Here is a 114,755-nt window from a genome sequence, read left to right on the forward strand (position 1 = left end):
GGCGCCCGCTGGACTCGCCCCCCCCCCCACTTTTGGGGGGCTGCGGTGCCCCCCTGGGGTACAAAGCCCCCTCGCCACAGTGGCCGCTCCCGGTCGGGAGCGGCAGTCAAAGGCTATTCCGGTTGGCTTTCTGGCGTTGCGCCATCAGCGTTGTGCGACAGGCTGTACACGTAAGCGGCCAGCAAGTGCACTTTGTCATTGCCTTGCAGCACTTCCTGCGCCGGCATTTGGCCTTGGCGGCCATGGCGGATGGTTTGCTGCAACTGCGCCAGGCTGGTGCCGTAGATGAAACCGGCGGGCTGCGTCAGGTTCGGCGCGCCCATGGCTTCGACGCCGTGGCCCTGAGGGCCGTGGCAGGCCACGCACGTGGTGTTGAACGCGGCTTGGCCGGCGGCGAGATCCGCCGTGCTGTCCGCCGGCAATGGCAACTTGGCCAGGTCATGACGCACATAGGCGGCGACGTTTTTCACACCGGCGTCCCCCAGCACTTCACCCCAGGCCGGCATCGCCGCGTGGCGACCGCCCATGATGGTGGCCTTGATCGCCTCAGCCGAACCGCCCCAGCGCCAGAGGTTGTCCGCAAGATTCGGGAAGCCATACGCGCCCTTGGCGTCCGAGCCGTGGCACACCGCGCAGTTGGAGGCAAACAGGCGACCGCCCATTTTCAGCGCCTGCGGGTCCTTGGCCACTTCTTCTACCGGCATCGCCGCGAACTTGGCAAAGATCGGCCCGAACCTGGTGTCGGCCCTGGCCATCTCCTTGTCCCACTCCTTGGCCGACGTCCAGCCGTCTTCATAGCCCGGCAATATGCCTTTCCAGTTGCCCAGGCCCGGGTAGAGGATCAGGTAGCCGACGGCAAACACCAGGGTGCCGGCGAACAGCATGAACCACCACTGGGGCAGCGGGTTGTCGTACTCCTCGATACCATCGAAGGCGTGGCCCATGGTCTGGTCGACGCTGCCCTTGGTCTCGCCCTTGCGGGTGCCGATCAACAGCCAGGTCAGGCCGATCAGGCTGCCGAGGGTCAGTACGCAGATCCATGCACTCCAAAAGGCTGTCATAGCGGGGTGCTCCTTGTTTCAGGCGCTTCTTGCGTGTCGGATGGGAGAGGTTCATCGGCGAACGGCAGCAGGCGCGCCTGCTCGAAATCCGCCGTGCGCCGGTTGTTGAACACCCACAGCGACAGGCCGATAAAGGCAATGGCGACGACCAGCGTGCCAAGCCCGCGGATGGTGCCTGCATCGAATTCAAATCCCATGGCTCACCTCTTGCTCTTGATGGCAGTGCCGAGCACTTGCAGGTACGAAACCAACGCGTCCATCTCGGTCTTGCCCTTGAGGCTGGCGACGGCGCCACTGATGTCGTCGTCGGTGTAGGGCACGCCGAGGGTGCGCATCACCTTCAACTTGGTCTCGGTGCTGCTGCTGTCGACCTGCGCCGTGACCAGCCACGGGTAGGCCGGCATTTTCGACTCCGGCACCACGTTGCGCGGGTTGTACAGGTGCGCGCGGTGCCAGTCGTCCGAGTAGCGCGCGCCGACGCGGGCCAGGTCCGGCCCGGTGCGCTTGGAGCCCCACAGGAACGGGTGGTCCCACACGCTTTCGCCCGCTACCGAGTAGTGGCCGTAACGTTCGGTTTCGGCGCGGAACGGGCGGATCATCTGCGAATGGCATTGCACACAGCCTTCGCGGATGTAGATGTCGCGGCCTTCCAGTTGCAGCGCGGTGTAAGGCTTCATGCCTTCCACCGGCTTGTTGGTCACGTCCTGGAAGAACAGCGGGACGATCTGGGTCAGGCCGCCGATGCTCACGGCGAGCACCATCAGCAGCATCAGCAGGCCGACGTTTTTTTCAATTGTTTCGTGTTTCATCACAGACTCCTCAGGCCAGCTGCACAGTGGTGGCGGCTTCGGCAGGCTGCGCCGAACGCACGGTGCGCCAGGTGTTGTAAGCCATCAGCAACATGCCGCTAAGGAACACTGCCCCGCCCACCAGCCGCACGATGAAGCCTGGATGGCTGGCCACCAGGGTTTCGACGAAGGAGTAGGTCAAGGTGCCGTCCTCGTTGACCGCACGCCACATCAGGCCCTGGGCGATGCCGTTGACCCACATCGAGGCGATGTAGAGCACGGTGCCGATGGTGGCCAGCCAGAAGTGCGCGTTGATCAGGCCGAGGCTGTACATCTGCTCGCGACCGAAGACTTTGGGGATCATGTGGTACAGCGCGCCGATGGAAATCATCGCTACCCAACCCAGCGCCCCGGCGTGTACGTGGCCGATGGTCCAGTCGGTGTAGTGGGAGAGGGCGTTGACGGTCTTGATCGCCATCATCGGGCCTTCGAAGGTCGACATGCCGTAAAACGCCAGCGACACCACGAGGAAGCGCAGGATCGGGTCGCTGCGCAACTTATGCCAGGCGCCCGAGAGGGTCATCATGCCGTTGATCATGCCGCCCCAGCTTGGGGCCAGCAGCACCAGCGACATCACCATGCCCAGCGATTGCGCCCAGTCCGGCAGCGCGGTGTAGTGCAAGTGGTGCGGGCCGGCCCAGATGTACAGGGTGATCAGCGCCCAGAAGTGCACGATCGACAGGCGATAGGAATACACCGGACGCTCGGCCTGTTTCGGCACGAAGTAATACATCATGCCAAGGAAGCCTGCGGTGAGGAAAAACCCTACCGCGTTATGGCCATACCACCACTGCACCATGGCATCTGTCGCACCGCCGTAGGCCGAGTAGGACTTGGTCCAGCTCACCGGCAGGGACGCGTGGTTGACGATGTGCAGGATGGCCACGGTGATGATGAACGCACCGAAGAACCAGTTACCGACGTAGATGTGTTTGGTTTTGCGCTTCATCACCGTGCCGAAGAACACCACGCCATAGGCGACCCAGACCACGGCGATCAAAATGGCGATCGGCCATTCCAGCTCGGCGTATTCCTTGGAGGTGGTGTAACCCAGTGGCAGGCTGATGGCCGCCAGCACAATCACCAGCTGCCAGCCCCAGAAGCAGAACGCGGCGATTTTCGGCGCGAACAGTTGGGTCTGGCAGGTGCGTTGCACCGAGTAGAACGAGCTGGCGAACAGCGCGCAGCCACCGAAGGCGAAGATAACTGCGTTGGTATGTAATGGACGCAGTCTTCCGAAGCTGGTCCAGGGCAAATCGAAGTTGAGTGCAGGCCATACCAATTGGGCCGCGAGAAAAACCCCGAGCCCCATGCCGACGATGCCCCACACCACCGTCATAATGGCGAATTGGCGGACCACCTTGTAGTTATAGGCGGTACTTAAAGTAGTGTTCATGGTTCCCCATCCACGGTTCAACCCAAGCAGATGCGGCACTTGGGCTGGAGTTATAGGCAGACTAAAAAGCGAGGCAAGCATGGGCAAAGAGCACAAGGCCAGTATTGACGGGGATCAATGGGCGCAGTGTGTGCGCGATCGCGGCTGGTTGTGGGATGCCGCGTCGCCGCTTGCAGGGCGTACACCTGTGACGTTGATTCTGGCCCACGGTGCGGGAGCGCCGATGGACTCGGCGTTCATGACCGATATGGCTGCACGCCTTGCCGGGCATGGCGTCAACGTGTTGCGCTTCGAGTTTCCCTACATGGCTCAGCGCCGTGTGGACGGCGGTAAGCGCCCGCCGAATCCGGCGCCCAAGCTGTTGGAAGCGTGGCGTGCGGTGTATGCCGAGGTGCGACGTCATGTCGCTGGGAAGCTGGCCATTGGCGGCAAGTCCATGGGCGGGCGCATGGCCAGTTTATTGGCGGATGAATTGGGCGCGGATGGGCTGGTGTGTCTGGGCTATCCGTTTTATGCGGTGGGCAAGCCGGAAAAGCCACGGGTCGAGCATTTGGCCGAGCTGAAGACGCCGGCGTTGATTGTGCAAGGCGAGCGCGATGCGCTGGGGAATCGAGCGGCGGTGGAAGGGTATGTGTTGTCGCCAAGCATCGAGGTGATGTGGCTGGTGGCGGGGGATCATGATTTGAAGCCGTTGAAGGCGTCGGGGTTTAGTCATGAGCAGCATGTGGAGGCTGCGGCGGTGCAGGTGGCTGGGTTTTTAGGCGGTTTGTAGGGCCTCATCGCAGGCAAGCCAGCGCCCACATTTGACTGTATTCACAAATAACATGTGTGAACCCATCCCACTGTGGGAGCTGGCTTGCCTGCGATAGCGATTTATCGGTTAAAACGCTCTACCAGCGAGTACTGAGTATGCGCGGTATGGGTCAGCTCTTCACTCAACTGCGCCGAGTTCAAGGCCTGTTCCGAGGTCTGATCCGCCAGCAACGCGATGGTGCTGATGTTGCGGCTGATCTCTTCGGCCACAGCGCTTTGCTCTTCAGTGGCCGCAGCAATCTGCGTGGTCATGTCAGTAATATTCGCCACGGCCTCGCTGATGCCCACCAGCGCCTTGTCTGCCTCCATCACTCGAGCCACACCTTCTTCGGCCTGGCGGTGCCCGGCGTCCATGGTTTGTACGGCAGCCGCCGCAGTGTGTTGCAGCTTGGCGATCAGGGTGTGGATCTGCCCGGTGGACTCAGCCGTGCGCTGCGCCAGTTGGCGCACTTCGTCGGCGACCACCGCAAAACCGCGACCCATCTCACCGGCACGCGCCGCTTCAATCGCTGCGTTCAAGGCCAGCAGGTTGGTCTGGTCGGCAATGCCCTTGATCACATCCACCACGCCGCCGATTTCATCGCTGTCCTTGGCCAATTGCGTGACGGTCACGCCCGTCTCGCCCACGGCCACCGACAGACGCTGGATGGCGTCGCGGGTTTCCCCGGCAATATCACGACCGCGCCCGGTCAGGCGATTGGCTTCCTGGGTGGCATCGGCGGTGCGCTGCACATGGCTGGCGACTTCCTGAGTGGTCGCCGCCATCTGGTTAACGGCGGTGGCCACTTGCTCGGTTTCGACGCGTTGGCGTTCCAGGCCGCTGGAGCTGTTGTGCGCCAGGGTGTTGGACTGCGCCGCTTGGGAATTGAGGTGCTCAGCGGTGTCCTGCAAGCGGGTAAGGCAAGTCTTCAGACGCGCTTCCTGGCTGAGGATCGACATCTCCAGCCGCGCCTGTGCGCCACGGCTGTCGGTGTACATCTGCGCGATCAACGGGTCGGAGGTGGTCTGCTCGGCCAGGCGCAACAGGCGCTTGAGGCCGCGCTGCTGCCAGCTCAGGCCCAGTAGGCCCAGTGGCACGGACAGTGCCGCCGCCAGGGCAAAGCCCCAGTGGGAGTTGAGCGAGGCGCCGATCATGAAGCTCAGCTGGCTGACCAGGATAAACGGCAGCCAGTCCTGCAGCACCGGCAGCCACTTGTCGCGCTGGGGAACGGCTGACTTGCCCTTGTTGATGCGTTGATAGAGCGCTTCGGCACGGCGAATCTGCTCGGCGGTGGGCTTGATGCGCACCGATTCGTAGCCGATCACCTGGCTGCCATCGAAGACCGGCGTCACATAGGCGTTAACCCAGTAGTGATCGCCGGTCTTGCAGCGGTTTTTCACAATGCCCATCCATGGCAAGCCTTGTTTGAGCGTGGTCCACATGTGCGCGAACACGGCCGACGGAACGTCCGGGTGACGCACCAGATTGTGCGGGGCACGAATCAGTTCTTCACGGGTGAACCCACTGATTTCGACGAAGGCGTCGTTGCAGTAGGTGATGACCCCTTTGGCGTCTGTGGTGGAGATCAACCGTTGCTGAGCGGGGAAGGTACGTTCGCGCTGTGTAACGGGTTGGTTATTACGCATGGTTGTTCAATCCGCAAGGCTTTCAGGGGTTATCGGCCGGGATTGAGGTTTATTTAACTTAAATTTGCAACAATCAGCCGGCCAGCATCGGGTAGGTAAACAGCCCGAAGTGAAGCAGGTTCAGGCCAAAATGCGTGGCAATCGCCGCGCCCAGGCCGCCGAAACGATAGGCCAGACCATAACCGACGCCGGCAATGCTCGCCAGCAACACCCAATGCCAGCCTGCGCCCAGGTGCACCAGGCCGAATAACAGCGAGGCCAGTAACAGCGCAACATTTTCGCCATAGGGCAGGTGTTTGAAGCGCCGGCTCAGGCCGCCCTGCACGTAGCCTCGAAACAACGCTTCCTCCACCAGTGTTACCAGCAACAGGTTGTTCAGCACCCACAGCCACGCTTGTTCCGGCCATTTCGGTGCCCAACTGATGATGCCCAGCAGTGCCGCGCCACCCAGCGCGGCCACCGCCGTCAGGGCCAGTGCCAGGGCGGTGACATAAAGTGTCAGGCGCAGCGAGCGGCGCGCCACGATCCATGGGCAGGCCAGCAGCAGCCAGAAGCCAATCAGCGGCTTGTCCTGATTCAGGTACAGCGAGAAGGGCACGGCATCCGGCGTCAAACGCTGGGGGGCGATACCGCGCCCGTTATAGAAGCCTGGCAGCCAGTGCATCGCCAGTCCCAGGGCGAGAACGATGAACAGGCCGTGGCCGAGGTAACGCGCCCACGGGGTGCGTTGCTGGCGGACCGCGTAACCGGCGATCAGCAACAGCGCGATCGACACCACTGCCAGCATGCCCAGTTGCCCGTAGGTCAGGGCCAGCGCATAGCCAATGGAGAGAAGCACCAGGTACAGCCAGGGCAGAGCGATCATGTGAAATCCTTGGAAAAAACTCGGCGGCAGTATAACGGCCGGTCTGCTGTCCCGGCATGAAAACTCCTCCACGCAGAAAGCGCGAGTGAAGTGATTGCCAAGTGTGTTTATGGCTGGTTATAGTCCGCGGGTCTTTATCCCTTCACACAAGATCAGCCCATGCCAGCTTCCCCTCGCATAGCGGTAGTCGATTCAGCGGTCAACGCTGCAGTCGTGCCGTGCGGGAATCAGCAGCCTGCGCAGATCAGTCACTACCCCCCACCTGTCAGTAGCGCGCCGGTGTACGCAGTCGTATCACCGCCGGGTGTTTGCATTTCGGGCTGATCAGCGCATCGCTGTTCCCCTGTGCCCGCCTGAAAAAAACCTACTGAGTTTCAGCTCTGGCTGAATCGGCTATTTTTGCCTGATTACAGGTGGTATCCATGTCTGTTATTTCGAAACAATCCGTGGCCGCGGCGGCCTCGACGAGCCTGTTTGTATTGCTGTGGAGCAGCGGGGCGATTTTCTCCAAGTTGGGCCTGGCCCATGCGTCGCCCTTTGCTTTCCTGTTGATTCGCTTTGCCATCGCCCTCATCGGGCTGGTGATTTTGGTGCCGATCCTTAAGCTCAAGTTGCCGCGGCCCGGCAAGCCCCTGCTATACGCAGCGGCGACCGGGATGGTGTTACTGGGGGCTTATCAGATTTTCTATCTGCTGGCCCTGGACCTCAAAGTCACGCCAGGGGTGATGGCAACCATCATGGGAGTGCAACCGATCCTGACGGTGGTGCTGATAGAGCGTCAGCGCTCTGCAGGCCGGATATTTGGCTTGGGGCTGGGGTTGGCCGGGTTGATCATGGTGGTCTATCAGGGCATCGGCCTGTCGGGCATGTCCCTGGCGGGCATGCTGTTCGGGCTACTGGCCCTGGCAAGCATGACCTTTGGCTCGATCATGCAGAAACGCATCACCGACAACCCCCTGGGCACGCTGCCGGTGCAATACCTGGCGGGGTTGCTGCTGTGTTCAGTGTTCGTGCCCTTCCAGCCGTTCCATTTTGAACACAACGCAGGCTTTTACCTGCCGGTGCTATGGATGGGGCTGGTGGTGTCCTTGCTGGCGACGCTGTTGCTGTACCGCCTGATCGCCCGTGGCAACCTGGTGAATGTCACCAGCCTGTTTTACCTGGTGCCTGCGGTGACGGCGGTGATGGATTACCTGATCTTTGGCAACACACTCGCACTGCTGAGCCTGCTGGGAATGGGCTTGATCATCATCGGGTTGGTGTTTGTGTTCCGCAAACGCTGAGTGTTGGCTCACTTTCTCAGGTGTAAGAGGGACTTCGTCGGTTGCGGCTGCGAAGTCCGCTTTTACGGGCTAGGCTTGCTGAGGCTGCCGGATTATGCGGGCGAAGCACTTTTCCAAGTGGGGCGTATTGAGTTATTTCGAAATGCCGAATTGACAGACGGTGGAGCACAGCGCAACTTGGCTGTGTAGAGCGGTCGGGGGCTAATTGAAGGGATTAGAGGGGTGTTTCGTCAGATTGTACTGACAGAGCATTGCTGTAATAATTGCCACCGTCAAAAGGCATATTTCCTGTTTTCTTACGGGATAATTAGTGCGTTCGCAAAGGGATATTGTGACTATTATCGCATTGCGCAAGCCTTCCTATGTCCATTCGAATAATGTTTGCTTAGCGAATATTGCAGTTTTGATGTGCACATATAATGGCGAGGCGTTCCTTGCTGAGCAGCTCAACTCCGTTGAGCAGCAGAGCCATCAACATTGGAACCTGATCGTTTCTGACGACGGCTCTCGGGATGCCACGCCTGCGATTCTGCAAGCCTATGCCGATCGCTGGGGAAACAACCGGCTTAAGGTCGTGAGTGGCCCAGGAACAGGTTTTGTAGCCAATTTTCTTTCGTTAACTTGTCGCACTGATATCAGTGCCGATTATTTCGCCTGGTGTGATCAGGACGACATCTGGAACGAAGACAAGTTACAGGTAGCCACGCACTGGCTGCAGACCGTACCTGCGCATATTCCCGCTTTATACTGTGGTCGCACTGAGTTAATCAGCGACATAGGCGCAAAGCTTGGCTTTTCACCTCTTTTCTCCCTGCCTCCTCATTTCTCCAATGCGCTTGTTCAGAGTATTGCGGGGGGTAATACAATGGTCTTCAACAGTGCCGCTCGTGATTTAATTGTCGAGGCTGGCTCAAAGGTTGAAGTGCCTTCTCACGATTGGTGGATCTATCAGCTTGTTACAGGGGCTGGAGGCGTTGTGCATTATGATGCCGAACCGAAAATGCTATATCGCCAGCACGATGAAAACCTGATTGGCAGCAACTCCAGTTGGGCGGCACGCTTAGTTCGGCTGAAGATGATTTTTCAGGGGCGATTTTACGAATGGAACGATCAGAACATCTGTGCGCTCGAAGCGATGGAACACTGTCTTAGCGAAGAGCATCGGGCAACGCTTAAACGCTTTAAAAACGCGCGAAGTCAAACGTTATTCAGGCGAGTGCTGGGCTTCCAGTCGGCCGGTTTGTACCGGCAGACCGTGCTGGGAAACCTTGGGCTAATCCTTGCCATATTATTGAAAAAGATTTGACTCAATGACTATTCCGGGAACCGGCGGTGATTTCTCTGATGATCGTTAACGCACTGGCAGGCAAAGCGCTGTCGGCCTACGACGATGGTCAGCGAATCCGTGGCTGGCGGTACGTAAAAGACTATTGCAGTGCGATTCGCCGTGTCTTGAGGCAGGCACTGAGGATGATGTCTATAATGCGGGAGGCTGGAAACCATTGGAGACCTTTGAAACCGGGATCCGCAAGACCGTTCCGTGGTACTTGGACAATGAGGTGTGGGTGAGCAATATCCAATCCGGTTTGTGCCGGGAATGGTTCGACACGAACTATTTCGAGCGCGCCGCATGAAAATTCTTCTGCTTGGAAAAAATGGTCAAGTCGGATGGGAATTACAACGCAGCTTGGCCTCTCTGGGCCAAGTCCTTGCGCTTGACTCCAAAAGCCAGGACTACTGCGGCGACTTGAGCGACCTGCAAGGGTTGGCAGCTACCGTGCAACGCTTCGCGCCTGACGTAATTGTCAATGCGGCGGCCTACACGGCTGTCGACAAAGCCGAAAGCGAGCCGGCCCAGGCATTGCGTGTCAACGCCGAAGCTCCGGCTGTGCTGGCGGCAGAGGCCCTCAAGCTGAATGCCTTGCTCGTGCACTACTCCACCGATTATGTGTTTGCCGGAAATGGCGATACACCTTGGCAGGAAAGCGATCCGGTCGGACCGCTGAGCGTCTATGGGTCGACCAAGCTGCAAGGCGAGCAGGCTATTCAGGCCAGCGGCTGCGCGCATTTGATTTTCCGTACAAGCTGGGTCTATGCGGCGCGCGGTAATAACTTCGCCAAGACCATGCTGCGCCTGGCCTCGGAACGTGACAGCCTTAACGTGATTGACGATCAGTTCGGCACTCCCACCGGGGCAGACCTGCTGGCCGATGTCACCGCACACGCTATCCGCGCGGTGCACTTGAACCCCGGGCTCGAAGGGATCTACCATCTCGCGTCAGCCGGCGAAACAACGTGGCATCGCTATGCCCGTTTTGTGCTTGAACACGCGCAAGCGGCAGGGGCGCAGCTTAAGGTTACTCCCGGGTCTGTCGGCGCAATTGCAACAGTGGCCTATCCTACACCCGCCAAGCGTCCCGGTAATTCCCGGCTCAATATTCAAAAACTGCAGAATGCCTTCTCATTGCACTTGCCTGAATGGCAAGACGGTGTGGCACGGATGCTCACAGAAATTCTAGAGAAATGAACATGCTTAAACGTAAAGGAATCATCTTGGCCGGTGGTTCGGGCACGCGCCTGCACCCTGCAACCCTGGCAATTTCCAAACAGTTACTGCCGGTTTACGACAAACCGATGATCTACTACCCGCTGACCACGCTGATGCTGGCGGGTATTCGCGACATCCTGATCATTTCCACTCCCCAGGACACCCCACGCTTCGAGCAACTGTTGGGTGATGGCAGCAAGTGGGGTTTGAACATTTCCTACGCCGTACAGGCTTCCCCGGATGGCCTGGCCCAGGCATTCATTATTGGTGAAGACTTCATCGGTAACGATCTGTCTGCACTGGTGCTGGGTGACAACATCTACCACGGCCATCATTTCAACGAACTTCTCAATAGCGCGATGCTTCGGCACGACGGCGCCAGCGTGTTCGCCTACCACGTGAACGATCCGGAGCGTTATGGCGTTGTGGAGTTCGATGAGCAGGGCAAGGCGATCAGCCTGGAAGAGAAACCGCTGAAACCCAAGTCGAGCTACGCGGTAACCGGTCTTTATTTCTATGACCAGGACGTGGTTGACATTGCCAAAAGCATCAAGCCGTCTGCGCGTGGTGAACTCGAGATCACCGATCTCAACCGCATCTATATGGAGCGCGGCAAGCTGTCAGTAGAAATCATGGGCCGAGGCTATGCCTGGCTGGACACAGGCACCCACGATTCGCTGCTTGAGGCGAGTCTTTTCATCTCCACGCTTGAGCGTCGTCAGGGGCTAAAAGTGGCCTGCCCTGAAGAGATCGCGTTTCGCCAGAAGTGGATTGATGCCGCGCAGTTGGAAAAGCTCGCTGCGCCGCTTTCCAAGAATGGCTACGGCCAATATCTGATGCGTTTGCTGCACGAGAAGATATTTTGACAGGGCTGAGTTTCGCGTGGTGATGGGTACTGCCGCCTTGAACACATTTGATCTGTAGCGGCGTCAAGGCGGCACCTGATAACTCTTTGGAGATAGTGTAAAGATGAGAGCAACCCCCCTCGTCATCCCGGACGTTCTTCTTTTTGAACCCAAAGTATTCGTAGACGAGCGCGGATTTTTCTACGAAAGCTTCAACCAAAAAGTGTTCGAAGACACCGTCGGAAGATCTGTGCATTTTGTGCAGGACAATCACTCCAGATCCGTCAAGGGGGTGCTACGCGGCTTGCATTACCAGATCAAGCAGTCCCAGGGCAAACTGGTACGGGTTACCCACGGAGAAGTCTTTGACGTCGTGGTGGACCTGCGCAAAAGCTCGGCAACATTCGGCAAATGGGTTGGCGTTCACCTCAGCGCAAGCAACCGAGCGCAGTTGTGGATTCCGGAAGGCTTTGCGCATGGTTTCGTCGTGCTCTCGGAAAGTGCCGAGGTTCTCTACAAGACCACTGATTACTGGGCGCCCGAGCATGAGCGCAGTCTTGCGTGGGATGACGCTGATGTGGCGATCGAATGGCCAATTTCCGAAGCGCCGACGCTGTCTGCCAAAGATGCGAATGCGGTAAGTCTGGTTGATGCCGAGACCTTCGCCTAGTGGATCCCCACAGCAGGCCTTCAGCAGGTCCCATCGGTCTTGTTGTCGGTCTGTGGAAATACCGGTCATTGATTTCACAAATGACCAAACGTGAAGTCATCGGGCGTTATCGTGGATCAGTGATGGGCCTGACATGGTCTTTCTTCAATCCGGTCCTGATGCTCGCGGTTTACACCTTTGTGTTTTCGGAGATATTTAAATCCAGGTGGGCCGGTGTTGAAACCGGCAAGGGCGGGTTCGCGATTCTGCTGTTTGTCGGCATGATTGTTCACGGGCTATTTGCCGAGTGTGCCAACCGTGCACCGACGTTGGTGATGACCAACAGTAACTACGTCAAGAAAGTTGTATTTCCTCTCGAAATCCTTCCGGTGATTACGCTGGGTTCGGCACTGTTCCACAGTTGCATAAGCCTGGTCGTATTGTTGGCGGCGCAGTTCCTCATACAGGGGCAGCTGTACTGGACGGCACTTCTGTTCCCACTGATTCTTGTGCCATTGATTCTGGCGACGTTGGGGGTCAGCTGGTTCCTGGCGTCGCTGGGGGTGTACTTGCGTGACGTCGGGCATGTGATCACCGTGCTGACGACGGTGTTGCTGTTTCTTTCTCCTGTGCTGTATCCGGTAGCCGCATTGCCGGACGTCTACAAACCCTGGTTAAAGCTCAACCCGCTGACCTACATCATTGAAGAAAGTAGAAGCGTCCTGCTGTTTGGCCATGTGCCGAATTGGGAGAACCTCGCAATCGCTGTCGTCATTGGTGCAGTCATTGCGTGCGTGGGTTACTGGTTCTTCCAAAAAACACGTAAAGGGTTCGCTGATGTCATCTGATCAAGCAGTCATCAGCGTTCGGAATGTCTCCAAATGTTTTTACACCTACGACAAACCCAGAGACCGTCTCAAGCAAGCCATCGTGCCGCGCTTCCAGCGTTGGGCGGGTGACAAAGTCACCCGTTACGGCAAGGAATTCTGGGCGCTGCGCGACATCAGCTTTGAAGTTAAAAAAGGTGAAACCGTCGGTATCGTCGGTCGTAATGGTTCAGGAAAGTCCACGCTGTTGCAGATTATCTGCGGCACGCTGACGCCGACCATCGGCGCGATCGAGACCCGTGGCCGCATCGCTGCGCTGCTGGAGTTGGGCTCGGGGTTTAACCCGGAGTTTACCGGCCGCGAAAACGTCTACCTGAATGCGGCGGTGCTGGGGCTGACGCACGACGAAGTGAATGATCGCTTTGATGCAATCGCAGGCTTCGCCGATATTGGCGAGTTCCTCGATCACCCGGTCAAGACCTACTCCAGCGGTATGGCGGTCAGGCTTGCATTTGCGGTTCAGGCGCAAGTTGATCCTGAGATTCTGGTAGTCGATGAGGCGCTTTCGGTGGGCGACGCACGGTTTCAAGCCAAGTGCTTCGAGCGTCTTCGCCAACTTAAAGAGAATGGCACCAGCATTCTGTTAGTGACCCATTCCAGTGAGCAAGTGGTCACCCATTGCTCGCGGGCAATCCTGTTGGAGCAAAGCCGGGTTGAAATGATTGGAGCGTCGCGCCCGGTTATCAACCGCTACACCGACATCCTGTTTGGTCGCACTGCCAGTCCCGTTGCAGGCAGTGCACAGGACCTTCCGGCAGGAGCGGTTGAGGCTGCCGCACCTGCTGAGCAAACCGTACAGCTGTCGCTGGACGGCGACATATACGCATCACGTGTTGGTTATAACGCTCACGAGTATCGCTGGGGCGATGGTGCTGCCACGTTGATGGATTTTCACTTGAGTGCCGGCGGGCGAGAGTTTCCAACAAGCGTCACATCAGGTGAAGAAATCGTTCTTGGCCTGTCGCTTAAATTTAACCGCCGCGTGATTAACCCGATTCTTGGGTTCACCATCAAAACCAAGGAAGGTGTAACGGTATACGGCACCAATTCCTATTTGTTGGCGTGCGCCGAGACCCGGACGATGGGCGAATCCGGAACAGTGGCTACTGCCAGTGTGAAGTTCACCAACAGATTGGCCACTGGCGATTACTTTATATCCATAGGGATTGCGTCCAGAGAGGGCGAGGACATCGTTCCCCATGATCGTCGTTACGACTCTATTCACTTTGTTGTTGAGCCTACCCCGACGCTACTGGGGTTGATTGACCTCGCGGCCACCATGAGCATCGATCCGGTAAGCCCTAATGTTTAAACTTGATCAATATGGCTATTCCAGGGGGCGCGACACGGGTGTCTGGATGCGCTCGGACTACCAGGGTATCGCCTACAGCGACGGGGATGCTGCGGAAGTCGAACTGGCCAGCGTCATCAGCAACGCCAGCGATGTTTCAGTGTTATCGGATGAACTGCCGCAACATTGCACTGACTGGGCCAAGCTCTATCACTTGAGCGCGACACGCGCGAACATCCTGCGGCCCTTCGAGCACCTGTTCAACGCACGGGTATTGGAAATTGGCGCCGGTTGCGGTGCCATCAGCCGTTACCTCGGTGAGTGCGGCGCCGATTTGCTGTGCCTGGAAGGCAGCCCACGTCGAGCGGCTATTGCAGCGAGCCGTACACGTGACCTGGATAACGTCACGGTATTGGCCGAGCGCTTTGATGACTTCCAAGTCGAAGAGCAATTTGACGTCGTAACACTGATTGGCGTACTTGAATACGCCAGTATGTTCAGCAGTGCGCCAGACCCCGCGTTAGCCATGCTCACGCGTGTTCGCCAGTTGTTGAAGCCTGACGGTCATCTTTTTATAGCCATCGAAAATCAGTTGGGACTGAAGTACTTTGCCGGTGCGCCGGAAGATCACGTCGGCATCAGCATGTACGGCATCGAAGGCAGATACGAGCAGGGCCAGCCCAAGACATACGGCAAAAAAGGGCTTGAAGACCTTATCGCGCGTGCTGGTTTTACCGCTTCAAACTTCCTCGCGCCGAGCCCTGACTACAAGCTTCCCAACTCGATCATCACCGAGAATGGCTTTGAGTGTGCGGCTTTCGACGCCGCAGCTTTAGCATGGCAAAACGTCAAGAAAGACCCGCAACTTCCAGAACTGACAACCTTCAATCTTGAGAAGGCCTGGTCGGTGGTTATCGACAACCGTCTGGGGATGGAGCTTGCCAACTCCTTTTTGATTGTTGCCTCCTGCGCTGACGATCAACCCCTTGCCGATGATGTGCTTGCTTTCCACTACAGTACGGGCAGAAAGACGCGCTATTGCAAGGAGTCACTGTTCGTCAATACGCCGAACGGTATTCAGGTTCAGTACAGAAAACTGGGCAATGTGACGGGCGATGAGCCTGAAATACTTGCCGACGACGGCTTCAAGTATGTACTTCCGCGCGTGGACGCTTACGCGAAAGGCAGTGTATTGAGCTTTGAGTTCCTGGATGTCGCCTCGCGTCGCGATTGGAGCGTCGAGGGATTTACGCCGTTTTTGCAGAAGTACCTCGCTTGCCTGCAGACGTTGCTGGACGAAGAGGGCGGGGGGATCAAGTTGCTGTCGGCCAAGACATTGCTGCCTGGCCGTTATATTGATGCCGTTCCGCAAAATATTGTCATTACCGCAGACAACACGCCCAAGTTTATTGATATTGAGTGGGAGATGCATGAAGGGGTCGAACTCGGCTACTTGATGATGCGAGCGCTGCTGCTGCTCATGGCGGCCGCAAACCCTTTCTACCCGAGCAGATCCTCGGTCAGCCGCCAGGCGTTTGTGACTCAACTGCTGGCAAGCGCGGGCATGGACATCAGCGCTGAAGACCTGACGCGTTATATCGCAACTGAGGCTGGCTTTCAGGAGCGAGTCACCGGCGAAGACGCCGACCAGTTTCTCAACTGGTCTCCGGATGCCATGATTCACAAGATAGGCGCGCGGGATCTTCCTCCCCGGCACGCCAAGCTTTATATCAGCAATGAGGCTGGACACTTTTCTGAAGAGTCCGCCCTGGTTCACGTGGTCAATGACGGGCACCAACTGATCAGGCTCCGGCTGCCGGCTTTGCCCCGTGGCGCAGTGTTGCGATTTGATCCCGTTGATCGACGTCAAAGCTTCGCGATTGAAGCCATCAAGGTGTACTCCAGCACCGAAACGATTATGGGGTGGCAGGATGGCATCAGCGAGCCGCTGGTCATTGCGTCCGCCATGCGTATTTCTCAGGTTGGTCGCAACACGCTTTATCTGGCGTTGAGTGATGACCCGAGTGTAACGATCCCTATAGAAGACCACATGCTATGTGGCATTGATCTGCTTGAAATGGAAGTAAGCCTTACTTTATTCACGGACGAGCAACTCGCTCAAGAGATCAATGTGCTGAACCAATCCGGACTCACCCGTCCCACCCCCGAGTTGCAAGACACACTCGATCAGCTTCTCGATTCAAATAGCAAACTGGATCAGTTGCTCGATTCAAGCCGCAAGCTCGATCAAATTCTCGATTCCAACAGCAAACTGGATCAGTTGCTCGATTCAAGCCGCAAGCTCGATCAAATTCTCGATTCGAATAGCAAACTGGATCAGTTGCTCGATTCAAACCGCAAGCTCGATCAAATTCTCGATTCGAATAGCAAACTGGATCAGTTGCTCGATTCAAACCGCAAACTCGATCAACTTCTCGCCTCAAACAGCAAACTGGATGAGCTACTCGACTCAAGCGGCAAGCTGGATCAGATTCTTGACTCAGTCATCACACTCGATCAGATCGTTGATTCGAATCGAGCAATCACTGATGGGCTGGAATTGTTGAAGGCATCCGTTAACTCTACGCATGCCGAGATTACTGCTTACGCTGTGGGCGAGAAAGAGAAGGAAGTCCAAGCGGTGCTTGAGCAGCTGCGCCTCGCGGTGGAAGAACACCACGTTTCCCTTCAACTGATGACTGAGCAGAAAAATCTTGAGCTGGATGAAAAAGACATTCAGATCAGTGAGTTTATAGCCTCGGTGGCGTTGGGAAACGCCCATACAGAATCCGAGCGACTGCAGATAGTCGAGGCGCTGAATGAACAGATAAGGATCAAGGATGATGCGGTGCAAAGTACGTTGGCGTCCTGGCAGGAATCCTTGCAGGATAAAGATGTTCATATCGCCAACCTTGAAGAGCAGTTGCGGGTCCAACAGGTTCAAAAAGATACCCATATCCACAACTTGAACCTGCAGATTATCGCGATGCAGTCATCGTCCAGCTGGAAGGTAACGGCGCCGATTCGCACGTTGATCAGGCGTGTGGGGCAAGCCAAAAAAGGCGTGCTTTTGTTGCCGGCGGTCATTCGTCGCGGTGGTGGCCTGAGCAAAACCGTGCGCAAGGCCATCAAGGTGGGGCGCGAACAAGGGCTTGCGGGGTTGAAGGCTCGGTTCGTGTATGTCGCAACCTCGAGTAATCTTGCCTTTGTCGGCCAGGAAACGCGGGACGTGCCTGATCGCTTTGATTACTCCAGGTGGGTCGAGTATTACGACACGCTGGATGACAATGGCCGGTGGAAGCTCAGCGAAGAAATTCGCAAGTGGAAAACCAAGCCTCTGATTTCGATCATCATGCCTGTCTACAATCCGCCCCTTGACCTGCTGCGTGAGGCGATTGAAAGCGTCAAGTCCCAGCTCTACAAGAACTGGGAGCTATGTATTGCAGACGATGCGTCGACCGATGAAGACGTGATCGCATACCTCAAGACGCTGAGCAGCCAGGACAAGCGCTTCAACGTCATGTTCCGCACGGAAAACGGTCACATGTCCAAAGCCAGTAATTCGGCGCTGGAACTGGCCTCGGGGCAGTACATCGCGCTCATGGATAATGACGACCTCATTCCGGAAAGCGCGTTGTACTGGGTAGCGCGGGCCATTCATGACAACCCGGATGCCGGCATTATCTACTCCGATGAAGACAAGATTGATGCCAACGGAAAACGCAGCTCGCCTTACTTCAAGTCGGACTGGAACGAGTTTTTGTTCCGCTCACAAAACATGGTCTGCCACTTGGGTGTGTACCGTCTTGACCTGGTAAAAGCCGTGGGCGGCTTCCGCGAAGGCTTTGAAGGTGCACAGGATTACGATCTCGCGCTGCGCTGCGCCGAACAACTCGATCGCGCAAACATCGTGCACATCCCGCGTGTGCTGTATCACTGGCGGATTCACTCGGGCAGCACCGCCATGGCCGGGCAAGAAAAACCGTACGCTGCCCTTGCCGGTGTAAAGGCGCTGGACGAGCATTTGCAGCGTAAGGGAAACATCGGTAGCACTGAGTTGCTGCCGATGGGCATGTACCGCGTACGCTACGCCCGTCCTGTCGAGGCGCCACTGGTTTCGCTGATTATTCCTACGCGTAATGCCTATGGTCTGGTCAAGCAATGCATCGACAGCATTCAGCGTCTGACGACGTACCCCAACTACGAAATTATCTTGATCGATAACGGGTCCGATGACCCTGCGTCGCTTGAGTATTTCGCGGCGCTTGATAGCCAGGACAACATTCGAGTGTTGCGTGACGATGGCCCGTTCAACTATTCCGCGCTGAACAATGGCGCTGTAAAAATTGCTCGCGGCGAGCTGATCGGCCTGATTAACAACGATATTGAAGTAATTACGCCTGAGTGGCTCGATGAGATGGTGTCCATCGCATTGCAGGCCAATGTCGGGGCCGTGGGCGCTCGCCTGTGGTACCCGGATGACCGCTTGCAGCATGGCGGCGTTGTTGTCGGGGTTGGCGGTGTAGCGGGCCATTCCCATAAGTACTTGCCCAAGGGCGACTACGGCTACTTCTGCCGAGCGGGGTTGATTCAGGAGTTTTCGGCGGTGACCGCTGCGTGCCTGATCATCAAGAAGTCCATTTTCGAGCAAGTGGATGGCCTGGACGAAGAAAACCTCAAAATCGCCTTTAATGATGTCGACTTCTGCCTGAGGGTTCAGGAAGCAGGCTACATCAATGTCTGGACGCCTTTTGCAGAGCTGTATCACCACGAGTCTGCGACACGCGGTCTTGAAGATACAGCTGAGAAAAAAGATCGGTTCTCCAGGGAAGTCCTGCATATTCAGGCGCGTTGGCCAAAGATCCAGGAAGACTACGCTTACAACCCGAACCTGACGCTGGATCATGAAGATTTCGGTTTGGCGTGGCCACCCAGGGTAAAACGCTAAGAAGTTCTAACTGCGAGATGGCTAATTTTTTCGATTAAGCATGGAGGCCTGATAGTGAATAATGAAAGTCGAACCTGTAGTGCTACAGGCCTATCTGACTCCAGTTGGCAGTGGATACTGGCAGTGTGTTACTTCTTGCTGGTAGCAGCGTGGTCGTTGGGCATTGCCTTTAATGGCGGGCCGGATGAGTCGACGCATTTTTTCTTGCTGGAGTTTCTGAAGAGCGCTCATGCTTTACCGCTCGCTTCTGAGCCGCACGAGGCATTCGTCGGTGCGATATCCGGGCACACATGGCAAAAAGGTGAGTTCTGGTACCACGGGCTGCCGTTTCCTCACCTGTTGGGCGCATTAGCGACCACCTACGTCAGCAGCTGGCTGGTGTCACCCGATATGCTCTATCTGGGGGCTCGCAGTTTCAACTGGCTTTTGGGGGGCGTATTCATCTGTGCGCTTTTCCGCACGTCGCGCGCCAGTGGTTTGTCGTCAGTCATGTCGGCCTTAATCGCCGCCATTGTCGCGCTGATTCCCCAAGTAACGTTCGTGTTCTCCTACCTCAACAGTGATGCTTATGGGCTGGCGAGCATTGCGCTATTGATAAGCACACTGACGCACTTCATCCAGTCGCCCACCCGAAAGCGAGCCCTGTATTTTGGGCTGGCGATTGGCCTGATGTTGATGGCCAAGCTGTATTTCATTCCGGCGCTGGTGTTCGCTGTGGTGATGCTGGTATCGGTTCGGGTGTTCAAGAACAAGCAACTACTTGTGCACTTGCCAACCACCCTAATTGCCGCTGCGGTGTTGGCCGCACCGATGTTGATAGTGGTTTATCACACCTATGGCGAAATCTCCGGCATCTCGGGACAGATTGAATTCGTGAACTTGCACAGGCTCAATCCGGCAGCGGGGTTTGGTACCTGCTACTTCCTGTGCGGGCACGATTTCTTGAACACCGGTAACGTGTGGCCCTGGCTGGGGCTGACGTTTAAAAGCTATTTTTCGGTAACGGGCTGGATGAACCTGTTCCTGCCTAACGCCTATTACCAACTATCAGCGTTTGCGCTGATTGGGGTTATTGGCGTTGCGATTGATCAAATCAAACCCTTGAACGTGACCGAGTCCAGGCAGGACATTTTGTTGGATTACGTTTTGCCACTCGTCATGATTGTTGGGCTGTTTCCCGCCATGACATTGTTCAGCCTAATTGCTTCGCAAAACTCACTCCCGCAGCCGCAGGGCAGGTACTTGTTCGTGACGATTCCCTTTTTGGGGCTTCTTCTTTCCTTAACCGCCAAGCGGCTGGTAGAAAGGATGGTCAAATGACTGCTCATGAACGTATAAACAACAGTGCTGTAAAAAAAATCAGCATCGCTCTGGGCGTGTTACTGATCTTTATGGTGTTGAGCAACCTGCTGAGTTGGAGTGCCAATATTACCGCCGCCGCTAACTTGAAAGGGTCGGTAATCGGCGCTGCGATCCAAAACGCTTTTTATCAAAGCCTCGGCAAAGGCGCCACGAGCAAGTTCTCACTGGCTCAAGAGGAAGTCTTCAGCCGGCTGGTTGTTCCGGAAAAAACGCCGGCGTATCTGACCTTGCCGCGTTCTGCCGACTCAGTGGCGATGGGCAGTATTGATCAGGGCTTCAAGGTCGACACAGGCTGGAAACTCAGCGGTTGGACCTATGTGCCGGAGAGCGTAGGCACACCGGAGTTCGTGATTGCCGTCGAAGATGAAAAGGTTATTGGCGTGTTGGCGATCGATGTGGAGCGACCGGATGTCGCCAAAGCACTCAATGCGCCAAGTGCGTTGCGCACCGGCTATTCGGGCCAGATAACAAGCCAGCTTGATACCGAGGGTTGCAAGGTAACGCTCTACACGCTCACCTCATCTTTGAAGCTTTTGGCAATGCCAAGCCTGTGTGACAAGGCCAACCATTCAGCTCAGTGACCTAGGACTTTTTTATGGAAAATATTGTTCTTTTCTCAGCTGTAAAGGCAAACGCTGGCCTTGATTTCCTCACACCTCTGACCGCTGTATTGGACAGCCACTGGTACGTCCTGGGGACCGAGGTGAAGCTGTTCGAGCAGGCATTCGCAGACTACGTGGGTATCAAACACTGCATCAGCGTTGCCAATGGTTCGGATGCACTTGAGCTCGCGCTGAAGGGGCTGGGCGTTGAAAGCGGCGATCGCGTCGTGGCGGTGGCCAATGCCGGTTTCTACGGCAGCACGGCGATTCATGCGGTGGGTGCGCAACCTCTCTACGTAGACATCGATCCGTCCAGCCTGACGATCTGCCCCAAGGCGTTTGCGGCCGTGCTCGACAGCAAGCCTGCCGCCGTGATCGTTACGCACCTCTACGGTCAACTGGCCAACGTCGAGGAAGTCGTGCGTATCGCCTCGGCTGCCGGCGTTCCGGTGCTGGAAGATTGCGCCCAATCCCATGGTGCCCGACGCAATGGCAAACGGGCTGGCAGCTTCGGCACCGTTGCGTGCTTCAGCTTTTACCCGACCAAAAACCTGGGTGCCCTGGGTGATGGCGGTGCGGTGGTCACCGATGACGACGCGCTCGCTACCCGCATCCGCCAGTTGCGTCAGTACGGCTGGAGCCAGAAATACCATGTGTCCATCCCGGGTGGCCGTAACAGTCGACTGGACGAAATGCAGGCTGCGATCCTTCGCGTAAAACTGCCGCATCTGGACACCTGGAACGAGCAACGTCGTTCGATCGCAAAACGCTACAACGCCGCCTTCGCAGCGCTGGATATGCAACTGCCATGCTCCACCGGCGAAGATTACGTGGCCCATCTCTACGTTGTGCGTGTCAAGACGCGAACCGAATTTGCCGCGGCCCTGAAAGAAAAAATGGTCAGCACCGACATTCATTACCCAGTCGCCGACCATAAACAGCCGGCCTATGCGGTCGTGAGCCCGCAAGCGTTGAATGCCACCGAGCACGCGTGTGAAACGGTCATTTCGCTGCCTTGCTATCCAGGCCTGACGGGCGAAGAGGTCGAGCGCGTGATTGAGGCCGTCACCGCTTACTTTTCCGAAGGGAAACAACCGTGCTGACCTTGGTTATCCCCGTCTATCGCAACGAGAGCAATCTTCCCGATTTGCTTCTCGCCATCGCAGGCCTGAATACACAGCTGAATAACGACCTTGAAGTCGTGTTCGTTGTGGACGGCAGTCCTGACCGTTGCTATGAGATTTTGCGCGAGACACTGCCTTCGCAGCCTTTTCGGGCCAAGCTGATTTTGCTGTCGAAAAACTTTGGCTCGTTCATGGCTATTCGTACCGGGTTACAAAACGGCACGGGCGATCGATTTGCAGTCATGGCCGCGGACCTGCAAGAGCCGCCCGAGTTGGTGCTCGAAATGAATCGCGTGCTGTTGGGCCAGGATACCGATGTGGTCGTGGGCGTTCGCGAAGGTCGGCAGGACCCATGGGCCAGTCGCATGGCGTCGCAGCTCTTTTGGGGGCTTTACCGCCGTTATGTCATCCCGGAAATTCCACCGGGCGGTGTCGACATGTTCGCCTGCAATCGGGCTTTCAGGGACACGCTGCTCACCCTGGATGAGCGGCACAGCTCGCTGATTGCGCAGATTTTCTGGTTGGGTTATCGCAGGAAAGTCGTGACGTACTGCCGCCAGGAAAGAGTCCATGGCACGTCGGCCTGGACCTTGCGCAAGAAAGTCAATTACCTGATGGACAGTGTGTTTTCCTTCACTGACTTGCCTATCCGGTTGCTGACCCGCGTCGGCGCTTTCGGGTCGGGGCTGGCTGCGATGTTCGGCTTATTCACCCTGGCGGCGAAGTTGCACGGCATGATCGACGTGCCGGGCTACGCGATGATCATGCTGACCATCACTTTTCTGGGCTGTTTGAATCTTCTGGGGCTGGGGATCGTGGGTTCCTATGCATGGCGTACCTACGAAAATACAAAGAATCGCCCACTGGCCATACCCATGCGTGTTGAAGATTTTGGAGGCAAGAATGAGCAGCGCTAAGGATTTTTTCGTCCACAGCCATGCACTGTGCGAGTCCGACAATATTGGCAAAGACACGCGTGTCTGGGCGTTCGCGCACATTTTGCCAGGCGCCACCCTGGGCAGTGAATGCAACGTGTGCGACAACGTGTTCATTGAAAATGATGTGATCATCGGCGATCGCGTCACGCTCAAGTGCGGAGTGCAGGTGTGGGACGGCATTACGATTGAAGACGACGTCTTCATTGGCCCGAATGCAACCTTTACCAATGATCTGTTTCCGCGCAGCAAGGTGTACCCGCAAGCCTTCGAGCGTACCGTCATACGCAAGGGCGCCTCGCTCGGTGCCAATTGCACCATCCTTCCGGGCCTGACCATTGGCATCAACGCGATGGTTGGCGCCGGTGCGGTTGTAACGCGGTCCATCCCGCCCAATGCCATCGTTGTCGGTAACCCTGCCAAAATTATCGGTTACGTTGACGCCAAACCTGTCAGCACCACCCAGGACGCAGCCGGTAATGCAGCGCTAAAACCGGGTGCGGTTCAGACCTCGGTCAAGGGCGTTACGCTGCACACGATGACGGCAGTCGCCGACATTCGTGGCAGTTTGTCCGCTGGCGAATTCGAGCGTACCGTCCCGTTCAAATCGGAACGGTATTTCCTGGTGTATGACGTGCCGACTGCAGAAACGCGTGGCGAACATGCGCACAAGGTCTGCCATCAGTTTTTGGTTGCCGTTAAGGGCTCGGTGCATGTGGTCGCGGATGACGGCAAGAACCGGGAAGAGTTCGTGCTGGACAGGCCGAGCAAGGGTATTTACCTGCCACCCCTGACGTGGGGCATTCAGTACCGTTACTCCCACGATGCAGTGCTGATGGTGTTCGCGTCGCATTACTATGATTCGGCCGACTACATTCGTAACTACGATGAGTTCAAATCGCTGATTGCTGCCGGTCAATGATGCAGGTGTTCAAAGCAGCTGCGGCTAAAATTCTTCAAATGAATATTGCTCGGTTCCTGATCTCGGGCGGTTTTAACACCGTTGTGACCTACGGGCTGTATTTGCTGTTGTTGAATGTGGTGTCTTATACAACAAGCTATACGATCGCGTATGTGGCCGGAATAGTGCTTGCGTACGGCCTGAATCGGTATTTTGTATTCAAGAGCCATCAGGGCATCAAGTCGGTGGCGCTGTTTCCCCTGGTCTATCTGGCGCAGTACCTCACCAGCCTTTTGATACTTTGGGTGTGGGTTGAAAAGCTTGGATGGGACAGCCGTATCGCTCCGTTAATCGCTATTGCGATTACGGTACCCATGACTTTTGTTCTTTCCAGGTATGTGTTCTCGACTACCAAAAGTGATGTCGGCAAGTAAACGGGTCAAGTAAGCGCTCAGCTGCTCGCGGTCACTTGATTGCCTGGATGAAGCTTCAGGGGCCAGGGCCTTGATAAGAGGGGGGCGTGAGCCTTAGCTTTCGGCCTCGACAGCTTTTTTGTTGCCGGTTGCACCCAGGTACAGGTAGATAACAATCACTATGATCAAGGCGACCACGCCGGACTCATAAGACTCCACAGACATCCACGGCCCTTGCCGCCCAAAGTAGTACTGCCATTCGGAGCTCTGTAGCCCCAGCGTGTGCTCGACCGCTGTCTGCGAAGCCTCTCTGAGCCCGAACAGGGTAAACAGAGAGAGTACCGCCAGGATCGCCATGAACACCTGCTGCCGCCAATTAATCTCCATCAGTGCGTAGATCACAATCGCTACCGGAAAGATCCCGATCCACTGCCGGCTCTCGGAGCCAAAGCTCAGAAGTGGAGAGAACAGCGTGAAAATCACCAGCAAACTGATCGGCACGTTACGGTCGCCATTGAATGACCAGCGAACGCAGTAAACGGCAACCAGCAACACACAAAAACCAAAGTACAGGAAGTGCGATATCCAGGGCTTGAGCGGCGCACCGGCGCTTTGCATCATCAAGTTGTCGAGCAGTGGGGGCCCTTGAAAACCTGTCGAAAAATCAATCAGCGTGCGCATTGTCAGAAAGCTGATGCCGACAGTGCAGGCGCCCAGCACCAGGCCTTTCACGCTGAGGCCTCGATACAGTTGCGGGCTGCACGCAATACTCGCCGCTATCCAGGCGAGCAACCCGATAATGACCGATTGAATCAGTATCGAGATCGGTATGAAGCCCACCAGCGCTGTTTTACCCCCGCTGATAATGTGGGTGGCAATTCTCATGTCAGTGATGTCTTTCATGAAGTGATGATAAGCCGCCAGGCCAACCACTAGAAAAACAGCAAATAGCGATTTCTGTAGACGTTTTGAATGGGTGATGTGAAACGTGGTTGTGTTTTTATGCGCGTAAGGAAAGACAATTAATCCAAGTGGAACCACAAACAGCGCTGGAAATAACCAGGCAAACCACGCGCAGATAATATGCAGCGCAATCGTTTTCTGATTAACCCAACACCACAAGGCGATGCAGCAAAAAGGAATGGCCAGGTTATCGCTCAACAGTGGATAGAAAACAGGCATTACCAGGCCGGCCCAACTGAACGTAAACAAGGCCACCGATAAAATTGCTTTATGTGGTGTAACGCCCAATGTGCGCAGGCAACTGAACAAGCAGCCAGTGCCAATGGCCATGCACCCGATGTCAAATAACAGCTGGATGAAAATCAGTGTTTCCTTGCCTTCTCCACGCCAGGCGAAAGGCATCAGCTGAAGGAACCCCGACATTCTGACCAGTCGATAGGGATCATTGGTGATGGGTACACCGGAGGCCAGCATCTGCACGTAGGCCACATAGTCGTTGCCGTCCCATCCGGCGCCGTCATGAAGTGGGATAAAGCCTATCCAGAAGTAGGTCAGGAACATTAACGCAACGACGACTATCGCTACATGTCGGCCGGACAGTCCGTCCAGGTGTCGATTAAAGTTAACCAAAACTGACCCATCCTCATCCATAAATATCTCAGTTACTAGAGCGAGCGCCCCTCTTCAATAGGACGCTATATAACCATTACCGTGCACGCGGGCGGCGAGTTTACAAATCAACTGGCTACTTTTCGATCACTCTACAACCTTTTCCCCGGTCAGTTTGTTTTTCGCTTCTGGAAGCGCTTTATAAATTTGATAAGCCGGCTCGGGAGTAGGCTGCACGGCTTCAAAATGGCTGCGAATATAGTCGTCTATCAAACGGTGCGAATTGGAAAACCTCAGCGCTTCTCGACCGTCCATCGCCATGTTAAAGACCAGTACAAACCCTGGATCGGCTTTTTTTATCCGTTCAATTTCTGCACGCTGAAAGTCATCGGACCGAGGCGACAGTGCGTAAATCTCCCACAGTGGCGCTTTGCGTTCCAGCAAGGGATAGGCGCCCGGCCAGAAGGGCAGTACCAGCACGGTTCTGCCGTCAGGGGCATAACGGTCTGTCAGGTCGCGCAAGAGTTGCACTGCATCGGCGGTGCCGGCGTCCATGGAAAGCGTCGAGCCGCAAACCTCAACCTGCCGCCAGCCGTCCTGAGTGCGAGCGAGTATGCCAGGCTGCCACGCGGCCAGGATGAACAGGCTGATACAGGCCGTGAGTGCGGCCAGTATCAATTTCCACGCCCACGAGTGGAGTGCCGCCAACAGGATGAAGGTGCCCAGCAGCATGGGGTAAATACCCTGGGCGAGGTGGCCGACGTCTGCTCGCGCAAAGGCAAAGTGCGCATACGGCAGGGTAGCGCACGCCACTGCTACCAGTTCAGGGCGCACCGCTTTACCCTGCAGCCGTTGTTTGAACACCCAGCCGAGTGCGCCGATACCGAATGCCAGCAATGCCATGAAGCACAGCCCGACAAGGAACCATCGCGTCTCGATGACAATGCCGGCGGTACCAAAGCCAACGGTCCAGGGCCACGGGATGGGCAGCGGCAGGTTGGTGTTTCCTTGCTCCAGCATGAACACGATCGTGTCGATGAAGGCTGAAAAATAACCGGGTATCAGCAAGCACAGAGCGACGACCGGCAGGTAGCCCACGACAACGCCCGCCACCCAGGCCCGGATGCCTTTGAAGCCAGGGGCCGTGTCGGGCGCCTTGATGGCGAGCCACCCTATGGCTGTCACACTGGCGAGCGCGCCATACACCCCATGATTGCGGCCGAACACCGCCGCGAGGCCGACGATGATGCCCAGCAGAAAGTAGCGTTTTACGCTTGGGTTGAGCAGCAGGTAAGCCAGGCCTGCGACGATGATCATTGAAATGGACATATCAAAGATCTTGTGTCGCGGGTACATCCACGCCATGAGCGCGACGCCTGAAAGAAACAAAAAAACGTACTTTTTCAGCGCGCTTGCGCGTAGCGCAATCGAAAGCGTCCACAGCCCCGCGTACATGCCCACCACCTGAAACACCGCGACGGAGGCGCGCAACGCCATGATTCCCGTATCGCCTGCGAGAGCAAAGTACCCCGCCGACCAGTAGTAGCGGCCAGGGTCGTAGGCCATGAAATCCCGAATGGGTACCTGGCCGGCAATTATCTGCCTGGCGCCGTACCACAGGAACCCTTCATCCCACAGGTTGAAGCTGTCATGGCCTTGCCAAAGAAAATTGCCGATGACGAAAAAAGCCGACAAGGCCAAGAGAACGAATGTATTGACCGCCCGTCCATGTGCAGCGTTATTCATGGTTTATTCCGCGTCATTTCAAAATAGCCTGCACCGTGCCTTTGGTTTTGCCCGCGCAGTCATCTGGCCAGCTTCCCGGCGCGTAACACCAGCCACAACGCCGCCCCGATCAACACGCCGCCATACAGATGCGCCATTGAGAGCGGCTCATCCAGCAGCAACGCGCCCCACAGCACGCCAAATGGCGGAATCATGAAGGTCACCGTCATCGACCTGACCGGCCCGATGGACGATAGCAGGCGGAAGTACAGGATGTAGGCAAACGCCGTACACACCAGCCCCAACCCCAGCAATGACAACCACACGTGCCAGCCGCCCCAGCTCGCCGGCGGGTGGCTGATCGCGCTGTAGGCAAAAAACGGCAGCAGGAACAGCGTGGCGCCGAGCATGCTGCCCAGGGCCGAGAGGCGGCTGTCCAGCCCGCCGCGCTGGTCGAGCCAGCGCCGTGCGAGGAAACCGGCAAAGCCATAGCACGTGGTGGCCAGCAGGCAGGCTAATGCGCCTGTCAGTAATTCCCTGTCAAACGCCACCGGCCCGGCACGGGACAGTACGCCCACGCCGAGCAGGCCCAGGCACACGCCGGCAATTTTTGAGGGCGTGAGGCGCTCACTGAAGAACAGCCCGCCGATCAACACGCCCATCAGCGGCGTAGTGGCGTTGAAGATTGCCGAATAGCCGGCGGGCAGCACTTGGGCGGCTACTGAGTACAGGGTCGCCGGAATCCCGGAGTTGATCACGCCCAGCAGCAGGACGGTCTTGAACTTGCCCTGGAAGTCCCATTTCACGCGCATCGCGGTCAAGATCACCAGCAAGCCGGCAGCGGCGATCGACACGCGGAAAAACGCGGTCGGCACCGTGCCGATTTCTGGCGCGATGATGCGCATGAACAGGAAGCTCGCGCCCCAGATGGCAGCGAGCCCCAGCAAGTACAACGTATCGACAGGTCTCACGGCGCGCGCCTCTGTTAACAAGGCGGCGATTCTTGCCCAGCGGCCTGCCCGACACAATCGCTAATTACAGGACAAACCGGGTTACCAGGCCGTTGAGGTTCACCGCCAGGCGTGACAGCTCCTGGCTGGCGGCCGACGTCTGGGTAGCGCCGGCGGCGGTTTGCGTGGACAGGTCACGAATGTTCACCAGGCTGCGGTCCACTTCACGGGCCACCAGCGCTTGTTGCTCGGCGGCGCTGGCGATCACCAGGTTGCGCTGGCTGATTTGCGAGATGGCGGCGGTGATCTTTTCCAGCGCACTGCCCGCGCCGTTGGCCCGCTGCAAGGTCTGGCCAGCGTGCTCGGCGCTGCTGTTCAGCGCGCCGACGGTGTCCTGGGTGCCTTGCTGGATGCCGGTGATCATCTGTTCGATTTCTTCGGTGGAATCCTGCGTGCGTTGCGCCAGCGAGCGCACCTCGTCAGCGACCACCGCAAAACCGCGCCCGGCTTCGCCTGCGCGCGCGGCTTCGATGGCGGCGTTCAGCGCCAGCAAATTGGTTTGCCCGGCAATGCCGCGAATCACTTCCAGCACTTTGCTGATGTCTTGGGCCTGCGAAGCCAGGCCTTCGGCTTTATTGGACGCGCCGAGCACTTCGTCTACCAGGTTCTGGATCGAGCTGATGGTTTCGCTGATCTGATAATGGCCGTGCTTGCTGTCTTCATCGGAGGCCTTGGACGCTTCGGCGCTGGACACCGCATTGCCCGCCACTTCATCCACCGCCGCGCTCATCTCGTTGACGGCGGTGGCGGCTTGTTCGATCTCATCGTTCTGCGCCTGCAGGCCGCGTGTGCTCTGTTCCATCACCGAACTCATCTCTTCGGCGGCGGAGGCCAGTTGCTGCGCCGAGTCGCTGATGCCTCTTATGGTGGTTTGCAGTTGCGCTTGCATCGCGGCCAGCGCGGTCAGCAATTGCGCCGGCTCATCACGGCCACTCACCACAATGGGTCGGCTCAAATCACCGGCGGCAATGGTGCGTGCCACGGCCAGCGCCTGGGCAATGGGCGTGGTGATGCTGCGGGTGAGTAACCATGCCAGCACCAAGGTCGCAACCAGTGCGCAGCCGATAATCAGGCCGACCACCCATAGGGCGCTGGCATATATATGCGCCGCCGAGTTTGCCGCGCCCTTCACGCCTTTCTGGTTGAAGCTGATCAGGGCCTCCAGGCTTTTGTTGAGCACCGCGCCTTGAGGCGCGATGCGGCGGGTGAGCAGATCAATGGCGTCTTGCTGCTGGCCCTTGTCCACCAAGACGACCAACTGGCTGACGAGGGTGACGTAGGTGTTCACGTCGGCCTTGAGCTGCTCGAACATGGCGCGCTCTTCGTCGCCGCTCAACAGGTTTTCATGGTGCTCAAACAGCGTTTGCAGTTCGCCGCGCTGGCGGGTGATCTGGCTTTTGCTGGTGTCGCGTATGCGCGACTCGTCGGTGGTCACCAGGCGCAGGGATTCCAGGCGGATAACCGCGATGTACGCGGCAGCGTCGTGGATACTCTCGATGTTCGGCATCCACGAATCTTCGATAACCAGCGCACTTTCGCGCAACTTGGCCATTTGCCCCAGGCTGAACATTCCGACAATCACCAGCATACTTGCCAGCACACCAAAACTCAGGCTGGCGCGCAGACCGATCCTCATATTCCTCAATGACATCTTATTGCTCCTTAGACGATTAGAACCTGTTCCCGGATCGGTCTTCTGACCTTGTTAGGGTGGGAAAGGGCGCGCTGTATAGCAAAGTGCCATTGATGTGGTAATCGGGGTTTCCCTTACGCTGTTTCAAAGCGTTTATAAATGTGTAAGGTTGGAACGGCGTCGAGTTTTTCCGGATCAGGCGCAAAGACGCGGGGTAAAGGCTTGCAGGCGAAACGTGAGGCATTTGTGAGTGATTTTTTTTGACCGTTTGGTCTGGTTGTGAAGTGCAAAATAAATGTACGAATTCCAATAACTTGTACAACGTGGCCTGGACAAACTTCTTTCACCTGCCACTCGTTCAGTGGCTAAGCTCAGGGCTTCCCGATGCCCGTTCGAGGTTTCCCGCATGTCGCAATCCGCCCTTGCCATCGCCCGGATGATCCTCGATGGATTTGACGATTACCGTGAGCATTTTCGCCAGATCACCGATGGCGCCCGCGAACGTTTCGAGAAGGCGCAGTGGCAGCAGGGGCAAATCGCTTCAGCGGCGCGCATCAATTTGTACGAGGAGAAAGTCAGTGAAGTGACGGCGCGATTGCGCGCAGGCTTTGACCAGGCGACGTTGCTTGAAGTCGACGCGTGGCCTGAGGTCAAAAGCGCCTACATCGGCCTGATCGACCTGCGCTTTGACGATGAGCTGTCCGAGACCTGGTACAACTCGATCTTCTGTGGCCTGTTCAGCCATGACTTGATCAGCGACGCCTGCATGTTCGTCCACACCACGCGGCCGAGCCTGCGCCGGGCGCGGGCTGCACAAACACGCCTGTACACGCCAGCCGGGAAGATTGCGGAGATGCTCGCGCAGATCTTCGCCGATTACAGTTTCAGCGAACCCTACGCCGATTTGCCCGCCGACCTGCGTCGCCTCGAAGCACAGTTGCGCGAGAACCTGCCCGATTGGGTATGCAAAGACCCGGACCTCAACATCGAGCTGTTCTCCTCGGTGCTCTACCGCAATAAAGGCGCCTACCTCGTAGGACGCCTCTACACCCGCGACGAGCAATGGCCGCTGGCGATTCCGCTGCTGCACCAGGAAGGGCGCGGCATCCAGATTGACGCGCTGATCACCGACGAAGCCGACGTGTCGATCATCTTCTCGTTCACCCGTTCCTACTTCATGGTCGACGTGCCGGTGCCGGCGGAATTTATCGGCTTTCTCAAGCGCATCCTGCCCGGCAAACACATTGCCGAGCTGTACACCTCCATCGGTTTCTACAAGCACGGCAAGTCGGAGTTCTACCGCGCGCTGATCGACCACCTGGCAGGCACCGATGATCAATTCATCATGGCTCCCGGCGTGCGCGGCATGGTCATGAGCGTGTTCACCTTGCCGGGCTTCAACACCGTGTTCAAGATCATCAAGGACCGTTTTTCGCCGTCGAAAAACGTCAACCGCGCCACGGTGATCGAGAAGTATCGTTTGGTGAAAAGCGTCGACCGGGTAGGGCGCATGGCCGATACCCAGGAATTTGCCGATTTCCGCTTTCCCCTGAGCAAATTCGAACCCGAGTGCCTGGCCGAACTGCTTGAGGTTGCCGCCGGTACTGTCGAAGTCGAAGGCGACACCGTGTTGATTCGCCACTGCTGGACCGAGCGGCGCATGACCCCGCTCAACCTCTACCTGGAAAACGCCAACGACGCCCAGGTGCGTGAGGCGCTTGAGGACTACGGCCTGGCAATCAAGCAACTGGCGGCGGCGAACATCTTCCCCGGCGACATGCTGTTAAAAAACTTTGGCGTCACCCGTCACGGCCGCGTGGTGTTCTACGATTACGACGAAATCTGCTTTCTCACCGAGGCCAACTTCCGCCACATCCCCGCGCCCCGTACGCCGGAGGACGAAATGGCTTGCGAACCCTGGTACTCCATCGGCCCACTGGACGTGTTCCCCGAAGAATTCCCACCGTTCCTGTTTGCCGACGCCGCCCAGCGCAGGCTGTTCGACGAGTTGCACGGTGAGTTGTACAACGCCGACTACTGGAAAAGCCTGCAAGAGGCGATTCGCGCGGGCAAGGTCATCGACGTGTTTCCGTACAGGCGCAAAGAACCTCTATAAAACACTGATCTCCTGTGGGAGCTGGCTTGCCTGCGATCGCGGTGTATCAGCCGGAACAGGTGTTGCTGACAGACCGCAATCGCGGGCAAGCCCGCTCCCACATTTACATAGCTGTCTGCCAGATAAGGCGCTTTTCTGCCACACTTGGCGGCCGTGCCTATTAGATGACCGTCAAAGTACCTGATGACTGACCAAGCGCCCACGATTGACCAACTGCTGAAAAACCTCGATCACGCCATGCTCGCCGACCGCAATCGCTTGCGGCGCCAGTTGCTTGAGCTGCGCAAGAAGCCCGACGAGGAGAAGCTGGCGCAGTGGGTCACGCGCATGCAGGCGTCCTGCGCCCAAGTGACCGCGCGGCGCGCCAGCCTGCCGGTGATTCGCTACGACGACAGCCTGCCGATCGCCGCCAAGCGCGATGAAATCAAGGCCGCGCTGAACAAGCATCAAGTGCTGATCATTGCCGGTGAGACCGGTTCGGGTAAAACCACGCAGTTGCCGAAGATCTGCCTGGAAATCGGTCGCGGCCAGTACGGCCTGATCGGCCACACCCAGCCACGCCGAATCGCCGCTCGCAGTGTCGCCAGCCGGGTTGCCGAAGAGCTGGCCACGCCGTTGGGCGCGCTGGTCGGCTATCAGGTGCGCTTTGAAGACCAAAGCGACTCGAACACCCTGATCAAGCTGATGACCGACGGCATTCTGCTGGCGGAAACCCAGAACGACCGCTACCTCGAACGCTACGACACGATCATCGTCGACGAAGCCCACGAGCGCAGCCTGAACATCGACTTCCTGCTGGGCTACCTGAAAACCCTGCTGCCGCGTCGCCCCGACCTGAAAGTCATCATCACCTCGGCGACCATCGATCTTGAGCGCTTTTCCAGGCACTTCGACGACGCGCCTATCGTCGAGGTCTCGGGTCGCACTTTCCCGGTGGACACCTGGTATCGCCCGCTGACGCTAAAGCAGGACGAGGAGGGCAACCGCGTCGAGGACGACTTGACCCTCGACCAGGCAATCCTCGCTACCCTCGATGAGATCGCGGCCTACGAACGCAGCGAACGCCGCAGCCCCGGCGATGTGCTGGTGTTTCTGCCGGGTGAGCGCGAGATTCGCGACGCCGCTGAAATGCTGCGCAAGGCTCAGCTCAAACACACCGAAATTCTGCCGCTGTATGCGCGCCTGTCGCCGGCTGAGCAGCAGCGGATTTTCCAGTCGCACCCGGGCCGTCGTGTGGTGCTGGCAACCAACGTCGCCGAAACCTCGCTGACCGTGCCGGGCATCCGTTATGTGATCGACAGCGGCACCGCGCGCATCAGCCGCTACAGCTACCGCGCCAAGGTCCAGCGCCTGCCGATCGAGGCAATTTCCCAAGCCAGTGCCAACCAGCGTAAAGGCCGATGCGGTCGGGTTGAGCCGGGTATTTGCATTCGGCTGTTCAGCGAAGAAGATTTTATCGGGCGCCCGGAATTCACCGACCCGGAAATTTTGCGCACCAACCTTGCCGCTGTAATCCTGCAGATGTTGCACCTGCGCCTCGGCGAGATCACCGACTTCCCGTTTATCGAGCCGCCGGATGGCAAGGCCATCAGCGACGGTTTCAACCTGCTGCAAGAGCTTTCGGCGGTCGACCGCAACAGCCAGCTCACGCCGCTGGGCCGCCAATTGGCGCGCCTGCCGGTGGACCCGCGCATGGGCCGCATGCTGCTGGAGGCTGCCAAACTCGGCAGCTTGCAGGAGGTGCTGATCGTGGCAAGCGCCATGTCGATCCAGGACCCGCGCGAGCGCCCGCCGGAGCGTCAGCAAGCCGCCGATCAGGCGCACGCGCAGTGGAAAGACCCAGACTCGGACTTTGCCGGCCTGGTGAATTTGTGGCGCGGCTTTGAAGAGCAGCGCCAGGCGTTGACCGCCAGCCCGTTGCGTAACTGGTGCCGCAAGAACTTCCTGAATTACCTGCGCCTGCGTGAATGGCGCGACTCCCACCGCCAGCTCAGCCTGATCTGCCGCGACATGCAGCTGACGATCAACAAAGAGCCAGCGGACTTCCCGAAACTGCACAAGGCGGTGCTGTCAGGCCTGTTGAGCCAGATTGGCCAAAAAACCGAAGACGGCGATTATCTTGGCGCGCGTCAGCGACGCTTCTGGATTCACCCGTCGTCGGGCATCGGCAAAAAGCGCCCGCAATGGCTGATGACGGCCGAGCTGGTGGAAACCACCAAGCTGTACGCGCGCATGGTGGCGAAAATCGACGCCGACTGGATCGAGCCGCTGGCCGGGCACCTGATCAAGAAAAACCACTTTGAGCCGCACTGGGAGAAGAAGCGTGGCCAAGTGGTGGCGTTTGAGCAGATCACCCTGTTCGGGCTGATTGTGGTCGGACGCCGCCCCGTGCATTACGGGCCGATTGACCCGGTGGTGTCACGCGAGCTGTTCATCCGTGAGGGGTTGGTGCGTGGCGAGATTCAGTCGCGGGCCAAGTGCCTGACGGCCAATCAGCAATTGCTGGAGCAGCTTGATGAGCTTGAGGCCAAGGCGCGCCGCCGCGACATTCTGGCGGATGAGGAGACGCTGTACGCCTTCTACGACGCGCGCTTGCCGGCGGAGATCCATCAAACCGCCACGTTCGACAGCTGGTACAAGGTCAACAGTCAGAAAGACCCGCAACTGCTGATCATGCGCGAAGAAGACGTGCTGGCTCGCGAGGCCAGTGAAGTCACCGCCTTGCATTACCCCGACACTCTGCACCTGGGTGATCTGGAGTTGGCGCTGAGTTACCACTTCGAACCCAACCACCCGCGCGACGGTGTGACCCTGCGCGTGCCGGCGCCGCTGTTGCCGGCTTTGCCGCCGGAACGTCTGGAGTGGCTGGTGCCTGGGGTGATCGAAGCCAAGTGCATCGCGCTGGTGCGCAATTTGCCGAAAGCGCTGCGCAAAAACTTTGTACCGGTGCCGGACTTCGTCAAGGCCGCGCTGCAACGCATTGAGTTCGGCCAGGGCTCGCTGCCCCAGGCACTGGGGCGCGAATTGCTGCGCATCACCGGCGCGCGGGTCAGTGAGGAAGCGTGGGCCGAAGCGGCGCAGCAGGTGGAAAACCACCTGAAGATGAACCTGGAAGTGGTCGACGGCCAGGGCAAGTTCCTCGGCGAAGGCCGCGACCTCGCCGAGCTGACCGCGCGCTTTGCCGAGGCCAGTCAAGCCGCGTTGGCCGTGCCGCAGACCGCGAAAAGCCAGCAGCCGGTGGAAGCCAAGGTGTTTGCGGCGGTGGCCGAGAAGACCCAGCAAAAGATCGCCGGGCTGTCGATGACGGTCTACCCGGCGCTGGTTGAAGAAAACGGCACGGTCAAGGAAGGACGTTTTTCGACTGCCGCCGAAGCCGAGTTCCAGCATCGCCGCGCGTTGCAGCGTTTGCTGCTGCAACAACTGGCGGAACCGGCAAAATTCCTGCGTGGCAAACTGCCGGGGCTGACCGAACTGGGCCTGATGTACCGCGAGTTGGGGCGTATCGATGCGCTGGTGGAAGACATCCTGCTGGCCAGCCTCGACACCTGCGTACTTGAAGGCGAAGCCAGCCTGCCACGCGACGGTGCCGGGCTGGCGGCGTTGGCCGAGCGCAAGCGGGGCGGCTGGACCGAGCACGCTGAACGCCTGGCGCGGCTGACCCTTGAAGTGCTGAAGCTCTGGCACGGCCTGCAAAAGCGCTTCAAAGGCAAGATCGACCTGGCCCAGGCGGTTGCGTTGAACGACATCAAGCAGCAACTGAGCAACCTGGTGTATCCGGGTTTCGTACGGGAAACCCCGTCTCAGTGGTTCAAGGAGCTGCCGCGTTTCCTCAAGGCCATTGAACTGAGGCTGGAAAAACTGCCGAGCCAGGTGCAAAAAGACCGCGTGTGGAGCGGTGAGTTGGCCGGTTTGTGGGTTCAGTACGAAAACCGCCTGAAAAAACACGCCCAGGAAGGCAAACGCGACCCGCAGTTGGAGCTCTACCGCTGGTGGCTTGAGGAGTACCGCGTGTCGCTGTTCGCTCAGCAGTTGGGGACCAAGGTACCGATTTCCGACAAGCGTTTGAGCAAGCAATGGAGTTTGGTCGAAGCCTGAGTCGGTTCTCGTTCTCCAGGGCGAAGCAGGTCAAAATGTGGGAGCGGAGCTCACCCTGGAAATAGCGCCAAATCCCCGAGGTTGTGGCAAACTTCGCGGTTATAAATGCCGGGATCGTCGTGAAGCGCTGTTGCAGCCATGGCGCGATGGAATAAAGCGTTGCCAGTTTGATGCCCGCTGGATGGCATCGGACGACTTAATATTTGGTACGACGGTACCAATATCTTCTGCCTGACAGATTTAGAGGAACGACCGTGCATAACGTCGTCATCAGCGGCACTGGCCTGTACACACCGGCCAACAGCATCTCCAATGAAGAGCTGGTGCAGTCTTTCAATGCTTACGTGCAACAGTTCAACGACAGCAACGCCGCCGCCATCGAGCGCGGTGAGGTGCAGGCGCTGACTGAATCCAGCGCAGCGTTTATCGAGAAAGCGTCGGGCATCAAGAGCCGCTTTGTGATGGACAAAGACGGCATCCTCGACCCGCAACGCATGGCGCCGCGCCTGCCCGAGCGCAGCAATGACGAATGGTCAGTGCTCTGCCAGATGGCGATCGGCGCTGCCGAACAGGCCTTGCAGCGCGCCGGCAAGACCGCTGCCGATATCGATGGCGTGATCGTCGCCTGCTCCAACCTGCAGCGCGCTTACCCGGCTATCGCCATTGAAGTGCAGGAAGCCCTGGGCATCGAAGGCTTCGGTTTCGACATGAACGTGGCGTGTTCCTCGGCAACGTTCGGCATTCAGAACGCCGCCAACAGCATCCAGCTGGGTCAGGCCCGGGCGATCCTGATGGTCAACCCGGAAGTCTGCACCGGCCACTTGAATTTCCGTGACCGCGACAGCCACTTCATTTTTGGCGATGCGGCCACTGCAGTGGTCCTGGAACGTGCTGACTTGGCCACTTCCGAGCACCAATTCGACGTGGTGAGCACCAAGCTGCTGACCAAGTTTTCGAATAACATCCGCAACAACTTTGGCTTCCTCAACCGCACCGCGGAAGAAGGCGTTGGCGCTCCCGACAAGCTGTTTGTGCAGGAAGGCCGCAAGGTATTCCGTGACGTCTGCCCGATGGTCGCTGAGCTGATCGGTGTGCATTTGCAGGAAAACCAGCTGAACGTCGGCGATGTGAAGCGCTTCTGGCTGCATCAGGCTAACCTGAGCATGAACCACCTGATCGTGAAAAAACTGCTGGGCCGCGAGGCTTCGATCGAAGAGGCGCCGGTGATTCTCGATACCTACGCCAATACCAGCTCAGCCGGTTCGGTGATTGCGTTCCACACCTATCAGGACGATTTGCCGAAAGGCGCCGTCGCAGTGCTGAGTTCGTTTGGCGCCGGTTATTCGATCGGCAGCGTGATCCTGCGTAAACGCTGATAGACAGCCAGAATGCGGTTATGTGGGAGCTGGCTTGCCTGCTGTGACGAGGGTGAATTCACCGCCGCTATCGCAGGCAAGCCAGCGCCTTCAGGTATCGGATTTCCATAGCAGGGTTGAGGTAAACGATGGCAGCAGCGGACGACACGCACCTGCTTGAACGATTGCTCAAGGGCGAGCAGCGGGCCTATAAGGAATTGGTCACCACCTACCAGAGCGCCATGCGTGCGGTGGCCTATGCGATTGTTGGCCAACGCCATGCCGACGAAGTGGTGCAGGATGCCTGGCTGTCGGTAGTGCGCAACCTGGCCAGGTTCGAAGGGCGTTCCAGCCTCAAGACCTGGCTGCTGACCATCACCGCCAACTCCGCCAAAGGCCGCTACAAAAAAAATCGCCGGGAAGTGTTGCTCGACGATTTGCCTTCGCCCCACGGCACCATTGGTGACGACCGCTTCGTGCCAGACGATGGCCACTGGGCCGTAGCCCCGTATGCCTGGCACCAGGACACCCCGGAAGCCTTGCTGACCGAGGATGAATTGCGCAAATGCCTGGAGCACACGTTGCTGAGTTTGTCGGAGCTGCAAAGCAGCGTGCTGGTGCTGCGTGAACGCCAAGGCCTGGAATTGGAGGAGATCTGTAATCTTCTGACCCTCTCGCTCTCCAATGTCCGTGTGCTGTTGCATCGAGCACGGCTTAAAGTCTTCGCCACGGTGGAGCATTTTGAGGAAACGGGCGAATGTTGACCTGTAAAGAACAAGTGGCCCGCTCCAGTGATTACCTCGATGGGCAATTGACCATTCGCGAGCGTCTGCTGGTGCGTCATCACTTGATGTTCTGCCCTAACTGCCGGCGTTTTATCCGTCAGATGCGCCTGATGCAGGCGACACTGAAGATCATGCCGGAGGAGCCGGTAAAGGATGCCGATGCATTGGCTGAACGGCTTGCGGCCGAACGGCTGAAAGATCTGTAAAGGCGGGGCAGAAGACAGGCTCGCGTGGGTGAGTCGAACGGATGATGGGGATCGACCTGCCCACGAGAGGCTGTTGCAACCGCCTCGGGCCGTCCTGGCCCAAGGCTTTTCACACTTATCTTTAGAACTTGGCTTCAGCATCCAACTGCAGGGTGTTGGTGTTGGCATCACGCTGAGTGCGGCTGGCGTAGTCAGCCTTGGTCAGGAAATACGTGGCGCCGAGGGCGAAGTTCTTGTCGATGTCGTAGCTGACCTTCATCTTGTGACCGCGCGAGCCGGTGGTGCCGTTGGCGAAGTCCGAATCGGTGAACGCGCCGACCACTGCATCACGTTGCGTGTCGCGGTAGTTGTAGTCCAGGTTGAAACCGAACACCTTGGACTTGGCACCGACCAACCATGCGGTGTCCTGATCGGTCACGGCGTCATTGTTTTTCACGTACTGGCCGTAGAACGCCAGAGGCACAGCCAGGCCGCCGATGTCGGCTTGAGCAAAGCCTTCATAGAGTCGGAATTCGCCGTTGGCCGAGTTACCGTTGACCGCCAATGCGCAAGGCGTCGTGGTGGTGGTGCAGCGGCTGTCTTCGTCGTTTTTGTAAGCGTAGACGCTGCCGCCCAGGGTCATTTTCAGGTTGTCGGTGACGGAGAAACGCGTACCCAACTGGCCAGCGGTCATGCGCAGGTCGTGACGGAATTGCACGCCGTCGCCATCCACGTTGTCCTTGAGGTTGTAGTTACCCAGGCTGCCGAACAACTCGGCGCTGCTGCCCAATGGGTACTTGTAAGTCAATGCCAGACCTTCTGGGTTGATGTCGCCATCCCAGATCACGTCGCCCATGTTGACCCATGGCTGGAGCATCTTGCCGCCAATCACGTGCAGGTTTTTGATCTGGGTCGGGTGGTAGTCGATATAGCCGAGGTCCAGCCAGATCGACTTCTTGTCGAAGTAGTTATCCAGGTCCTGGTTGGTCGAGCGAGCATCGTCGCCGCCGCCGGTGGCGATACGGATGCCGGTGTCCACTTGCGAGTTGATTTCGGTGTAGGCGCCCAGACGTGCACGGATACGTTGACGGTCCTTGTCACGCCCGCCGTTGTTGGGCTCGCCGTCGATCTTGATGGTTTCCTGACGGAACCGTACGTCACCCTTGAACTGGGTCTTGGCGGCCCAGGCCAGTTTCTGATCGAACACGCTCAGGTCGTTGGTCTTTTTCGCGGTGGCCGCGATCTGCTCGTTGCTTTCTTGTTGAGCCTGCCGTGCGATCTGCTGTTCTTTCTGGTCCCGGGCCAATTCCATTTGCAGTTCAGTGTACTGCGCATTGGTGATCTGGCCGTTGGCCTTGAGCATGTCGAGCAACTTGGCGTCGACTGCGGCGCTGGCTGGAACGCTAAGGGCCAGCATCAGGCCGCCACACAGGGCCGCCGCAGTTTTAGTGGAAGCAAGACGCATATCAATCTCCGAAAGTGAGGAGGGATGGCAAACCATCCAGGACACAACCGACCGGTGAAGGACGGAAATAGAAAGGCCGGCTATAACCAGGCGCTCTAAAAACAGGCGTCAGTATCACGATCGTTTATTACGGTGCAGTGGCGAAGTGATGTCATCTAGATGACAAATTATTTATGAATGAAACATTGGCCTGGGTTTTGCCGACCTATTTGCAGGTGTGCCAAATCCAGCGATAAGCGATACTCGCCAAGCTTTCACGCCCCGACGTAGTGAGGATGCCGATGCCGTTGCAACGCTTGAACAGCCTGTCCGAAATAGCCCCTGAGGTGTGGGACGCTCTGGTGCCACAGGCCCAGCCCTTCGTGAAACATGGGTTCCTCAGTGCCCTGGAAGACAGCGCCAGCGTGGGCCCGCACTCGGGCTGGCAGCCTGAGCATTTGCTGCACTGGGAGGGCGATCGGCTACTGGCTGCACTGCCGAGCTATCGCAAATGGCATTCCTATGGCGAGTACGTGTTCGATCACGGGTGGGCGGATGCCTGCGACCGCGCGGGCATCGATTACTACCCCAAGCTGCTGACGGCCGTGCCGTTCAGCCCGGTCAGCGGCCCGCGTGTGCTGGCAGCAACTGCGCAGGACGGTGTCGAACTGCTGAACGCGTTGCCGGGCTACCTGGAAATCGAAGGGCTCTCCAGCGCGCACATCAATTTCACCGACCCTTTGGCCGACGAGGCACTAGCCGGGCAAGCGGGCTGGTTGCAGCGCCTGGGCTGCCAGTTTCATTGGCAAAACCGTGGCTACCGCGACTTCCAGGACTTTCTCGACGCCCTGAGTTCACGCAAGCGCAAACAGATGCGCAAAGAACGCGAGCAAGTGGCCGGGCAGGGCATCGACTTCGAATGGCTGCAGGGTCACGAACTGAGCGAAGCCCAATGGGATTTTGTCTACGCCTGCTACGCCAACACCTACGCGGTGCGCCGCCAATCGCCCTACCTGACCCGTGAGTTTTTCAGCCTGCTCGCCGATCGCATGCCTCAAGCCATCCGCGTGGTGCTGGCCAAGCAGGGTTCACGCCCGGTGGCCATGGCCTTCAGCCTGATTGGGGGCGACAGCCTCTACGGCCGTTACTGGGGTTGTCTGGGAGAATTCGACCGTCTGCATTTTGAAACCTGCTTTTACCAAGGCATGGACTACGCCATCGCCCAAGGGGTGCAACGCTTCGACGCTGGCGCCCAGGGTGAACACAAGCTGATTCGCGGGTTTGAGCCGGTGATCACCCGGTCATGGCACTACCTGCGCCATCCGGGTTTGAAGAGTGCCGTAGAGGATTTTCTGGAGCGTGAGCGTGTGGGGATTGTGGCGTATGCCGAAGAGGCGAGGGCAGCGCTGCCTTATCGACAGGGGTGAACCATCGGTCTGACAACGGTCTCACAAAACATTCAAACCGCTATCCTGTATGTACAAAAGTACATACAGGATGTGCCATGCTTTTTCATTGGGATGAATCCAAAAACAGCGCCAATATTGCTAAGCACGGCATCGATTTCAACGACGTTCCGGACATCTTTCGACATCCAATGCTGGCCTTACGCGATGATCGCGCAGATTATGGCGAGGAGCGTTGGATCGGTATTGGCTGGATCAAATTGTTAATGGGTGTGGTCGTATACACCGAACGGTATGGCGATGTGATCCGCATCATCTCCGCCCGCAAAGCAACCAGGAAGGAGGCCAAATACTATGACGCAAACATCGAAAACTGATTGGGAGCGCCTGGCCAAGATGAATGACGAAGAAATAGATACCAGCGATATTCCAGAGCTGGATGCCGACTTTTTCCGGCGTGCCGAGTTACGGGTCCCGGTTAAACAGGCGGTTACGATACGGCTGGATGCCGACGTTCTGGAGTGGTTCAAGGGGCAGGGTACTGGCTACCAGACGCGTATAAATCAGTTGCTGCGTCAGTACATGCAGGCTCATCAAGGCTGAATGGCGCCTCTAATGATAAGAGGCGAAGTCGAGCGCTGAGCCTGCTGGAAGCCAGCTTCCACATGTTTGACCGGTGTATGTTCAGTCGATCCCGACGAACCCACCGGTCTGGTGCTGCCACAACCTGGCGTACAAGCCGCCATGGGCGAGTAGTTCGGCGTGGCTGCCAACCTCGGCAATCTGGCCTTTCTCCAGCACCACCAGGCGGTCCATTCGCGCAATGGTTGACAGTCGGTGCGCAATCGCAATTACGGTTTTACCCTGCATCAGGGTTTCCAGGCTTTCCTGGATCGCCGCTTCCACTTCCGAGTCGAGTGCCGAGGTCGCTTCGTCCATGATCAGGATCGGCGCGTCCTTGAGTAGTACCCGCGCAATGGCGATGCGCTGACGTTGCCCGCCGGAGAGCTTCACCCCGCGCTCCCCCACATGCGCATCCAGCCCGGTGCGTTCCTCGGCGTCCGACAGCAACGGGATGAACTCATCGGCGCGGGCCTTGTGGATAGCGGCCACCAGTTCTTCTTCGGTGGCGCCAGGTTTGCCGTACAGCAAGTTGTCGCGGATCGAGCGGTGGAGCAGCGAGGTGTCCTGGGTGATCATGCCGATCTGTTCGCGCAGAGACTCCTGGGCGACTTCAGCGATGTTCTGGCCGTCGATCAGAATGCGCCCGCCTTGCAGGTCATACAGGCGCAGCAGCAGGTTGACCAGCGTCGACTTGCCCGCGCCGGACGGGCCGATCAGGCCGATTTTCTCGCCGGCCTTGATCTCAAGGTTCAGGCCACCAATGATCCCGCTTTTTTTGCCGTAGTGAAAATCCACCTGTTCAAAGCGCACTTCACCGTGGGGCACTGTCAGGCGTGGCGCGTTTTCGCGGTCGGTCACTGCCAGTGGCATGGCGATGGTTTTGAGGCCGTCCTGGACCATGCCGATGTTTTCGAAGATGCCGTTGACCACCCACATGATCCAGCCGGACATGTTGACGATACGAATCACCAAGCCCGTGGCCAGGGCAATCGCCCCCACGGAAATCAGCGAGTGCGTCCACAGCCACAGGGCCAAGCCGGTGGTGGTGACAATCAGCAGGCCGTTGAGGATGGCGATGGCGACGTCCATGCTGGTCAGCACGCGCGCGGCCAGTTGGCTCTTCTCGGTTTGCTCGATGATCGCTTCCTTGGCGTATTCCTGCTCACTCTGCGTATGGGCGAACAGCTTCAAGGTGGTGATGTTGGTGTAACCGTCGACAATGCGGCCCATCAACTTGGAGCGCGCTTCGGAGGAAATTACCGAGCGTTCCTTAACCCGTGGCACGAAATAACGCAGGGCCAGGCTGTAGAAAATAATCCATGTGATCAGCGGGATCATCAGCCGCCAGTCGGCCTCGGCAAACAGCACCAGGGCGCTGATGGCGTAGATCGACACATGCCAGATGGCTTCCGCCGTGGCCACCGCCGAGTCGCGCAGGGAGTTGCCGGTTTGCATGATGCGCTGGGCGATGCGCCCGGCGAAATCGTTCTGGAAGAAATTCAGGCTCTGCTTGAGCACGTAGCTGTGGTTCTGCCAGCGGATCAGGCTGGTCATGCCGGGGTTGATCGTCTGGTGCACCAGCAAGTCATGCAGGCCGTTGAAGATCGGGCGCAGCAGCAGGGCGACCACGGCCATCCAGATCAGCTCGGCGCTGTGAATCTGGAAAAAGTTGGCAGGCGGCGTGCCTTGGGCCAGGTCAATGATGCGGCTCAGGTAGCTGAACAGCGCCACTTCGATCAGCGCACCGATCAGCCCGACCACCAGCAAGGCGGCAAAACTGGGCCACACCTGGCGCAGGAAGTAGAGGTAGAAGGGCAGGACTTTGTCGGGAGGCGCGTCGCTGGGAGCGTCGCGGAAAATATCAATCAGTTGTTCAAAACGACGATAGAGCATTAGGGTTGACGCCCGCCGCGCGGGCTCTCCTGTTCAAATGCGCGCGGTGCCTCGTGAGTCCCGCGCGAAACCGCCTGTTGACCTCAGTCGATGCGCTTGGCCGACTTGATCAGGACAGGATCGATAGGCACGTTCTGCATGCCCTGCTTGGTGGTGGTCTGGGAGTTGACGATGATGTCGACCACGTCCATGCCTTTGACGACTTTGGCGAACACGGCATAACCGGCGTCGCGACCCGGGTCGAGGAAAGCATTGTCGGCTACGTTGATGAAGAACTGGCTGGTGGCCGAGTTCGGGTCATTGGTGCGCGCCATGGACAGGGTGCCACGCACGTTATGCAGGCCGTTGCTGGCTTCGTTCTTGATCGGTGCTTCAGTCGGCTTCTGCGACATCTGCGCGGTGAACCCGCCGCCCTGGACCATGAAGCCCGGGATCACGCGGTGGAAAATCGTGTTGGTGTAGAAGCCCTTGTCGACATAGGCCAGGAAATTCTTGGTACTGATCGGTGCCTTGACCGGGTCCAGTTCGATTTCAATGTCGCCATTGGTGGTGCTGATCAGTACGTGCGGGGCCTTGGCAGGCTGCGCCGCCATCAGGTTGGCAGCAAACAAAACGGAACCTGCAAAGAAGGCGATTTTTTTCAACATGGGTCAGTGATCCTGGGTAGTGGTTTCGACTGTCTTCAGAAAGTCGAGAAGAGTCGCGTTAAAGACGTCGGGTTGATCCAAGGGCGTGGCATGGCGGGAATCCTCGATCACCACCAGCCGCGCATCGGGCAGCAGTTTTACATAGTTTTGTTTTTGCGCCACGGGGGTGTAGTCGTGGTCGGCGCTGATGACCAGCGTAGGACAGGTAATTCTGGAAAGTTGTTCCTGCACGCCCCAGCCCACAATTGCGTCGAAGCTGGCGAGATAAGCACGTTTGTCGTTTTTTGCCCAGCGCTCGGCCATTTTACGGCGCAGGTCGGCCTGATGCGGCTTGGGGAAGAGCCGGTCGCCCAGCGCCTTGCCAATGGTGGGCAGGCTGAGTAACCGCGCCAGGCTCCAGCGTTTGGCCCACTGCCAGTAATCATCGGCGCTGCGCACCTTGACCTCGGGCGCACTGTTGACGATGCACAGGCTTTTCAGCAGCGCCGGTTGGTCCACGGCCAACTGAAAGGCGATCATGCCACCCATGGACAAGCCGACGACATGGGCCGGCGGCAGGTTCAGGTGTTCGATCAGCGCGATCAAATCGACAGTAAAACCCTGAATGCTGTAGCGCTCGCGGGGTTTGTCGGAGCGCCCGTGGCCACGCACATCCACCACTATCAGACGGTAATGCCGGGCCAGCACCGGAATCTGCAGCTCCCAATCCTGGCTGCTGGAGCCCAGACCGTGGATCAGGATCAGCGGGGCACCGTGGCCATATTCCTCGTAGTGCAGGCTGCAGCCTTCATGGTCGAACCAGGCCATGGGTGAACTCCGTTTCAGGCTTGCTCGGGGGCGGCGAAAGGCGCGTCCAGGGGAGCGGTGTCAAAGGTGCGCAACAGATCGATAAGAATCTGCGTGGCCGGGCCCAAGGGTTTGTCTTTGTTCGAGTACAGGTGGAACGTCGGGTTGCGGCTGCCGCCTTTTTCCAAGGGTAGCTGCTTGAGCAGGCCTTCGTTGAGTTCGCGCTCGATCAAGTGCCGGGGCAACCAGGCAAAGCCCAAACCGCTGCTGACGAAAGTGGCGGCGGTGGGCAGGCTGCCGACCGTCCAGCGTTGCTCTGCGCCGAGCCAGCCTACATCCCGTGGCTGCTGGCGGCCGGAGTCGCGGATTACCACCTGCATCTGGCTCTCCAGGTCCTGGAAGCTCAGCTCGCGGTGCAGGCGATGCAGTGAATGGTCGGGGTGGGCCACGGCGATAAATTCCACATCGCTCATTTCCGTGCCCAGATAACCTGGAATGATGAAACTGCTGATAGCCAGGTCAGCCATGCCATCGATCAATAACTCTTCGACCCCCGACAACACTTCTTCGCGCAGGCGCACACGGCAACCCCGGCTTTGTGGCATGAACGCGGTGAGGGCACGCACCAGCCGCGCGTTAGGGTAGGCGGCATCCACCACCAGCCGCACTTCGGCCTCCCAGCCCTGTTCCATATGGTGGGCAAGGTCTTCCAGTTGGCTGGCGTTTTTCACCAGTTGGCGGGAGCGGCGCAACAGCACTTCGCCGGCGTCGGTGAGCACGGCTTTACGCCCGTCGATGCGCAGCAGCGGCACGCCGAGCTGGTCTTGCATGCGCGCCACGGTGTAACTCACCGAGGACTGCGAACGGTGCAGCGCTTCAGCTGCCTGGGCGAAGCCGCCATGGTCGACCACGGCCTGCAAGGTGCGCCATTGATCAAGGGTAACGCGGGGCGCTTTCAAGATGAGCTCCTCTTGTCCTAAGCTGACAGTCCTTATTGGAGACTGCCGAATGAGAAAATTGTGTTGTGTGTTGCTGGCGCTGCTGCCGATGAGCGCATTTGCCTACCCCATCGACGTGACTAAAAAGATCGAAGGCGTGCAAGTGGATTACACCGCCTCCGACGTGGACGGCGACATCAGTTCGATACGCCTCAACAACTACGGCACCGTTGATGCGGTGTGTTCAGTCACCTTCACCAACGGCCCGGAATCGCCGCGCACCCGTAAAGTCACGGTTGCGGCCGGTAAAAGCACTAACACCACGGTCAAGTTCACCCGTGCAATTATCAAGATGCGCATCGCACTGGCGTGTGCCCCGAAATGAAGCAGCAGCGGAGCATGCCGACAGCAATACTCCGCTTATAAACAAATTTCTAGATGGGTTGTAGCAGTTTTTTGCGCTTTTTTATCGAATAGGTGCTGTTTAATCTTTTCTCCATCGCCTTACAGCATTTACCGATGGAGCCTACACAGCCATGTCCAACGTTCTGATCATCGAAAGCAGCGCCCGCCAGCAGGATTCGATCTCGCGCCAACTGACCCAGCAGTTCATTCGTCAGTGGCAGGTTGCACACCCGGCGGACCAGATCACCGTGCGCGACGTGGCACTGAACCCGGTTCCGCACCTGGACGCCCATCTGCTGGGCGGCTGGATGAAACCTGCTGACCAGCGCAACACCCTCGAACAGGCATCCCTGGATCGCTCCAACGAATTGACGGACGAATTGCTCGCCGCTGACGTGCTGGTGATGGCCGCGCCCATGTACAACTTTGCCATTCCCAGCACCCTTAAAGCCTGGCTGGACCACGTGCTGCGTGCAGGTGTGACGTTTAAATACACCGCCACCGGCCCTCAAGGTCTGCTGACCGGCAAGCGCGCCATTGTGTTGACCGCTCGCGGTGGCATTCACACCGGTGCCGCCTCCGATCACCAGGAACCCTACCTGCGTCAGGTCATGGCGTTTATCGGGATTCATGACGTGACGTTTATTCACGCCGAAGGGGTGAATTTGAGCGGTGACTTCCAGGAGAAGGGCATTAACCACGCCAAGGCGCTGTTGGCACAGGTGGCGTGATCCGTTAATCGCCAGATAATCGCGCGATGTTTATCTAGCCCCACGCAAACCCTTCAAGTACGCGTATCGAACCTCCCTTTGCACTTTTTGCTCCTGAGTGCTCCTACCCGACTGCCGCGCTAGCGAGGTCGGGTTTTTTTTGCCTTGAGTTTCGTGAGCCGCTGAAAACCCTTAAAGTCCCGCCCATTCAATATGAGGCGCGCATGGGCTATCTACTGGTTGTTACCCTGATTCAGGCTTTTTCCTTCAGCTTGATCGGCGAATACCTCGCCGGTCATGTTGATAGCTACTTTGCCGTGCTGGTGCGCGTGGTACTGGCCGGGCTGGTATTTATCCCGCTCACCCGCTGGCGCTCGGTGGAACCCGCGTTCATGCGCGGCATGCTGGTGATCGGCGCGCTGCAGTTTGGCGTGACGTATGTGTGTTTGTATTTGAGTTTCCGCGTGCTGACGGTGCCGGAGGTGCTGCTGTTCACCATCCTCACGCCGCTGCACGTCACACTGATTGAAGATGCGCTTAATCGACGCTTCAACCCTTGGGCGCTGATCGCCGCGCTGGTGGCGGTGTGCGGCGCGGCGGTGATCCGATTTGATCAGATTACGCCACACTTCCTGATGGGTTTTTTGCTGCTGCAACTCGCCAACTTCACCTACGCCGCCGGGCAGGTGATGTACAAGCACCTGGTGGCGCGCTATCCGAGTAATCTGCCGCATTACCGCCGTTTTGGTTACTTTTATTTGGGCGCTTTGATCGTGGTGTTGCCGGCGTTTCTGATATTCGGCAAGACCAACTTCCTGCCCGAAGCACCGCTGCAATGGGGCGTGCTGGTATTCCTGGGGCTGGTCAGCACGGCGCTGGGTATGTACTGGTGGAACAAGGGCGCCTGCCTGGTCAATGGCGGCACGCTGGCGGTAATGAACAACCTGCATGTGCCGGTGGGGCTGCTGCTGAATTTGCTGATCTGGAACCAGCACGAGCCGCTGGGGCGCCTGGCGTTGGGCGGGCTGGTGATTTTGGGGGCGGTGTGGATCAGCCGGTTGGGCGTGCGCAAACAGCCAATGCCTCGCTGAACCCCCCTGTGGGAGCGGGCTTGCCCGCGATTGCGGTGGCTCAGTAACTAATAGGCAAGCTGATACACCGCTATCGCGGGCAAGCCCGCTCCCACAGGGGTCGTGTTGTTAAATCGAAGGTTGTTCCGGGGCTGGCAAATGACTGGCCCCCATCACCGCCGGCAACATCCCGGCGCGCAAATCGCTGCCACTCGGCTGCTGATACAGGCTCAAGCCGAACTCCGGCAGCACCGCCAGCAAATAATCAAAAATATCCCCCTGGATGCGCTCGTAATCCGCCCACGCCGTGGTGCGGGTGAAGCAGTAGATTTCCAGTGGCACGCCCTGGGCGGTGGTTTGCATCTGGCGCACCATGCAGGTCATGTTCGGCTGGATGTCCGGGTGGCTTTTCAGATAAGCCAGTGCATACGCGCGGAAGGTGCCGAGGTTGGTCATGCGGCGGCGGTTGGCTGACAGCTGCGCACTGTTGCCCTGGGCTTCGTTCCAGGCCTTGAGTTCGGCCTGCTTGCGGCTGATGTAGTCGGTAAGCAGGTGCACCTGAGTCATGCGCACTTCTTCATCGTCATTCAAAAAACGAACGCCGCTGGCGTCGATATACAGGCTGCGCTTGATGCGTCGCCCGCCTGAGGCCTGCATGCCGCGCCAGTTTTTGAACGACTCGGACATCAGGCGCCAGGTCGGAATCGACACGATGGTCTTGTCGAAATTCTGCACCTTGACCGTGTGCAAGGTGATGTCGACCACATCACCGTCGGCGCCGACCTGGGGCATTTCGATCCAGTCGCCGACGCGCAGCATGTCGTTGCTGGTCAACTGCACGCTGGCGACGAACGACAGCAGGGTGTCCTTGTAAACCAACAGGATCACTGCCGACATGGCGCCCAGTCCCGAGAGCAGCAACAGCGGCGAGCGGTCGATCAGGGTCGAGACGATAATGATCGCGGCAAACACGAACAACACCATCTTGGCCAACTGCACGTAACCCTTGATCGAGCGCGTGCGCGCATGTTCAGTGCGCGCGTAGATGTCCAGCAGCGCACTGAGTACGGCGCTCACGGCCAGCGTCATGAATAGAATGGTGAAGGCCAGTGCCACGTTGCCGATAAACAGCGTGGCGGTCTTGCTCAGGTTCGGCACCAGGTACAGGCCGAACTGGATGACCAGGGACGGCGTCATTTGTGCCAGGCGATGAAAGACTTTGTTGTGCCGCAGGTCATTGAGCCAATGCAGCGCCGGTTGCCGGCCGAGCAGTTTGACAGCGTGCAGGATCAGGTAGCGCGCCGCCCGTCCCAGCAACAGGGCGACCACCAGCAATACAAGCAAACCCACGCCGGAATGTAATACCGGATGTTCATCGAGGGTGCCCCAAAGGTCTTGGACGTTGAGCCAGAGCTGTTTGATATCCATGGGTGAAACCGATTCTTCTGTAAGACAAGACGGGCCGATTAGAGCATTTAAGTGCAACAAAGTTGGCTTTTCGGACAAATTCACTGACAAAAAAGCAGCTGATTAGCACCGTTCGCGTAAAGAAACTCGGTTTGGACGCCCGAAACCGGTAACCTATGCCGCTGATATTTTGTAATTCTTCGAGGTAGCACCCGTGTTTTCCCAATTCGCCCTGCACGAACGCCTGCTCAAAGCCGTGGCCGAGCTTAAATTTGTCGAGCCTACGCCGGTGCAAGCAGCGGCCATCCCGCTCGCGCTCGAAGGGCGTGACCTGCGGGTGACGGCTCAAACCGGCAGCGGCAAAACCGCCGCTTTCGTCCTGCCGATTCTGAACCGCCTGATTGGCCCGGCCAAAGTCCGTGTCAGCATAAAGACGCTGATCCTGCTGCCGACCCGCGAGCTGGCCCAGCAGACCTTGAAAGAAGTGGAACGCTTCTCGCAGTTCACCTTCATCAAGTCCGGCCTGATCACCGGTGGTGAAGACTTCAAGGTCCAGGCCGCCATGTTGCGCAAGGTGCCGGATATTCTCATCGGTACCCCGGGCCGCATGATTGAGCAACTCAACGCAGGCAACCTTGACCTCAAGGAAGTCGAAGTGCTGGTGCTGGACGAAGCTGACCGCATGCTCGACATGGGTTTTGCCGACGATGTGCAACGCCTGGTAGCTGAATGCGTCAACCGTCAGCAAACCATGCTGTTCTCCGCCACGACCGGCGGCTCAACCCTGCGCGATATGGTCGCCAAGGTCCTGAATAACCCAGAGCACCTGCAGGTCAACAACGTCAGCGACCTGAACGCGACCACGCGTCAGCAGATCGTGATGGCCGACCACAATGTGCACAAAGAGCAGATCCTCAACTGGCTGTTGGCCAACGAGACCTATCAGAAGGCCATCGTGTTCACCAACACCCGCGCTGCGGCTGATCGCATCTACGGTCGCCTGGTCGCACAGGACTACAAAGCGTTCGTGCTGCACGGCGAGAAAGACCAGAAAGATCGCAAGCTGGCCATCGACCGCCTGAAGGCTGGCGGCGTGAAGATCCTGGTGGCCACCGACGTGGCCGCCCGTGGCCTGGACGTTGACGGCCTGGACATGGTGATCAACTTCGATATGCCGCGCAGCGGCGACGAATACGTGCACCGTATCGGCCGTACCGGGCGTGCCGGCAACGATGGCCTGGCCATCTCGCTGATCTGCCACGGCGACTGGAACCTGATGTCGAGCATCGAACGCTACTTGAAGCAGTCGTTCGAGCGCCGCACCATCAAGGAAGTCAAAGGCACCTACACCGGGCCGAAAAAGGTCAAGGCGTCGGGCAAGGCGGTTGGCGTGAAGAAGAAAAAAACCGACGCCAAGGGCGAGAAGAAAAAAGCCGGCGCCAAGTCGCCGACCAAGCGCAAAATTGCCAACCGGCCGAAGACCGACAACCTGTCGCTCGTGAGCAAGGATGGCATGGCACCGCTCAAGCGCCGCAAGCCAGAGGCTCCGGCTGCCGAATAAGCCTGCGCTGATGTGAAAAAACCGGACGATGTCCGGTTTTTTTTTCCTCAACTTTTGGCTTTGGCCGCCGCTTCGTCGAGATCCTTGAGGCGTTGATCAATCAATTGGCATTTGTCGGGCAAGTCGGCTGAGGCCGTGTCCATGTCCATCTTCTGCAATTCTGCATTCATCTCCTTGGCCTTGGTCGGGTTTTGCTCAGTGAGCTGGGTCACTTTATCGGCCAATTGCTTGCGCTTGGCCGTGGCTTCTTCAGGTGTACAGGCCCAAACGGGCAGTGCGCTCAACAGTGTGGCGGCAATCGCCAGGTTTCTCAGGGCTTTCATGTTCGGACCTCCTTGGCAGGGTTATTCAGTTGAGGCCGTTTGTGATTGAAAAGTTCAGAGAGCTGACGCCCGTCTGCCCGGCTGAACGGCCAGTGGCAAGACGTGTCACTACCTTGACGGGCTAACTTTTCCACAGGCCTGCAGGAGGAATCAGGATGACGACTTACAACTGGGATTTGATCGAACGGCTGCTGCATGAAGTGCAGAACGGCGAAGGCAGCTTCGCTCCTCGCAAATATGCCGAGCAGGAAGCGGCCGAGAAGGCCACGGCGGGCGAGTCCACCGGGAATCTGGATGCGCTGAAAAAAACCGCTGCGGATTATGAAGCGCTGCTATTCAAGCGTGGGTTTATTGAGTCGCGCCCTGAAGAGGAGGGCGGTAATGGCGAGAATTTCATTCTTACCGCGCTGGGTGCGCAGTTATTGGCGCTGATTGATAGCTCGATTCCGGGCAATGATCACCCGCGCCAGGTGCTGGACGAACAAGCGGATGCCCTGGATCCGGCGACGTTTGCTGAAGTGGCGTCCAAAGCTCAGATCGCCTGACAGAAATTACTCTAGCCAAATGTGGGAGCGGGCCTCCTCGCGAAGGCGGTGAATCAGTCGATGAATCTATTAACTGACACGCCGCCTTCGCGAGCAAGCCCGCTCCCACAGGTTAATTCGAGGCGGCCTTGAGGCATTTCAGGGCTTTGAAATCGCTGCGTACGCCGTCAATTTTCTGCGTCAGCTTCATGCGCTGTTGCGCAGTGCTTTCGGCCATCAGGTCGACAATCAAGCTGCGCGCCGCAGCTTCGGTCTTGGCATAGGCTTGTTTGTATTCAGGCGTCCACAGGCTTTCGCGCTCCACCAGCAATTGCTGCATTTTCTGCGGGAAGTTTGCTTCGCGGCGTTTTTGCACCGCATCAATAAATTGCGCCTGCCAATGCGCGCGGTTGCCAATCCATTCCTGGTTCTGCTCGCCCAAGGCAATCGACCATGCCGTGACGCGGTTCTGTTGGCTGGCACTCAGCGGGCCCATCCAGGCATCCAGACGTTTACTCATGCGCTCGGCGCGCTCTTTGATCTGCTGCGCCAGTGGCGGCTTGAGGTACTCGTCCTGACGCTTGCGCAAGTCCTTGGCCAGCGCGGCGTTCATCTCGTTGACCTGTTTGTCGTCCAACCCTTGCAGCAGCTTAATGGCCGATGGTGTGATCTCCCGCGCCACCTCGCCAATCGCCTGCTTGGCCTCGACCGTGCGCGCCTGCAGCGCGGCATCGGTAACCTGATTGTTGTCGACCATCTGCTGCAGGCGGTCGAGCCAATCCAGATAACCTGGCAACTGCGTGGTGCAGTGCCAGGCCAGGTGATCCTTGAGTGTGTCGTTGAACCAGCTCTTCTGCCCGGCATTCATGTCCAGGTAGTCGTTAAGCGTCCAGGGGATGATCACATCAAGATTGCGGTAAGCCAGGCCTACGCGATTGCACCCGGCGAGCACCAGGCTCAGGGTCAGCAGTACCACCAGCAGTTTGAGCCGACGCAACATGGGCGAGTCCTTGCGCAGAGGAGTTAGTGCATGTGAACCCGCGCCGGGCGCGACAGTTCAGCCCATTAATAAAACGACCGCGCGGCCTTCAAGGTCAACAGGCCATCGCATTGCGAATTGTGTCCGGAGTAGGCCGAGCAGTCGCCGCCGCTGAGGCTTGAGTCGCTGTAGATCAGGTTCAGGTCGACGCCCATCCACGCGCGGGAGAACTGCACCGACCAATCGCTGAAATTGCGAATCGAGCCACCGTCCACCGACACCGGCGTACCGAGTTGGTGAGTGGTGTATTTCATGCTCACGCCGATGCCGAAGGGCTGGGTGCCGCCGAGGTCGGCAAACAGCGTACTGTCCTGGCGATCCGGGTCATTGCTGAAGGACGCGCCGAAGCGATTGCCCAGCAGGTTCAGGCCACCGTAGAACTCCTGGCTGTCGAGCAGGCTGATTTTGGGGTAGCTGTAGTGAATCAAGCCGACTTCGTAGCCCAGGGTCTGGTCGAAGGGATGTTTGAAGCCCATGTAGGAATCGACTTCAAGGTTGCTGGCCGGGGACAGCCCGATGTTGGGCGAGAACTGGCCGATATACAGGCCGCTGTCATGACTGAGGTCCAGGCCGCCGTGAAACGAGTCGCTACCCGGCGAGGTGGGTTTGACCAACCCCTGGGCCATGCTGCGGCTGGGAGTGGTGCCCAATTTGAGGTCGAAGTCGCCCAGTTCGCGCTGAAAAATCTGCGCTTGCGCGAGGGGGCTGGCTGCAAGCGCAGCTAACAGGAAAATACAGGGTTTGAACACGCTTCACTCCATGAAAAGCGAGGAGCAGTAACGAAAGGACGGCAAGACGCCCGTGCTAGACGTGTGCAAGCATACCGGCGATTGCCAGGAGATGAGGGCCGTTCGTCGATTTACACATCAGAGGGTGAAGCAAGAGGGTGTTTCGGGCTCTAGTCCTAGCGCCTTGATGGCAAGACGCTTAGGGACCAGGTGTGTTGCGCAGGTTTTACTTTTTGCCCAGGCTGATCTGCTTGGACGGGCCGAAAGTCTGGCCGCTGACGCCCTTGGCAATTTGCTGGATTTCGCCGCCGGACTTGAGGAAAGCAGCAATCTGGCTGTTGATCGATTCGCTGGTTTCAACGGCTGGAGCTGGCTTTGCTTTGCTGTTGGATGCTTTTACACGCATGGCGGCCACTAACCTGTAGAAAATTAACTTGGCCATGCATCGTACAGGAAACACTTGACAATTGCTTGGCAAATATCCCTTGGGAATAACGGATGGCGGGGGAAATAGCCAACGTTAATGAGCAAAATAAATGGCTAACCTACTGTTTTAAATGGAAACCCGAGAAGCTGCGGCGAATTGCCTCCTGACGAAAATTGATTCGCCTGATCAGACGAGCGGGGCGCGGCCAGTATTACGCCACGCCAGACCGCGATTTTTCAGGTGCGCGGGCGTGTCAGGCGCAACTCGGGTAGAATGCCGCCCACGTAATGAGGGTATCGGAAATGGCTTTAGTCGGGCGCTACAACAGCTTGCAAGTGGTTAAACACACTAACTTTGGTTTGTACCTGGACGGTGCGCAAGATGGCGAAATCCTCTTGCCCAATCGGTATATCCCCAAAGATATTCCCAGTGAAGATGAAGACTGGCTGAACGTTTTCATCTACCTGGACAGCGATGACAAACTGATCGCCACGACTGAAAAACCGAAAGTTCAAGTCGGCGAATTTGCCAGTTTGAAAGTGGTGGAAGTCAACAGCATCGGCGTATTCCTGGACTGGGGTTTGCCGAAAGATCTGTTGCTGCCGTACTCCGAAGAAAAGCGCCAGATGACCGCCGGTGAGTATTGCGTGGTGCACGTTTACCTCGACAAGCACACCAAGCGCATCACTGCTACTGCGCGCCTGGATCGCTACCTCGATAAAACCCCGGCTAACTACCAGGTAGGCCAGGAAGTCGACCTGCTGGTGGCCGAGGCGACCGACATGGGCTTCAAGGCGATCATCAACAACAAGCACTGGGGCCTGATCCACAAGAATGAAGTGTTCAAGTTCCTGCGCCCGGGCAAGGAAGAGAAAGGCTTCATCAAAGAGATTCGCGCCGACGGCAACATCAGCCTGAGCCTGCAACCGGTCGGCCAGGAAGCGGCGTCCAGCCTCAATTCGAAGATTCTCGCCAAGCTACGCGACAATAACGGCAGCTTGCCGGTCAGCGATAAAAGCGACCCGGCGGTGATCAGCAACTTGTTCGGCGTCAGCAAGGGCAACTTCAAGAAGGCCATTGGCGCCCTCTACAAGCAGGGCCAGATCGTCATTCATGCCGATCGCATTGAACTAAGCTGAGCCCGCTTCGCTCTTCCGTAGGCGCTAACCGGCGCCTACGGAGGTTGCACCCATGTCCAGAAACGTCATCTTTGCCTACCTTGGCACCTTGCTCGCTTTCCTGGTGCTCGACGGCCTTTGGCTCGGCGTCATCATGGGCCCAACCTATAAGGGCCTGCTCGGCCCGCTGATGCTCGATCAGCCTCGCCTGTTGCCCGCCGTGTTGTTCTATCTCCTGTATGTCATCGGTTGTGTGGTGTTCGTGGTACTGCCCAGCGCCAGTTGGCAACGTGCTGCGCGCCTGGGTGCGTTGCTCGGCCTTGTGGCTTACGGCACCTATGACCTGAGCAACTGGGCCACGCTGCAAGGCTGGTCTGCCAATCTCGCGATCATGGATATGGCCTGGGGCACGTTCCTGACCGCCGCGTGTTGCACGGTTGGCTACCTGTGTTCACATCGAGTGCACCGCTGATTGTGTACAGGATTTTAGTGCACCGTTGCTGAGCGTAGTCCCTGTTTCCAAATAGCCTCAATCCCCTTTGCAACGTTGTGCAATGGGGATTGTGTTCTATTGGCACGCATTCTGCTGAATACCTCGTATACAAACCATGCCGCCTTCCGTATGCATCCTGTTATGGAAGCGCAGGCCGGTATTTCGAGGAGCCCGCGATGACCGAACAATTGCCCAAAGGCTACAGCCCGCGCCTTTACAACAAGGACCTGGGCCCGCTGCCGCAGAAGTGGAACTGGTACAACATTTTCGCCTTCTGGATGAGCGACGTGCACAGCGTCGGCGGTTATGTATTTGCCGCCAGCCTGTTCGCCCTTGGGCTGGCGAGTTGGCAGGTATTGATCGCCTTGCTCGCGGGTATATGCATCGTGCAGTTGATCGCTAACCTCGTCGCCAAACCGAGTCAACAAGCCGCCGTGCCGTATCCGGTGATCTGCCGGCTGGCCTTTGGCGTATTCGGCGCGAATATTCCCGCAGTGATTCGCGGCCTGATCGCCGTAGCCTGGTACGGCATTCAGACGTACCTGGCATCAAGCGCCCTGATCATCGTGGTGTTGCGCTTCTTCCCACAGATGGCGGTATATGCGGAACCTCATTTCGCGGGTCTGTCGTACCTGGGCTGGATGGGTTTCCTCAGCCTATGGGTCCTGCAAGCGGCGGTGTTCTGGGCGGGTATGGAGTCGATCCGGCGCTTTATCGACTGGGCGGGGCCGGTGGTGTATGCGGTGATGTTTGCCCTGGCAGGCTGGATTGTATGGAAGGCGGGTTGGGCGAATATCAACTTCAGCCTGTCGGAAAAGTCACTGTCGGGCTGGCAGGCCTTCGGCCAAGTGGTCGTGGCGACGGCGCTGGTGGTGTCGTACTTCTCCGGGCCTACGCTGAACTTTGGCGATTTCAGCCGCTACTGCCGCAGCATGCAGGACGTGCGACGTGGCAACTTCTGGGGGCTGCCGGTAAATTTCCTGGCGTTCTCGCTGGTCACCGTGGTGATCGTGTCGGGCACCTTGCCGGTGTTTGGCGAAATGCTCCACGACCCGATTGCCACCGTTTCGCGTATCGATAACAGCATGGCCGTGCTGCTCGGCGCCTTCGCTTTCGTCACGGCCACCATCGGTATCAACATCGTGGCCAACTTTGTGTCCCCGGCGTTCGACTTCGCCAACGTTGCGCCGAGCAAAATCAGCTGGCGTGCCGGCGGAATGATCGCCGCCGTGGCGTCGATCTTTATCACCCCATGGAACCTGTTCAATAACCCGCTGATGATTCACTACACCCTGGACATTCTTGCGGCCTTCATCGGGCCGCTGTTCGGGATTCTGTTGGTGGACTTCTACCTGATCAAAAAGCAGAAAATCGATGTCGATGCGCTGTTCGATGACAGCCCGACCGGGCGCTATTACTTCGACGGTGGCGTGAACTGGACAGCGGTCAAGGCGCTGGTGCCCGCGACGCTGGTGGGCGTCGCGATCACCTTCACGCCGGCCTTGCAAGTGATGGCCAACTTCGCCTGGTTTACCGGCTGCTTCCTGGGAGGGCTGTTTTTCCTGGTGCTCGCTCGGCGCGAGCAGGTTCGCCTGCCCGGGCCGCTGGTTGCCGGTTGACCAGCACCGCACCCGCCAACACCAGGCCGCAGCCGGCAATGATCAGCGCCGGTTGCAGGCCGCCGCTGATATGGCTGCTCACTGAGGCCAACAGCGGGCCGCATAATTGGCCGATGGCGAAGCTGGCGGTCAGTAGGCCAGTGCTGCGCTGGTAACCGTGGGGCGCCACATCGCGCAAGCGTGCCATCACCAACTGCATGCATGCCAGGAAGGGCGCACCGCAGAGCAACACGCCCAACGCCAGGCCCCAGCCATTGCCCAGCAGGCAGGCAAATACCCCGGCCGCCTGCAGCCACAAGGTGATCATCAACCAGCGTCGGGTGGTCTGCGGGTTCTTGCGGCGCAAGCTTGCGACCACCACACCAGCCGCTGCGGCCAAGCCAAAGCACGGCCAGAACAAGTCGGCTTGCCACGCGCCCTTGAACTGCGCGCTGGCCATTTGCGAGAGAAATGTCGCCGGAATGATGTAGCCCAGGCCGTACAGAAAGTAGATCCAGCCCAAGTGCGCAATACTTTCATTGCTGCCTGCATCAGCGGCGGGCGCATGGGCAAGGCTTGGCTGCGGCAAAAAGGGCAGAATTGCCAGCAACATCACCAGCGCCACGACGCCGTATACCAACCACAAGGTGGCTGAGTTCTGCCCCAGCACATTGGAGCCCAAGGCCAGCAAGCCTGTCAGCAAAATCCCCAACCCCGGCCCGGCAAACACCAACGCCCCCAGGCGTGGGCGGCCGGCAGCCATCGCCAGCGGCTGGCTCAGGCTGGTGATCATCACCAGCGCCCAGGCGCTCGCCACTCCCGTGCCAAAGCGCAGCAGCAAATGCGGCCAGAAGCCATTGGCCCAATACGATGCCAGTGTCAGCAGCACACATAACCACAGGCCCCCGTACATACGCCCGCGCACATGGTGATGGCTGCGGGCGAAAATCGAATCCACCGCACCGACGAAATAACCCAGGTAATTGGCCGCCGCGATCAGGCCCGCGCCGGTCAGGTCGATTTGCCCTTCGCTGAGCAAATGCGGCAGTTGCGGGGTAAGGGCGAAACGGCCGATGCCCATGGCCATCATCAGGGCGATAAAGCTGGCAAGTAAGCGAGTCAGGGGAGACATGCTCTTAATTCCTTCAGGGAAACGAATGACCCTCAGGCTAAAGTCGATTGACTTTCTGTAAAAATGAATAATAGTGAGCAACTTGTTCAGTTTTGGAGAAAGGTATGGAGTTCAGTCAATTGCGCATTTTCCAGGCCGTGGCGGAAGAGGGCTCCATTACCCGTGCAGCCGAGCGCCTGCACCGCGTGCCCTCAAACCTGTCGACGCGGCTCAAGCAGATGGAGGAGCAACTCGGCGTGGAGCTGTTCGTGCGCGAACGACAGCGTTTGCAGCTTTCTCCTGCCGGCAAAGTGCTTTTGGACTACAGCACTCGTCTGCTGGCGCTGCACGACGAAGCCCATGGCGCGGTACAAGGCGGGCAACCGGCCGGCGATTTCGTGGTCGGCAGCATGTACAGCACGGCCGCGGTCCACTTGCCGAAGCTGCTGGCGCGCTATCACAAAGCGTTTCCGATGGTGAACCTGCAGGTGCAATCGGCCCCCAGCGGTGAGTTGCTCGAGGGGTTGATCACCGGTCGCCTGGACGCTGCCTTCGTCGACGGCCCGATCACCATCGCATCCCTGGACGGTGTGCCGCTGTGCGAGGAGCGCCTGGTATTGATTTGCGAAGCTGATCACCCGCCGGTGCGCGGGCCGCAGGACGTGGCCGGGCGCTCGGTGTTCACCTTCCGACGCAGTTGCGCTTACCGCGCGCGCCTTGAAACCTGGTTTTCCCACGACCGCGTGGCCATGGGCCGGGCCATTGAGATTGAGTCCTACCAGGGCATGCTCGCCTGCGTGATCGCCGGTTCCGGGGTGGCCTTGATGTCCGAATCCATGCTCGACAGCCTCCCGGGGAAGGACAATGTGTCCGTTCATCCGCTGACCGGGCCTTTTGCCACTGCCACCACCTGGCTGATGTGGCGAAAGGGTATGCTCGGCGCTAACCTCAACGCATGGATCGACCTGCAGCAGGAAGGTAGCGCCGATTTGTTGCACGACACCCGCGAGACTGCTTGAACGATCCGTCAGGATTCTGATCCATTCAGTAATAGTTCGTTGTGTTTTCGTTCAAGCATTACGTAGGACTTAGGGCTACTATCTGTAGGAAGCGGCGACATTGCATCACGCATTATTTCTACCGCCGACTCGCATTACCCTCAAAGGGGGCAACCATGAAAGAGAAAATCCAAAACTGGCTCCATGACCTCGGCGTTGCGCTGGGCCTGATCGAGCCTCCGCTGCAACCGGTGCCAATTCGCACGGATGACGAGCAGCGTCGGCCACGTCGCCGGTAATCTCGGGTCGGAGCAGAATTTAACGGTGGGAGCGGGCTTGCCCGCGATGGCGTTGTATCAGTCAATAAAGTACCGACTGATTTAACGCTATCGCGGGCAAGCCCGCTCCCACAGTCGTTTTTGTTTCAGGCAAAAAAACGGGCGCGACATCCGACGTCGCACCCGCTGAAGTAACTGCATTAAATCTCTATGTCTCTCAAATCGCCCGCGCTGTTTCCACTTGCGGGCTGCGCGACAGCAAACTCACTACCACGAAGCTCACCAGCGCAACCGCCAGGCTGTAGTAGATCGGCGTGTTCGCGTCCAGGCCGTCCTTGAACATGAACACCAGCGCGGTCACAAACCCTGACGTCATCGATGCAATCGCCCCGGAGGTCGTCGCGCGTTTCCAGAAAATTGCCCCCATCAGCGGGATCAGCATGCCGCCCACCAACAGGTTGTAGGCCAGGGTCAGGGCGCTGATCACGTCATTCACCACCAGCGCGATACCGAGTACGGCGATGCCGGTGAGCATGGTGAACAGACGGTTGATGTTCAGGCTCGATTGTTTGCCGCCGCGCAAACGCGGCAGCAGGTCTTCGGTCAGTACGGTTGAGGCGGCCAGCAAGCCGGCACTGGCGGTGGACATCATGGCGGCCAGCGCAGCGGCAATTACCAGGCCACGGATGCCGTCCGGCAGCGAGGCTTTGACGATAGCGGCGAAGGCGTTGTTGATGTTGTCCAGGTCGGGCAGCAGCACGTGCGCTGCCATGCCGATCAACGCACAGGCCAGGCCGTAGAGGATGCAGTAGAAACCGGCGAAGGTGCCCGCGTACTTGGCGACCTTTTCGTCACGGGCAGTGAATACCCGTTGCCAGATGTCCTGGCCGATCAGGATGCCGAAGAAGTAGATCATGAAGTAAGTGATGATCGTGTCCCAGCCGATTTCAGTGAAGCTGAAACTCGACGCAGGCAACTTGGCTACCAGTTGATCCCAGCCGCCGACGCGGTAGAGGCAGATCGGCAGCAGGATGAACATCAGGCCGACGGTCTTGATCACGAACTGCACGATGTCGGTCAGGGTCAGCGACCACATGCCGCCGATGGTCGAATACACCACTACCACGCCACCACCCAACAACACCGAGATCCAGAACGGCAGGCCGAACAGCACTTGCAGCACGGTGCCGATCGCCAATATCGAGGTCACGCCGATCATCAGCGCGTAGGCCAGCATGATCACCGCACTGGCTTGGCGCGCCATGGGGTTGTAGCGTTTTTCCAGCACCTGGGTCACGGTGAAGATTTTCAGCTTGAGCAGCGGTTTGGCCAGGAACAGGTTCAGCGCAATGATCCCGGCGCCCAAAGCGGCGCACAGCCAGAAGCCGGAGATGCCGTGCACATAACCCAGGCGCACGGTGCCAACGGTGGACGCACCGCCCAACACCGTGGCGGCCATGGTGCCCATGTACAGCGACGGGCCCAGGTTGCGACCGGCGACGAGGTAGTCTTCGTGGGTCTTGGCGCGGCGCATGCCGTAATAGCCGAGCACGAGCATGCCGGCGGCGTAGATGAGTACGACGAATAAATCCAAAGCCATGACGGCGAGTCTCCGATTATTTTTTTAGGCTACTGAGGCGCTTTTTGTGGCGAGGGAACAGGCTTCCGATGAGCTGCGAAGCAGCCCTCTGGGGCCATACACAGCCGCTGGCTCCGGGAACATACGCAGCAAGGTCAGGTACACCACTGACGCCAACCCCAACGTCACCGGCAAACTGATATCAATGCCGTCGGCCAGGTTGCCCAGCGGGCCAACGAACTGCCCCGGCAAGTTGACGAAGCACAGGCCCACCAGCGCACTCGGGATCCACGCCCCCAGCCCACGCCAGTTCCAGCCATGACTGAACCAGTAGCGGCCGCCGGTTTCACCGCGGGTAAACACTTGCAGGTCATCCGGGCAGTAGAAGCCGCGACGCACGATCAAGCCGATGATCATCATCACCATCCACGGCGTGGTGCAGGTGATGATCAACACGGCGAAAGTCGACACGCTCTGCACCAGGTTGGCGGCGAAACGTCCGATAAAGATGAAGGCAATCGACATCACCCCAATCAGCAACGTCGCCTTGACCCGTGAGAGCAATCGCGGGAACACGCTGGACATGTCCAACCCCGTGCCATACAGCGACGTAGTGCCAGTGGACATACCGCCGATTACCGCGATCAGGCACACCGGCAGGAAGAACCAGCTTGGCGCGACCGCAAGCAAACCGCCGACATAGTTATTGGCCGCGATGTAATCCGGCGCCTTGATCGCGACGATGGTCGCGGTCGCCAGGCCGAACAGGAACGGGATCAAGGTGGCGATCTGTGCGAGCACCACCGCCAACATGATGCGCATTTTTGACGTTTCACGCGGGATGTAGCGCGACCAGTCACCGAGGAATGCACCGAAGGAAATCGGGTTGCTCATGGCCACCAGCGCAGCGCCGATAAACGCCGCCCAGAAACCGCTCTGGCCCAATGCGATGGTGCCGGCAAAGTGGCTGTCGAACGCCGGTGCAAAGGCGAAAATCCCCAGTAGAAACAGCAGGCTCGCCGCCCACACCGCTATGCGGTTAACCCACAGCATGAAGCGAAAGCCGTAGATGCACACGGTCAGCACCAGAATCGCGAACACGCCGTAGGCCAGGCCCAGGGTCAGGTCGGTTTCCGGCAGGCCTATCAGACGTTTCGCACCACCGACCAGCGCGTCACCTGAACTCCACACCGACAGTGAGAAGAAGGCGATCGCCGTCAGCAGCGACAGAAACGAGCCGACAATTCGCCCGTGCACGCCGAAGTGCGCACCGGAGGACACGGCGTTGCTGGTCCCGTTGATCGGCCCGAACAGGCCCATGGGCGCCAAAATCAGCGCGCCCACCAGCACGCCCAGCACAATCGCCCACACACCGGCCTGAAACGACAAGCCGAACAGCACCGGGAATGAACCCAGTACAGCGGTGGCAAAGGTATTGGCGCCGCCGAAGATCAGGCGAAACAGATCCTTGGGGCTGGCGGTGCGTTCGTGGTCCGGGATCTGTTCGACCCCGTTGGTTTCTATCTTGCGAATACTGTTTTGGTTGTTTTTATTATTCATGATCTGCTCCGATCACATTGGCTAATGGGGCGGCAGCCCTTCCGGCATTGCGGACAAATGTTCGTGACAGGCCAGCCACAGGCCTTCTTGTTGTTGTGTGCCAGACCCTTGTCGTTTGAAGACAATGGTCTCGCGCTCCTGGCTAAAGCATTGCTCCCCGTTCATGCGCAGCTCGGTGGCCACGTCATGAATAAAAATCGCCACGTCGCCTTGCAGGCTGACAACGGCATTGCTCGAGGTGCACGACAGCACCTCGAACCCCTCGTTTGCGCGCCAGCTGTCCCATAACACCTGATAGGCATCGCGGCTCAGCAGCGGCTGGGGGAGGGTGTAAAACACAAAACTTGCATCGGCCGTGAACGCGCCAAAGTAGGCGGCGCGATCATTGCGGGCGAAGGCCGACACCAGCTCGGCGGCGGCCTTCAGCACTGGCTGCGCGCTCATCAGCGGTGGGCCACGCCGGGCAGTACGCAGAGCATTTCGTAGAGCAGGTTGGCGCCGAGCAGCGACGTGTTGCCGGTGGTGTCGTAAGGCGGCGAGACTTCTACCAAATCGCAACCCACCAGCTCGAGGCCCTGGCAGCCACGGATGATTTCGATTGCCTGGATGGTGGTCAGCCCGCCGATTTCCGGAGTGCCAGTGCCAGGCGCCCAGGCCGGGTCGATGCCGTCGATGTCGAAGCTCAAATACACCGGGCCGCCGCCGACTTTTTCACGCACTTCGGCCATCAATGGCGCGAGGGAGTGGTGCCAGCATTCTTCGGCCTGGACCACGCGAAAGCCCTGTTTACGGCTCCAGTTGAAGTCTTCGGCGGTGTAGCCCTGGGCGCGCAGGCCAATTTGCACAACGCGGTCGCAATCGAGCAAGCCTTCTTCCACCGCGCGGCGGAAGGTGGTGCCGTGGGCGATTTTCTCGCCGAACATGTGGTCGTTGACGTCGGCGTGGGCATCGATGTGCACCAACCCGACCTTGCCGTATTTTTTGTGAATCGCCCGCAGGATCGGCAGGGTGATGGTGTGGTCGCCACCCAGGGTCAGCGGGATCACATTGTGCTCAAGGAACCCGTCGTAGGCTTCTTCGATGATGCGCACGGCGTCCAGCAGGTTGAAGGTGTTGATCGCCACGTCGCCGATGTCGGCAACCGACAGCGAGTCAAACGGCGCTGCACCGGTGGCCATGTTGTACGGGCGGATCATGACCGATTCAGCGCGGATTTCACGCGGCCCGAAGCGGGTGCCGGGGCGCAGCGACGTGCCGATGTCCAGGGGCACGCCGATAAATGCAGCGTCCAGGCCGGCAGGGGATTGGAGGTGGGGAAGTCGCATCATGGTGGCGATGCCGGCGAAACGCGGCATTTCGTTGCCGCCCAGTGGTTGGTGAAAAATCTTGTCCACGGGAGTGCCTCATCGTTGTTTTGTTTATTAGGGGCCGATTCTGCGAAAAGCCCGGTGCGGGAAGAATCGGCAGGGGCAAATACTTAGTTCAGATTTTTCTAAACTAATGCCTGAGGTAAACTCGGTACAAATGTGGGAGCTGGCTTGCCTGCGATAGCGGTGTGTCAGGCCTGAAATCTTTTTTGATAGACCGCCATCGCAGGCAAGCCAGCTCCCACAGTGGGTCAGCGGTGCATTAGCTGAATCTGGAGACCTTGTGGCCAACGCCTTGCCCGACCTGAAACTCCTGCGCATCTTCGTCAGCATCGTGCGCCACCAGGGGTTCGCCAATGCCCAGCACGAACTCAACCTGTCGACGTCGGCCATCAGCACCTACATGAGCCAGCTCGAGTCGGCGCTGGGCCTGGTGCTGTGCCATCGCGGTCGCGGCGGTTTCAGCCTCACCAGCAAGGGCGAGCTGTTCCATCAGGAAACCCTGCGCCTGCTCGGCGAACTGGAAGGCTTCGAGCAATACGCCGCCGCGCTCAAGGGCGAGTTGCGCGGCACGCTGAAGCTGGGCGTGCTCGACTCCACCGTCAGCGACAAAGCCTTGCCGTTCGCTGAAGTGATCGGCGCCTACAGCCTCGAACACCCGGCGGTGCACCTGCATTTGTCGGTGATGAGCCCCTACGAACTGCAACTCGGCGTGCAAGACAATCGCCTGGATTTGGCCATCGGCGCCTTCTCCAACCGCATGAGCGGGTTGATCTACATGCCGCTGTACCGCGAACAGCACTGGCTGTATTGCAGCACGCGGCATCCTTTATTCAATGAGCGGCGCATTCCCGAGCAGGTCATCACCCAGCAGCGCATGGTCGGTCGCGGCTACTGGAGCCAGGCAGAGTTGGCGCGCCACGGTTTCAAACACAGCGCTGCGACGGTGGAAAGTATGGAAGCACAGCTGATTCTGGTGCTGTCCGGCGCCTACATCGGCTACCTGCCCGAGCACTACGCCCAGGCGTGGGCCGACAAGGGCGACCTGCGCGTACTGCTGCCGGCAACGTTCGGCTATCAGGCGCCGTTCTCGATGATCATGCGCCGGGGGCGCAGCCGTGAACCGCTGATCCAGACGTTCCGTGATCTGCTCAAAGCCCAGCTCAATCAGGCCTGAAAAATATGCCCCGACCTCAATGTTCCCGTTGCCTCAGGCCTGTCAGCCATTGCCTGTGCCCGCTGATCCCAAACCTCGACAGCCGCACCCGCGTGCTGCTGTTGCAGCATCCGAGTGAGGTCAACCATGCGCTGAATACGGCGCGGCTGGCGGCGTTGGGGTTGAAGAATGCGCAGTTGGTGGTGGGTGAGGTGTTTGATGATTTGCAGACCTTGCTGAACCCGCCCGGCTACCAGCCACGGCTTTTATTTCCGGCTGACGACGCGCAGCCTTTAAATGCTTACGCAGCTTCTGAAGAACCCTTGTTGCTGGTGGTCCCCGACGGCACGTGGCGCAAGGCGCGCAAGTTGCTGCACCTTAATCCATTGTTGGCCGCCTTGCCCCGGGTGACATTGGCGGCGGGCGCCGTTTCCCGGTATCGGCTGCGCAAGGCACCGGGGCCAGGGGCATTGTCGACGGTGGAGGCCATTGTGCAGGCGCTGCAAGTGCTGGAAGCACCGGCGTCGTTCGAGCCGTTGCTCAGGCCGTTTGAGGCGTTGATTGAAGGGCAGATTGCGGCGATGGGGGAGGAGGTCTTTGCGAAAAACCACGGTGCTACATAGCTGCCGCAGGTTCTGATGACCACCGGATAGGCTGACCTTTTTTCAGGAATCGAAAAAATGGTCGAGCCTATCGCCCGCCTTGCATCAACGGACTCGCTGTCCGACGACAGGGCGCAACAACAGGGACCGCTGATGGCGGGCTCGGAATGGTCCGTCTTGCAGACCCTGGATGCGCTGCGGCCCAGGTTCGACGGGTTTTTTAACGCGCTTGATGATGCGCAAAAACGCGAATATGTGCAGCTGCAACGGGCCTGGATCAACGCCCAGAGCGCTCTGGAACAGGGCATTCACCAGCTCACCGAAGCCTTCAAAACACAGGCGTTGGCGTCGTTGCGCACGGCGCTGAAAACCCTGACGGGTCAGGACATCGACCCCACCGTCGCGAAAATCCATACCCGCTACCTTCACTCACCCAGCCGTTCCCGGCGCGCAGCTGACGAAGATAAGGTCATCAGGTTTGCCAGCCTTACGCTGTGGGACGCTGCCTGCATGAACTATGACGGCCTCACGGGGTGGAGTTACCCCGAGCGCACAGGCTTGGCGGATGCCAGTTATCTGGATAAGCACATCGATGCCAGCGCGGCCGCGTTTATCGCGCTGGTACGCAGGCTTGATATCGGCGGGCAACTGAGGACGCAGCTGGATCAGGCGTTGCGCGCCAATGCTTCAATCGGCAGTCTTGTCATGAACCTGGCAGATGCCGAGTTCGAATTTGCCCTGATAGACGCCCTGAATAATTGCGCCTCCAGCCGCGTGGACGCGCACAAGTACCAGCAGGTGAGGCGCGCACTGGCGGGGCAGGTGCGTTGGCAGTCAGTGGAAGAGATGCTGTTGTTTGTTCCCTATGGTCTGGACGGCATCAGTTGGTTACCGCAATCGATGGGCTTGACCGGGCAATACCTGGGCAAGCCGCCCGGCGATAGCCTGAGCATCCCCCATAGTGTGTTCTCCGTCAGTGGGTGTGACGGCGCCTTCAGTTTTTTCCCCAACCGCCCCGGTGGTTCGCTGCGCCACCACCTTAGCCATCGCGAGGCGTGCGACGAGTTTTACGTGGCGTTTCAGGGGTTCTACCGCCGTGGCGAAGTGGATTGGCTCCTTCAGGTTATGTCGATCCGTGACTGCGCGCGCTTGAGCGAAATAGTCAACGTCACACCGCCGCTCAGCGATCTGAATGGGGCGGCCCAATTGCTGTATGCATTGGTGCAGGCCCTTCCGAAAACCGACAACGTGCGCAAGATCGGCTATGTGCGCAATGTTGTGCAGAACGTCCCTATGGTCAGCCTGGGCAATTTCTACATCAAGCGCTGTCGCGGCAACCTGCAGGAGTTGGCCAATGAAACACCGGGTTTCATGCCAACCATGATTGAGTTTTTCAAGACGCTGATAAGCGAAATCGTCAATTTCCTGCTTATTCCGGTGCCCGGCGCACTCAAGGGGCTGGGGCGTGTGCGTGCATTTGTCATGTTCGCGACGTTGGGGCAGGGCTTGATCAAAAGCGGGCCTCTGGTGTCGCAAGGTGAGTATGGCGAGTTGCTCCAGACCTTTTCCGACTTGGCGGACCTGCTCATCAGCGGGCGTCTGCACACCCGTCTGGCCACTTCGGTGCGCCGTCGTCATCAACGCCTGTATCAGCAACTGTCGCAACGGCCGCTCCCCAGCCGGTCGGCCCTGACAAATTGCGAACTGATGGGGCGCATGCTGGGTGCCGACGGCGCGTCGCCCAAGGACCTGGAGGCGATACTTGCCACCAGCCAGACCTCACGAGACGCCTTGAACCAAGTCTGGGATGGCGCTCCGGCGTCAGCCTCGCTGATCGAGGCGGCGCAGCGCTTCACGACTGATCGATTGATCGACTGGGTTGCCGGGGGCGCTGATTCCAGCCAGCCCTCGCCGATGGGTGCGTTTGACGCCATGGCGCCGCTGCTCACGCAGGCGGACGCCTGGCCGGTGAATACCGCCCTGTGTATTGAAAACCAGCAAGGCCAGGAGCTGCGCAGGTACAGCAAGGATTCCAAACATCCGGCAACAGAAGTCGTGACCGTCACCGCACTGGAAAACTATCAATTTGCCTACGCCACACCGCGCCGCGTCACTGCCCGACCGCTCGAGGCTATTGTGGCGTTATTGCCGGGGCGTTTTTCCGGCGCGGAGCAGGGGCTTGCCCAGCATTTGGCGGACCTTGCCAAGACCCTGCGGATGGATGTGTTTGAGGCACTTACGGAGTTTGCGCAGGCCAGCAGGTCGACGGCCATGGGAGCCCGCTCGGCAGTGCGCCGGTTGTTGCCTGATCGCCTGGGCAACGACCAAGCCGAACCCGAGGTGGTGACACAGTTGCGGATTTTGCATCCCCACGTGAGCCAGGTGCGCGTGCTGGAGGTCCTGCGTGAACATCCGTTGTCGCCTCATCAACAGACGCAATTGCTGGAAACTCAATTGCAACCCGAAGCCCTGTACAACGCCCTGCGCGGCGCACGAAGGGTAGCGCGTCGCGAAGCCATCATTGATGGGCTTTTTCATGCGCGCCGGTTTGACCGGCAAACCCAGGGTTGGGCCACTGAATTCGCCCCTGACGTATTGCGCGAGCTGAATGGTCAGGCATTGCTCGTCCGGGCAACCGGGCAGGAGGGGCAGCCGGTTCCGCAGGCCGCGCAGGGGCGAACGGTTGTGGTCATTGATCAGCGACAGGGGCTGTTTTCGGCCGTTGACGTGCAAACGGCGCGCACCGCTGAGGGCTTGAGCGATTTTTATGAGGCGATCGTCAGTCAGCTCTCCAGGGAAGATCACCTTCTACTGGGGGAGAGCACTCAGCAGGCCGTTACCCAGTTACGTCACTTGGTCGCCCGGGCCATGCTGAGTCATCGAGCGCTCGATGGCTCGTTTTACCCGGCTCGGCGCGAGATCCATCAGTACGCCAGCGCGCCCACCGATGTGGGCTCTGAACCCGATGGGTTGGGTGTCTACAGTCGGGGCGCGGATCGCTACGTGTTCATTGAGGGTGAGTATTTCAAGGTCGCCCAGGCCGGGCCGCTTGACCCATGGCGGATTCAACACCCAGCCCTGGAGGACGCCTATCCACCCGTGTTGACCCACAACGGCGCCGGCGCCTGGCGCCATGAGTGGGAGAACCCGTTGACTTGGGAAGGCCTGCGGCCGTTTTATCGTTTGGGGCCAATGGTCCGTGCATTATCGCCGGATGCCATTGAGCAGATTCAGCAGATCAGTGGTGTGACAGCAGACCTGTTACGGCGGGTTCATGTGCGTAACGAGCCGCCGCCGGTGATCTTGGTAGAAACCATCATGCGCTTTGCGACACATCAGCGGGTCAAGGCGGGTGTGCTGAGGGGGGCGGATTTCTTTGATGAGTTGCTTGGGGAAGTCGGCGCAGACAGCGCCGATAGCCTGGTTGGGCGTGCCGGTGTCGCTCGAGCTGATCAGGTCGAGGTGCTGGAGACCAGGGTTGCGGTCGACGCACCCCAAATGGAGCGGCATTTTTTCAAGGCGCTGCTCCATCAAGATGACCAGTCCCTTGACCCCTTGGTGCAGGTGTTGCAACGCCAGTTCACCGCCCTGACGAGGATGGTGGCGCAAGATCTGGTGCATCACACGACTGCGGATGAACGCAACACCCTGGCGGCGGGACGCGTCCCCTTGAGCATGACGCCGGGCATACGTTGGTGGCTGGAATATTTGCGCAAGACCAGAGCAATGGAAGGCGTGCATCTGTCTGCGGCAATGAATGAGGACAGTGCAAAACTGATTCTGCACACCTTGCCAGGTATCGAGGGATGGCCACAGCAGTTGCGGGTCGAGTTGTGGGAAAGAGGGCATTTGCGCGACAGTCTCGGCCCCCTTGACGGGGCTGTTACCCGGATACTTGAGCCGGTCGCCGGGCAATACCAGGCCTATATTCCTCAACTGAACGGTGAGCGCGCGCCGACAGGCCACCGTGGAGAATTCCTGGCTGTTTTGCTGGATTCACTCGCGCCCCAGGAGCGCCAGGCACTGGCCTACACCGCTGCTGAGCTGACGGCCGAGATAGGCAACCGTCTGACGCGCCATTGGGAGTTTGCGGGCACGCAGCTCGACGTTGGCCGTCGCCCCTGGTACAACCCGCCCCGGCGTCTGGCCGACGGTCGAATCGGTTACCCGTTGAGCGGTGGTGAGGGGCTGAGGCCGGTGGACCGTGCACAGGTTTCGCGCTTGCGCGAGTTGTTTCCGGCCAAAACCGACCGGCAGGCGTTGGATTTGCTGGAGAACTTGAGCGATTCCGTCAGTGAGCGCGATGAGGCCATCGACTTTCTGTTTCGTGAGCGGGATAGCCTGAATGTCACGCTGGAACGCTGGTGTCGGCAAGGAGATGTCGCATGGGTGGCAACCCGCAATGAGGCTGCCGAACGAATCCGCCGTTGCTGGCGCAAAGAGGACTCCAGCCGCGGCGTGCCGTTTGAACTCTGCCTCGATGATTTGGCGCTTGAAGACCTGCCCGCGCTGGGTGCGCACTTTGGCCATGTGATGCAGTTGAGTGTCAGGAACAATCGACTCCAGGCGTTGCCGGCCAGGTTCCTCAGGTGCTTTACCGCGTTGCGCACGCTGCACCTTGATGGCAATCAACTGCAGCACGTGCCCCAAGGGCTGGAGCGGTTGATGCACCTGCACCACCTGAAACTGTCACACAACCAGATCCAGCCCAACCGGCGCGATGTGCAGCGCCTGGAGGCGCTCTCCACGTTGACCAAGCTCGACCTTTCCCACAACCCGATCGGGCGGGGCGCGAGGCTGAATGTGCGCGCGTTCCGAGCGCTCACGTCGCTGATGCTGCGCAATGCCAGCCTTCATGTGCTGCCGCTGGGCGTCGAAGCGCTGGAGAATCTGCGCACTTTCGATCTGCGTGACAACCCGTTAAGGGTCCTGACCGAATCTGATCTTGACCTGGGCGTGCGCGCTCACCGGGCGATGAACCTGCACGGCAATCAGCTTTCCCAGGCAACCCTGGACCTGCTCGGGCATTACCGCAGGCAGCCGGGTTATCAACACGTGGATTTTGGGCTGTGGCGTGAAGGTGAGTTTCCGCTTCCTTCGGTGGAGCGATGGCTGGTGCCGATTCCTCTGAATGAGGTGCCGCTGCGCAGAGCAGAATGGTCGCTGTTGGCGGGCGAGCAGATGGCCGACCGGTTTTTCGATTTGCTCTGGAATCTGTCTGCTTACCCTCCATTGATTGCCCTGGAGCATCAAACCCTGCGCCAGGACGTTACGCAGCGTATCTGGCGGCTGATTGACGGTGCCAATCACGATAGTCGGCTGCAACAGATACTTTTTCAAGCGCCCATGCACACCATGAGCGGTGGCAATGATGGCTGGCTGTTGTGCCTCAACGACATTGAGCTGGCGATGTGGCCAGTGCAAAGAATGAGGAGCGACGTTGAAACAGCGGGTCCTGACTTGTTGAATTACTACCGTGCCCTACGGCGGCTGGCCGCTATCGATGACCAGTTGATACGTGCATTTCCCCAACAGTCTTCGCGAGAATTCAGTGCGCGTAGTTTGGTTTATCGAATCGCCCTGGCCTCCGGGCTAAACTTGCCGCTTGCCCCCGCTGGGCGATTTGATTCGCCCAACGCCGTGCCGCGTGCCGAATCGGTCGATGAACTGCGCACCCATATTCTGCGGGAAGAACTTGGCCTCAACTGGCCTGACCGAGTGAAGAATGAGGAGATTTGGGTGGAATTCTTGGAGCGTAAGTACGTATCGCGCTTCGAGTCATTTCTGGGGCACTACGATCGAGATCTGGAGCGCGCCCTGGAAGCAGTGGAGCAGGGGGAGATGAGCGAAGGCGCCTACATGAGTTATGTCGACACGATTCAGTCGTTGCGCAAGGTGGATGAAACCACGCTGATCGCTCAACTCACTCAGGAAGAGTGGACGGCTTTCGTGATCGACTGATTCTTTGCTTATGCTTTTAAGCCATAAGCACCGCACTTTGCGTGATATGGCCCGCCAGTCTTTCCCGGTATGATGTCTGCCCCCGCAGTCTGGATTGCGAATACGCCATGACCTTGCAGTACCCTACAATCGCCGATTGCGTCGGCAACACGCCCCTGGTCCGCTTGCAACGCATGGCGGGTGAAACCAGCAATACCCTGTTGCTCAAGCTCGAAGGGAACAACCCGGCCGGCTCCGTAAAGGACCGCCCGGCGCTGTCGATGATCACCCGTGCCGAGCTGCGTGGGCAGATCAAGCCAGGCGACACCCTCATCGAAGCCACCTCGGGTAACACCGGTATCGCACTGGCCATGGCCGCTGCGATCAAGGGTTACAAGATGGTGCTGATCATGCCCGACAACGGCAGTGCCGAGCGCAAGGCGGCGATGACCGCCTATGGCGCCCAATTGATCCTGGTGACCCAGGAAGAAGGCATGGAAGGCGCGCGCGACCTCGCCGAGCGCATGGCCGCCGAAGGCCGTGGCCTGGTGTTGGACCAGTTCGCCAATGGCGATAACCCTGAAGCGCACTACACCTCCACGGGCCCGGAAATCTGGCGTCAGACCGGCGGTACCATCACCCATTTCGTCAGCTCCATGGGCACCACCGGCACCATCATGGGTAACTCGCGCTACCTCAAGGAGCAGAACCCGAACGTTCAGATCGTCGGCCTGCAACCGATGGAAGGCGCGGCCATTCCGGGTATCCGCCGCTGGCCTGAGGAGTATTTGCCGAAGATTTACAACGCGACCCGCGTGGACCGCATCATCGACATGGCCCAGCGTGAAGCCGAAGACACCACCCGTCGCCTGGCGCGTGAAGAGGGCATCTTTTGCGGTGTGTCCTCAGGTGGCTCCGTGGCCGGCATGCTGCGTTTGTCCCGGGAAGTTGAAAACGCGGTGATCGTCGCGATCATCTGTGACCGAGGCGACCGTTACCTGTCGACCGGCATCTTCGACGAACCCAACTGATGGCCAGGCACGAGAGAGGCCTGCGCTTCCAACCGACGGGCGGCAGCCGGGCCCCGCAGATCCCGGTGGGCAAGAAACAACGGCTGACCATCGAGCGCCTGGCCAACGATGGCCGCGGCATCGTGTTCTTTGAAGGGCGTACCTGGTTTGTGAATGGTGCGCTGGCCGGTGAAGAGGTTGAGGCGCGGGTATTGGGTGCCCACGGCAAAGTGGTCGAGGCGCGCACCGAGCGTGTGTTCAAGGCCAGCGAACTGCGCCGTCCGGCACCCTGTGCGCACTTTGGCCGCTGCGGCGGTTGCAGCGTGCAGCACTTGCCCCAAAGCGAACAACTCGCACTCAAACAGCGCATGCTGGCCGAGCAACTGTCGCGCGTGGCGGGTGTCGAACCGCATGAATGGGCTGCACCTTTAAGTGGGCCAGAATTCGGCTACCGACGCCGCGCCCGCGTGGCGGTGCGTTGGGATGGGAAGGCGAAACATCTTGAAGTAGGTTTTCGCGCCATGGCCAGCCAGGACATCGTCGCCATCGACGATTGCCCCGTGCTGGTACAGGCCTTGCAGCCGATCATGCAGCGTTTGCCAAACATGCTGCGTCGCTTGAGCAAACCTCAGGCGCTGGGGCACGTGGAGTTATTCAGCGGTTCGTCCATTGCCGTGTTGTTGCGACATATGGCGCCGTTGTCCGACGCGGACCTGCTGATCCTTAACGAATTTTGCACGTTCCATGACGCACAATTGTGGCTGCATGGAGAGGGCCAGCCGGCGCCAGTGAATGCAGAGGCCGCGTTGGGCTATCAGTTGACGCCGTGGGACCTGGAGCTGGCCTATCGTCCGGGAGATTTTGTGCAGGTCAATGCTGGCGTCAACCAAACAATGGTCGCCCAGGCCCTGGCCTGGTTGGCGCCCCAGCCCGAAGAGCGGGTGTTGGACCTGTTTTGCGGGCTGGGCAATTTCGCGCTGCCGCTGGCCAAACAGGTGCGTGAAGTGGTGGCGGTAGAAGGCGTGCAGGCTATGGTCGAGCGCGCCGCACTGAATGCCGTCAGCAACAATTTGCATAATGTGCAGTTTTTTCAGGCCGATTTGTCTCAGCCTTTGACCGACGCCGAATGGGCCAAACAGGGCTTTTCTGCGGTACTCTTGGACCCACCCCGTGACGGTGCCCTGGAGGTTGTGCGAGAGCTCGCCACACTGGGCGCCAAGCGCCTGGTGTATGTGTCCTGCAACCCGGCAACGCTGGCGCGGGACACGGTTGAGTTGGTCAAGCAAGGCTACCGGCTAAAGCGTGCCGGGATCCTCGACATGTTTCCGCAAACGGCGCATGTCGAGGCCATGGCGTTATTTGAAGCGGGCTAGGATGCCCGTTTAATCCGACTGGCCTGTAATCTCCTGGGCTGTGACCTGTCAGGGAGTTGTACGTAGCCTTAGGTTACGCAGCGGGTCAGCGATGATTTTTGGCGCATCAAAGATGCGTCGTAGGGAAGGTAAGCAAGATGGTACAGGTGAGAGCACACCAGCCGATCAACACCGACGGCAGTATCAATCTCGAGGCATGGCTGGATCATGCCATCAGTGTCGACCCGGCACTGGACCGTGAAGCCTTGAAAGCAGCTTGCGAGTTCGCTCGTGAGTCTGAGCAGCAAAACAATGCGGCCAAGAACCTCTGGGCCGAAGGCACTTCAAGCTTTCGCACCGGCTTGGAAATCGCCGAGATCCTCGCCGATCTCAAGCTCGACCAGGATTCGCTGATCGCCGCCGTGCTCTATCGCGGCGTGCGCGAAGGGCATATTCAGCTGCCGATGGTCGGCCAGCGTTTTGGCGCCGTGGTCGCCAAGCTGATCGACGGCGTGCTGCGCATGGCGGCCATCAGCGCCAGCCTCAGCCCGCGTCAATCCCTGGTGCTGGGCACCCAGGGCCAGGTCGAGAACCTGCGCAAGATGCTGGTGGCCATGGTCGACGACGTGCGCGTCGCGCTGATCAAGCTGGCCGAGCGTACCTGTGCGATTCGTGCGGTAAAAACCGCCGACGACGAGAAGCGCAACCGCGTGGCTCGCGAGGTGTTTGACATCTACGCACCGCTGGCCCACCGCCTGGGCATCGGCCATATCAAGTGGGAGCTGGAGGACTTGTCCTTCCGCTACCTCGAGCCTGACCAATACAAACAAATTGCAACGTTGCTGCACGAGCGGCGGCTCGACCGTGAGCGCTTTATCAGTGACGTGATGGGCCAGCTGCGTTCCGAGTTGCAGGCCACCGGCGTAGACGCCGACATCAGCGGCCGCGCCAAGCACATCTATTCCATCTGGCGCAAAATGCAGCGCAAGGGCCTGGCCTTCAGCCAGATCTACGACGTGCGTGCCGTGCGTGTGCTGGTGCCGGAGATGCGCGACTGCTACACCGCACTGGGTATTGTCCACACGTTGTGGCGGCACATTCCCAAGGAATTCGACGACTACATCGCCAACCCCAAGGAAAACGGCTATCGCTCGCTGCACACTGCCGTGATCGGCCCCGAGGGCAAGGTGCTGGAAGTGCAGATTCGCACCCACGCCATGCACGAAGAGGCGGAGCTTGGGGTGTGTGCGCACTGGCGTTACAAGGGCACCGACGTCAAGGCCGGGTCCAACCAGTACGAAGAGAAGATTTCCTGGCTGCGCCAAGTGCTTGAATGGCACGAAGAGCTGGGCGATATCGGCGGCCTCGCCGAACAGCTGCGGGTGGATATCGAGCCGGACCGGGTCTATATCTTCACCCCCGACGGCCACGCCATCGACCTGCCCAAAGGCTCCACGCCGCTGGACTTTGCCTACCGCGTGCATACCGAAATCGGCCATAACTGCCGGGGCGCCAAGATCAACGGGCGCATCGTGCCGCTCAACTACAGCCTGCAAACCGGTGAACAGGTCGAGATCATCACCAGCAAGCACGGCACGCCGAGCCGCGACTGGCTGAACCCGAACCTGGGCTACATCACCACCTCGCGGGCGCGGGCAAAGATCGTCCATTGGTTCAAATTGCAGGCGCGCGACCAGAACGTCGCGGCCGGTAAAACCTTGCTCGAGCGCGAACTGGCACGCCTGGGCTTGCCGCAGGTGGACTTCGACAAGCTGGCCGAAAAGGCCAACATGAAGATCGCCGAAGACATGTTCGCCGCCCTCGGTGCCGGCGATTTGCGCCTGGCGCAACTGGTCAACCTGGCGCAGCAACTGGTCGAGCCGGAGCGCGGCAGCGAACAGCTGGAACTGATCCCGCGCAAAGCCACCGGTTACAAGCCGGGCAAACGCGGGGATATCCAGATTCAGGGCGTGGGCAACCTGATGACGCAAATTGCGGGCTGCTGCCAGCCGTTGCCGGGCGATGCCATCGTCGGCTACATCACTCAGGGCCGTGGTGTGAGCATTCACCGCCAGGATTGCGCTTCGGTGCTGCAGCTCGGCGGGCGCGAGCCTGAGCGAATCATCCAAGTCAGCTGGGGCCCGGTGCCGGTGCTCACCTATCCGGTGGACATCATCATTCGTGCCTACGACCGTTCCGGTTTGCTGCGCGACGTGTCGCAAGTGCTGCTCAACGAGCGGATTAACGTGCTGGCGGTCAACACCCGCTCGAATAAAGAGGACAACACCGCGTTGATGTCCCTGACCATCGAGATCCCGGGCCTGGACGCGCTGGGTCGGTTGCTGGGGCGGATTTCCCAGTTGCCGAACATCATTGAGACGCGGCGTAATCGCACGCCATGACCCATTCCAAAATGTGGGAACCGGGCTTATGTGGGAGCTGGCTTGCCTGCGATAGCATCGCCTCGGTCCCACAGACAGACCGAGTTGCCTGCATCGCAGGCAAGCCAGCTCCCACACAAGCCAGCTTTCACATTTGATTTTGAGTGTTCTGGAAACATACGCAGAGATTGGCTGATGTATTCACTTGAAGACCTGCTGCACCTGATGAGCCGCCTGCGCGACCCGCAATACGGTTGCCCGTGGGACATCAAGCAAACCTACGCGACCATCGTGCCGCATACCCTCGAAGAAGCCTACGAAGTCGCCGACGCCATCGAGCGTGGAGACTTTGACCACCTGCAAGGTGAACTCGGCGACCTGTTGTTCCAAGTGGTGTATTACAGCCAACTGGCGCGCGAAGAAGGGCGGTTTGAGTTCGCCGGGGTGATCGACAGCATCACGCGCAAGCTGATCCGTCGCCATCCCCATGTGTTCCCGACCGGCGATTTGTACGCGCCGTTGGATGTCCCGCAGCTCAGCGAAGAGCAGGTCAAGGAACGCTGGGAACAGATCAAGGCCGAGGAGCGCGCGCAGAAGTCCGACGCCCCCGAGCAACTGTCCCTGCTCGATGATGTGCCCACTGCCTTGCCGTCCCTGTCGCGGGCCGCCAAGTTGCAAAAGCGCGCCAGCCAGGTCGGCTTCGACTGGCCATCCGCCTTGCCGGTGGTCGACAACGTGCGCGAAGAGCTGGATGAAGTACTCGAAGCCATGGCCGATAACGACGCGGCGGCCATCGCCGATGAAGTCGGTGACCTGCTGTTTGCAGCGGTCAACCTGGCCCGTCACCTCAAGGTCGACCCGGAAGCTGCGTTGCGTGGCGCGAATGCCAAGTTCGAACGACGTTTCCGATTTATCGAACAGGCATTGCGCGACACGCACCAACCCATAGAAGATTGCACCCTCGAAACGTTGGACACCCTGTGGGGTGAAGCCAAGCGTCAGGAAAAGAACATGTCCAGCTGCGGTTGAGCGGCTGCCTAAGTGAGTAAGCACCATGAGCATTTCCCTTCGCGACCAGTTGCTCAAAGCAGGGCTGGTCAACCAGAAGCAGGCCAAGCAGGTCGGCAAAGAGAAGCAGAAACAGCAGCGCCTGGTCCACAAGGGTCAGGTCGAAGCCGATGACACCCAGGCGCGCCAGGCCCAGGAAGCCAAGGCCGAGAAGATCAAGCGCGATCAGGAGCTGAACCGTCAGCAACAGGAAAAAGCCGAGGCCAAGGCCCGCACCGCTCAGGTCAAGCAACTGATCGAAACCTCGCGCCTGCCCAAGCTCACCACTGAGGACTACTACAACTTCGTGGATGACAAGAAGGTCAAGCGCCTGTCGGTCAACACGTTGATGCGCAACAAGCTGAGCAACGGTTCCCTGGCGATCGTGCACCACGGTGGCGGTTACGAAGTGATCCCGCGTGAAGCAGCGCTGAAAATTCAGGAGCGCGCGCCGGAGCGCATCATCCAGTTGAACATCCTCACCGAAAGCCAGGTGCCGGATGAGGATGATCCGTACGCCGCGTACCAGATCCCTGACGATCTGATGTGGTAAGGCTGTAGAAACGCCTTGTAGCGAGCGGGCTTGCCCGCGTTGGGGTGTGAAGCGCCCCCAAAGTCGCAAGCCCTATAACAAAAACCCCGCTCAAGAGGCGGGGTTTTTGTTTGCGGGAAATCCAGCTGCTGTGTGGGGCTGGATGCCCGCGCGATTTCAGAGTTTCAGGAGCTTTGTGCCTGGCGCTTCATTTCGAGAGTTTCGAGCTCGTTTTTGTAATTGTGGGCTTCGTTCTCGTCATGGAACATGCCGACCAGCTGGTCTTGTTGATGGACATCCCAGATGTGAATCCCATGGCCCAGTGCTTCGTGGGACATGTGTGCATCGTCGCGTTCAGTTACTTTTACAGTCATCTGCTTGCTCCAATCTCTGGTTGATCTGCGGCAAGTCGTCGCAGGCCTCTGTTATATGTTTTGTTAGCTTGCTAAGTAAACCGACTTTTCGCACAACTATTCTTTGCAAAAAACGCAACAGTGCTGCAGGCCGCGTAAACCGTGGCTTTTGGTCGCAGGGTGCTGAGTTTTATGACAAAAGTTTCATTTTGACGTAAGGCTTCTGCTTCATCGCAGGCAAGCCAGCTCCCACCGTTTGAACTGCATTCCAAATGTGGGAGCTGGCTTGCCTGCGATAGCGGTGGAACCTCCTAAACAAAACGAGCGGGCGAAAAAAAGCCCCGCATTCAGCGAGGCTCTTTTTTGACTCATCAGCTCATCAGCTACCTTTGACAGACTTACCGTCAACGGTGCCGTCCAGCAGCATGATGTTGTATTCCTTGCCGTCGGTTTCCACCTGACGCAGGGCAACCAGAATGCCGCCCCAGTCTTTGGCAAACCACATCTGGGTGATGCGCTTGCTTTGCGACGGGTCGCGCACACGCTCAACCTTGATCGCATCAATGGTGCCGGCTTTGGTCTGGACCTTTTCCGGGCCGATCACGCGGAAGTCGTAGGTGTCGACGTCGGTCCCTTCAGCCACGCGGTAGCTCATGCTTTTTTTGCCGGCGGCAACGTCGCGTTGCAAGGCAAGCTGGTATGTCGACTTGTCGAGCATGCCGCTTTCAAGGGTGACATTCACCGGGTCTTTGTTTTCAAAGCCCGTGATTTTTTTGGTTGCCTGATCGAAATCCAGGTTGATCTTCTTCGCCTTGCCCAGACCGCCGCGTTCGAAGGAGTAGCTCTTCGGTTGCAGGGTGTCCTTGTCAAACAGAATCACGCTGGTTTCGGTGAGGCTGGCGATCATCATGGAAGCCTTGAAATTCAAGGTCCAGGTGCCATCACTGTTCTTGGTCAGGCTGCGTTCGGCCGAACCACTCATGGGCAACTGTTTCCAGTCGGCGGTGTAGCTGGCGGAGAAAGGGTGAAGGTCTGCTGCTTGCACGGCTGGCAAGGCAAACAGCGCAAAAGCGAAGAGCAAGGCGCGACGCATAAAATCTCCTAGGTTCGAATCAAGTGGCCGCTGGCCGCGAGTAACTGACCGTCCAATAATGCACCCTGTTCGCAGAGAATCAACCGGCCCTCGGCGAACCAGCGAACAGCCAGTGGGTAAATCTTGTGTTCCTGGGCGTGAACCCGTTGCGCAAGTGTCTGCGCCGAATCTGCAGACTCTACCGGAACCACTGCCTGTACGACCAGAGGCCCGCCGTCGAGTTCCTCGGTCACAAAGTGCACGCTGCAGCCATGCTCGCTGTCGCCAGCGTCGAGCGCGCGCTGGTGCGTGTGCAAACCTTTGTATTTGGGCAGCAGGGAAGGGTGGATATTGAGCAGGCGCCCTTCGTAGTGCCGCACGAAATCAGCGCTGAGGATGCGCATGAAACCGGCAAGTACTACAAGCTTCGGGTTGAAGGCGTCGATGAGTTCGATCAAGGCGCTGTCGAAGGCCTCGCGGCCCTCGAAAGCCGTGTGATCCAGCGAGCGGGTGTCGATGCCCGCGTCCCTGGCGCGTTGCAGGCCGTAGGCGTCGCTGCGGTTGGAAATCACCGCAGCGATGCGCACCGGGCTGTCGCCGGTACGCGTGCTGTCGATCAGGGCCTGCAAGTTACTGCCGGTGCCGGAAAGCAGCACCACGACATCACAGGTCGCAGACATTAATGAGCCTTGAGGTTTTTCAGTTCAACCTGAGCTGCGCCTTCCTGAGCAGTCGCGATCTGGCCGATGACCCAAGGCTGCTCGCCTGCTTCACGCAGTACGTTCAGCGCGGTGTCCACGTGCTCTTGAGCCACGCAGATGACCATGCCCACGCCGCAGTTCAGCACGCGGTGCATTTCGGTTTCGTTGACGTTGCCTTGCTCTTGCAGCCAGTCGAACACGGCAGGGCGTGTCCAGCTTGCTACGTCAACAATCGCCTGGGCGCCTTTTGGCAGCACGCGCGGGATGTTGTCCAGCAGGCCGCCACCCGTGATGTGGGCCATGGCTTTGACTGCGCCAGTGTCCTTGATCAGCTTGAGCAGTGGCTTGACGTAGATGCGCGTCGGGGCCATCAACAGGTCGGTCAGCGGCTTGCCGTCGAGCTGGATGGTTTCGATGTCGGCGCCGGACACTTCGATGATCTTGCGGATCAGCGAGTAACCGTTGGAGTGCGGGCCGGAGGATGGCAGCGCGAGCAGGGCGTCACCGGCAGCGACTTTGGAGCCGTCGATGATTTCGGATTTTTCTACAACGCCAACGCAGAAGCCGGCCAGGTCGTAGTCTTCGCCTTCGTACATGCCTGGCATTTCAGCGGTTTCGCCGCCCACCAGGGAGCAACCCGACAGTTCGCAGCCAGCGCCGATGCCCGTCACAACCTGGGTTGCGGTCTCGACGTTAAGCTTGCCGGTGGCGTAGTAGTCAAGGAAGAACAACGGCTCGGCGCCGCACACCACCAGGTCGTTGACGCACATGGCAACCAGGTCGATGCCGATGCTGTCGTGCTTGTTCAGGTTCAGCGCCAGACGCAGCTTGGTGCCTACGCCGTCGGTGCCGGAGACCAGAACCGGCTGTTTGTAGCCGGCCGGGATTTCGCAGAGGGCGCCAAAACCGCCCAGGCCGCCCATGACTTCGGGGCGCGCAGTGCGCTTGGCGACGCTCTTGATGCGTTCGACCAATGCTTCACCGGCGTCGATGTCTACACCGGCGTCCTTGTAGCTCAGGGAGGGTTGCTTGCTCATGATCCAGGCCTTTAGGGGGGATTTCTGGGTAACGACCGAGCTGGCGGGGCTTTCATTGAAGAGGCTCAGCCGTTGACGGTCTGCGAAGGCGCGCGATTTTATCAGGCTTGAGGGGCAGCGGCCATCCTCGGGCCGACGGGCAGGGCCATATAGGTTAAAAAAATGCTGATTGGGTCTGCCATGGCACCCATTAAGGTATAGCCTTGAATCCGCTATCGTTATGACAGTATGAAAACTTACCAGGACCCCGTGAATGTTTTACCGGTCGCTGCTGTCACAGCCTTGCCAAGCCGAGTTCACGCGGTCTGTTCCAGCCGCTAAATTTGTCGTTCGGGAATCTTCCATGCGTCTGTGTAAATTCTTTTTTGTAGGCTGCTTGTCCTTTGTCAGCCTGGCGAGTCATGCCGAAACCCTCAACGGTCTCTATCAAGTGCTTGAACCGGTCAGCAGCCAGTCGCCCCAAGAGCGCGACCAAGCCACTCAGCGCGCTGTGCAAACCCTGGTGATTCGCCTGACGGGTGACGCCAAGGCTGCCGAGGGTCCAGGCCTGGCGGCAATCCGCAAAGACCCGCAACAAATCATCAGCCAATACGGCTACGACGCCGGACCACCGGAAAGCCTGCAAGTGGATTTCGACCCTGTCAGCACCGACCGTGCGTTGCGCGAAGCGGGCTTGTCCATTTGGGGCAGCAATCGGCCATCAATCCTCGGCTGGTGGCTGAACGATTCCACCGAAGGCAGCAGCTTGATCGGTGACGGCCAGGCGGTTGCCCAAGCCCTGCGCCGCGCGGCCCAGCACCGTGGTTTGCCGTTGCGCTTGCCGCTGGGCGACTTGCAGGAGCAGGTGGTGGCCACCGCACCTAATCTTGAGAGTGCAGACGCCACGCCGTTGCGCGCTGCTTCCGAGCGCTACGGCGCCGACGCCTTGCTGGCGGTTCACGCTCGCCAGGAAGGCAGCCAATGGCAAGCCAAATGGCGCCTGTGGTTGGGCGACAAGAGCGAGCAGGGCACCGCGCAAGGTGCCGACACCGGCGCGGTTGCTGACGCGGTGATGCTGGCGGTCAGCCAAAAACTGGCGCCGCGTTTTGCGGTCAAGCCGGGCGTCACCACGGAACAATTGCTCGAAGTACAGGGCATGACCCTGGAGCGTTATGCCGCGCTGGGTCATCTGCTGGAGCCGTTTGGCGGTCAGCCGCAGCGCGTGGATGGCAATCGGATTGTGTATCGCGTCAACGGCAGCGCCGATCAGTTACGTACTCAGTTGAGCCTGGCCAAGCTGACGGAGGTGCCTGCAGATGAGGCGCCTGCTCAGCCACAGGTGGCGGAAGGCACTCAGCCGCCTGCCGCTCCCGAGCCTCAGGCGCAACTGCGTTTTCGCTGGTAAGTAATAAGTTCCAAGTGGTCTTCCTTCTATATATAGAAGCGGGCAATAGATAAACAGAAGGAGTGGTATATGGCGGATACGCGTCGTTGGGTGTGGCTTGGCGGGATTGTCCTGCTGTGCGTGTTTGTGTTCTTGCTGCATTCGATCCTGACGCCGTTTCTGGTGGCGTTGCTGCTCGCTTATCTGTTCGATCCCGTAGTGGATCGCCTGGAGAAAGCCGGCCTGTCACGCACCTGGGGCGTGGTGGCGGTGTTTGCCCTGTTCACCATGATCATCACTGCGCTGGTGTTGGTGTTGGTGCCGATGTTGGCCAAGCAGCTGTTCCGTCTGTATGAACTGGCGCCGCAGATGCTTGATTGGTTGCAGCACACGGCCATGCCGTGGGCCCAGGCCAAGTTGGGGCTGGCGGATGGTTTCTGGAAGTTCGACAAGGTCAAGGCGGCCATCAGCGAGCACATGGGCCAGACCACCGATATCGTCGGTGTGGTGCTCAGCCAAGCCACGGCGTCCAGCCTGGCGTTGATCGGCTGGTTGACCAACCTGGTGCTGATTCCGGTGGTGGCGTTCTACCTGTTGCGCGACTGGGACATCATGATGGCCAAGATCCGCAGCCTGCTGCCGCGCGACCGTGAGGAGCAAGTCGTCTCGCTGGCGGAAGAATGCCACGAGGTGCTCGGCGCGTTTGTGAGAGGGCAATTGCTGGTGATGCTGGCGCTGGGGACTATCTATGCCGCAGGCTTGATGGCCATTGGGCTGGAGCTGGGTCTGTTGATCGGCTTGATCGCAGGCTTGGCGGCTATCGTGCCGTACATGGGGTTCGTGATTGGTATTGGCGCCGCGTTGGTGGCGGGGCTGTTCCAGTTTGGCGGCGACCTGTACCCGATGCTTGGGATTGTCGCGGTGTTCATGGTGGGGCAGGCGCTGGAAGGTATGGTGCTGACGCCGTTGCTGGTTGGCGACCGGATTGGCCTGCACCCGGTGGCGGTGATCTTTGCGATCCTGGCTGGCGGCGAGCTGTTCGGTTTTACCGGCATCCTGCTGGCTCTGCCGGTGGCGGCGGTGATCATGGTGCTGCTGCGCCATCTGCACGACCTGTACAAGGATTCGGATGCGTACGCCGGGGTCGAAGACCCCAAACTGTAACCCTTGCATCACAAACCCGGCTCCGGCCGGGTTTGTCGTTTCTGGGGTAAGCGGTAAAGCTTTTGCGCAAATCGGCCCGAGTAACGCAAACCTTTGATTTTGCTTGCGGTCTGTTGCATTGTGCGCCCGGCGTCACGGGTATAAACTTTGCAAACTTTACACAGAGGCCACTAACGGCTCGCTTGGAGCCGTTCAGTCAGCATGAAACCGATTCAGCTGCCCTTGGGTGTGCGTCTGCGTGACGACGCCACCTTCATCAATTACTACCCAGGCGCCAATGCCGCTGCACTCGGCTATGTCGAGCGGCTCTGCGAAGCCGACGCCGGGTGGACTGAGAGCCTGATCTATCTGTGGGGCAAGCACGGCGTGGGGCGTACCCACCTGTTACAGGCAGCGTGCCTGCGCTTCGAGCAGATGGGTGAACGGGCGGTTTACCTGCCGCTGGCCGAATTGATGGACCGCGGTATCGGAATTTTCGACCACCTCGAACAATACGAACTAGTCTGCCTTGACGACCTGCAAGTTATCGCCGGCAAGGCGGAGTGGGAAGAGGCGCTGTTTCACCTGTTCAACCGTCTGCGCGACAGCGGCCGACGTTTGTTGATTGCCGCCTCCACCTCGCCGCGCGAGCTGCCGGTGAAGCTGGCTGACCTCAAGTCGCGCCTGACCCTGGCACTGATCTTCCAAATGCGCCCGCTGTCTGACGAAGACAAATTGCGCGCCCTGCAATTGCGCGCGTCCCGTCGCGGCCTGCACCTGACTGACGAAGTCGGGCATTTTATCCTCACCCGTGGCACCCGCAGCATGAGCGCGTTGTTCGACTTGCTCGAACAGCTCGATCAGGCCTCCTTGCAGGCTCAGCGCAAGCTCACCATCCCCTTCCTGAAAGAAACCCTTGGCTGGTAGCAAGTCCAGTAAAACCTGGGCTTTTGGCAAATTTCAGGCGCCAGAAAGCCTGCGTTTGGGCCGGTATTGCCACGCAAATGCCATCATGGGGTGTTAAGGGCTTAGATGTCATCGTTCAAACAAGAAGTCACATAGATCGCGATTGAATTTGCAAATCGATCTGATAGTGGGCATAGTCTCGACTTCTTTACATACCAGCCACGGTCGTGCCCATGCTAAATCGCTTCGCACCCCTCGTGCCTCTCGCACTTGTTACCCTTTTGTTTGGTTGCGCCTCCCACCCTCAGCAGGTGGTCGAGCAGCAAAAAAGCCAACAACAATCCCAAGCCAAATTCGTTGCATCGCAGTCTTCCTCTGTTTATCAGGAAGCTCTTTATAACGAAGAGCAGGCAACCGAAAAAGAACTGGTCAACTTTGCTGGCCGCAAGCCTTACCAGCTTCCGGTTCTGGCCGACAGCATTCTCGAACGCGGCATGTCCCTGATCGGTACCCGTTACCGTTTTGGCGGTACCTCTGAAGCCGGTTTCGACTGCAGTGGCTTTATCGGTTACCTGTTTCGTGAAGAAGCCGGCATGAACCTGCCGCGCTCGACCCGCGAAATGATCAACGTGGATGCACCGTTGGTCGCACGCAACAACCTCAAGCCCGGTGATCTGCTTTTCTTCAGTACAGCAGGCCGTGGCCGTGTCAGCCACGCCGGTATCTACTTGGGCGATAACCAGTTTATTCACTCCAGCAGCCGTCGCAGTGGTGGTGTTCGCGTCGACAACCTGGGTGACAGCTACTGGAGCAAAACCTTCATTGAAGCCAAGCGCGCACTCGCCATGGCCCCGACGACGGTTACCGCTAGTAAGTAAAGTTAAAGTGATACTTGAAGTTTGATGTGTAAGCGCTAGAATCCCTGGATGTTGTTGGAATCCGTTCGCGCGAGCTTTGCTTGCGCGTTCTGGTTTTCAGCCTTCGGCAGCGAAAGCCGCATCCAGACCAGGATTGTTCTGCACATGTCGACCTCGGCCCGCCTCATTCTTCTCGTTTGCGCCGCGCTCCTCAGCGCCTGCGCCAACCGTCCGCCGCCGCCCGCTGCTCCTGTAGCAGTCAAGCCCAAGCCGGTGTTCAATTATTCCGTCCAAAACTATTCGCCTGCGGCTGAAGACGTGCTTTTTCGCGCGCTGGGCCTGGTCGGCACGCCGTATCGTTGGGGCGGTAATACGCCGGACTCCGGGTTTGATTGCAGCGGCCTGATCGGTTTTGTGTTCCGCGACGCCGCCGGGATCTCCTTGCCGCGTACTACCCGTGAACTGATCGTGATGCGTGCGCAAGACGTCAGCGAGCAAAACCTGCAAACCGGTGACTTGCTGTTCTTCGCTACGGGTGGTGGTTCTCGAGTGAGTCACGCCGGGATCTACGTGGGCGAAGGCCGCTTTGTGCATGCGCCGCAGACGGGCGGTACGGTGAAGCTGGACACCTTGTCCAAAGCGTATTGGCAGAATGCCTACCTGAGCGCCAAGCGCGTGTTGCCAGCCAATCTGGCGCGTAATCCGTAAAGGCACACAGAGACCAGTGTGGGAGCTGGCTTGCCTGCGATGCAGTCACCTTGGTGTCTCAGTGCCACTGCGGCGATGCAATCGCAGGCAAGCCAGCTCCCACATTTGCTTTGTGTGGTGCTTGAAATCGGCTATTTAACCGCCGACACCCGCCACACCTTATTCCCCACATCATCTGCCACCAGCAAATCCCCCTGCTGATCAATTACTACGCCTACCGGCCGGCCCATGGCTTTCTCGTCCTTGTCGAGGAACCCGGTCAGCACATCCACCGGCTGCCCTTTAGGCTGGCCTCCTTCGAACGGCACGAAAATCACCTTGTAGCCACTGTGCGGCTTGCGGTTCCACGAACCGTGCTGGCCGATAAACGCGCCGTTGCTGAACTGCGCAGGGAGTTTGCTGCCCTCGGCGAACGTCAGGCCCAGCGATGCGGTATGCGGGCCCACGGCGTAATCCGGCGCAATCGCCTTGGCCACCAGTTCCGGGCTCTGCGGGTTTACCCGCACATCCACATGCTGCCCGTAGTAACTGAACGGCCAGCCATAGAACGCGCCATCCTTGACCGACGTGATGTAGTCCGGCACCAGGTCGCTGCCGATCTCGTCGCGTTCATTCACTGCGGTCCACAGCTTGCCGCTTTGCGGTTCCCAGGCCATGCCGTTGGGGTTACGCAGGCCTGAGGCGAAAATGCGGTGCTGGCCCGTGGCACGGTCCACTTCCCAGATCGCCGCCCGACCTTCTTCGGCCGCCAGGCCGTTCTCGCCGACGTTGCTGTTGGAGCCAACGCTCACGTACAGCTTGCTGCCGTCCTTGCTCGCCACCACGTTTTTGGTCCAGTGGTGGTTGATGCTGCCACCTGGCAGGTCGACGACCTTGGTGCCAGCTGCCTTGATCGCGGTTTCGCCCGGTTGGTAGGGAAAGCGCAGCAGCTTGTCCGAATCCGCCACATACAGATCATTGCCCACCAGGGTCATGCCGAAGGGCGAATTCAGGTTCTCCAAAAACACCGTGCGGGTTTCGGCCACGCCGTCGTGGTCGGCATCGCGCAGCAGCGTGATGCGGTTCGGGCTCGGCACGCCGGCACCGGCGCGACCCATGACCTTCTCCATCACCCAGCCACGAATGCCTGCGGAATCATCCGGCTTGGGTGGTGCATTGGTTTCGGCCACCAGCACATCGCCGTTCGGCAACACATACAGCCAGCGCGGGTGATCGAGCCCTTCGGCAAACGCAGCCACCTGGGTGCCTGCGGCGGCAGTCGGCTTCATGCCATCAGGCCAGCCAATCGCCGGGGCGATGTTCACGGTGGGGATCAGGGTTTTGTTCGGCTCCGGCAATTTGGGCGAAGGCCCGGTGCCGTCGGACACCTGCAAGGTAGAGCTTTCACCGCAGGCGGCGAGGGTGCCGGCGACCATGATCAGTAGGGCAAGTCTTGTTTTATGCATGGTTTTCTCCTGAATACCTGTAAGGGTAGAGGAGTGCGGCAGTGGGATGGTTCAAGTGCAAGGCCAGCTTTAATTGACGCTCCACCCCCAACCCACTAACCTTCGCGGCTTGTTCCAGGTGCTCTGTGGCCCGTGGGTCGACAGAGTGAAACAGGGAAGCCGGTGAGTGAGCGCACTTGTACACAGTGCTGCCGCAATTCCGGCGCTGCCCCCGCAACGGTAAATGAGTGAAAACGGTGCTTTTGCCACTGTATCGCACGCGATATGGGAAGGCGCATCGTCGGTTGCCCTCTCTAGGAGAGCGCCACTCATGAGCCCGGAGACCGGCCTGGATCATCCAACAGCATCACGGTGGGCGATGCTTGGCTGTCTGTTTTGTCTTTTTCCTGCCCGCCGTTTTTGTCCAGCCCCAACGGAGAGCTGCCATGACTGATTCCCCCGACCGCGACGAACGCCACCTGGCGCGCATGCTGCGTAAAAAAGCCGTGATCGACGAGCGCATCGCCAATTCTCCCAACGCGTGCGGATTGCTGCTGGTGCTCACCGGCAACGGCAAAGGCAAGAGCAGCTCGGCGTTTGGCATGCTCGCCCGCGCCATGGGCCACGGCATGCAGTGCGGCGTGGTGCAGTTCATCAAGGGCCGCCACAGCACCGGTGAAGAGATGTTCTTCCGTCGCTTCCCCGAACAAGTGCGTTTCCACGTGATGGGCGAAGGCTTTACCTGGGAAACCCAGGACCGCCAGCGCGACATCGCCGCCGCCGAAGCCGCGTGGGCCGTGTCCCGCGAACTGCTGCAAGACCCTGCCATCGGCATGGTAGTGCTGGACGAGTTGAACATCGCCCTCAAGCACGGCTATCTCGACCTCGACCAGGTGCTCAGCGACCTGCAAGCCCGCCCGCCGATGCAGCACGTGGTGGTCACCGGCCGTGGCGCCAAGCCTGAGCTGATTGAACTGGGCGACACCGTCACCGAAATGGGCATGCTCAAGCACGCGTTCCAGGCCGGGATCAAGGCACAGAAGGGCGTCGAACTTTGAATCAGCCCCGTCATTGCCCGGCTGTCCTGATCGCCGCACCGGCGTCCGGCCAGGGCAAAACCACCGTCACCGCCGCACTCGCGCGCTTGCACCGCAATCTGGGGCGCAAGGTGCGGGTGTTCAAATGCGGGCCGGACTTTCTCGACCCCATGATTCACGAGCGCGCCAGCGGTGCGCCGGTGTATCAATTGGACATGTGGATGGTCGGCGAACAGGAAAGCCGTCGTTTGCTGTGGGAAGCCGCAGGTGAGGCCGACCTGATCCTGATCGAGGGCGTGATGGGCCTGTTCGACGGCACGCCGTCCAGTGCAGACCTGGCGCGCCACTTCGGCGTGCCGGTACTCGGCGTGATCGACGGCACGGCCATGGCTCAAACCTTTGGCGCGCTGGCCCTGGGCCTGGCGCGTTATCAACCCGACCTGCCATTTGCAGGCGTGCTGGCCAACCGCGTCGGCACCCTGCGCCACGCGCAACTGCTGGAAGGCAGCCTGACTGAAGGCTTGCGCTGGTACGGCGCGTTGTCTCGAGAAACCGGTATCGAATTGCCCAGCCGTCATCTGGGCCTGGTGCAAGCCAGCGAACTGAATGACCTCGACGTGCGCCTGGACGCCGCCGCTCAAGCGCTGGGCAGCAGTTGCGAAGTCGCCGTGCCGCCGCCGGTGACCTTTGCCGCACCCGAAGTAATCAAGGCCGAGCCGTTGCTCACGGGCGTGCGCATTGCTGTGGCCCGCGACGAAGCCTTTGCCTTCACCTACGGCGCCAGCCTCGACCTGTTGCGGGCGATGGGCGCCGAGTTGCACTTCTTCTCGCCGATCCACGACCGCAAATTGCCCGACGCCGACAGCCTCTATCTGCCCGGTGGTTACCCGGAACTGCACCACACGGCGCTGTCGGAAAATACCCCGATGCTCGATGCGATTCGTGCCCATCACGCCGCCGGCAAACCGTTGCTGGCCGAGTGTGGTGGCATGCTCTATCTGCTCGATTCGCTCACCGATGTCGACGGTACCCGCGCCGAGCTGGTTGGCCTGCTGCAAGGCGATGCGGTGATGCAGAAAAAACTGGCGGCCCTGGCGCTGCAAAGCGTCGAGCTGCCGGAAGGTGTATTGCGTGGCCACACCTATCACCATTCGCTGACCAGCACCGAGTGGGAGCCGATTGCCCGTGGCGTGAGCCCGAATGGCGGGCGCGGTGCCGAGGCGGTTTATCGGCAGGGGCGGATGACGGCGTCCTATGTACACTTTTACTTCCCGTCGAATCCGGCGGCTGTGGCCGCATTGTTTGCGCCTGATCGGGAGGCCGCCATCGCAGGCAAGCCAGCTCCCACACTGGAGGGGGTTTCAACTCGGTCAACTGTGGGAGCGGGCTTGCCCGCGATAGGGCCATGACCGACAACGCCTTCCCCCAAGCCGACCGCCAGGCCGTCTACCGCGCCATCGCCGAACGCCGCGACATGCGCCACTTCACCGGTGGCACTGTCGCTCCCGAGTTGTTGCACCGCCTGCTCCAGGCGGCACATCAGGCGCCCAGCGTCGGCTTGATGCAGCCCTGGCGCTTCATTCGCATCAGCGACCGACAACTGCGTGGGAAAATTCAGCAGTTGGTGGAGGAAGAGCGCATCCGTACCGCCGAAGCCCTCGGCGAGCGCTCCGACGCGTTTATGAAGCTCAAGGTCGAAGGTATTCATGACTGCGCCGAAGTGTTGGTAGCGGCGCTGATGGATGATCGCGAGCGTCATATCTTTGGTCGTCGCACCTTGCCGGAAATGGACATGGCTTCGCTGTCCTGTGCGATCCAGAATCTGTGGCTGGCGGCGCGCGTAGAAGGCCTTGGCATGGGCTGGGTCTCGCTGTTCGAGCCTCAGGCCCTGGCCGACTTGCTGGGCTTGCCGCCCGGCGCAAAACCCCTGGCGGTGTTGTGTCTGGGGCCGGTTGAGGCCTTCTACCCGGCACCGATGTTGCAGCTCGAAGGCTGGACCGAACCACGGCCGCTGAGTGACATGTTGTATGAAAATGTGTGGGGAGTGAGTCAATGAGTGTGGCCTTGCTGTGTGTCGCGGCAGTGGCACTGGACGCGTTGCTGGGCGAGCCCAAACGCTGGCATCCGCTGGTGGCGTTCGGCAATTTCGCCGGGCGCATCGAGAAACGTTTCAATGCCGGCGGCCGTGGCTGGCGCAGCCATGGCGTGACCGCGTGGTTTATCGCTGTTGTGCCGCTGACATTGCTGGCCACCGCCTTGTCGTGGGCGCCGTACATCGGCTGGGTGCTGGAAATTCTGGCGTTGTACTGCGCCCTTGGCATGCGCAGCCTGGGTGAACACGTGATCCCGGTGGCCCAGGCCCTGCGCAGCGACGACCTGGACGAAGCGCGCAAACGCGTGAGCTATTTGGTCAGCCGCCAGACCACTGAACTGGACAGCACCGAAGTCGCCCGCGCCGCCACCGAATCAGTGTTGGAGAACGGCAGCGATGCGGTGTTTGCCGCGCTGTTCTGGTTTGTGGTCGCCGGTGTGCCGGGCGTGGTCCTCTATCGCTTGAGCAACACCCTCGACGCCATGTGGGGCTATCGCAACGAACGCTTCGAACGCTTCGGCTGGGCAGCGGCCAAAATCGACGACGTGCTGAACTACATTCCTGCATGTCTGGTGGCGTTGACCTACGCGGTATTGGGCAACACCCGACTGGCACTCAAATGCTGGCGCACTCAAGGCCCGACGTGGGACAGCCCGAATGCCGGGCCGGTGATGGCGGCGGGCGCCGGTGCACTGGGTGTCGAGTTGGGCGGCGCGGCGATTTATCACGGCGAGTTGCATCAGCGCCCGCCACTGGGAGAAGGCCCGGCAGCCGATGCCGATGCCATCGACCGAGGCTGGCAACTGGTGCAGCGCGGCGTATGGTTATGGCTGCTGATCCTTTGTACAGGGGCGCAATTTTATGCTTGAACACGGTGGCCGGCTGCGCAAGGCGGCGATGCAGTACGGGATAGCCGAGGCCGACTGGCTCGACCTGTCCAGCGGCCTGGCGCCAAGGCCGTGGCCGATCCCCGAAATTCCTCTACGCGCCTGGGCAAGGTTGCCGGAAACCGATGATGGCCTGGAGAAAGCCGCCAGCGAATATTACGGCGCCGCCCATGTGTTGCCGGTGCCAGGTTCCCAGGCCGCGATTCAGCTGTTGCCACGCCTGCGTCGCACCGGCAAGGTCGGCGTGCTGTCGCCGTGTTATGCCGAGCATGCCGAAGCCTGGCGCCGTGCCGGGTACGTGGTGCGTGAGGTGCAGGAACAGGAAGTCGACTTCTTCCTCGACGGCCTCGACGTGCTGGTGGTGGTCAACCCCAACAACCCCACGGGGTTGAGCCTGGCGCCGCAGCGCCTGCTCGATTGGCACTCGCGGCTGGCGCAGCGCGGCGGCTGGTTGGTGGTGGACGAAGCGTTTATGGACGTCACTCCACAACTGAGCCTGGCGAGCCACGCCCATCAAGTCGGGCTGATTGTGCTGCGTTCCTTCGGTAAGTTCTTTGGCCTGGCTGGTGTGCGCCTGGGCTTCGTGCTGGCCGAGCGCAGGTTGCTCAAGTTGCTCGCCGAACAGGTCGGGCCATGGGCCGTCAGCGGGCCGACGCGGGTAATCGGCCAAGCGTGCTTGCGCGATACTGCTGGGCACACACGCCAACGTCTTCGCTGTATCGAAGCCGGCCAGCGTTTGTTTGAGCTGCTTGAGCGCCACGGCTTTCAACCCCACGGCGGCTGCGCCTTGTTTCAATGGCTGATCACCCCCCACGCCGAACGGCTGCACGAATTCATGGCCCAGCGCGGCATTCTGTTGCGCTTGTTTATTCATGACAGCAGTGTGCGTTTCGGTTTGCCCGACACCGAGGCGCAGTGGCTGCGACTCGATGAAGCGCTGGCCGCCTACAAGGAAGTCTCATGACTACGTTGATGGTGCAGGGCACCACTTCCGATGCCGGCAAAAGCACCCTGGTCACTGCGTTGTGCCGTTGGCTGGTGCGCCAGGGTGTGGCGGTCGTGCCGTTCAAACCACAGAACATGGCGCTCAACAGCGCGGTCACCGCCGAGGGCGGCGAAATCGGCCGCGCCCAGGCTGTGCAGGCCCAGGCCGCCAACCTGGCGCCGCACACCGACATGAACCCGGTGCTGCTCAAGCCCAACAGCGACACCGGCTCCCAAGTGATCATCCACGGCCGTGCCGTCACCAGCATGAATGCGGTGGCCTATCACGACTACAAAGCTATCGCGATGCAGGCGGTGCTGGCTTCCCACGCGCGGTTAAGCGAAGCGTACCCGGTGGTGATGGTAGAAGGCGCGGGCTCCCCGGCGGAGATCAACCTGCGCGCCAATGACATCGCCAATATGGGCTTTGCCGAGGCGGTGGATTGCCCGGTGTTGTTGATCGCCGATATCAACCGTGGCGGGGTGTTTGCCCATTTGGTCGGCACCCTTGAGTTGCTGTCGCCCACTGAGCAGGCGCGGGTCAAGGGGTTCATCATCAACCGCTTTCGCGGCGATATCGCGCTGCTGCAACCGGGGCTTGATTGGCTGGAAGCGCGCACCGGCAAACCGGTGGTGGGTGTGTTGCCGTATGTGATGGACCTGCATCTGGAGGCTGAAGACGGTATCGACAGGCGTCAGATCGACAAGGCGGCGCAGGTGCTCAAGGTGGTAGTGCCAGTGTTGCCGCGTATCAGCAACCACACCGATTTTGACCCGCTGCGTTTGCATCCGCAGGTAGATTTGCAGTTTGTCGGGCCGGGGCAGGCGATCCCTGCGGCGGACCTGATTATTTTGCCGGGCTCGAAAAGTGTGCGCAGTGATTTGGCGTATTTGCGCGCCAATGGGTGGGACACCGCCGTGGCGCGGCATTTGCGTTATGGCGGCAAGGTGCTCGGTATTTGCGGCGGCTTGCAGATGCTTGGCGAGCAGGTGCATGACCCTCTCGGGCTGGAGGGGCCTTGCGGGTCCAGTGAAGGGTTGGGGCTGTTGGCGTTCAGTACGACCCTTGAAGAAGAGAAGCAACTGCGCAATGTGCGCGGGCGGTTATTGCTTGAAGATGCCGAGGTCAGTGGGTATGAGATTCATGCCGGTGTGACGTCTGGCGATGCGTTGTCCCGGGCTGCGGTGTTGCTGGACGATGGCCGCAGCGACGGTGCTCAGAGTGCGGATGGGCAGATTCTTGGGACTTACCTGCATGGTTTGTTTGAGACGCCTGCGGCGTGCAGTGCGTTGTTGCGCTGGGCTGGGTTGCAGGACGTGCAGGAGGTGGATTACCACGCTCTGCGCGAGCGCGACATCGAGCGGTTGGCGGATTTAGTAGAAAACCACCTCGATACCACTTTGTTGCGCACGTTATGTGGAATCTGATGGCCAACTGTGGGAGCGGGCTTGCCTGCGATGGCCGCGCCCCGTTTTCAGCTGACACGCCGCATTTCAACTGTGGGAGCGGGCTTGCTCGCGAAGGCGGCCTTGCGGTGGGCATATCCGTTGCTGCGGTAACGGCGGCTGATGGTTCCGCTCTTACAGCGGGTCACTTTTGGAAAGGCCCAAAAGTAACCAAAAGGCCTTCGCCCCACCACTCGGCACCTCGCTTAGGCTCGGTGTGCCCTCACTCCGACTTGAATCCGTGGGCCGCCGTGATGGGCCATCCTTGGCCCAGCACGGCTAACCCGGCGTCCTGCCGGGTTACCCACGGATTCAAGCCTGCGTTCGGCCAGCGTGGTTTACGGGGCGTCTCAGATCAAAATCAAAATCAAAATCACAAGCACGGCGGCCTGAGAGCCGACCTGAGTGGTTGGATCAAAAGCAGATTGTGTGGGAACTGGCTTTTCTGTGGGAGCTGGCTTGCCTGCGATGGCCGCGCCTCGTTTTCAGCTGACACGCCACAGTCGGCAGTCCCATCCTCAAGCTCTGATCCAGCCGATAAAGGAACGTGCACATGCTTCAATTAATTCTCGGCGGGGCCCGTTCCGGCAAGAGCCGTCTTGCCGAAAAGCTCGCCAGCGACAGCGGTTTGCCGGTCGTTTACATCGCCACCAGCCAGCCGCTGGATGGGGAGATGAATGAGCGCGTCGCTCTGCATCGTCAGCGTCGGCCTGACGCTTGGGGGTTGATCGAGGAGCCTGTCGAACTGGCGCGGGTGCTGCGTGAAAACGCCGCGGCGGATCGCTGCCTGTTGGTGGATTGCCTGACCCTCTGGCTCACCAATCTGTTGATGCTGGAAGACCCGGCGCGCCTGGCGGTGGAACGTGATCAGTTGTTGGAAACCCTGGCGTCGCTGCCGGGTGAAATCATTTTTGTCAGCAACGAAACCGGTCTCGGTGTCGTGCCGCTGGGCGAATTGACTCGCCGCTATGTGGATGAAGCCGGTTGGCTGCATCAAGCCCTGGCCGAGCGGTGTCAGCGTGTTGTCCTGACGGTTGCCGGCCTGCCCCTGACATTGAAAGGTATCGCGTTATGACTGACTCCTGGTGGTTCAACCCTTGCAAAACCATTGATGTTTCGGCGCATGAACAGGCGCTGGCGCGTCAGCAGCAATTGACTAAACCGGCCGGCTCCCTCGGCCAGCTGGAAGCACTGGCGGTGCAATTGGCCGGCTTGCAAGGCCAGGTCAAGCCGTCGGTGGATCGGCTGTGGATCGCGATTTTTGCCGGTGACCACGGCGTGGTGGCGGAGGGCGTGTCGGCGTTCCCGCAGGAAGTGACCGGGCAGATGCTGCATAACTTTGTCAGCGGCGGCGCGGCCATCAGTGTGTTGGCGCGGCAGTTGGGTGCGCAACTGGAGGTGGTCGACCTCGGCACGGTCACGCCGTCGCTGGATTTACCGGGCGTGCGTCACCTGAATATCGGGGCGGGCACGGCCAATTTTGTTCACGGCCCGGCGATGACTGTGGCTCAGGGGCAGCTGGCGCTGCAAGCGGGTCGAGACAGCGTGCTGCGGGCGCGTGAATCCGGTGCGCAGTTGTTTATCGGTGGCGAGATGGGCATCGGCAACACCACGGCGGCGAGCGCGCTGGCGTGTGCCTTGCTCGATTGCCAAGTGAGTGACCTCACAGGCCCCGGCACGGGCCTGAATGCCGAAGGCGTCAGCCGCAAAGTGGCGGTGATCGAGCGCGCATTGGCACGGCATGCCGGGCAACGCGATGACGTGCTGCAAACCCTGTTCAATCTAGGCGGTTTTGAAATTGCTGCACTGGTCGGCGCCTACCTGGCCTGTGCCCAGGAAGGCATCGCCGTGCTGGTGGATGGTTTTATCTGCACCGTCGCCGCACTGGTCGCCACGCGCCTGAACCCGGCGTCGCGCGGTTGGCTGCTGTTTGGCCATCGGGGTGCCGAGCCGGGCCATCGTCATGTGCTGCAACACCTCGACGCCCAGCCACTGCTCGAACTCGGCTTGCGCCTGGGCGAAGGCAGTGGTGCGGCGCTGGCGGTGCCCGTGCTGCGCCTGGCCTGTGCGCTGCATGGGCAGATGGCAACGTTCGCCGAAGCCGCCGTGGCAGATCGTCCGGCATGACCTTGCGCCTGGACCTGCTGCGCCACGGCGAAACCGAGTTGGGTGGCGGCTTGCGCGGCAGCCTTGATGATGCGTTGACCGCCAAGGGTTGGGAGCAGATGCGCGCCGCCGTGGTGGAGCAGGGGCCATGGGACCGGTTGGTCAGCTCGCCGTTGCAGCGTTGCGCACTGTTTGCGCAGGAATTGGGTGCACGGCGCGACGTGCCGGTCAGCCTCGAAAAAGATCTGCAAGAATTACACTTCGGTGCCTGGGAAGGGCAGAGCGCAGCCGCGCTGATGGAAACCGACGCTGAAGGGCTTGGCCTGTTTTGGGCCGACCCCTACAGCTTCACGCCGCCCGATGGCGAGCCTGTCAGCGATTTTTCCGAGCGTGTTTTGGGCGCCGTCTCACGCCTGCATCAGGCGTATGCCGGCGAGCGGGTGTTGCTGATCAGCCACGGTGGCGTGATGCGTCTGCTGCTGGCACGCGCGAGGGGTTTGCCTCGGGAGCAATTGCTGAATGTCGAAGTCGGGCACGGCAGCCTGTTCAGCTTGCAGGTCGAGGCCTGCGGCGCGTTAAAGGAAGGTGTCTGAAGATGCTGCCGTTCTTCATTGCCCTGCAATTTCTCAGCAGCCTGCCCATCAAGTTGCCGGGCATGCCGCAGTCCCAGGAAATCGGCCGTTCGTTGCTGTTTTACCCGCTTGTGGGCGTGCTGTTCGGGCTGCTGTTATGGGGCCTCAACACGCTGTTGATAGGCGCACCGCTGTTGCTGCACGCCGCGTTGTTACTGACGGCCTGGGTGCTGCTCAGTGGCGGTTTGCACCTGGACGGCCTGGCCGACAGTGCCGATGCCTGGCTCGGCGGCTTCGGCGACCGCGAACGCACGCTGACCATCATGAAAGACCCGCGCAGCGGCCCGATCGCAGTGGTTACGCTGGGCCTGGTGTTGCTGCTCAAGTTCACGGCGCTGGTGGCGCTGATCGAGCAGCACAACGGCGCGGCGCTGATCCTCGCGCCGTTGATCGGACGCGCTTCAATGCTCGCGCTGTTTCTCACCACGCGCTACGTGCGCGAAGGCGGTTTGGGTCAGGCGTTGTCGGATCATTTACCAAGAGTTGTCGGCCAGCAGGTGCTGATCCTCAGTGGCCTCGCGTGCATTTTGATCGGCGGTTTCAACGGTGGCATCGCCGTCTTGCTCGCTGCCGTGTGTTTTGTGTGGCTGCGCCAGTTGATGGTCAATCGGTTGGGCGGCACCACCGGCGACACCGCGGGCGCCCTGTTGGAACTGCTGGAAACTGCGGTTCTGGTCGGTCTGGCGCTGTAACGCTTGCTTGCAATTCCATAATTCCGGGTATATACACGCTCAATGCTTGCCTCCCAATGTTTATGCACCAACCTGCGACGTGCCGCCCGTGGCGTCAGCAGGCATTACGACGGCGCTCTCGACGGCTTCGGGATCAACGTTGCCCAGTATTCTCTGCTGTGCAATCTGCAGCGTCTCGACCAACCGAGTATTTCCAGCCTGGCCGACGCCATGGGTCTGGATCGCAGCACTCTGGGCCGCAATTTGCGCGTGCTCGAAGGCGAAGGCCTGGTGCGGTTGGTCGAGGGGGATGACCTGCGAAACCGTTTGGTGCAATTGACTGAAGCGGGTGAAGAGCGCCTGACGGCAGCTCTACCGGCGTGGGAAGCGGCACAACAAAAATTGATCGATCGACTGGGCGCGGAAAAACGCGAAACCCTGTTGGCCTTGCTGGACGAACTCGCCTGAGCGCGGTTTTGTTCGACTACAAGCGGGTATATACCCGCGAGCGGAGAATAACAAATGACCTCGATGTGGCGCGCCAGTGGCTGGGTTCTTGTGGGGAGTGCGCTGATCCTGGCGTTGTCGCTGGGTGTGCGGCATGGCTTCGGCCTGTTTCTGGCGCCGATGAGCAGCGAATTTGGCTGGGGCCGTGAGACGTTCGCCTTTGCGATTGCCTTGCAGAACCTGATCTGGGGCCTGGCGCAGCCGTTTACCGGCGCCCTGGCTGACCGTTTCGGCGCGGCCAAAGCAGTGTTTGTCGGCGGGGTGCTGTATGCCGTCGGACTGGTGCTGATGGGCATGTCTGATTCGGCGTGGTCGCTGTCGCTCAGCGCGGGGTTGCTGATTGGCATCGGCCTGTCGGGCACCTCGTTCTCGGTCATTCTGGGTGTCGTCGGCCGCGCTGTCGCGCCGGAAAAACGCAGCATGGCCATGGGCATCGCCAGCGCCGCCGGGTCTTTTGGCCAGTTCGCCATGGTGCCGGGCACTTTAGGCCTGATCAGTTGGCTCGGCTGGTCAGCCGCCTTGCTGGTGCTGGGCCTGATGGTGGCGCTGATCCTGCCGCTGGTGGCGATGCTCAAGGACAAACCGCTGCCGGTCAGTGTCGGCCAGCAAACCCTGCGCGAAGCGCTGAAGGAGGCAGGTTCCCACTCCGGGTTCTGGCTGTTGGCGTTCGGCTTTTTCGTGTGTGGTTTTCAGGTGGTGTTTATCGGTGTGCACTTGCCCGCGTATCTGGTGGACCAGCATCTGCCGGCAAGAGTCGGCACCACGGTGCTGGCCTTGATCGGCCTGTTTAATGTGTTCGGCACCTACACCGCCGGCTGGCTCGGCGGGCGCATGTCCAAACCGCGTTTGCTCACGGCGTTGTACCTGCTGCGCGCGGTGGTGATCGTATTGTTCCTGTGGGCACCGGTGACAGAAATCACGGCTTACCTGTTCGGCATGGCCATGGGCTTCCTGTGGCTGTCCACCGTGCCACTGACCAACGGTACGGTCGCGACGCTGTTTGGAGTGCGAAACCTCTCGATGCTCGGTGGGATTGTGTTCCTGTTCCACCAGTTGGGTTCGTTCCTCGGCGGCTGGTTGGGCGGGGTGGTCTATGATCGAACCGGTAACTACGATTTGATCTGGCAAGTAGCCGTGCTGTTGAGTGTGCTGGCGGCGGCCCTGAATTGGCCTGTGCGCGAGCGGCCGGTGGCACGCTTGCAGGCGCAGATGGAGGCGGCATGAGTATGACGGTGCGGTGTTTGGCGCTGGCAGCAGGGCTGGTCCTGTTGTTGCTGGCCTGGTGGGGTTGGCAACACGGTGGCCTTGCGTTGATGCAACTGGGCATGTCGATCTGTTAAGTTCATGAACTGAAGAATTTCAAGGACCTTCGACATGCAAATGCGCTGGCTCGCTGTACCCGTCCTGATGGCCATTGGCAGTGTTGCGATGGCTGCCAACTGCCCACCGTTGCTTGAGGGCCAATTGCCCAAGCTTCGCGCCAAAGAATCCATCGACCTGTGCCAGCGCTTTGCCGGCAAACCGCTGGTGATCGTCAATACCGCCAGCTTCTGCGGGTTTGCGCCGCAGTTCAAAGGCCTCGAAGCCTTGTATCAGCGCTATAAAGGCCAGGGGCTGGAAGTGATCGGCGTACCGTCCGACGACTTCAAACAGGAAGCCAAAACCGGCGAGGAAACCGCCAAGGTGTGTTACGTCAATTACGGCGTGACCTTCACCATGACCGAGCCACAGAAGGTCAAGGGGCCGGATGCGGTGAACCTGTTCAAGGTGTTGGCGCAGCAGACCAGCGCGCCGAAGTGGAATTTCTATAAGTATGTAGTGGATCGCCAAGGCAAGGTGATTGCCAATTTCTCCAGCCTGACAAAGCCGGACAGCCCGGAATTGATCAAGGCAGTGGAACAAGCGCTGGCTTCCAAACCCTGATTGGCGCGCGCTAAAAAGCCCCGCCTCCCTTGCAGGAGAGCGGGGCTTTTTTATCGGTTTACATCAGAACTTGTACGTCACGCCCAGGCCGAAACCGTTGGCGCTGTTTTCGTACTTCGACGCGTAGGTCTGGCCCAGCGCGTTCTGCTTGTTAACCTTCACTGGCTCTTCCTTGAGGTAGGAGTAAGCCAGGTCGACGGTCATGTTATCCATCACCGCATAGCCCAGGCCGACACTGAAGATGGTCCGGTCGCCGGTAGGAATGCGCGGCGAACGATCAGTGTTGTTGGTCGGCGACTGGTCGAAGGTCAGACCGGTACGCAGCACCACTTGCTTGGTGACCTGATACGAAGTACCCAGCGCGTAAGCCCAGGTGTCGTGCCAGTCTTGCGGTTCCGAGATGCGGCCGACGATCTGAGGTGCGAGCGCACCGCCTGCACGGGTCACGCCTTCGTTGTTGACGGTGATGTCTTTCAGGCGGCTCCAGCGCGTCCAGGTCGCACCACCGTAAACCTTCCACGCATCGCTCAGGTCTTGAGTGACCGACGCGTCCCAGGATTCAGGGGTGTCAACTTTAAGCGAGGCGTCGTAGCGACCGGCACCCAGGTAGGCCGCTGGAACGCCAGTGCCAGGGGTGACGTCGGTGTGGCCTTCGAGTTTGTATTTAACTTTCGAGTGGTAGGTCAGGCCGACGCGGGTGGTGTCAGTGGCTTGCACCAGGATACCGGCGTTGAACCCAAGGGCAGTGTCGTCGCCTTTGACTTTGATTTTGTTGTCACCGGTGCCCGCCAGGCCAGGCAGTGGCAGCAGGCCCAGGTTTGGCTGCGATTCCAGCGTGCCGGTGATGCGGTTGATGGTCGGGCCAAAACCGATCGACACCTTGTCATTGAAGGCGTAGCTGATAGTCGGCTGGAAAGTGATGACCGCCACTTCGCTCTTGTTGCCAAAAGCCCGGCCCTGGAAGCCGCGTTCGTAGTCAGTCTTCAGGCCGAACGGTGCGTAGACACCAAAGCCGACAGCCCACTGATCATTGAGTTTATTGGTGTAGAAACCAAACGGAACAGCGGTGAACGGCACCATGTCGCCTTTGTTGCTGCCGCGGGAGCGACCGCTGGCGTCTTTGATGTCGGTGGTCGCGTCAATGGCTGCGACACCACCGGTGATTTGCTGGCCGTCAAGGCGAGCCATACCGGCAGGGTTACCATAAACAGTGCTGGCGTTATCGGCAGAAGAAGAGCGGCCGGCGAAACCCGTACCCATGCCGGCGACGTCTTGTTCGTTAAGGGCGAAGCCGCTTGCGAACAGTTGGGAAGATGCCATGGCAACGGCGAGGCTAAGTGTGGTCTTGAGCATTACTTTTTTCATTATTAGAACTCCGTGGTGATCACCGCTGCGGAAAGTAACAATAATTTTAAGTTCGCGCTATAGGCTGTAATGCAGGAGATAGAGCCTTTTTGTAGGACAATCAGACCAGATTCACCGTCTTTAGCCGAATCTTGCAAGACGCCCGATCAACAAGTGACCTGATTCAGGGGTGAAACACAGGTTTTCCAGGCGTGGGTGAAATCCCGCAGCCGTCCTTGAGGGTGAAATATTTCTTTCCAGATACGTGCCATGGCCAGCACGTCGCCGGGCGGCGGTAGCGCAGGGCGCTGTTGTTCGACCAGAAGCCAGGCGATGGCCGTGGCGTAGCGCAAGTTAACCGTGAGTTCCAGCTGGGGCGCGCTGAGGAATGCATGTTGGCTGGCCAGCCCGCGCACCAGGCTGGCGCGCTCGGGGTCCAGCGCCAGGTAGTTGTCCCAGAGGGCGCGGTGGCGGGGTTCGGTGATGCTGTACAGGCCATGACCGCGCCGGTCATGCAAGGCGGAGCCTAATTCCGACTGGCTGGCAGCGATGCCCAGCAGCAGGGATTCAGCCGTCTGGTTATGGCAACCGAGGTACATCAACGTCGGCCTGATCACATAACGACACAATTCACTGGCGGCGATACTTATACAAGCCTCGGTCCATGAAAGTGGTCGACGGTGCCCGAGAGGGAGGGCTTGGCAGCTGTGAATCGGATCTCAGGCCCGTCGCAAGCGGATCACGCCGCTTGAGTTGAAGTGTAGTGTCATATTTGTGCTGTAAAGGACTGTTTTTAAAACATCTTCTTCATTCAGTTATAACGTTTATATCTATTTGAACTTAGTAAACGTGCGCCAGACCTAAATTTCAGGCAATAAAAAACCCTGTGTTTTAAACAGGGTTTTTTGTGTTTCAGCGACTCGGGTCGATCAGGCAACCAGTGCCTGACGGGTACGCTCGATCACGGCCTGCAGCGGCTCTGCGCTGGAGTATTGATCGGGGTACAGGCGTTCGCTGTGACGAGCGATGCCGTGTTCGTTGACCAGGGTGAAGCTGAAGCAGCCTTTGCGAGCGGCCATGATCAGGCAGTTCATTGGGGCAAAAGCGCTGGTGAGGGTGCGAATGGCATCCTGAGTGTGGATAGTCGACATAATTATTGGTGTTCCTACAAATGACACGGTTAAGAACCGTGCAACGTTAAAACGTTCCAGTGACGTTGATCACCATTGATCGAACGAAGAACCCGACTGGAACAAAGCAGCCAGTTTGAAGCGCTAATAAGTTAGGCGCGCTTGGGCTGGCAGGTAGGTACTTAGGAGGGCAGGCAACACAACAGGGGCAAAGGTTCTGGGCCCAGGGTGAAGATCCTGATCAATTTGCAGGCTGGTTCGGTCAGAGTATTGAGACTTAGCGACACCCTTTGCTTGTTCAAAGGCAGTGTCGTCGCAAGTGATACCTGGAAACCATCGAGGTGGTCGATCCCGTGTTGTTCAGGGGAGTTGTTCGACCAGAATTGACTTTCAGCTTGGTACTAACGCGGCGGATAGTAACGGATTGAAACAGGGAAAGAAAGCGCGCCAGCAAAAAAACTTCAATCAACCGCCCAGCAGCCCGCGGTAGACCAGCACCGTGACCGCCGCCGCCAGTGAGCAGCCCAGCCCGTAGGCCGCAAGGGTCAAACGCCAGGAGCGGCCGGTCTCGATGACTTTCATCACGTCGCGCATGTCATTGATTCTGCCTTCACCCAGTTCGATACACAGACTCGCCGCTGTAAACGCGGCCGACAGCAGGATGGCGATAGCAAACAACGCGCCGTCGGGGGAAGGAAGTGCCGCGTTGATGCCCAGTGAGGTCGCACAGATGGCCAACAACAGCAGCGCGAATATCAGAATTCCTTTCATCGACCCTTACAGTGTTGTGTGGTGGGTCGGCCAGTGTGGCGAGCCTGAGCAGATTTGAAAAGTCCCGCGGTTTTGGCCCACCGGTAACATTTTTCCACGCAGATGAAGCAAAAAGCCTCGCTCATATAACCAGTGGATGGGTACTTGTGCACATTAGTTGCGAGGTGTGTAGACACGCGGCCCCGTGCCCGGTTGCGGCACCATTTGCCTGCAATGAAAATTTAAGTCAATGAAAAGTATCGCTTTTTTTTATTGGTGAAAAAATCGTCAGTTTGACTGCGGCCCCCGTTCCATGGGCCTTTGCGCGAGTTAAAGCTGGGTTGTCCACTGAGTTATCCACAGCTTCTGTGGATTGTCCCGAGCGCTTGCTCTAGAACGGGCGTGCAGGTTTTTTTCAGCTTTACCTGTAGGAAAAAAAGAGTAGAGTGGCGCGCCTTCCGATCTGTCCCACAGTGTTTTATGAAGTTTCGCTCAGTATCACCCGATGTTACCGACACCCCGCACACTGTTACCGCACCCGAGCGGCTGTTCTTGAAAGTTGCCGTATGGCTGCTCGACAGCCCGCGCCTGGGGCAGCACACCAACGTCAAACACTTCGCCGGGCGTTTGCTCAAGCAACCGGCCCGTCACGGTGTCGTGGCCGCGCAGAGCCGCTTGGGCGAATTGATGTGCCGTGAGTGCGGCAACGCCCGCGACCGCCGCATTGGCCACGACCTGCTGCGCCTGGCCGCCCGCGCCGGTGACCGTCGCGCTCAGCGCGAATTGGGCCAGGTCGAAGACTGAGCTGTCGTCTAGCCTTGTGCTCCGTTAACCTCTCCCTTTTTCGTGATGGCAGAAATGGCGATGGCTTTTGACTGGACAAGTATTGCCGTGGGCCTTGCTGGCGCTGGCGTGCCGTTACTGGCGCTGTGCTGGCAGATTCAACGGCGGCTGACCGCACGCACTACCGGTTGGGAATTGCTTGAAGAGCGCCTTGCCACCGCGCAACTGGCCCAGGAAGGGCTTGCGGCTCAACTCGACGCCAGTCGCGACGAAATCAGCGACCTGAGCCAGGCCAACTCCGCAAAACAAGCTGACTTGGCCGCCATGCGCCGTGAAGTCGAACTGCTGCAGATCGACCGCGATAACGCGCGTGACGCCGCCCATGCCTGGAACCTCGACCGCAGCGCCAAGGAAACCGAGCTGCGTCGCCTCGATGCGCTGTCCGCCGCCTTGCGCGCCGAGCTGCGGGAACAACAAGACAGCCATCAGCAACGCCTGACCGACCTGCAAGGCTCACGTGACGAGCTGCGGGCACAGTTTGCCGAGCTGGCCGGGAAGATCTTCGATGAGCGTGAGCAGCGCTTTGCCGAAACCAGCCAGGAGCGCCTCGGGCAACTACTTGACCCTTTGAAAGAACGCATCCAGTCGTTTGAAAAACGGGTCGAAGAAAGCTACCAGAACGAAGCGCGTGAGCGTTTTTCCCTGGCCAAGGAACTCGAACGCCTGCAGCAACTGAACCTGCGCCTGTCGGACGAAGCCACCAACCTGACCCGCGCACTCAAGGGCCAGAAAACCCAGGGTAATTGGGGTGAGCTGATCCTTGAGCGGGTGCTGGAGCACGCCGGGCTGGAGAAAGGCCGCGAGTATCAGACTCAGGTCAGCCTTAAAGGCCCGGACGGCGAGCGCTTTCAGCCGGACGTGTTGATCATGTTGCCAGGCGACAAGCAGGTGGTGGTCGACTCCAAAGTCAGCCTCACGGCCTATCAACAGTACGTTGGCGCCGATGATGACGTGATCGGTCAGGCGGCCTTGAAGCAGCATGTGTTGTCGCTGCGCAACCACGTCAAAGGCTTGGCCGGTAAGGATTACAAACGTCTGGAAGGCCTGCACAGCCTGGATTTTGTGTTGTTGTTTGTGCCTATTGAGGCGGCGTTTTCTGCGGCGTTGCAGGCCGAGCCAAACCTGTTTCAGGAAGCGTTCGACCGCCATATCGTCATCGTCAGCCCAACCACGTTGCTGGCCACCCTGCGGGTGATCGACAGCCTGTGGAAGCAGGAACGCCAGAGCCAGAACGCCCGGGAAATCGCCGAGCGCGCCGGCTGGCTGTACGACAAGTTTGTGCTGTTTATCCAGGACCTGGACGAGGTGGGCAACCGTCTGCAACAGTTGGATAAAGCCTACAGCGCGGCGCGGAACAAGCTGACGGATGGGCGCGGGAACCTGGTCAGTCGTACCGAGCAATTAAGGCTGTTGGGAGCCCGCGCGAGTAAAAGCCTGCCGTCTGATTTGCTGGAAAAAGCCATGACCGATGCCGACGGTGTGGCGCATGTACCTGAATAACACCGGATCAAAAATGGGGCAGCTGGCTTTTGTGGGAGCTGGCTTGCCTGCGATAGCCTCACCACGGTGTAACTGACCTACCGAGTTGCCTGCATCGCAGGCAAGCCAGCTCCCACACAATTCAGTTCCCACCGGGCGTTGAGCCAAGCTTTCCTACAGCGGCAAATGCCGACTGAGCAACGCCCGCAACGCCGCCGGCTTCACCGGTTTGGCCAAGTAATCCAACCCCGCTGCGTGCACCTCGGCCACCATCTCCGGGCGCCCGTCGGCACTGATCACCACCCCTGGAATCGGCTCCGCCAGTTGCGCGCGCAGCCAGCCCATTAACTCAGTACCGGTTTCACCGTGGTCCAGGTGGTAATCCACCAACGCCAATTGCGGGCGTACCCCGTCAGCCAGCAGCGCCGCGCATTGAGCCTGGTCGGTGGCCGTCCACACTTCGCAGCCCCAGCGTGTCAGCAAGCTACGCATGCCTATCAGGATGCTTTCTTCGTTATCGACACACAGCACCTGCGCGCCGCTCAGCGGCAGCCCGGTGTCCTGGGCCGCCTTGACCTGAGGGCTGGCCTGATGAGGCGCCAGCGGTACGCGCACGCTGAACACGCTGCCTTTGCCGGGCCAGGAGCGGACGCTCAAGCGATGACCCAGCACGCGGCACAAGCCATCGGCGATCGCCAGGCCCAGGCCCAAGCCCTTTTCTGCGCGGGTTTGATGGCTGTCCAGGCGTTTGAACTCTTCGAAGATCACCTTCTGTTTATCCTGCGGAATGCCGGGGCCACGGTCCCAGACTTCCAGGCACAGTTCGTTCTTGCGCCTGCGTACGCCGAGCAGCACCGGGCCGTCGGCATAGCGGAAGGCGTTGGTCAGAAAATTCTGCAGAATCCGTCGCAGCAGTTTGATGTCGCTGTCTACGCGCACGCGGCTGCCGCGCAACCGGAAACGCAGGCCTTGCTCTTGGGCCAGCGCCTTGAATTCGGCGCCCAGCGTGTCAAACAGCTCGTTGAGCACAAACGGCTGACGCTGCGGGTTGATCTTGCCGTTTTCCAGGCGCGAAATATCCAGCAGGTCGCTGATCAGGTCTTCGGCGGAGCGCAGCGAACTGTCCAGGTGTTGCACCAACTGCCGGGCGTCGGCAGACAGGCCGTCGTTCTGGTGGGAGAGGGCGGCAGAGAACAGCCGCGCGGCGTTCAGCGGCTGCATCAGGTCATGGCTGACGGCGGCCAAAAAGCGCGTTTTCGACTGGCTGGCGGTTTCGGCCACGCCTTTGGCGTCGGTCAGCGCCACGTTAAGCTGCGACAGCTCATGGGTGCGCTCGGTCACCCGCCGCTCCAGGCCCTCGTTGGCCTCGGTCAATGCCTGCTCGGCTTCACGAAACGCGGTGATGTCGGTAAAACTCATGACAAACCCGCCGCCGGGCATCGGGTTGCCGATCAACTCAATCACTCGTCCATTCGGAAACAGCCGCTCGGAGGTGTGCGCGCGGCCCTGGCGCATCCAGTGTAGGCGTCGCGCCACGTGCACCTCGGCCTCGCCCGGCCCGCACAGGCCGCGTTCGGCGTTGTAGCGAATGATGTCAGCAATCGGCCGGCCCACGCTGATCAAGCCTTCGGGGTAGTTGAACAACTCCAGGTAGCGTCGGTTCCAGGCCACCAGCTTGAGCGACTGGTCGACCACGCTGATGCCCTGGGTGATGTTTTCGATCGCGCCTTGCAGCAGCGCGCGGTTGAACTGCAGTACCTCAGAGGCTTCGTCGGCGATGCGTACTACGTCCTCCAGCTGCATTTCCCGACCTTCAATCGCAGCCTTTACCACGGCGCGCGTCGAAGAAGCGCCAAGCACGCCAGCCAACAGGCGTTCGGTGTGCGCAATCCAGTCGTTATCGGCGTTCTGGTTGGGGTTGAAACCCTTGCCCTGGCGATAGGCGAAGCGAATGAAACTCTGCTGGGCGCGTTCCTCACCGACAAAACGCGCCGCGAGGCTGAGCAGGTCGCTGATCTGCACCGACAACATCGACCGCGCGCTGGCGCGTTGGCTGATTTCCTGGCCGATAAAACGCCCGGCCTGCCAGTGTTCGGAGACTCGCGTGCGCGACAGCATCGACACCCACACAAACAGCGTGAAGTTGCCCGCCAGGGAGAACACCGTGCCCAAGGTCAGCGAGGTGACCGTCAAACCAAAGGGGTGGGAATGCATCCACGTGAGGCCGGGGAAAAGGCTGAGCGACCAGCCCAGGCTTTTCGCCGTCACCGGTAAAACCAGCGTGTAGAACCACAAGAACGTACCCGCCGCCAGCCCGGCGAACACGCCGCGCCGGTTCGCCTGCTTCCAGTGCAGCGCGCCAAGCATCGCTGGCGCCAGCTGGGTCACGGCGGCAAACGCGATTTGGCCGATGGTCGCCAGGCTCGCGGTAGAACCCAGCAGCCGGTAACTCACGTAGGCCAGCAAGAGGATGATCACAATGCTGACGCGGCGCACCGACAGCATCCAGTGGCGGAACACTTCGAATGGCCGCTCCGCGCTTGAGCGGCGCAACAGCCAGGGCAGCAACATGTCGTTGGAGACCATCGTCGACAAGGCGATGCTGGCGACGATCACCATGCCGGTCGCCGCCGACGCACCGCCGATAAACGCCAGCACGGCGAGGGCCGGGTGCGCTTCGGCCATGGGCAAGCTGATCACGTAGGAGTCGGGCAGCACCGAGCCGGGCAGCAGCATTTTGCCGCCGAGGGCGATGGGGATCACAAACAGTGCGGCGAGGATCAGATACGCCGGGAACACCCACTTGGCCAGGCGCAAATCCTGAGGGTCGATGTTTTCCACCACGGTCACATGGAACTGGCGAGGCAAGCAGATAATCGCCATCATCGCCACGCCGGTTTGCACCACCATCGACGGCCAGTTGATGGTCTCCTGCCAGTATTCTTCCAGGCGCGGCGCCAGCATCGCCTGGCTGATCAGGTCGCCGAAACCGTCATACAGGCCATAGGTTACAAACGCGCCGACCGCGAGAAATGCGAACAGCTTGACCAGCGATTCAAACGCGATTGCCAGCACCATGCCACGGTGGTGTTCGGTGGCGTCGAGGTTGCGCGTACCAAACACGATGGTGAACAGCGCAAGTACCAATGACACGATCAGGGCCGTGTCCTGCGCGCGAGTGCCCGTGGTATCGGCGCCGGCGCCGATCAACAGGTTTACGCCGAGCACGATGCCTTTGAGTTGCAGGGCAATATAGGGCAGCACGCCCACCAGGCAGATCAGCGCGACCACCACGGCCAGGGACTGGGATTTGCCGTAGCGCGCGGCGATAAAGTCGGCAATCGAGGTGATGTTTTCCTGCTTGCTGATCAGGATCATCTTTTGCAGCACCCAGGGTGCCAGCACCAGCAGCAGGACCGGTCCCAGGTAGATCGGTAAAAATGCCCACAACTGTTCGGCGGCCTGGCCTACAGCGCCGAAGAACGTCCAACTGGTGCAGTACACCGCCAGCGACAGGCTGTACACCCACGCTCGCACACGGGGCGGCAGCGGCGCACGGCGGCGGTCCCCGTAAAAGGCGATGGCAAACATAATGGCCATATAGGCCAGGGCAACGGCGGCGATCAGCCCGCTGGACAGCGTCATGGTAACTCCGAGCATAAGAACACCCGGGCATTCCAGGCCCGGTTGGACAGTCTCGCATGATGCCTGGGGTTAGTCAGTGTCGACCAAGGTCGCGTGAGTTTTTATGTCACAGGGGGTCAAGAGCGGGGCGGCAGGGTCTTTTGGCGCAGGATATAGATCGTCACGAGCACGGCACTGGTCAGCATGAACCCGCGTGCCCATGGCATTTGCACCAGGTAGCAGGAGAAACCAATGCTCAGCCACATCAAGCCGATGGCGTAGACCTTGCCTTTAAGCGGGATGCCATTGCCGTCCAGGTAGTCACGAATCCACGGGCCAAGGCGCGGGTGTTGCACCAGCCAGTCGTAAAAGCGCGGGGAGCTTCGAGCGAAGCAGGCGGCGGCGAGAAGGAGGAAAGGCGTGGTCGGGAGTACCGGCAGGAAAATACCGATCACCCCCAACGCCACGCTTAGCCAGCCGATGGCCAGCAGCACGTAGCGCAGGAGCAGCGAACGGTTGCCCATGGGTGTCACGGGCAAACGACTCAGTGGTGACGTGGCTTGAGGATCGCCGGTTTTTCGTCAGGCGCGTGGCACAGCAGGTACAGCGCGGTGAGGGCTTCCGGGATCTGCACGATCATGTCGTCCATCAGGTTGGCGTCGGCGGCGATGTCGGAGAATTCCGGCTGGTCGTCGAACAGGCCCGAGCCGACCATGATCGGCAGCAGCATTTCGCTGACTTCTTCTTCGGCGGTTTCGAACCAGGCTGCTTCGCGCAGGAACACACCTTCCATGAAGCCGATGCACCAGCCGCGCAGGTCGGAATCGTCCGGCTCTTCGCCCAGGTCCAGTTCGCACGGCAGCTCGAATTCTTCATCGGCGGCCAGTTGGCGACCGATGTGAGCCTTGAGGGCCAACAGGGTGGATTCGATTTCTTCGCGTTGAGCATCATCGGCGTAATGCGGTTCTTCAGCGAACAAGGCGTCAATCCACTCACGGTCCGGCACGATGTCGGAACAGATCGACAGGGCGGTCAGATAGCCGTGAGCGGCCACGTAGTCCAGCGCCTCGTCATGCAGCTCATCAGCGTCGAGGAAGGCTTGCAGGCGGGTTAGTTGCTCAGCGAAGGACATTGAAGGATTACCTTGGGAATAAACGATGCTGAATTCTAGGCTTTCTTGAGCGCCCAGGCCAGCCGCCATGCAGATTTGCCACCTTTTAGAGACGGGCTGCAATTCGTCAGCGGCGCCCTTTGAGGGATGATGCTCGGGTATACTGCCGCGTTTTGCGATGCCCCTGCAGGCCGAGCGGCACTTCGAGAAAACTTCGCTTACGGATTATTTCCCGTGACCGCGTGTTTTTTCGGCCAGCCTGTACAGAGGGATTTCGGCACCATTTTGGAGTTTTACATGCTCGAGCAGGCTCAACGCGTTCTCAAGGACATCTTCGGCTACGACAGTTTTCGTGGCCGTCAGGGTGCGATCATTGAGCGCGTGGCCAATGGCGGTGACGCCCTGGTCTTGATGCCTACCGGCGGCGGTAAATCGTTGTGCTTCCAGGTGCCTGCGCTGTTGCGTAATGGCCTGGCGGTGGTGGTGTCGCCGCTGATTGCATTGATGGACGATCAGGTCGCCACCCTTGAAGAACTCGGGGTTGCCGCTGCGGCCTTGAACTCCACGCTCAGTGCCGAGCAGCAGCGCGACCTGGCTGCGCGGATCAAACGCGGTGAAATCAAGATGCTCTACCTGGCGCCCGAGCGCCTGGTGCAGCCGCGTATGCTGGCGTTTTTGCAGAGCCTCGAAATTGCGCTGTTCGCCATCGACGAAGCCCACTGTGTGTCGCAGTGGGGTCACGATTTCCGTCGCGAGTATCTGCAACTGGGCCAATTGGCCGAGCTGTTCCCCGATGTGCCGCGCATTGCCCTGACTGCCACCGCTGACAAACGTACCCGCGAAGAAATCGTCGAGCGCCTGCACTTGCAGAATGCCGAGCGCTTTCTGTCGAGCTTCGACCGGCCGAATATTTTCTACCGCATCGTGCCCAAGGAACAGCCGCGCAAGCAGTTGCTGGCGTTCCTCTCCGAACGGCGCAGCGACGCGGGCATCGTGTATTGCCTGTCGCGCAAAAAGGTCGATGAAGTCGCCGCGTTCCTGTGTGAGCAAGGCTACCCGGCGCTGCCGTACCACGCCGGTTTGCCCAATGAAACGCGCTCGGCCCACCAGAAGCGCTTCCTCAACGAGGAAGGCTTGATCATGGTGGCGACCATCGCGTTCGGCATGGGCATCGACAAATCCAACGTGCGCTTTGTTGCGCACATGGATTTGCCCAAATCCCTCGAGGCGTATTACCAGGAAACCGGTCGCGCTGGCCGTGATGGCCTGCCGGCGGATGCGTGGATGGTCTACGGTTTGCAAGATGTGGTGATGCTCAAGCAGATGCTGCAGAACTCCGAAGGCGACGAGCGTCACAAGCGTCTGGAGCAACACAAGCTCGATGCCATGCTCTCGTTGTGTGAAGAAACCCGCTGCCGCCGACAAACGCTGCTGGCGTACTTCGATGAAGACATGCCCGAGCCCTGTGGCCACTGCGACAACTGCGTCGATGGTGTGCAGACCTGGGACGCTACCGAACCGGCGCGCCAGGGGTTGTCGGCGATCTTCCGCACCGGCCAGCGCTATGGCGTCGGCCATCTGGTGGATGTATTGCTGGGCAAGGACACCGAAAAAGTCCGCAGCTTCGGCCACGAAAAACTCTCGGTCTACGGCGTCGGTAAGGCCCGCGCCGAAGGCGAATGGCGTTCGTTGTTTCGGCAAATGGTTGCACGCAATCTGGTCGATATCGACATTGAAGGGTATGGCGGCCTGCGCTTGAACGACAATTGCCGGCCGTTGCTCAAGGGCGAAGTCAGCCTGGAGCTGCGCCGTGACCTCAAGCCGCAAACCACCGCCAAGAGCAGCAGCACCAGCCAGGCCAGCCAACTGGTGCGTGGCGAAGAACGCGAACAGTGGGAAGCCTTGCGCACCCTGCGCCGCAAACTGGCGCAGGAACACAGCGTGCCGCCTTACGTTATTTTCCCCGACTCCACCTTGCTTGAGATGCTGCGCGAGCAGCCAACCAGCATGGCCGAGATGGCCCGGGTCAGTGGCGTGGGTGCGCGCAAGCTGGAGCGTTACGGCCAGGCCTTCCTCGAAGTGCTCGGCGGTCAGGAGGAAGCACCGAAGGAAGTGGCCGATATTCGCCACGAGCTGATCAGCCTGGCGCGAGCCGGCATGACCCCGATCCAGATCGCCGGCCAGCTGCAATGCTCGGAAAAAAACGTCTACGCCTTGCTCGCAGAATCCATTGGCAAGCAGCAGTTGTCCCTTGAGCAGGCGCTTGATTTACCGGAAGATTTGCTCGGTGAAATCCAGGATGCCTTCCTCGACGGTGAAGGCGAATTACCACCCGTTTCGGAGATTGCCCCGCTGTTTACCGGGCGTGTTCCAGAAGGCGTTTTGTACTGCGTACGCGCCGCTTTGCAGTCTGAATTCGAGATTTAGTGCGTCAATTGCGACAATGTAACGAATCAGTACATAGCAACTCTTGCCTACTGGCATGGCTCATGCTTAGCTGACTAATAATTAGCCACATCTTATTTTCAGTCTAAAACATGAGTTTTTTATGCCGTTAACCGATCAACACCGATTTGGCATGCAGCTGGCGCAAATGTCCCGAGGTTGGCGCGCCGAGCTGGACCGCCGTCTGGCGGGGCTGGGCTTGTCCCAGGCGCGTTGGCTGGTGCTGTTGCACCTCGCCCGTTTCGAAGAAGCACCGACTCAGCGGGAACTGGCGCAGAGCGTCGGCGTGGAAGGGCCGACCCTGGCACGGCTGCTCGACAGCCTCGAGGGCCAAGGCCTGGTTCAGCGCCAGGCAGTATTGGAAGACCGCCGTGCCAAGCGCATCCTGCTGTGTGACACGGCCCGCCCGCTGATCGAACAGATCGAAACCATCGCCACGGCCCTGCGCCATGAGCTGTTTGTGGGCGTGGATGAAGCAGATTTAAGCGTATGCATGCGCGTGCATGGGCACATTTTGTCGAATCTGGAAAAGCCCTGATCGCGAGCCCGCAGCAGATCAAAATGTGGGAGCAGGCAAGCCAGCTCCCACAGTTGATTTGCGTTGCCCTAAAACGTCTGGCCCAGGTTCAGGTACACCGCCTGCTCATTGGCATCATTGAACCCGTAGCTGAAGTTCAGTGGCCCCAACGGCGTATCAAACCCCAGGAAAACACTCGCCGCGTTGATGTAGCCGCTGTCGAACTGATTGTCGTTGTTCCATGCCCGGCCCCGTTCCAGCGAGGCTCCGAGGTACAGCGGGAAGTCCAGTGGCAAGTACGAGCGCGGCGTCAGGCGGCGGTAGTACACGGCGCGCATCAGGGCGATGTTCTGCCCCGAGATCGCATCTTCCCTGAAGCCTGACAGCTGCCGCGCACCACCGAGCAGGAAGCTGGAGATCACTACGTCGGATTTATCCAGGGTACGCCCGTAGCGGCCGCCCAGAATCAGCGTGTCCGGGCCGTGGCTCATGGCCTTGTCCAGCTTGAATTCCCACTGGCGATAACGCTGATCCGAACCCAGGCCCGGTTCGAATTCCCGGTAAGCCAGGCCGATGTCTTCGCCGGTGTGAGGGAAGTACACGTTATCGAAAGAGTCGAAGGAGTACTTCAGTTCATAGAAGCCTTCATTGAAGCTCACGCTCGGCAGGTTGCGGTCGCCAATGCGCACGTCCGCCTTGCCCCAGGCTTCGCCGACGCCGAAGCGGATCTCGCCGC

The 114,755-nt window shown here is 59.3% G+C and carries 101 protein-coding genes, 1 pseudogene and 1 riboswitch (1 of these 103 only partly in view); of the genes and pseudogenes, 64 read left to right on the plus strand and 38 right to left on the minus strand.

Going from position 1 to position 114,755, the window contains the following annotated elements; translation table 11 throughout:
- Positions 1 to 113 precede the first annotated feature (113 nt).
- Genes ccoP through ccoN form a run of 4 tightly spaced genes read right to left on the minus strand, consistent with a single transcriptional unit; the run spans position 114 to position 3,305 of the window.
- Entirely contained in the window at positions 114 to 1,061 is a 948-nt protein-coding gene (ccoP, locus tag ACP7A2_RS08275; protein ID WP_426133827.1) for a cytochrome-c oxidase, cbb3-type subunit III, read from the minus strand.
- Entirely contained in the window at positions 1,058 to 1,258 is a 201-nt protein-coding gene (locus ACP7A2_RS08280; RefSeq protein WP_348059954.1) for a CcoQ/FixQ family Cbb3-type cytochrome c oxidase assembly chaperone, read from the minus strand. Before ACP7A2_RS08280 ends, ccoP begins: the two co-directional genes overlap by 4 nt.
- A 3-nt stretch (positions 1,259 to 1,261) precedes the next feature.
- Positions 1,262 to 1,870, minus strand: a complete 609-nt coding sequence (ccoO, locus tag ACP7A2_RS08285; RefSeq protein ID WP_348059956.1) for a cytochrome-c oxidase, cbb3-type subunit II — start codon at positions 1,868 to 1,870, stop codon at positions 1,262 to 1,264.
- 10 nt (positions 1,871 to 1,880) lie between these two features.
- Complete coding sequence (ccoN, locus tag ACP7A2_RS08290; RefSeq protein WP_375067036.1) at positions 1,881 to 3,305, minus strand: cytochrome-c oxidase, cbb3-type subunit I; 1,425 nt, start codon at positions 3,303 to 3,305, stop codon at positions 1,881 to 1,883.
- Between the two features lie 79 nt (positions 3,306 to 3,384).
- On the opposite strand from ccoN, the gene ACP7A2_RS08295 reads away from it, so the two are divergent.
- The gene (locus tag ACP7A2_RS08295; protein WP_426133828.1) at positions 3,385 to 4,077 is read left to right on the plus strand and encodes an alpha/beta family hydrolase; all 693 of its coding nucleotides are present in this window, start codon (positions 3,385 to 3,387) and stop codon (positions 4,075 to 4,077) included.
- Positions 4,078 to 4,178: 101 nt separating this feature from the next.
- On the opposite strand, the gene ACP7A2_RS08300 is transcribed toward ACP7A2_RS08295, so the two are convergent.
- Together ACP7A2_RS08300 and ACP7A2_RS08305 are read right to left on the minus strand one after the other, a co-directional pair.
- Complete coding sequence (locus ACP7A2_RS08300; protein ID WP_426133829.1) at positions 4,179 to 5,744, minus strand: methyl-accepting chemotaxis protein; 1,566 nt, start codon at positions 5,742 to 5,744, stop codon at positions 4,179 to 4,181.
- A gap of 73 nt (positions 5,745 to 5,817) precedes the next feature.
- Positions 5,818 to 6,609 carry a CPBP family glutamic-type intramembrane protease gene (locus ACP7A2_RS08305; protein ID WP_426133830.1) on the minus strand — a complete coding sequence of 264 codons (792 nt, stop codon included), beginning with the start codon at positions 6,607 to 6,609 and terminating at the stop codon, positions 5,818 to 5,820.
- Between the two features lie 422 nt (positions 6,610 to 7,031).
- Between ACP7A2_RS08305 and ACP7A2_RS08310 the strand changes: the two genes are divergently transcribed.
- The 15 genes and pseudogenes from ACP7A2_RS08310 (at position 7,032) to ACP7A2_RS08380 (ending at position 24,418) form a co-directional block, all read left to right on the plus strand.
- Positions 7,032 to 7,892, plus strand: coding sequence for a DMT family transporter (locus tag ACP7A2_RS08310; protein ID WP_426133831.1), 861 nt, complete (start codon positions 7,032 to 7,034; stop codon positions 7,890 to 7,892).
- Between the two features lie 340 nt (positions 7,893 to 8,232).
- Positions 8,233 to 9,198, plus strand: coding sequence for a glycosyltransferase family 2 protein (locus ACP7A2_RS08315; protein ID WP_426133920.1), 966 nt, complete (start codon positions 8,233 to 8,235; stop codon positions 9,196 to 9,198).
- A 26-nt stretch (positions 9,199 to 9,224) separates the two neighbouring features.
- Positions 9,225 to 9,526: pseudogene (locus tag ACP7A2_RS08320) on the plus strand (NAD-dependent epimerase/dehydratase family protein); the annotation flags it as partial.
- Entirely contained in the window at positions 9,523 to 10,419 is an 897-nt protein-coding gene (gene rfbD / locus ACP7A2_RS08325; protein ID WP_426133832.1) for a dTDP-4-dehydrorhamnose reductase, read from the plus strand. The pseudogene ACP7A2_RS08320 and the gene rfbD, both read left to right, overlap by 4 nt.
- 2 nt (positions 10,420 to 10,421) lie before the next feature.
- Positions 10,422 to 11,306, plus strand: a complete 885-nt coding sequence (gene rfbA / locus ACP7A2_RS08330; RefSeq protein WP_426133833.1) for a glucose-1-phosphate thymidylyltransferase RfbA — start codon at positions 10,422 to 10,424, stop codon at positions 11,304 to 11,306.
- Positions 11,307 to 11,409: 103 nt separating this feature from the next.
- The gene (rfbC, locus tag ACP7A2_RS08335) at positions 11,410 to 11,955 is read left to right on the plus strand and encodes a dTDP-4-dehydrorhamnose 3,5-epimerase (protein WP_426133834.1); all 546 of its coding nucleotides are present in this window, start codon (positions 11,410 to 11,412) and stop codon (positions 11,953 to 11,955) included.
- Positions 11,955 to 12,782, plus strand: a complete 828-nt coding sequence (locus tag ACP7A2_RS08340) for an ABC transporter permease (RefSeq protein ID WP_426133835.1) — start codon at positions 11,955 to 11,957, stop codon at positions 12,780 to 12,782. Before rfbC ends, ACP7A2_RS08340 begins: the two co-directional genes overlap by 1 nt.
- On the plus strand, positions 12,772 to 14,133 hold the full coding sequence (locus tag ACP7A2_RS08345) for an ABC transporter ATP-binding protein (protein WP_426133836.1): 1,362 nt from the start codon (positions 12,772 to 12,774) through the stop codon (positions 14,131 to 14,133). The genes ACP7A2_RS08340 and ACP7A2_RS08345 overlap by 11 nt, the downstream gene beginning before the upstream one ends.
- Complete coding sequence (locus ACP7A2_RS08350) at positions 14,126 to 19,060, plus strand: glycosyltransferase (RefSeq protein WP_426133837.1); 4,935 nt, start codon at positions 14,126 to 14,128, stop codon at positions 19,058 to 19,060. Before ACP7A2_RS08345 ends, ACP7A2_RS08350 begins: the two co-directional genes overlap by 8 nt.
- A 54-nt stretch (positions 19,061 to 19,114) precedes the next feature.
- Positions 19,115 to 20,380 (plus strand): DUF2142 domain-containing protein, encoded by a 1,266-nt coding sequence (locus ACP7A2_RS08355; protein WP_426133838.1) that lies wholly within the window; start codon positions 19,115 to 19,117, stop codon positions 20,378 to 20,380.
- Complete coding sequence (locus ACP7A2_RS08360) at positions 20,377 to 21,003, plus strand: hypothetical protein (RefSeq protein ID WP_426133839.1); 627 nt, start codon at positions 20,377 to 20,379, stop codon at positions 21,001 to 21,003. Before ACP7A2_RS08355 ends, ACP7A2_RS08360 begins: the two co-directional genes overlap by 4 nt.
- 14 nt (positions 21,004 to 21,017) lie before the next feature.
- The gene (locus ACP7A2_RS08365) at positions 21,018 to 22,127 is read left to right on the plus strand and encodes a DegT/DnrJ/EryC1/StrS family aminotransferase (RefSeq protein ID WP_426133840.1); all 1,110 of its coding nucleotides are present in this window, start codon (positions 21,018 to 21,020) and stop codon (positions 22,125 to 22,127) included.
- Positions 22,121 to 23,065 carry a glycosyltransferase family 2 protein gene (locus ACP7A2_RS08370; protein WP_426133841.1) on the plus strand — a complete coding sequence of 315 codons (945 nt, stop codon included), beginning with the start codon at positions 22,121 to 22,123 and terminating at the stop codon, positions 23,063 to 23,065. The genes ACP7A2_RS08365 and ACP7A2_RS08370 overlap by 7 nt, the downstream gene beginning before the upstream one ends.
- Complete coding sequence (locus tag ACP7A2_RS08375) at positions 23,052 to 24,005, plus strand: WxcM-like domain-containing protein (protein ID WP_426133842.1); 954 nt, start codon at positions 23,052 to 23,054, stop codon at positions 24,003 to 24,005. Before ACP7A2_RS08370 ends, ACP7A2_RS08375 begins: the two co-directional genes overlap by 14 nt.
- The gene (locus ACP7A2_RS08380) at positions 24,005 to 24,418 is read left to right on the plus strand and encodes a GtrA family protein (protein ID WP_426133921.1); all 414 of its coding nucleotides are present in this window, start codon (positions 24,005 to 24,007) and stop codon (positions 24,416 to 24,418) included. The genes ACP7A2_RS08375 and ACP7A2_RS08380 overlap by 1 nt, the downstream gene beginning before the upstream one ends.
- 93 nt (positions 24,419 to 24,511) lie before the next feature.
- Here the strand turns inward: ACP7A2_RS08380 and ACP7A2_RS08385 are convergent, their stop codons facing one another.
- The 4 genes from ACP7A2_RS08385 to ACP7A2_RS08400 form a co-directional block, all read right to left on the minus strand.
- Positions 24,512 to 25,921 carry a hypothetical protein gene (locus tag ACP7A2_RS08385; protein ID WP_426133843.1) on the minus strand — a complete coding sequence of 470 codons (1,410 nt, stop codon included), beginning with the start codon at positions 25,919 to 25,921 and terminating at the stop codon, positions 24,512 to 24,514.
- A gap of 195 nt (positions 25,922 to 26,116) precedes the next feature.
- Positions 26,117 to 27,715: a hypothetical protein gene (locus ACP7A2_RS08390; RefSeq protein ID WP_426133844.1), complete on the minus strand. Its 1,599-nt coding sequence runs from the start codon at positions 27,713 to 27,715 to the stop codon at positions 26,117 to 26,119.
- Positions 27,716 to 27,774: 59 nt separating this feature from the next.
- The gene (locus tag ACP7A2_RS08395) at positions 27,775 to 28,665 is read right to left on the minus strand and encodes a DMT family transporter (RefSeq protein WP_426133845.1); all 891 of its coding nucleotides are present in this window, start codon (positions 28,663 to 28,665) and stop codon (positions 27,775 to 27,777) included.
- Positions 28,666 to 28,729: 64 nt separating this feature from the next.
- Positions 28,730 to 30,355 (minus strand): methyl-accepting chemotaxis protein, encoded by a 1,626-nt coding sequence (locus ACP7A2_RS08400; protein WP_426133846.1) that lies wholly within the window; start codon positions 30,353 to 30,355, stop codon positions 28,730 to 28,732.
- A 388-nt stretch (positions 30,356 to 30,743) separates the two neighbouring features.
- On the opposite strand from ACP7A2_RS08400, the gene aceK reads away from it, so the two are divergent.
- From aceK to ACP7A2_RS08425, 5 genes are all read left to right on the plus strand, one after another.
- On the plus strand, positions 30,744 to 32,453 hold the full coding sequence (gene aceK / locus ACP7A2_RS08405; protein WP_426133847.1) for a bifunctional isocitrate dehydrogenase kinase/phosphatase: 1,710 nt from the start codon (positions 30,744 to 30,746) through the stop codon (positions 32,451 to 32,453).
- Between the two features lie 183 nt (positions 32,454 to 32,636).
- Entirely contained in the window at positions 32,637 to 36,548 is a 3,912-nt protein-coding gene (gene hrpA, locus ACP7A2_RS08410) for an ATP-dependent RNA helicase HrpA (protein WP_426133848.1), read from the plus strand.
- 254 nt (positions 36,549 to 36,802) lie between these two features.
- Entirely contained in the window at positions 36,803 to 37,924 is a 1,122-nt protein-coding gene (locus ACP7A2_RS08415; protein WP_348061422.1) for a beta-ketoacyl-ACP synthase III, read from the plus strand.
- Positions 37,925 to 38,052: 128 nt separating this feature from the next.
- Positions 38,053 to 38,667, plus strand: coding sequence for an RNA polymerase sigma factor (locus ACP7A2_RS08420; protein ID WP_426133849.1), 615 nt, complete (start codon positions 38,053 to 38,055; stop codon positions 38,665 to 38,667).
- The gene (locus tag ACP7A2_RS08425) at positions 38,661 to 38,894 is read left to right on the plus strand and encodes an anti-sigma factor family protein (RefSeq protein WP_426133850.1); all 234 of its coding nucleotides are present in this window, start codon (positions 38,661 to 38,663) and stop codon (positions 38,892 to 38,894) included. The genes ACP7A2_RS08420 and ACP7A2_RS08425 overlap by 7 nt, the downstream gene beginning before the upstream one ends.
- A gap of 121 nt (positions 38,895 to 39,015) precedes the next feature.
- On the opposite strand, the gene ACP7A2_RS08430 is transcribed toward ACP7A2_RS08425, so the two are convergent.
- Positions 39,016 to 40,338 (minus strand): putative porin, encoded by a 1,323-nt coding sequence (locus tag ACP7A2_RS08430; protein ID WP_426133851.1) that lies wholly within the window; start codon positions 40,336 to 40,338, stop codon positions 39,016 to 39,018.
- Positions 40,339 to 40,619: 281 nt separating this feature from the next.
- Between ACP7A2_RS08430 and ACP7A2_RS08435 the strand changes: the two genes are divergently transcribed.
- The 3 genes from ACP7A2_RS08435 (at position 40,620) to ACP7A2_RS08445 (ending at position 42,326) form a co-directional block, all read left to right on the plus strand.
- A complete protein-coding gene (locus ACP7A2_RS08435) occupies positions 40,620 to 41,744 on the plus strand; it encodes a GNAT family N-acetyltransferase (protein WP_426133852.1) in 1,125 nt (374 codons plus the stop codon).
- 77 nt (positions 41,745 to 41,821) lie between these two features.
- Positions 41,822 to 42,100, plus strand: coding sequence for a BrnT family toxin (locus ACP7A2_RS08440; RefSeq protein ID WP_426133853.1), 279 nt, complete (start codon positions 41,822 to 41,824; stop codon positions 42,098 to 42,100).
- Positions 42,078 to 42,326: a BrnA antitoxin family protein gene (locus ACP7A2_RS08445; RefSeq protein ID WP_122305217.1), complete on the plus strand. Its 249-nt coding sequence runs from the start codon at positions 42,078 to 42,080 to the stop codon at positions 42,324 to 42,326. Before ACP7A2_RS08440 ends, ACP7A2_RS08445 begins: the two co-directional genes overlap by 23 nt.
- An 81-nt stretch (positions 42,327 to 42,407) precedes the next feature.
- Here ACP7A2_RS08445 and ACP7A2_RS08450 read toward each other — a convergent pair whose 3' ends face one another.
- From ACP7A2_RS08450 to ACP7A2_RS08465, 4 genes are all read right to left on the minus strand, one after another.
- The gene (locus tag ACP7A2_RS08450) at positions 42,408 to 44,240 is read right to left on the minus strand and encodes an ABC transporter ATP-binding protein (RefSeq protein ID WP_426133854.1); all 1,833 of its coding nucleotides are present in this window, start codon (positions 44,238 to 44,240) and stop codon (positions 42,408 to 42,410) included.
- 83 nt (positions 44,241 to 44,323) lie between these two features.
- A complete protein-coding gene (locus tag ACP7A2_RS08455; protein ID WP_348061434.1) occupies positions 44,324 to 44,887 on the minus strand; it encodes a peptidylprolyl isomerase in 564 nt (187 codons plus the stop codon).
- A 3-nt stretch (positions 44,888 to 44,890) separates the two neighbouring features.
- On the minus strand, positions 44,891 to 45,694 hold the full coding sequence (locus ACP7A2_RS08460) for an alpha/beta fold hydrolase (protein ID WP_426133855.1): 804 nt from the start codon (positions 45,692 to 45,694) through the stop codon (positions 44,891 to 44,893).
- A gap of 14 nt (positions 45,695 to 45,708) precedes the next feature.
- Positions 45,709 to 46,632 (minus strand): LysR family transcriptional regulator, encoded by a 924-nt coding sequence (locus ACP7A2_RS08465; protein ID WP_426133856.1) that lies wholly within the window; start codon positions 46,630 to 46,632, stop codon positions 45,709 to 45,711.
- 49 nt (positions 46,633 to 46,681) lie between these two features.
- On the opposite strand from ACP7A2_RS08465, the gene ACP7A2_RS08470 reads away from it, so the two are divergent.
- The 3 genes from ACP7A2_RS08470 to ACP7A2_RS08480 all read left to right on the plus strand — a co-directional run bounded on the left by ACP7A2_RS08470 (position 46,682) and on the right by ACP7A2_RS08480 (position 48,817).
- On the plus strand, positions 46,682 to 46,996 hold the full coding sequence (locus ACP7A2_RS08470; RefSeq protein ID WP_426133857.1) for a 3-phosphoglycerate kinase: 315 nt from the start codon (positions 46,682 to 46,684) through the stop codon (positions 46,994 to 46,996).
- Between the two features lie 151 nt (positions 46,997 to 47,147).
- Positions 47,148 to 47,747 carry an FMN-dependent NADH-azoreductase gene (locus ACP7A2_RS08475; RefSeq protein ID WP_348061562.1) on the plus strand — a complete coding sequence of 200 codons (600 nt, stop codon included), beginning with the start codon at positions 47,148 to 47,150 and terminating at the stop codon, positions 47,745 to 47,747.
- Between the two features lie 203 nt (positions 47,748 to 47,950).
- Positions 47,951 to 48,817, plus strand: a complete 867-nt coding sequence (locus ACP7A2_RS08480; protein WP_426133858.1) for a carboxylate/amino acid/amine transporter — start codon at positions 47,951 to 47,953, stop codon at positions 48,815 to 48,817.
- Positions 48,818 to 48,925: 108 nt separating this feature from the next.
- Here ACP7A2_RS08480 and ACP7A2_RS08485 read toward each other — a convergent pair whose 3' ends face one another.
- On the minus strand, positions 48,926 to 50,224 hold the full coding sequence (locus ACP7A2_RS08485; protein WP_426133859.1) for a mechanosensitive ion channel family protein: 1,299 nt from the start codon (positions 50,222 to 50,224) through the stop codon (positions 48,926 to 48,928).
- Between the two features lie 193 nt (positions 50,225 to 50,417).
- Between ACP7A2_RS08485 and ACP7A2_RS08490 the strand changes: the two genes are divergently transcribed.
- Positions 50,418 to 51,764 (plus strand): DEAD/DEAH box helicase, encoded by a 1,347-nt coding sequence (locus ACP7A2_RS08490; protein WP_426133860.1) that lies wholly within the window; start codon positions 50,418 to 50,420, stop codon positions 51,762 to 51,764.
- 47 nt (positions 51,765 to 51,811) lie between these two features.
- On the opposite strand, the gene ACP7A2_RS08495 is transcribed toward ACP7A2_RS08490, so the two are convergent.
- Entirely contained in the window at positions 51,812 to 52,087 is a 276-nt protein-coding gene (locus tag ACP7A2_RS08495) for a hypothetical protein (RefSeq protein ID WP_426133861.1), read from the minus strand.
- Positions 52,088 to 52,242: 155 nt separating this feature from the next.
- Between ACP7A2_RS08495 and ACP7A2_RS08500 the strand changes: the two genes are divergently transcribed.
- A complete protein-coding gene (locus tag ACP7A2_RS08500; RefSeq protein ID WP_017134854.1) occupies positions 52,243 to 52,632 on the plus strand; it encodes a hypothetical protein in 390 nt (129 codons plus the stop codon).
- Positions 52,633 to 52,744: 112 nt separating this feature from the next.
- Here the strand turns inward: ACP7A2_RS08500 and ACP7A2_RS08505 are convergent, their stop codons facing one another.
- The 3 genes from ACP7A2_RS08505 to ACP7A2_RS08515 form a co-directional block, all read right to left on the minus strand.
- A complete protein-coding gene (locus ACP7A2_RS08505) occupies positions 52,745 to 53,611 on the minus strand; it encodes a DUF6279 family lipoprotein (RefSeq protein ID WP_426133862.1) in 867 nt (288 codons plus the stop codon).
- A 65-nt stretch (positions 53,612 to 53,676) separates the two neighbouring features.
- Entirely contained in the window at positions 53,677 to 54,399 is a 723-nt protein-coding gene (locus ACP7A2_RS08510; protein WP_426133863.1) for a TorF family putative porin, read from the minus strand.
- 205 nt (positions 54,400 to 54,604) lie between these two features.
- Complete coding sequence (locus tag ACP7A2_RS08515) at positions 54,605 to 54,784, minus strand: hypothetical protein (RefSeq protein WP_003193095.1); 180 nt, start codon at positions 54,782 to 54,784, stop codon at positions 54,605 to 54,607.
- 323 nt (positions 54,785 to 55,107) lie between these two features.
- On the opposite strand from ACP7A2_RS08515, the gene ACP7A2_RS08520 reads away from it, so the two are divergent.
- The 3 genes from ACP7A2_RS08520 (at position 55,108) to ACP7A2_RS08530 (ending at position 58,035) form a co-directional block, all read left to right on the plus strand.
- On the plus strand, positions 55,108 to 55,944 hold the full coding sequence (locus tag ACP7A2_RS08520; RefSeq protein WP_054897831.1) for a CvfB family protein: 837 nt from the start codon (positions 55,108 to 55,110) through the stop codon (positions 55,942 to 55,944).
- A gap of 52 nt (positions 55,945 to 55,996) precedes the next feature.
- The gene (locus ACP7A2_RS08525) at positions 55,997 to 56,395 is read left to right on the plus strand and encodes a DUF2177 family protein (RefSeq protein ID WP_426133864.1); all 399 of its coding nucleotides are present in this window, start codon (positions 55,997 to 55,999) and stop codon (positions 56,393 to 56,395) included.
- Between the two features lie 197 nt (positions 56,396 to 56,592).
- Positions 56,593 to 58,035, plus strand: a complete 1,443-nt coding sequence (locus tag ACP7A2_RS08530; RefSeq protein ID WP_426133865.1) for an NCS1 family nucleobase:cation symporter-1 — start codon at positions 56,593 to 56,595, stop codon at positions 58,033 to 58,035.
- Here ACP7A2_RS08530 and ACP7A2_RS08535 read toward each other — a convergent pair.
- Entirely contained in the window at positions 57,947 to 59,146 is a 1,200-nt protein-coding gene (locus tag ACP7A2_RS08535) for an MFS transporter (protein ID WP_426133866.1), read from the minus strand. The genes ACP7A2_RS08530 and ACP7A2_RS08535 overlap by 89 nt on opposite strands.
- A gap of 104 nt (positions 59,147 to 59,250) precedes the next feature.
- On the opposite strand from ACP7A2_RS08535, the gene ptrR reads away from it, so the two are divergent.
- Together ptrR and ACP7A2_RS08545 are read left to right on the plus strand one after the other, a co-directional pair.
- The gene (gene ptrR, locus ACP7A2_RS08540) at positions 59,251 to 60,144 is read left to right on the plus strand and encodes a putrescine utilization regulator PtrR (RefSeq protein ID WP_426133867.1); all 894 of its coding nucleotides are present in this window, start codon (positions 59,251 to 59,253) and stop codon (positions 60,142 to 60,144) included.
- Positions 60,145 to 60,299: 155 nt separating this feature from the next.
- Complete coding sequence (locus tag ACP7A2_RS08545) at positions 60,300 to 60,422, plus strand: PA1414 family protein (RefSeq protein WP_003193089.1); 123 nt, start codon at positions 60,300 to 60,302, stop codon at positions 60,420 to 60,422.
- Between the two features lie 196 nt (positions 60,423 to 60,618).
- Here ACP7A2_RS08545 and ACP7A2_RS08550 read toward each other — a convergent pair whose 3' ends face one another.
- Genes ACP7A2_RS08550 through speB form a run of 4 tightly spaced genes read right to left on the minus strand, consistent with a single transcriptional unit; the run spans position 60,619 to position 64,934 of the window.
- On the minus strand, positions 60,619 to 62,001 hold the full coding sequence (locus tag ACP7A2_RS08550) for a sodium:solute symporter (RefSeq protein ID WP_426133868.1): 1,383 nt from the start codon (positions 61,999 to 62,001) through the stop codon (positions 60,619 to 60,621).
- 24 nt (positions 62,002 to 62,025) lie between these two features.
- Positions 62,026 to 63,540, minus strand: a complete 1,515-nt coding sequence (locus ACP7A2_RS08555; protein ID WP_426133869.1) for a purine-cytosine permease family protein — start codon at positions 63,538 to 63,540, stop codon at positions 62,026 to 62,028.
- A 21-nt stretch (positions 63,541 to 63,561) separates the two neighbouring features.
- The gene (locus ACP7A2_RS08560) at positions 63,562 to 63,984 is read right to left on the minus strand and encodes a YybH family protein (protein WP_426133870.1); all 423 of its coding nucleotides are present in this window, start codon (positions 63,982 to 63,984) and stop codon (positions 63,562 to 63,564) included.
- Positions 63,984 to 64,934 carry an agmatinase gene (speB, locus tag ACP7A2_RS08565; RefSeq protein ID WP_426133871.1) on the minus strand — a complete coding sequence of 317 codons (951 nt, stop codon included), beginning with the start codon at positions 64,932 to 64,934 and terminating at the stop codon, positions 63,984 to 63,986. Before speB ends, ACP7A2_RS08560 begins: the two co-directional genes overlap by 1 nt.
- Positions 64,935 to 65,190: 256 nt before the next feature.
- Here speB and ACP7A2_RS08570 point away from each other — a divergent pair, with 256 nt between their 5' ends.
- From ACP7A2_RS08570 to ACP7A2_RS08605, 8 genes are all read left to right on the plus strand, one after another.
- On the plus strand, positions 65,191 to 66,084 hold the full coding sequence (locus ACP7A2_RS08570; protein WP_078738452.1) for a LysR family transcriptional regulator: 894 nt from the start codon (positions 65,191 to 65,193) through the stop codon (positions 66,082 to 66,084).
- Between the two features lie 5 nt (positions 66,085 to 66,089).
- Entirely contained in the window at positions 66,090 to 66,686 is a 597-nt protein-coding gene (locus ACP7A2_RS08575) for a tRNA-uridine aminocarboxypropyltransferase (protein ID WP_426133872.1), read from the plus strand.
- A gap of 57 nt (positions 66,687 to 66,743) precedes the next feature.
- Positions 66,744 to 72,626: an NEL-type E3 ubiquitin ligase domain-containing protein gene (locus ACP7A2_RS08580; protein WP_426133873.1), complete on the plus strand. Its 5,883-nt coding sequence runs from the start codon at positions 66,744 to 66,746 to the stop codon at positions 72,624 to 72,626.
- A gap of 107 nt (positions 72,627 to 72,733) precedes the next feature.
- The gene (gene cysM / locus ACP7A2_RS08585) at positions 72,734 to 73,636 is read left to right on the plus strand and encodes a cysteine synthase CysM (protein ID WP_348059507.1); all 903 of its coding nucleotides are present in this window, start codon (positions 72,734 to 72,736) and stop codon (positions 73,634 to 73,636) included.
- Complete coding sequence (gene rlmD / locus ACP7A2_RS08590) at positions 73,636 to 74,988, plus strand: 23S rRNA (uracil(1939)-C(5))-methyltransferase RlmD (protein WP_426133874.1); 1,353 nt, start codon at positions 73,636 to 73,638, stop codon at positions 74,986 to 74,988. Before cysM ends, rlmD begins: the two co-directional genes overlap by 1 nt.
- Before the next feature lie 137 nt (positions 74,989 to 75,125).
- On the plus strand, positions 75,126 to 77,369 hold the full coding sequence (gene relA / locus ACP7A2_RS08595; RefSeq protein ID WP_348059503.1) for a GTP diphosphokinase: 2,244 nt from the start codon (positions 75,126 to 75,128) through the stop codon (positions 77,367 to 77,369).
- Positions 77,370 to 77,543: 174 nt separating this feature from the next.
- On the plus strand, positions 77,544 to 78,377 hold the full coding sequence (gene mazG, locus ACP7A2_RS08600; RefSeq protein WP_426133875.1) for a nucleoside triphosphate pyrophosphohydrolase: 834 nt from the start codon (positions 77,544 to 77,546) through the stop codon (positions 78,375 to 78,377).
- Between the two features lie 25 nt (positions 78,378 to 78,402).
- On the plus strand, positions 78,403 to 78,948 hold the full coding sequence (locus tag ACP7A2_RS08605; RefSeq protein WP_348059499.1) for a DUF2058 domain-containing protein: 546 nt from the start codon (positions 78,403 to 78,405) through the stop codon (positions 78,946 to 78,948).
- A gap of 164 nt (positions 78,949 to 79,112) precedes the next feature.
- Here the strand turns inward: ACP7A2_RS08605 and ACP7A2_RS08610 are convergent, their stop codons facing one another.
- The 4 genes from ACP7A2_RS08610 to purM all read right to left on the minus strand — a co-directional run bounded on the left by ACP7A2_RS08610 (position 79,113) and on the right by purM (position 82,090).
- Complete coding sequence (locus ACP7A2_RS08610; RefSeq protein ID WP_426133876.1) at positions 79,113 to 79,301, minus strand: hypothetical protein; 189 nt, start codon at positions 79,299 to 79,301, stop codon at positions 79,113 to 79,115.
- Between the two features lie 358 nt (positions 79,302 to 79,659).
- The gene (locus tag ACP7A2_RS08615; protein ID WP_426133877.1) at positions 79,660 to 80,373 is read right to left on the minus strand and encodes a DUF3108 domain-containing protein; all 714 of its coding nucleotides are present in this window, start codon (positions 80,371 to 80,373) and stop codon (positions 79,660 to 79,662) included.
- An 8-nt stretch (positions 80,374 to 80,381) separates the two neighbouring features.
- Complete coding sequence (gene purN / locus ACP7A2_RS08620) at positions 80,382 to 81,032, minus strand: phosphoribosylglycinamide formyltransferase (protein WP_426133878.1); 651 nt, start codon at positions 81,030 to 81,032, stop codon at positions 80,382 to 80,384.
- Positions 81,032 to 82,090: a phosphoribosylformylglycinamidine cyclo-ligase gene (gene purM / locus ACP7A2_RS08625; RefSeq protein ID WP_426133879.1), complete on the minus strand. Its 1,059-nt coding sequence runs from the start codon at positions 82,088 to 82,090 to the stop codon at positions 81,032 to 81,034. The genes purN and purM overlap by 1 nt, the downstream gene beginning before the upstream one ends.
- A gap of 343 nt (positions 82,091 to 82,433) precedes the next feature.
- On the opposite strand from purM, the gene ACP7A2_RS08630 reads away from it, so the two are divergent.
- The 5 genes from ACP7A2_RS08630 (at position 82,434) to ACP7A2_RS08650 (ending at position 87,067) form a co-directional block, all read left to right on the plus strand.
- Positions 82,434 to 83,474, plus strand: coding sequence for a DUF2066 domain-containing protein (locus tag ACP7A2_RS08630; protein WP_426133880.1), 1,041 nt, complete (start codon positions 82,434 to 82,436; stop codon positions 83,472 to 83,474).
- 69 nt (positions 83,475 to 83,543) lie between these two features.
- Positions 83,544 to 84,617 carry an AI-2E family transporter gene (locus tag ACP7A2_RS08635; protein WP_426133881.1) on the plus strand — a complete coding sequence of 358 codons (1,074 nt, stop codon included), beginning with the start codon at positions 83,544 to 83,546 and terminating at the stop codon, positions 84,615 to 84,617.
- 201 nt (positions 84,618 to 84,818) lie between these two features.
- Positions 84,819 to 85,523: a DnaA regulatory inactivator Hda gene (hda, locus tag ACP7A2_RS08640; RefSeq protein WP_348055668.1), complete on the plus strand. Its 705-nt coding sequence runs from the start codon at positions 84,819 to 84,821 to the stop codon at positions 85,521 to 85,523.
- 212 nt (positions 85,524 to 85,735) lie between these two features.
- A complete protein-coding gene (locus tag ACP7A2_RS08645) occupies positions 85,736 to 86,380 on the plus strand; it encodes a C40 family peptidase (RefSeq protein WP_426133882.1) in 645 nt (214 codons plus the stop codon).
- Between the two features lie 144 nt (positions 86,381 to 86,524).
- A complete protein-coding gene (locus ACP7A2_RS08650) occupies positions 86,525 to 87,067 on the plus strand; it encodes a C40 family peptidase (protein WP_426133883.1) in 543 nt (180 codons plus the stop codon).
- 131 nt (positions 87,068 to 87,198) lie between these two features.
- Here ACP7A2_RS08650 and ACP7A2_RS08655 read toward each other — a convergent pair whose 3' ends face one another.
- Entirely contained in the window at positions 87,199 to 88,512 is a 1,314-nt protein-coding gene (locus tag ACP7A2_RS08655) for a PQQ-dependent sugar dehydrogenase (protein WP_426133884.1), read from the minus strand.
- Between the two features lie 99 nt (positions 88,513 to 88,611).
- Positions 88,612 to 88,858: riboswitch (cobalamin riboswitch) on the plus strand.
- Between the two features lie 79 nt (positions 88,859 to 88,937).
- Here ACP7A2_RS08655 and cobO point away from each other — a divergent pair.
- From cobO to ACP7A2_RS08720, 13 genes are all read left to right on the plus strand, one after another.
- Positions 88,938 to 89,549: a cob(I)yrinic acid a,c-diamide adenosyltransferase gene (gene cobO / locus ACP7A2_RS08660; RefSeq protein WP_426133885.1), complete on the plus strand. Its 612-nt coding sequence runs from the start codon at positions 88,938 to 88,940 to the stop codon at positions 89,547 to 89,549.
- Positions 89,546 to 90,937: a cobyrinate a,c-diamide synthase gene (locus ACP7A2_RS08665; protein WP_426133886.1), complete on the plus strand. Its 1,392-nt coding sequence runs from the start codon at positions 89,546 to 89,548 to the stop codon at positions 90,935 to 90,937. The genes cobO and ACP7A2_RS08665 overlap by 4 nt, the downstream gene beginning before the upstream one ends.
- On the plus strand, positions 90,934 to 91,584 hold the full coding sequence (gene bluB, locus ACP7A2_RS08670) for a 5,6-dimethylbenzimidazole synthase (RefSeq protein ID WP_426133887.1): 651 nt from the start codon (positions 90,934 to 90,936) through the stop codon (positions 91,582 to 91,584). Before ACP7A2_RS08665 ends, bluB begins: the two co-directional genes overlap by 4 nt.
- Positions 91,581 to 92,489 carry an adenosylcobinamide-phosphate synthase CbiB gene (cbiB, locus tag ACP7A2_RS08675; RefSeq protein ID WP_426133888.1) on the plus strand — a complete coding sequence of 303 codons (909 nt, stop codon included), beginning with the start codon at positions 91,581 to 91,583 and terminating at the stop codon, positions 92,487 to 92,489. Before bluB ends, cbiB begins: the two co-directional genes overlap by 4 nt.
- Positions 92,482 to 93,471, plus strand: a complete 990-nt coding sequence (cobD, locus tag ACP7A2_RS08680) for a threonine-phosphate decarboxylase CobD (protein WP_426133889.1) — start codon at positions 92,482 to 92,484, stop codon at positions 93,469 to 93,471. The genes cbiB and cobD overlap by 8 nt, the downstream gene beginning before the upstream one ends.
- The gene (locus tag ACP7A2_RS08685) at positions 93,468 to 94,919 is read left to right on the plus strand and encodes a cobyric acid synthase (protein ID WP_426133890.1); all 1,452 of its coding nucleotides are present in this window, start codon (positions 93,468 to 93,470) and stop codon (positions 94,917 to 94,919) included. Before cobD ends, ACP7A2_RS08685 begins: the two co-directional genes overlap by 4 nt.
- 571 nt (positions 94,920 to 95,490) lie before the next feature.
- Complete coding sequence (gene cobU / locus ACP7A2_RS08690) at positions 95,491 to 96,012, plus strand: bifunctional adenosylcobinamide kinase/adenosylcobinamide-phosphate guanylyltransferase (RefSeq protein WP_426133891.1); 522 nt, start codon at positions 95,491 to 95,493, stop codon at positions 96,010 to 96,012.
- On the plus strand, positions 96,009 to 97,064 hold the full coding sequence (gene cobT, locus ACP7A2_RS08695) for a nicotinate-nucleotide--dimethylbenzimidazole phosphoribosyltransferase (protein WP_426133892.1): 1,056 nt from the start codon (positions 96,009 to 96,011) through the stop codon (positions 97,062 to 97,064). The genes cobU and cobT overlap by 4 nt, the downstream gene beginning before the upstream one ends.
- A complete protein-coding gene (gene cobC, locus ACP7A2_RS08700) occupies positions 97,061 to 97,636 on the plus strand; it encodes an alpha-ribazole phosphatase family protein (protein WP_426133893.1) in 576 nt (191 codons plus the stop codon). The genes cobT and cobC overlap by 4 nt, the downstream gene beginning before the upstream one ends.
- A 2-nt stretch (positions 97,637 to 97,638) precedes the next feature.
- Entirely contained in the window at positions 97,639 to 98,367 is a 729-nt protein-coding gene (locus ACP7A2_RS08705) for an adenosylcobinamide-GDP ribazoletransferase (RefSeq protein ID WP_426133894.1), read from the plus strand.
- A gap of 42 nt (positions 98,368 to 98,409) precedes the next feature.
- Positions 98,410 to 98,814, plus strand: a complete 405-nt coding sequence (locus tag ACP7A2_RS08710; RefSeq protein WP_348055641.1) for a MarR family winged helix-turn-helix transcriptional regulator — start codon at positions 98,410 to 98,412, stop codon at positions 98,812 to 98,814.
- A gap of 63 nt (positions 98,815 to 98,877) precedes the next feature.
- Entirely contained in the window at positions 98,878 to 100,077 is a 1,200-nt protein-coding gene (locus ACP7A2_RS08715) for an MFS transporter (protein ID WP_426133922.1), read from the plus strand.
- Between the two features lie 150 nt (positions 100,078 to 100,227).
- Positions 100,228 to 100,776: a glutathione peroxidase gene (locus tag ACP7A2_RS08720; RefSeq protein WP_426133895.1), complete on the plus strand. Its 549-nt coding sequence runs from the start codon at positions 100,228 to 100,230 to the stop codon at positions 100,774 to 100,776.
- A gap of 63 nt (positions 100,777 to 100,839) precedes the next feature.
- Here the strand turns inward: ACP7A2_RS08720 and ACP7A2_RS08725 are convergent, their stop codons facing one another.
- The 4 genes from ACP7A2_RS08725 to ACP7A2_RS08740 form a co-directional block, all read right to left on the minus strand.
- Entirely contained in the window at positions 100,840 to 102,141 is a 1,302-nt protein-coding gene (locus ACP7A2_RS08725; protein WP_348055637.1) for an OmpP1/FadL family transporter, read from the minus strand.
- A 146-nt stretch (positions 102,142 to 102,287) separates the two neighbouring features.
- A complete protein-coding gene (locus ACP7A2_RS08730) occupies positions 102,288 to 102,770 on the minus strand; it encodes a hypothetical protein (protein WP_426133923.1) in 483 nt (160 codons plus the stop codon).
- A 279-nt stretch (positions 102,771 to 103,049) separates the two neighbouring features.
- Positions 103,050 to 103,274: a hypothetical protein gene (locus ACP7A2_RS08735; RefSeq protein ID WP_375067183.1), complete on the minus strand. Its 225-nt coding sequence runs from the start codon at positions 103,272 to 103,274 to the stop codon at positions 103,050 to 103,052.
- A 441-nt stretch (positions 103,275 to 103,715) separates the two neighbouring features.
- Positions 103,716 to 104,021, minus strand: a complete 306-nt coding sequence (locus ACP7A2_RS08740; protein WP_426133896.1) for a hypothetical protein — start codon at positions 104,019 to 104,021, stop codon at positions 103,716 to 103,718.
- A gap of 459 nt (positions 104,022 to 104,480) precedes the next feature.
- Here ACP7A2_RS08740 and ACP7A2_RS08745 point away from each other — a divergent pair, with 459 nt between their 5' ends.
- Positions 104,481 to 104,804, plus strand: coding sequence for a sel1 repeat family protein (locus tag ACP7A2_RS08745; protein ID WP_426133897.1), 324 nt, complete (start codon positions 104,481 to 104,483; stop codon positions 104,802 to 104,804).
- Between the two features lie 174 nt (positions 104,805 to 104,978).
- Complete coding sequence (gene rmuC, locus ACP7A2_RS08750; protein ID WP_426133924.1) at positions 104,979 to 106,343, plus strand: DNA recombination protein RmuC; 1,365 nt, start codon at positions 104,979 to 104,981, stop codon at positions 106,341 to 106,343.
- Between the two features lie 153 nt (positions 106,344 to 106,496).
- On the opposite strand, the gene ACP7A2_RS08755 is transcribed toward rmuC, so the two are convergent.
- From ACP7A2_RS08755 to ACP7A2_RS08765, 3 genes are all read right to left on the minus strand, one after another.
- Positions 106,497 to 109,967, minus strand: a complete 3,471-nt coding sequence (locus tag ACP7A2_RS08755; protein ID WP_426133898.1) for a hybrid sensor histidine kinase/response regulator — start codon at positions 109,965 to 109,967, stop codon at positions 106,497 to 106,499.
- A gap of 116 nt (positions 109,968 to 110,083) precedes the next feature.
- Positions 110,084 to 110,470, minus strand: coding sequence for a YbaN family protein (locus ACP7A2_RS08760; protein WP_348055627.1), 387 nt, complete (start codon positions 110,468 to 110,470; stop codon positions 110,084 to 110,086).
- A gap of 20 nt (positions 110,471 to 110,490) precedes the next feature.
- Complete coding sequence (locus tag ACP7A2_RS08765; protein WP_426133899.1) at positions 110,491 to 111,078, minus strand: UPF0149 family protein; 588 nt, start codon at positions 111,076 to 111,078, stop codon at positions 110,491 to 110,493.
- 276 nt (positions 111,079 to 111,354) lie between these two features.
- Between ACP7A2_RS08765 and recQ the strand changes: the two genes are divergently transcribed.
- Both recQ and ACP7A2_RS08775 read left to right on the plus strand, forming a co-directional pair.
- Positions 111,355 to 113,484 carry a DNA helicase RecQ gene (gene recQ, locus ACP7A2_RS08770; protein WP_426133900.1) on the plus strand — a complete coding sequence of 710 codons (2,130 nt, stop codon included), beginning with the start codon at positions 111,355 to 111,357 and terminating at the stop codon, positions 113,482 to 113,484.
- Between the two features lie 121 nt (positions 113,485 to 113,605).
- Complete coding sequence (locus tag ACP7A2_RS08775) at positions 113,606 to 114,040, plus strand: MarR family transcriptional regulator (RefSeq protein WP_426133901.1); 435 nt, start codon at positions 113,606 to 113,608, stop codon at positions 114,038 to 114,040.
- Between the two features lie 68 nt (positions 114,041 to 114,108).
- On the opposite strand, the gene ACP7A2_RS08780 is transcribed toward ACP7A2_RS08775, so the two are convergent.
- Positions 114,109 to 114,755: the end of a patatin-like phospholipase family protein gene (locus tag ACP7A2_RS08780; protein WP_426133902.1), read on the minus strand. 1,543 nt of this gene lie beyond the right edge of the window; 647 of the gene's 2,190 nt are visible here — the last part of the coding sequence; its start codon lies beyond the right edge, outside the window — the gene reads right to left on this strand; its stop codon occupies positions 114,109 to 114,111.

Origin of the sequence: Pseudomonas sp. PWP3-1b2, from assembly GCF_049896045.1 — a bacterium.
GTDB lineage: Bacteria > Pseudomonadota > Gammaproteobacteria > Pseudomonadales > Pseudomonadaceae > Aquipseudomonas > Aquipseudomonas antarctica_B.

Bases quoted from the DNA above. Each gene is read 5' to 3' on its own strand.
- cysM (WP_348059507.1), top strand. From the start codon at position 72,734: ATGACCTTGCAGTACCCTACAATCGCCGATTGCGTCGGCAACACGCCC.
- ACP7A2_RS08650 (WP_426133883.1), top strand. From the start codon at position 86,525: ATGTCGACCTCGGCCCGCCTCATTCTTCTCGTTTGCGCCGCGCTCCTC.
- ACP7A2_RS08545 (WP_003193089.1), top strand. From the start codon at position 60,300: ATGAAAGAGAAAATCCAAAACTGGCTCCATGACCTCGGCGTTGCGCTG.
- ACP7A2_RS08500 (WP_017134854.1), top strand. From the start codon at position 52,243: ATGACGACTTACAACTGGGATTTGATCGAACGGCTGCTGCATGAAGTG.
- rfbA (WP_426133833.1), top strand. From the start codon at position 10,422: ATGCTTAAACGTAAAGGAATCATCTTGGCCGGTGGTTCGGGCACGCGC.
- ptrR (WP_426133867.1), top strand. From the start codon at position 59,251: ATGGAGTTCAGTCAATTGCGCATTTTCCAGGCCGTGGCGGAAGAGGGC.
- ACP7A2_RS08705 (WP_426133894.1), top strand. From the start codon at position 97,639: ATGCTGCCGTTCTTCATTGCCCTGCAATTTCTCAGCAGCCTGCCCATC.
- ACP7A2_RS08345 (WP_426133836.1), top strand. From the start codon at position 12,772: ATGTCATCTGATCAAGCAGTCATCAGCGTTCGGAATGTCTCCAAATGT.
- mazG (WP_426133875.1), top strand. From the start codon at position 77,544: ATGTATTCACTTGAAGACCTGCTGCACCTGATGAGCCGCCTGCGCGAC.
- ACP7A2_RS08350 (WP_426133837.1), top strand. From the start codon at position 14,126: ATGTTTAAACTTGATCAATATGGCTATTCCAGGGGGCGCGACACGGGT.
- ACP7A2_RS08280 (WP_348059954.1), bottom strand. From the start codon at position 1,258: ATGGGATTTGAATTCGATGCAGGCACCATCCGCGGGCTTGGCACGCTG.
- cobC (WP_426133893.1), top strand. From the start codon at position 97,061: ATGACCTTGCGCCTGGACCTGCTGCGCCACGGCGAAACCGAGTTGGGT.
- ACP7A2_RS08495 (WP_426133861.1), bottom strand. From the start codon at position 52,087: ATGAAAGCCCTGAGAAACCTGGCGATTGCCGCCACACTGTTGAGCGCA.
- ACP7A2_RS08560 (WP_426133870.1), bottom strand. From the start codon at position 63,984: ATGAGCGCGCAGCCAGTGCTGAAGGCCGCCGCCGAGCTGGTGTCGGCC.
- ACP7A2_RS08460 (WP_426133855.1), bottom strand. From the start codon at position 45,694: ATGGCCTGGTTCGACCATGAAGGCTGCAGCCTGCACTACGAGGAATAT.
- purM (WP_426133879.1), bottom strand. From the start codon at position 82,090: ATGAGCAAGCAACCCTCCCTGAGCTACAAGGACGCCGGTGTAGACATC.
- ACP7A2_RS08480 (WP_426133858.1), top strand. From the start codon at position 47,951: ATGGGCTATCTACTGGTTGTTACCCTGATTCAGGCTTTTTCCTTCAGC.
- hrpA (WP_426133848.1), top strand. From the start codon at position 32,637: ATGACTGACCAAGCGCCCACGATTGACCAACTGCTGAAAAACCTCGAT.
- ACP7A2_RS08725 (WP_348055637.1), bottom strand. From the start codon at position 102,141: ATGAAAAAAGTAATGCTCAAGACCACACTTAGCCTCGCCGTTGCCATG.
- ACP7A2_RS08710 (WP_348055641.1), top strand. From the start codon at position 98,410: ATGCTTGCCTCCCAATGTTTATGCACCAACCTGCGACGTGCCGCCCGT.
- ACP7A2_RS08450 (WP_426133854.1), bottom strand. From the start codon at position 44,240: ATGCTCTATCGTCGTTTTGAACAACTGATTGATATTTTCCGCGACGCT.
- ACP7A2_RS08755 (WP_426133898.1), bottom strand. From the start codon at position 109,967: ATGACGCTGTCCAGCGGGCTGATCGCCGCCGTTGCCCTGGCCTATATG.
- hda (WP_348055668.1), top strand. From the start codon at position 84,819: ATGAAACCGATTCAGCTGCCCTTGGGTGTGCGTCTGCGTGACGACGCC.
- ACP7A2_RS08775 (WP_426133901.1), top strand. From the start codon at position 113,606: ATGCCGTTAACCGATCAACACCGATTTGGCATGCAGCTGGCGCAAATG.
- ccoO (WP_348059956.1), bottom strand. From the start codon at position 1,870: ATGAAACACGAAACAATTGAAAAAAACGTCGGCCTGCTGATGCTGCTG.
- ACP7A2_RS08485 (WP_426133859.1), bottom strand. From the start codon at position 50,224: ATGGATATCAAACAGCTCTGGCTCAACGTCCAAGACCTTTGGGGCACC.
- ACP7A2_RS08310 (WP_426133831.1), top strand. From the start codon at position 7,032: ATGTCTGTTATTTCGAAACAATCCGTGGCCGCGGCGGCCTCGACGAGC.
- ACP7A2_RS08535 (WP_426133866.1), bottom strand. From the start codon at position 59,146: ATGTCTCCCCTGACTCGCTTACTTGCCAGCTTTATCGCCCTGATGATG.
- ACP7A2_RS08580 (WP_426133873.1), top strand. From the start codon at position 66,744: ATGGTCGAGCCTATCGCCCGCCTTGCATCAACGGACTCGCTGTCCGAC.
- ACP7A2_RS08475 (WP_348061562.1), top strand. From the start codon at position 47,148: ATGTCCAACGTTCTGATCATCGAAAGCAGCGCCCGCCAGCAGGATTCG.
- ACP7A2_RS08515 (WP_003193095.1), bottom strand. From the start codon at position 54,784: ATGCGTGTAAAAGCATCCAACAGCAAAGCAAAGCCAGCTCCAGCCGTT.
- ACP7A2_RS08605 (WP_348059499.1), top strand. From the start codon at position 78,403: ATGAGCATTTCCCTTCGCGACCAGTTGCTCAAAGCAGGGCTGGTCAAC.
- ACP7A2_RS08360 (WP_426133839.1), top strand. From the start codon at position 20,377: ATGACTGCTCATGAACGTATAAACAACAGTGCTGTAAAAAAAATCAGC.
- ACP7A2_RS08645 (WP_426133882.1), top strand. From the start codon at position 85,736: ATGCTAAATCGCTTCGCACCCCTCGTGCCTCTCGCACTTGTTACCCTT.
- aceK (WP_426133847.1), top strand. From the start codon at position 30,744: ATGTCGCAATCCGCCCTTGCCATCGCCCGGATGATCCTCGATGGATTT.
- ACP7A2_RS08300 (WP_426133829.1), bottom strand. From the start codon at position 5,744: ATGCGTAATAACCAACCCGTTACACAGCGCGAACGTACCTTCCCCGCT.
- ACP7A2_RS08685 (WP_426133890.1), top strand. From the start codon at position 93,468: ATGACTACGTTGATGGTGCAGGGCACCACTTCCGATGCCGGCAAAAGC.
- ACP7A2_RS08655 (WP_426133884.1), bottom strand. From the start codon at position 88,512: ATGCATAAAACAAGACTTGCCCTACTGATCATGGTCGCCGGCACCCTC.
- ACP7A2_RS08575 (WP_426133872.1), top strand. From the start codon at position 66,090: ATGCCCCGACCTCAATGTTCCCGTTGCCTCAGGCCTGTCAGCCATTGC.
- ACP7A2_RS08440 (WP_426133853.1), top strand. From the start codon at position 41,822: ATGCTTTTTCATTGGGATGAATCCAAAAACAGCGCCAATATTGCTAAG.
- purN (WP_426133878.1), bottom strand. From the start codon at position 81,032: ATGTCTGCGACCTGTGATGTCGTGGTGCTGCTTTCCGGCACCGGCAGT.
- ACP7A2_RS08505 (WP_426133862.1), bottom strand. From the start codon at position 53,611: ATGTTGCGTCGGCTCAAACTGCTGGTGGTACTGCTGACCCTGAGCCTG.
- ccoP (WP_426133827.1), bottom strand. From the start codon at position 1,061: ATGACAGCCTTTTGGAGTGCATGGATCTGCGTACTGACCCTCGGCAGC.
- ACP7A2_RS08610 (WP_426133876.1), bottom strand. From the start codon at position 79,301: ATGACTGTAAAAGTAACTGAACGCGACGATGCACACATGTCCCACGAA.
- rfbD (WP_426133832.1), top strand. From the start codon at position 9,523: ATGAAAATTCTTCTGCTTGGAAAAAATGGTCAAGTCGGATGGGAATTA.
- ACP7A2_RS08520 (WP_054897831.1), top strand. From the start codon at position 55,108: ATGGCTTTAGTCGGGCGCTACAACAGCTTGCAAGTGGTTAAACACACT.
- ACP7A2_RS08550 (WP_426133868.1), bottom strand. From the start codon at position 62,001: ATGGCTTTGGATTTATTCGTCGTACTCATCTACGCCGCCGGCATGCTC.
- ACP7A2_RS08630 (WP_426133880.1), top strand. From the start codon at position 82,434: ATGCGTCTGTGTAAATTCTTTTTTGTAGGCTGCTTGTCCTTTGTCAGC.
- ACP7A2_RS08295 (WP_426133828.1), top strand. From the start codon at position 3,385: ATGGGCAAAGAGCACAAGGCCAGTATTGACGGGGATCAATGGGCGCAG.
- ACP7A2_RS08380 (WP_426133921.1), top strand. From the start codon at position 24,005: ATGCAGGTGTTCAAAGCAGCTGCGGCTAAAATTCTTCAAATGAATATT.
- ACP7A2_RS08765 (WP_426133899.1), bottom strand. From the start codon at position 111,078: ATGTCCTTCGCTGAGCAACTAACCCGCCTGCAAGCCTTCCTCGACGCT.
- ACP7A2_RS08365 (WP_426133840.1), top strand. From the start codon at position 21,018: ATGGAAAATATTGTTCTTTTCTCAGCTGTAAAGGCAAACGCTGGCCTT.
- rfbC (WP_426133834.1), top strand. From the start codon at position 11,410: ATGAGAGCAACCCCCCTCGTCATCCCGGACGTTCTTCTTTTTGAACCC.
- cobT (WP_426133892.1), top strand. From the start codon at position 96,009: ATGACTGACTCCTGGTGGTTCAACCCTTGCAAAACCATTGATGTTTCG.
- ACP7A2_RS08615 (WP_426133877.1), bottom strand. From the start codon at position 80,373: ATGCGTCGCGCCTTGCTCTTCGCTTTTGCGCTGTTTGCCTTGCCAGCC.
- rlmD (WP_426133874.1), top strand. From the start codon at position 73,636: ATGGCCAGGCACGAGAGAGGCCTGCGCTTCCAACCGACGGGCGGCAGC.
- cbiB (WP_426133888.1), top strand. From the start codon at position 91,581: ATGAGTGTGGCCTTGCTGTGTGTCGCGGCAGTGGCACTGGACGCGTTG.
- ACP7A2_RS08385 (WP_426133843.1), bottom strand. From the start codon at position 25,921: ATGTTCCTGACCTACTTCTGGATAGGCTTTATCCCACTTCATGACGGC.
- ACP7A2_RS08715 (WP_426133922.1), top strand. From the start codon at position 98,878: ATGTGGCGCGCCAGTGGCTGGGTTCTTGTGGGGAGTGCGCTGATCCTG.
- ACP7A2_RS08555 (WP_426133869.1), bottom strand. From the start codon at position 63,540: ATGAATAATAAAAACAACCAAAACAGTATTCGCAAGATAGAAACCAAC.
- ACP7A2_RS08740 (WP_426133896.1), bottom strand. From the start codon at position 104,021: ATGAAAGGAATTCTGATATTCGCGCTGCTGTTGTTGGCCATCTGTGCG.
- ACP7A2_RS08635 (WP_426133881.1), top strand. From the start codon at position 83,544: ATGGCGGATACGCGTCGTTGGGTGTGGCTTGGCGGGATTGTCCTGCTG.
- ACP7A2_RS08420 (WP_426133849.1), top strand. From the start codon at position 38,053: ATGGCAGCAGCGGACGACACGCACCTGCTTGAACGATTGCTCAAGGGC.
- ACP7A2_RS08470 (WP_426133857.1), top strand. From the start codon at position 46,682: ATGAGAAAATTGTGTTGTGTGTTGCTGGCGCTGCTGCCGATGAGCGCA.
- bluB (WP_426133887.1), top strand. From the start codon at position 90,934: ATGACCGACAACGCCTTCCCCCAAGCCGACCGCCAGGCCGTCTACCGC.
- ACP7A2_RS08305 (WP_426133830.1), bottom strand. From the start codon at position 6,609: ATGATCGCTCTGCCCTGGCTGTACCTGGTGCTTCTCTCCATTGGCTAT.
- ACP7A2_RS08425 (WP_426133850.1), top strand. From the start codon at position 38,661: ATGTTGACCTGTAAAGAACAAGTGGCCCGCTCCAGTGATTACCTCGAT.
- cobD (WP_426133889.1), top strand. From the start codon at position 92,482: ATGCTTGAACACGGTGGCCGGCTGCGCAAGGCGGCGATGCAGTACGGG.
- relA (WP_348059503.1), top strand. From the start codon at position 75,126: ATGGTACAGGTGAGAGCACACCAGCCGATCAACACCGACGGCAGTATC.
- cobO (WP_426133885.1), top strand. From the start codon at position 88,938: ATGACTGATTCCCCCGACCGCGACGAACGCCACCTGGCGCGCATGCTG.
- ACP7A2_RS08435 (WP_426133852.1), top strand. From the start codon at position 40,620: ATGCCGTTGCAACGCTTGAACAGCCTGTCCGAAATAGCCCCTGAGGTG.
- ACP7A2_RS08530 (WP_426133865.1), top strand. From the start codon at position 56,593: ATGACCGAACAATTGCCCAAAGGCTACAGCCCGCGCCTTTACAACAAG.
- recQ (WP_426133900.1), top strand. From the start codon at position 111,355: ATGCTCGAGCAGGCTCAACGCGTTCTCAAGGACATCTTCGGCTACGAC.
- ACP7A2_RS08455 (WP_348061434.1), bottom strand. From the start codon at position 44,887: ATGTTGAAAAAAATCGCCTTCTTTGCAGGTTCCGTTTTGTTTGCTGCC.
- ACP7A2_RS08760 (WP_348055627.1), bottom strand. From the start codon at position 110,470: ATGGGCAACCGTTCGCTGCTCCTGCGCTACGTGCTGCTGGCCATCGGC.
- ACP7A2_RS08430 (WP_426133851.1), bottom strand. From the start codon at position 40,338: ATGCGTCTTGCTTCCACTAAAACTGCGGCGGCCCTGTGTGGCGGCCTG.
- ACP7A2_RS08375 (WP_426133842.1), top strand. From the start codon at position 23,052: ATGAGCAGCGCTAAGGATTTTTTCGTCCACAGCCATGCACTGTGCGAG.
- ACP7A2_RS08400 (WP_426133846.1), bottom strand. From the start codon at position 30,355: ATGTCATTGAGGAATATGAGGATCGGTCTGCGCGCCAGCCTGAGTTTT.
- ACP7A2_RS08390 (WP_426133844.1), bottom strand. From the start codon at position 27,715: ATGAATAACGCTGCACATGGACGGGCGGTCAATACATTCGTTCTCTTG.
- cobU (WP_426133891.1), top strand. From the start codon at position 95,491: ATGCTTCAATTAATTCTCGGCGGGGCCCGTTCCGGCAAGAGCCGTCTT.
- ACP7A2_RS08745 (WP_426133897.1), top strand. From the start codon at position 104,481: ATGAAGTTTCGCTCAGTATCACCCGATGTTACCGACACCCCGCACACT.
- ACP7A2_RS08525 (WP_426133864.1), top strand. From the start codon at position 55,997: ATGTCCAGAAACGTCATCTTTGCCTACCTTGGCACCTTGCTCGCTTTC.
- ccoN (WP_375067036.1), bottom strand. From the start codon at position 3,305: ATGAACACTACTTTAAGTACCGCCTATAACTACAAGGTGGTCCGCCAA.
- ACP7A2_RS08720 (WP_426133895.1), top strand. From the start codon at position 100,228: ATGCAAATGCGCTGGCTCGCTGTACCCGTCCTGATGGCCATTGGCAGT.
- ACP7A2_RS08445 (WP_122305217.1), top strand. From the start codon at position 42,078: ATGACGCAAACATCGAAAACTGATTGGGAGCGCCTGGCCAAGATGAAT.